Source organism: Rothia sp. 11254D007BW (assembly GCF_053548195.1).
Genome location: NZ_JBPWPK010000001.1, coordinates 742,241 through 857,583, shown reverse-complemented (window position 1 = coordinate 857,583; position 115,343 = coordinate 742,241). Strand labels below are relative to the sequence as shown.

Sequence of the window (115,343 nt, the reverse complement as noted above, 5' to 3'; positions counted from 1 at the left end):
AGGCAGCAAGCGAAGCACGCACGGCGGCGTCCTCCCCCTCAGATAATTTGAGTTTGCCAAACTCCTTAGAAGCCAAGAGCCTCTCAACCCGCTCAGCAGAAAAACCCCAATTCAACCGCAAAGGGCGCTCCACCGTAATCGTGCGGTACATAAACTCCTCACGATCAAAAACCTTAGAACGCCTATCATCCGCTGAATCAAAAGCAGCGTACAGGCGGGTAATCTCAGCAATCTGCTCCTCACTCAACCGCTTACGCTTAGACCCCACCGACTTACGCATCTTCTCAAACATGTTGGTTGCGTCAATCAGCTGAACCTTACCCCTACGCTCAGCCTTCTTCTGCTTATTCAACACCCAGATATAGGTAGAAATACCGGTGTTATAGAACATGTCAGTAGGCAGACCAATAATCGCCTCAAGGTAGTCCTGGTCCAAAACCCACTTACGGATATTCGACTCACCAGAACCCGCGCCACCCGTAAAGAGGGGAGAGCCATTCAACACAATAGCCCCGCGGCCGCCCACCTGGGCAACACCATTGCTAGCAACCGTCGGCTCATTGAGCTTAGAAATCAGGTGCTGCAAGAAAAGGAGCGAACCATCAGACACACGGGGCAGTCCAGCACCAAACCGGCCCGCAAAACCCTGGTTCTTATGCTCAGCCTCAACCACAGCCTTAGCACCCTTCCAATCCACGCCAAAGGGCGGGTTGCTCAGCCCATAGTGGAAGGTGCGGTTCTCAAAAGCCGGGTCAGTCAGGGTATTACCCAGGGCGATGTTATCAACGTCCTGGCCCTTAACCACCATGTCCGCCTTACAAATCGCATACGACTCGGGGTTGAGCTCCTGGCCCAGCAAGCTCACATCGGCGGTGGGGTTCAGCTGATGAATCTTATCGTCAGCCACAGACAGCATACCGCCGGTGCCAGCGGTGGGATCATAGACCGACCGGGCAATATAATCAGTGCGCAAATCTTCATCATCAGCCAGCAGCAGGTTAACCATCAGCTCAATGACCTCGCGTGGGGTGAAGTGCTCACCGGCAGTCTCATTCGAAGCCTCAGCGAACTTGCGAATGAGCTCTTCGAAGATGTTGCCCATCTGCTCATTGCTCACATTCTCTGGGTGCAGATTCACCCGCGAGAAATGCTGAATCACCTGATAGAGCAGGTTCTGGGCGGCCAGGTCTGCGATAGTGTCTTCGAACTTATACTTCTCAAAAATATCGCGCACGTTCTCACTGAACTGGTTAATGTAAGAACGCAGATTCTGCTCAAGGGTATCGGGGTCATTAGTCACAGTCTTGAGGTTGTGCTGGGAGAGGTTATAGAAACTGTAATCGTGCCCCGCCCGGGCAGAGAGCATAGCCGGAGGAATCGTATCGAGCACATACCCCTCTGTTACCTCAAGAACAGCCTGCTTGGTCGGCTCAAGCACCGCGTCAAGACGTGCCAAGACCGTGAAAGGCAAAATAATCTGACCGTACTGATGCTGCTTATAGGTACCGCGCAACACATCAGCCACATTCCAAATGAACTGAGAATAGTTCAAAGAAGACACACAAGCCCCTCAAGATTGGCAAACTAATGGCTCAGCATAAAAGCCCTAGCCATCAGGCAGAGCTTTTACCCTGATGAAAACTAATCATACTCAAGGGGCAGGCTGGGAAGTTGAAGTGCAGCTCTTGTGTCTCACCTGCTCACCAGGGCAGGGAGGTGAGCTAGCCAGCTGCCGGTTAGGGTAGAAGTAAACCCCATAGAAGCGCAGGCGAAAGGACCCCACATGAAAACCCGCCCCTTCACCCAGGTCGATGTGTTCGGCTCGGTTCCGCTCAAGGGCAACCCTCTCGCCGTGGTGCTCGACGGCAGCGACCTCACCGACGAGCATATGCAGGACTTTGCCCGCTGGACCAATCTCTCAGAAACCACCTTCATCACCCAACCGACTGACGCTCGGGCCGACTACGCCGTCCGCATCTTCACCCCCGGCGGCGAACTGCCCTTCGCCGGGCACCCCACCCTGGGCAGCGCCCACGCCTGGCTAGAAGCAGGCGGCCAGCCGCAGCGCCCCGACGTCATCGTGCAAGAATGCGCCGCCGGGCTCATCGACATCACCCGCAGCGGCCAAGAGCTCTCCTTCGCCGCCCCGGCAACCGTCCGCACCGGTGCCCTTGATGAAGCAACCCTGGCAGACATCGCCACCACGCTAGGGCTAGAGCGCAGCCAGATTCTCTCCCACCAGTGGGTCGACAACGGGCCCGGCTGGTCAGCCGTCGAAATCGCAGACCCCGACCGTCTGCTCGCCCTCACCCCGGACTTCACCCGCGGCCCAGACCTCAAACTCGGCGTCTTCGCCATGCACCCGGAAGGTTCAGACATCGCCTACGATGTCCGCGCTTTCGTGCCAGGTATCAGCGTTTCTGAGGACCCTGTCACCGGCTCCCTCAACGCCTCCGTCGCCCAGTGGCTCGCCCGCGAAAACCGGGTTGCCGGAACCTACACCGTACGCCAGGGCACCTGCCTGCACCGCGACGGCAGACTCACCATCACGGTAGGGCAGGACGCCGGCCCCACCGGATCACCCGACATTTGGGTTGGCGGAAGAACCCACACCCTCATCAGGGGAGAGGTTAGTCTTTAGGTCTTTAATCCATCTGTTGGCTTGTGCTGCCCCGCCAGGCCGGGGCGGGCGTCCGTCCGCTCATTGAATGTAATCGAAAATGCCATCTGCGCGGTAAAAGAACGTGCAGATGGCATTTTCGGTTACATTCGGGAGCGACTGTGATATAAAGGTGTGAGGCGTCACCCACCGCCCAGCGCTTTGCCCCTGTGACTCTAGCAAGCAGGCCATCAGTGCGAAGGGAAGAGAATTCTCGGGTTGCACCGGCATTCCAAGACCGGGGTAGGCACCACCGAACCGTCGATTGATACCGCAGCTAGAGTGCGAAGAAAGTCGATACCCGTGACTGCCCAATCAAACTTCAAAAAGCTCGTGCGTGCCCGCATGGAAGAAACCGGTGAGAACTACACCACCGCCCGAGCAGCCCTCCTCGAGACCAAGCCTACGACCGACGTCCTGAACGATCCCCGTGAACAAGCCTACGCAGAGCACCGCACAGTCGTTGACCGTTTTCTGCAGGGCGGACGCCTGACCTCCTGGCCCTCCAAGCGCCGCACCCGCGCCCACCTGCTGTTGCACCTGGTGACCTATTTTGAGCCAGGGCGCACCTACACCGAGAAACAGGTCAACGAGATTCTGGCCGCCCTCTGGCAGGACTATGCCTTTATGCGTCGGGAGATGGTCGAGTACGGTTACCTGGTGCGAACTGCTGATGCATCCGCCTATTGCCTGGCGACCCGGGTGCCTGACCGGGCAGGTACCGTGCTGGCTGCCGAGGCTCCGGCCTGGGAAGCGATGTGGCTGCCGGGTTACCTGGCCGCAGAGGCTCTGTAGCAACTAGGGACCAGATTCCTCCCAAAATCCTTGTGGTGCACACATACTATTGAGAGTTTTCTGGTCCCTACTTGGGGCGGGGCGGAGCAGGCGTGCGCCACAACCGACCCTTAGCTCACCTCAACCCGGGCCGCAGCCTCGCGCCCGAAGAGGTAGAGCACCAGTTCGCCCGGCTCGCCGGTCAGCACAGTCGCAACCTGGCCAGCAGGCGGAGCAAGCACAGTATGAACAGCGGGGGAGTAGCCCGGAGCTTCCAACACCAGCCCGTGAGGGTACTTCTTCCCGGCCATCATGCGAGCGCGCGCCCGCAGCACCTTCCACATCTTCTCCTGCACACCCTCAGCCAGCTCGCGCGGGGCAGGCTGCTCGCCGTCAGTGAGTGAGGCGCGGCGGACGTCCTCGGTATGCACAAAGTACTCAATCAGGTTCATCGCCTCGTCCAGACCCGGGAAGCGCGTGCGCATGTGCAGGTAACCCGGCAGCGCCTCAAAATCGCGCAGGGCCTTCTCATAGCGGCGCTGGCCGGTCAGCTCATTGGCAAGCTGGTCGGTGTAGCGTTCGGTGCGCGCAGCCAGCGGGCCGCCCGGCATGCCCGCTGCAATCAGAGGCTTGCTTTCGCGCACCAGCAGGTGGGTGGCGAGATGGCGGGTTTCCCAGCCCTCGCAGAGGGTAGGTGCGGACGGCCCCGCGGCAGCGAGAGCATCAAGTAGGGCGGTGCGTTCTGAGGTAACAAGGGCAGAAGAAGTCATACGCCCAGTCTAAACCTGAACGATGGGTTGCCCAGCGCAGGCACCAGCCCTACAAACACCAGCCCCAGCCCGTAGCCAGATGCTGAGAGCTGCCCCAGCCCTGCTACCGCCATCAGCTAGGATGGAAAGGTGAGTACACCAGCACCCAGCGCCACCGAGGGCGTTTCACTGCCCGCCGATATTGCCGACCGCCTCAAGCGCGACGAGAACGGCCTTTTTGCCGCCATCATCCAGCAGTACGACACCCGCGATGTGCTCATGCTCGGCTGGATGAACGATGAAGCCCTGCGCCGCACCCTCACCGAAGGGCGGGTTACCTTTTGGTCCCGCTCCCGCCAGGAATACTGGCGCAAGGGAGACACCAGCGGCCACTACCAGTACGTCAAAAGCGTCAGCATTGACTGCGACGGCGACGCCCTGCTGATTGAGGCAGACCAGGTAGGGGCAGCCTGCCACACCGGCACCACCACCTGCTTCCACGCCGGGGGCGCCCTGCCAGCTGCCACCGGCGTCCGCCCCGAATAGCACCCCAGACACACCACAACCAGAGGACACCATGCACGACTTGGGAATCGTAGAACCGACCCTAGAAGAGTTCCGTGAACTAGCGACCAGCCGCCGCGTCATCCCCGTGCGCGTCAAAGTTCTCGCAGACGCCATGACCCCCATCGGCATCTACCGTGCCCTGGTCGCCGCCGACGGCGCACCCGCCCCCGGCACCTTCCTACTTGAATCAGCCAACGAGCAGAAGCAGTGGTCCCGCTACTCCTTCATCGGTGCCTCCAGCCGCTCAACCCTCACCACCAAGAACGGGCAGATTGTCTGGCAGGGGCTCACCCCCTCCGGCGCACCCACCGAGGGTGACCCTGTTGAGGCTATCCGCGAGACCCTGGAGATGCTGCACACCGAACCCCTCGATAACCTGCCCCCGCTCACCAGCGGCCTGGTCGGCTACATGGGCTGGGACGTCGTGCGCCACTGGGAGAAACTACCCGGCGGCCCGGCGGACGACGTCAACCTGCCCGAATTTGCCCTCAACATCGTCTCAGACATGGCAGTGCACGATAATGCCGACGGCACCGTCACTCTCATTGCCAATGCCATCAACTTTAACGGCACCGACGAAAACATCGACGCCGCCTACGCCGACGCTCTCTCCCGCGTTTACGCCATGATGGACAAGCTGGCCCAGCCCGCCCCCGACTCCGTCTCAACCCTCACCGGCACGGCAAACGTCGAAGCAAAAGTCGCCCAGGTCAAGCACACCTGGGCTGAGCAGGGCTTCTTGGATGCTATCGATAAGTCCAAGAAAAACATCCTGGACGGCGACGTCTTCCAGATCGTCATCTCCCGCCGCTTTGAAGCCGAGAACCGTGCCAGCGCCCTGGACGTCTACCGGGTACTGCGCCAGTCCAACCCCTCGCCCTACATGTACCTCTTCAACTTCGAGTCCACGGTCGATGGCGAGCCCTTCCAGATTGTCGGCTCCTCACCCGAAGCCCTGGTCACCCTCAAAAACGGCACCGCCACCACCCACCCCATCGCCGGGTCCCGTCCGCGCGGTGCCACCCGCGAAGAAGACCTAGCCCTGGCTGAAGAACTACTTGCGGACGAGAAGGAACGCTCCGAGCACCTCATGCTCATCGACCTGGCCCGCAACGACCTCTCCCGCATCGCGGTACCAGGTTCTGTCAACGTCACCCAGTTCATGGAAATCGAGCGCTTTAGCCACATCATGCACATCTCATCCGAGGTGCAGGCCCGGTTGGCTGAGGGTATGAATGCCTACGACGTGCTGCGCGTGGCCTTCCCCGCAGGCACCCTCTCAGGTGCGCCCAAGCCCCGCGCCATGCAGCTACTGGACGAGTACGAGGTCAGCGCTCGCGGCGTCTACGGTGGTGTGTGCGGCTACTTCGATTTTGCGGGCAACATGGATATGGCCATTGCCATCCGCACCGCCGTGCTCAAGAGCGGACGCGCCTACGTGCAGGCAGGAGCCGGTATTGTCATGGACTCCGTGCCAGCCTCCGAAGCTCAGGAAACCGTGAACAAGGCGGCAGCGCCCCTGCGCGCTGTGCTCACCGCGTCGGGTCTGGCGCCCCTGTCGACCGAGGTGATTGACTAGATGAGCGAGTCACAGGCCCAGCCTGCTGAGGTTGCTACCGCGCGCCCGGTGCCGGGCTGGGCTAAACCTGCCCGCGTGATGCTGGGGGCCATGGCGGTTTCTGCTGCCGCCTTCCTCACCACTTTGCCGACCTGGATTCGCGCTGAGGTCAGCACGGTCGTTTCGACCTCCACCCTGGATATTTCGGGGGCGGACGCCGGCTCCACCGTCTCTGCCCTGGCCCTGGTTGCCCTGGTGGCGTCGGTTGCCCTGCGTATTGCCGGGCCTAAGCTCCGCAAGGTGCTGGCTCTCTTGCTGGTGGGCGTGGGGCTGGGCCTGGCGGTAGCCGCCTTCGGCGTGAACGCCGATCCGCAGGCTGCCTCTATGGCCCAGGTCAGCGCGATGACAGGCACTAACGCCCCGGCCAACTCCTACGCTGTGACCGTCATGCCCCTGCTGGCGACCGTGTGCGGTGTGCTGGTTGCCCTGGCCGGTGTGTGGGCCTTTGTTGCTACCTCCCACTGGAAGACCGGGCGCAAGTACGACCGGTCAGCTGCCCGGGCAGCCCGCGTGGCTTCTGCCGAAGAAACGGACGAAATCGACGCCTGGGACTCCCTGAGCGAGGGCAAGGACCCCACCCTGTAAGAGGGGCAAAACCTCTAAAGCCGCAGACCCGCTGCGATAGCGGGCTGCGGCTTTGCTGTATCTAGAGGGGGTTTATAGGCCGAAGGATCCCTCTAGGCGGCTGCGGGAACCTGGGTGCAGCAGTACTACCTGGCTGATGAGCTCATCGCCTGACCAGGTGCTGCGCAGCAGGCGCAGACAGGGCTCGGTGGGGTTGATCTGCAGGTCGGACGCCTGTGAGCTGGTGGGTAGCACCGCTTCGACGGTGTGCGTGCCCCGGGTGATAGGGGAGCACTGCCCCAGGTAAAAGTTGGGGGTAATGCTGGTGAAGTCCTGCTCTAGATAGTCGGGTATGGCTACGGCGTTGACATAGCGTTCTTCGCGCTGGATGGGCAGCCCGTCATCGTAGTGGACCAGCACGCTGTGAAAGACCCTCTCGCCCAGCTCAGGGGCTAGGCGGCGCTGGGCCTGGGCTGCCGGTATCTCTTCGAGGGTGAGCACCTTGCTGCTGTGGGTGTGGCCGCGTTCGGTGATTTCATCGGCAATGTTGCGCACCTCAAGCAGGGCAGAGGGGTTCTTGTGCTCGGCCACAAAGGTGCCGACCCCGCGGGTACGCACGAGCAGGCCCTCAAGCGTCATCTCGCGGATAGCTCGGTTGACGGTCATGCGGGAGAGGCCCAGGGCGCTAGCGAGCTCGTTTTCTGAGGGGATGCTTTCGCCTGCTGCCCAGTGGCCGCTGTTGATTTGCTCGGTGATGATGGTTTTGAGCAGCTGGTAGGCGGGGGCCTTACTGTCTTTGTGGTCAGCGAACTGCTGGGACAAGTCGGTAATTTTTTCCACGCCTACTCCATTGACAACCAGTTGTATATACAAGAAGATAGGTGTGTGACCCTCTTCATCTTTCAACTGTACCGCCCCGGCGCGGTCAGGCAAAAGTAAAGAACCAGAAGCTGGGCAAAGCAGACCATCATGCACAAAGGAGTAGACATGACCACCAGCGGCCCCCGCCCCGTCCGCGCCCCTCGCGGCCCTGAACTCAATACCCTCGGCTGGCAGCAGGAAGGTGCCCTGCGCATGCTCATGAACAACCTCGACCCCGAGGTTGCCGAGCACCCCGATAATCTGGTGGTCTACGGCGGCACCGGCCGCGCCGCCCGCTCCTGGGAAGCCTTCGACGCCATCGTCGCCACCCTCAAGACCCTTAAAGATGATGAAACCATGCTGGTGCAGTCCGGCAAGCCCGTAGGTGTCTTCCGCACCAACGAGTGGGCCCCGCGTGTGCTGCTGGCCAACTCTAACCTGGTGGGCGACTGGGCCAACTGGGAGCACTTCCGCAAGCTCGAAGCCGAAGGTCTGATGATGTACGGCCAGATGACCGCTGGTTCCTGGATCTACATCGGCACCCAGGGCATTCTGCAGGGCACCTACGAGACCTTCGGCGCGGTCGCCCGCAAGCGCTTCAACGGCACCTTGGCAGGTACCATTACCCTCACCGCAGGTCTGGGTGGCATGGGCGGTGCCCAGCCCCTGGCCGTGACCATGAACGAGGGCGTAGCAATCTGTGTGGACGTTGATGAGTCCCGCGTTGACCGCCGCATCGACCACAAGTACCTGGACGTTAAGGCCCGCGATCTCGACCACGCCCTAGAGCTCGCCGTCGAGGCCCGCGACGCCAAGAAGCCCCTGTCCATCGGTGTCGTCGGCAATGCCGCTGAGATTTTCCCCGAGCTGCTGCGCCGCAAGGCCCCCATCGACATCGTCACCGACCAGACCAGTGCCCACGATCCGCTGAGCTACCTGCCCACCGAGGTCACCTTCGAGGACTGGAAGGCAGAAGCCGCCCGCGACCCCGAACTCTTCACCAAGCGCTCCCGCGAGGCCATGGCAGCCCACGTTGAGGCAATGGTCGGCTTTATGGACGCCGGTGCCGAGGTCTTCGACTACGGCAACTCCATCCGCGATGAGGCTCGCAAAGCAGGCTACCAGCGCGCCTTTGACTTCCCCGGCTTTGTGCCCGCCTACATCCGCCCCCTCTTCGAAGAGGGCCTGGGCCCCTTCCGCTGGTGCGCTCTCTCCGGCGACCCCGAGGACATCAAGAAGACCGACCAGGCGATTCTCGAACTCTTCCCCGAGAACGAGCACCTGAAGCGCTGGATCACCATGGCCGGTGAGAAGGTCGCCTACGAGGGTCTGCCCGCCCGTATCTGCTGGCTAGGCTACGGCGAGCGCCACAAGGCAGGGCTCAAGTTCAACGAGATGGTAGCTAGCGGTGAACTCTCTGCCCCCATCGCCATTGGCCGTGACCACCTGGATTCCGGTTCGGTGGCTTCCCCCTACCGCGAGACCGAGGGTATGAAGGACGGCACCGACGCCGTTGCCGACTGGCCCCTGCTCAACGCCCTGGTGAACACCTCATCGGGTGCGTCCTGGGTATCCATCCACCACGGCGGCGGCGTGGGCATGGGCCGCTCCATCCACGCGGGCCAGGTCTGCATCGCTGACGGTTCGGAGCTGGCCGCTGCCAAGCTGGAGCGCGTACTGACCAACGACCCCGGCATGGGCGTAATTCGCCACGCGGACGCCGGCTACGAGTACGCCCAGCAGGTTGCGGCTGAGCGCGGGGTCCGTATTCCCATGCAGGAAAACCGCTAGCCATGACCAGCCGTCTCTTTACCAACATCGGGTCGCTGGTCACCAACGACCCCACCCTGGACCGCGGGCCCCTGGGCGTTCTCGAAAACGCCGCCTTCGTGGTGGAGCAGGGCAGAATTACCTGGGTTGGCACAGCCAGCCAGGCACCGGCGTCCGACCGCTGCCTAGATCTGGGCGGGCGCGCCGTGCTGCCGGGCTTCGTGGAATCCCACTCTCACCTGGTCTTTGCCGGGGACCGCTCGCACGAGTTTGCCGCCCGCATGGAGGGCAAACCGTACGAAGCCGGTGGCATCCGCACCACCATCGAGGCTACCCGGGCAGCGAGTGCAGCTGAGCTGGAACTCAACACCCGCTCGCTCATGCAGGAGTACGCCCGGGCCGGGGCGACCACGATTGAGGTGAAGACCGGCTACGGCCAGTCGGCTGAATCTGAACTGAAATCGGTGCAGGTCGCTGCGGCCTGCACCGACGAGGTCACCCTGCTGGCTGCCCATGTGGCTCCGCCGGAGTACCGGGATAAGCACGATGAGTACGTGCAGATGGTGGTTGACACCATGATCCCGGAGTGCGCCCCCTACGCCTCATGGATTGACGTGTTCTGCGAGCGCGGTGCCTTTAGTGAGGACGAGTCGCGGGCCGTATTACAGGTCGGTATCGCTGCCGGTTTGAAGGCGCGCGTGCACGGGAACCAGCTGACCTACGGGGCCGGTGTGCAGCTGGCGGTTGAACTGGGTGCTGCCAGCGTGGATCACGTGGTCTACCTGACGGACGCGGACGTCGACGCCCTGGCCAACAGCTCTACGGTGGCTACGGTTCTCCCCGGCGCCGACTTTTCTACCCGGGGCGACTACCCCAACGCCCGCCGTCTGCTGGATGCCGGGGCTACCGTAGCCCTGGGAGCAGACTGCAACCCCGGCACCTCCTTCACCACCTCCATTCCCTTCTGCATCGCCCTGGCCGTGCGCGATTTGCACATGAGCCCCGACGAAGCCGTCTGGGCAGCAACCGCCGGGGGAGCAGCAGCCCTGGGGCGCACCGACATCGGTGCCCTGACCGTGGGAGCCCGTGCCGACGTCCTTGCTCTGGACGCCCCCAACCACCTGCACCTGGCCTACCGCCCCGGCGTGCCCCTGATCGCCGGCGTTTGGAAGGACGGCCAGAGCGTCGTGCCCCTGCACGAGGAGGACATCTAGTGATACAGGCTTTTACCGACCGGCAGGCCCCGACCTGGAGCGGACGCGACGACGGCCCCGGTGCCGAACACCGCAGGCTCTTCCAGGTAGTGCAGCCGCTTGCCCAGCTCACCCAGAAACCGGACGCGGTCTTCGTCGGCTTTGCCTCCGACGAGGGGGTTCGCCGCAACCAGGGGCGCACCGGCGCAGCAGAAGGGCCCACCGCCCTGCGCTCAGCCCTGGGAACCCTTGCCCTGGCTCAGGGAACCACCGGTAGCCGCCGCACCGACCTCGTCCTGGGAGACGCCGGTGATGTTGTTGTGACTAACCGCGACCTGGTCGGCGGCCACCGCAGGCTCTCAGAAGCCGTCACCGCCACCATCGACGAAGGCTCCCTGCCCGTGGTACTCGGTGGCGGGCACGAAGTCGCCTACGGCACCTACCTGGGGCTGGCGGCGTCCGCCCGCAGAAAAAACTACCGGGGGCAGGGCAGAGCTGCGCGCATCGGCATCCTCAACCTCGACGCCCACTTCGACCTACGCGAAGCGGACGAACCCACCAGCGGAACCCCCTTCAGCCAGGCACTCTCCGACGAAGAATGGGCAGGCACCGAACTGACCTACGCGGTCGTGGGCATCTCTGAGGCAGCCAACACCCAGGTACTCTTCGACGCCGCAGACCGCGCCCGCGTGCACTACCTACTTGATGAAGAAACCCACTGGGGCAACCTGCAAGCTATCGACAAGTTCATCGAAGTCTTCACCGCAAACGTTGACCTGATCTACCTGACCCTGGACCTAGACGTGCTCCCGGCAGCCGTTGCCCCCGGCGTCAGCGCCCCGGCCGCCCTCGGGGTCGATACAGCCATCATCAACCGCATCATGGGTAAAGTCGCAGCCTCAGGTAAGCTAGCCGCCTTCGACGTCGCCGAACTCAACCCCTCCCTCGACATCGACGGGCGCACCGCCAAAACCGCCGCCCGCCTGATACACACCGTCCTAACCCGGCATACGCCTCTGCCGGAGTAAAACTCTATAGGTTCAGCAGGCTCGCGCTCGCTGCCGACCCTCTCGCTGGTTCGCTGACGCTCACAAGCGATTCACGCCAGCCGCCGAGCCAGCAGCTTCGCTGCGAGCCTGCTTCACCTCATACACTTTCAAAGGAGAAAACCATGACCACCACCGTCACCGTCGGCATCGGGCCCGTGAGCTTCGCCGACCTGATCGCAGTTGCCCGCCACGGCGCGGCCGTCACCATCAGCGACGAAGCCCTGGCTGAAATCGAAAAATCCAGCCAGCGCATCCGCGACCTCGCCAACTCAGACACCCCCGTCTACGGCGTCTCCACCGGCTTCGGTGCCCTGGCCAACAAGCACATTCCCCTGGAGATGCGCAAGGCCCTGCAGCGCGGCCTGATTCGCTCCCACGCAGCAGGCTCTGGCCCCGAAGTTGAAACCGAGGTCATCCGCGCCCTTATGCTCCTGCGTCTTTCAACCCTGGCAACCGGCCGCACCGGCGTCCGCCCCGTCGTCGCCCAGGCCTACGCCGATATGCTGTCAGCTGGGCTGACCCCGGTAGTGCGCGAGTACGGTTCGCTGGGCTGCTCCGGCGACCTGGCACCCCTGTCCCACTGCGCCCTGGCCATCATTGGTGAGGGCCAGGTGCGGGACGCCGACGGCCAGCTCTACGAGACTGCCGAGGCTTTCGAGAAGTTCGGGCTGACCGCGGTCGAACTTGCTGAAAAGGAGGGGCTGGCCCTCATCAACGGCACCGACGGCATGCTGGGTATGCTGGTCATGGCTCTGACCGACCTGGACGCCCTGGTCAAGCTCGCCGACGTCGCTGCGGCTATGAGTGTTGAGGGGCTTGCCGGTACCGACCGCGTCTTTGCCCCCGAGCTGCACGAGCTGCGCCCCCACCCCGGCCAGGGGGCCGCTGCCGCCAATATGAAGAAGGTGCTGGAGGGTTCCGGCATTATCCAGCACCACGCCGAGAACGTCACCACCTACGTGCAGGACGCCTACTCCCTGCGCTGCGCACCCCAGGTCGCTGGCGCAGTGCGCGACACCATCGAACACGCCCGCACCGTTGCCCTGCGCGAGCTGGCCTCAGCCGTCGATAACCCCGTGGTGACCCTGGACGGACGGGTGGAATCCAACGGTAACTTCCACGGCGCCCCGGTGGCCTATGTGCTGGACTTCCTGGCGATCGCTGTTGCCGATGCCGCCTCAATCTCAGAGCGCCGCACCGACCGCTTCCTCGATGTTGCCCGCAACCGCGGCCTGCCGCCCTTCCTAGCCGACGACCCCGGAGTGGACTCAGGCCACATGATCGCTCAGTACACCCAGGCTGCTATCGTTTCTGAGCTCAAGCGCCTGGCCGTACCTGCCTCGGCAGATTCCATTCCCTCGTCTGCCATGCAGGAGGATCACGTCTCCATGGGCTGGTCGGCTGCCCGCAAGCTGCGCAAGGCGGTGGACGGGCTCACCCGCGTCCTTGCTATTGAAATCCTCACAGCCGCCCGCGGTATCGACCTGCGCGCCCCGCAGACCCCCTCACCGGCAACCGCCGCTGTGATTGAGCGCCTGCGCAAGGACGTTGCTGGCCCCGGCCCCGACCGCTTCCTCTCACCCGAAATCGAACAAACCGTTCAGCTGGTCGCCAGCGGCGAACTGCTGGCGGCGGCTGAAAGCGTTACCGGCCGCCTCGCCTAGTTCTTCCGTCTTTGCGGAAATAAAAAGGCACACGGGTGCCTAAACTGGGCCAAAGAGCCCGCTATCTTCTAAGATAGAGATAAGCACCCGTGTGCTCAGCGCCCATACACCTGCGAGCGCACGCCCACACACTACAAGGAGACTCACATGGCACAGCAGACCGTTGAGATGGTCCCCGACCTGCCCTACAACAACCACGGCAACACCACCGCCTCATGGGCCATGGTCATCATCATGATTGTCGGCTCAATCATCGGCGCAGTCGGTTTCTGCATCTCAAGCACCCCCATCTTCGTGGTCGGCGTCGCCATCATCGCCATCGGCGTTGTCGCCGGTATCGTGCTCCGCTCAGCAGGCTACGGCCAGGGTGGTAAGCACACCAAGTACCACCACTAAAACCCGAACCCACCCGGGTGAGGCGAGACAAGGGGCACCCCGCACAGACGCGAGGTGCCCCTTACCTTTTCTTCACACGTGTTCTCACCCGGTGAACCCGTCTGGCAAACGTTCAGGCACCTGAGCGATACTAGAGGGGCACGACCAACCCAACCTGCGCCGTCCGCGCACCAGCACCAAGGGGCACCATGACCGTACTTGATGACATCATCGTAGGCGTCCGCGAAGATCTCGAAACCCGCCGCGCCGCCCTGCCACTTGAAGAGATCAAGAAGCAGGCAGCTGCTCAGGCTCCCGCGCTTGATGCCCTGGCAGCCCTGCGCGGGGCTGAGGAGGGAAGCGTCGAAATCATTTCCGAGGTGAAGCGCTCTTCCCCCTCAAAGGGTGCCCTCTCAGACATTCCCGACCCTGCCGAACTGGCCGCCGCCTACCAGGCCGGGGGAGCGGCCGCTATTTCGGTACTGACCGAAGAGCGCCGCTTCAAGGGAACCCTGGCTGACCTGGATGCCGTCCGCGCAGCTGTCAGTATCCCGGTTCTCCGCAAGGACTTCACCGTGGACGAGTACCAGATTTGGGAGGCCCGCGCCCACGGGGCTGACCTGGTTCTCCTCATCGTCGCCGCCCTGGACGACGCCACCCTGCGCCGCTTCCTCGACCTCACCCACGAACTCGGCATGAACGCCCTGGTCGAAACCCACACCCCCGAAGAAATCGAGCGAGCTGTTGCAGTGGGCGCCCGCATTGTGGGCGTGAACGTGCGCAACCTCAAGACCCTCGAAGTCGATAACGCCAACTTCAGCAAGCTAGCCCCCCTGCTGCCCGCAGACGCCATCATCGTGGCAGAATCCGGCGTTGCCAGCCCCGAGGACGTCGCCGACTACGCCTCACACGGCGCCAAGGCCGTGCTGGTGGGCGAGGCCCTCGTAAAATCTGGCACCCCCACCGAGACCCTGCGCGACTTCCGCGTCGCCGGCGCCCAAGCCCGGCAAACCTGGCTGGGCTCCCAGCCAGCCTAACCCCACACCCTACTTACCCCGCACCGCGCCTGCCACGCCCCAAGAGAGCCGGGCCCAGGCGTCCGCCCCTATCAGACACTCAACGTTTAGCCCACCGAAGGGAAACCCCATGACTGAAACCCTGGCAGAACAATTCCTGGCAGCAGGCCAGAGCCTCAAAAACGCCCCCGGCCCCTACTTCGGGCAGTACGGTGGGCGCTACATGGCAGAATCTCTCATCGCGGCCATGGACGAGCTCGAAGCCACCTTCAACGAGGCTAAAAACGACCCCGAATTCTTAGCCGAATTCCGCCGACTATCGGCCGAATACTCCAACCGCCCCTCCCTGCTGACTGAGGTTCCCCGCCTCTCCGCCGAAGCCGGGGGAGTACGCTTCTTCCTCAAGCGCGAAGACCTCAACCATACCGGGTCCCACAAAATCAACAACGTCATCGGCCAGGCTCTGCTGGCTAAGCGCATGGGTAAGACCCGCCTCATCGCCGAAACCGGCGCAGGCCAGCACGGGGTCGCCACCGCCACCGCAGCTGCCCTCTTCGGCATGGAGTGCGTGGTCTACATGGGCGAAGAAGATACCGAACGTCAGGCCCTGAACGTTGCCCGCATGCAGCTGCTGGGCGCAACCGTCATCGCCGTGCAGACCGGATCGCGCACCCTCAAAGACGCCATCAACGAGGCCCTGCGCGACTGGGTATCCAACGTCGACACCACCCACTACCTACTCGGCACCGCAGCCGGTGCCCACCCCTTCCCCGCCATGGTGCGCTACTTCCACGACGCCATCGGCACCGAAGCCCGCGAACAGTTCCTCGAAGCCACCGGCACCCTACCTACCGGCATCGCAGCCTGCGTCGGCGGCGGCTCCAACGCCATCGGCCTCTTCCACGCCTTCCTCGACGACGCCGACGTCAAAATCTACGGCTTCGAAGCCGGCGGCGACGGAATTGACACCGACCGCCATGCAGCCACCATCAACCTGGGCCGCCCCGGCATGCTCCACGGCGCTATCACCTACCTCATGCAGGACGAGGACGGCCAAACCATCGAGTCCCACTCCATCTCAGCGGGCCTCGACTACCCCGGCGTCGGCCCCGAACACGCCTACCTCTCAGACATCGGCCGCGTAGACTACCAGGCCGTCACCGACACCGAAGCCATGGACGCCCTGCGCCTGCTCTGCCGCACCGAAGGCATCATCCCCGCCATTGAGTCCTCCCACGCCCTGGCAGGTGCCCTGCGCGTTGCTCAGGAATGGGCGGAGGCGGACCCCGCCACCGCTCACGAGAAGTCCATGATTGTCTGCCTCTCCGGCCGCGGAGATAAGGATATGGAAACCGCCCTCAAGTGGTTTGGCCTGGGCAAGGCTATTCCCTCGACCAGCCTGAACGTGGGGAACAAGGAAGCAGCGGCAGAAACCGCCTCGCAGAACGATACGACCGCACAGAACGAAAGCAAGGGTGCCTAATGAGCCACATCGATTTTCAGGACGAAACCCGCTACTCCGTGCGCAAGGGTAGCTTCCCCGCCCCCAACCCCGACTCCAAGCTGGCCGCCCGCCTTGCCGAGTGCAAGGCTGAGGGGCGAGCTGCCCTCATCGGTTACCTGCCGGTAGGCTACCCCAGCGTTGATGAGTCTATCGAGGCTGCCATTGAAATGGGCCGGAACGGGGTTGACATTATCGAGCTGGGCCTGCCCTACTCAGACCCGGTCATGGACGGTCCCGTGATTCAGCGGGCCACCGTTGAGGCCATTGAGAAGGGCTTCCGCACCGACGATCTCTTCCGGGCTGTACGCGAGATTACCGCCGCCACCGACGCTGTCGTTCTGGTTATGACTTACTGGAACCCCGTGCTGCGCCGCGGCGTTGACCGTTTTGCCGAGGAGTTAGCTGCTGCCGGTGGTGCCGGTCTGATTACCCCCGACCTGGTACCCGATGAGGCCGCCGACTGGTTTGAAGCCTCAGAAAAGCACGGCCTGGACCGTATCTTCCTGGCAGCTATCTCATCCAGCCCCGAGCGTCTTTCCATGATTTCGCAGGCTTCAAGCGGCTTTGTCTACGCTGTCTCGGTGATGGGCGTGACCGGTGCCCGCTCGTCGGTGAACACCGCCGCCGAGACCCTGGTCGCTGACCTGGGGGCCGCAGGCGCTCCCGCTGCCTGCGTGGGCCTGGGTGTTTCCAAGCGTGAGCATGTGGAAGAAATTGGTGCCTATGCAGATGGCGTGATTGTGGGTACCGCCCTGGTTAAGGCTCTGGCTGAGGGTGGCCCGTCCGCCGTTGGTGCACTGACCCGCCAACTAGCTGGCCGCGAGTAGGGGAGACGCCCATGACAGCTACCGTCCTTGCCTCTATTCCTTCGCCGTCCATCTCCACTCTTGAGCTGGGCCCCCTGACTATCCACTTCTATGCCCTCTGCATACTGGCGGGCATCGCGGTCTGCATGTGGCTGACCGGTCGCCGCTGGGCTGCCTGGGGTGAAGACCCCGAACGCGTCTGGGACGTTGCCATGTGGGCCATTCCCTCGGGCATTATCGGTGCCCGCCTCTACCACGTGCTGATTACCGACCCCGGCACCTACTTCGGCGAGGGCGCTGACCCGCTTGATGTCTTCAAGATTTGGGAGGGCGGTATCGGCATCATGGGCGCGATTTCGGTCGGTGGCCTGGGTGCCTGGTACGCCTGTCGCCGCTACGGGATTTCGCTGGCTAAATTTGCGGACGCCGCCGCCCCCGGCATCATGATCGCCCAGGCTATGGGCCGCTGGGGCAACTGGTTTAACCAGGAGCTCTTCGGCAAGCCCACCACCCTGCCCTGGGGCCTGGAAATTTCGGCCACCTCGCCCAACTTCCCCGACCAGTACCCGGCGGGCACGCTCTTCCACCCAACTTTTCTCTATGAGTCCCTGTGGAACCTACTCGGCGCGGCCCTGCTGATTGCCCTGGGCCGCCGCGGCATCTTCCAGCTGGGCCAGACCTTCTGGGCCTACGTTGTTTGGTACGGTTTTGGCCGTCTCATGATTGAGACTTTCTTGCGAATCGATACCGCTGAGATGCTGCTGGGGGTCCGTATTCACGTGTGGACTTCTGGTGCTATCTTCTTGCTGGGTATCGTCATGTTCGCGCTGATGGGGCTACGAGCGCGTAGGCGCGGCGAGCTCCCGGGTGCCTATAGGCAGGGCGCTGTCGTGCCCAGCGCGGACGAGCCCGCCCCGGCGTCCGTCCGCTCCGGCGACTAGCGCACGAGCATAGAAACTAATCCGCACTTATTCTGAAAAGTCCGCAACTAGTTGCGGGTACATCAGAATAAGTGCGGATTACTTTTTGCCCTGGGACAGTAACAAATTGATATGCCTGCTTATTAAAAGGTAGGGTAGAGGTAGTTAGCTTCACAGAGGAGGTAAACATGAAGTATTCATCTTTCCCAAATCTCACAACGGTTCCGGCGTATCTACTGTCTTCTGCCCTGTATTCGCTAGCAAGTTACGGCCTGCTTGCCTCGCTAGGAACAGTATTTTCTTCGCGATTTTTCCAGCCCGGGCTAACGGTTTTATTTGGAACCTGGTGTGGTGTCGCACTGGCGTTTTTGGCTCTACACCACCGGGTAAAAGCTGAGCATGAGCAAGCAGGTGGTGCAAAGCGTCGTGGAATGTTTGACTCCTGGCTGCCGGGTAACCCTGTTGAAGCTGTGCTGGCACTTCTTGTATATGGTTGTGCTGTCAATGGTGCTGTATATGTAATTGCGTCAATGGCTGGATTGGACTTCACCTGGTTCACGGCACTCATGGGGCTAGTGGCAGCGCTTCCGCTCGCCGCTGCTGGTTTTAACCGAAACCTAGCTCGCGGTCATAACGTCTAACTCGGGCGCCTGATCCGCACTTATTCTGAAAAGTCCGCAACTAGTTGCGGGTACATCAGAATAAGTGCGGATTAGTTTTTGCCCTGGGCCAGCCTGGTGTTGCTCTCGGGCTTACCACCTGCGATGGCTGGCTTAGACCCTACTCTTTTTCTCTTGACCCTACAGTTTATCTCGGGGTGAAGAGAGAAGGGGTAGGGTCTTATCGCATTACTTAATAAATTGATATGTCTGCTTATTAAAAGGTAGGGTGGGGAATACGTATTATGTCAGCGCGTCAACGATTGGCGCAGATTTCACCTGGGTCACGGCGCTCATGGGGCTAGTGGCAGCGATTCCGGTTGCTTTGCTATGTTTCAACCGGAATCTGGGACCTCAAGCGAAAAATGAACACCAGGTACGTTAAGGGAGTGATAGGGATGAAACAACGGCGAGTGCTAGCGTTCCTTGTTGCAGGAGTTTGTTGGGTATCTGGTTGCTCAGCGGTGAATCCTAGTATTGATCCAAATAGTGTGGAGCCTCCCTCTCACGCCCTTACCTGGACTTCTCTTACCGAAGGGTTTGGGAATTCAGAGGGGACTATTCCTCTAGATTCAGAAACTACCTATGCTGTTTATGCGCGGTGCGGTGGAGAGCACGGGGCTGGTTTTACTGTTGATGTTTCGTATGAGGATGGCACATCTATCGCTAATTATCAGTTGCAGTGCCCACAAGAGATTAATGAGCCTTTCGAGGTCAGTGGGAACCAGCTGGTAACCATGAAGGTTTTCCCCATGGATAAGCAGAGCACCCCCACCTATAACTCGTATGCGAGCATTGTTGAAAGAGATAATTAGCAGCAGAAACCGCATGTATTTTGAAATAGTCCGCAACTAGTTGCGGGTACATCAGAATAAGTGCGGATTAGTTTTTGCCCTGGTCCAGTCTGGTCAGCAGGGCGGACGCGCGGTGGGCCCGCATACTCACCAACGACGAGTTCGTAGAGTCACTGGGCTTCTGCGTCGAAGCGTAGAGATAGTAGCCCGCCAAAGCGATAACAGTAGCCTGCAAGAACTCGAGCGCAGGACGCCCGGACGCCGGCATCAGCTCGTATACCTCAGTAAGAGTCAGCTCGGGGTTGGCAATCAGGGCGTCAGTTGCCACCGAGGTAGTGTCATATTGGGCGTTACCCACCGTTGCCCAGGGCCAGTCAATCAAAACAGCCTCGCCGGTGGGGCGAATCAGAATGTTGTCGCCCCGCAAATCGGTATGCACATAGGAGCACCCTGCCAGATGGGCAACCAGATGCTCGTCTACAAAGGCGGCAAACTCGGCGGCCTTATGGTTGATAAAGGGCAGTAGCTGCACCAGCTGCTGGTAGGAATCAGTGGCCTGAACATAGACCAGGTGCTCCAGAGTCACACCCCGAGCGAGTTTGTGCCAGAAAATGAGTTCCTCTGTCAGGTCAGCTTCGGTGGCCGGTAGGTTGAGGCTTGGGTCAACCGGAACCCGGCTCATGCTCTCTAAGGCCCGAAAAACGGCGGCCAGTTCTTCTTTCTGCCAGGGGTATTCTGGGTGCCGCCCCTCGATATCTTCCAGAAGCAGGGCGACCCAGGCTGTGCCGTCCGCCCCTGAAAAATCACGGGCAGCGAGGACGGCCGGGGTTGGGGTGTTGCTGGGGAAGGACGCGGTGATGCGGCCCTCCTGCCGGTGCAAGTCAGCTGTTTGTGGGTGAAGGTTGGCGTCAACAGCCTTAAGGAAAGCCCTGCGACCTTTGCGGGTGACCAGGCGGTCTGCGGTGCCCAGGCTGAACCCACCGCTTTGCGACTCGGCCCCGACTACGGTGTCACCTAGCTCTTCTTCTACCCAGGCCTGCACGGAATGAGGGAGATCCGCCCAGGTGGCACGCTGGGTAAGGGGCACTGGGGAGGGTATCTGATCACTCATGGCTCTAGCTTAGCTACCTTGCTTTTGGGGGTAATAAATTATTGCCGAACTAGAGCCCTTAGGGGTAAAAGCGCCGTAACAGAGTAGAAAAAATATCCAACCCCTGGCGCCTGGGTGCACCCAGAATCTAGGCTTTAAGTGAGCCACAACACTCATCTGCTGTATTTCTAAGGAGCTCTCACATGGCCACCATGAAAGCTGTTGTTGTTTCTGACCGTCTTGATGGAACCGTAGATATCAAAGATGTGCCCGTACCCGAGGTGGGCCACGGTCAGGTGCTTGCCAAGATTGAATACTCAGGTATCTGCCATACCGACCTGCACGTAGCAGCCAGTGACTTTGGCGAAAAGCCCGGTCGTATTCTGGGTCATGAGGGTGTAGGTGTCATCACTGAAGTCGGCCCCGGCGTAGAACACCTCAAGGTGGGCGATCGCGTCTGTGTTCCCTGGTTCTTTAAGGGCTGCGGCCACTGCGAATACTGCACGGACGGCCGCGAAACCTTCTGCCGCTCCGTCATCAATGCGGGCTACACCGCAGACGGTGGCATGAGTGAATACACCCTGCTCTATGCTGACTACACCGTCAAGGTTCCCGATGCTCTCGACCCGGTTGAGGCAACCTCCATCACCTGTGCCGGTGTGACCACATATAAGGCCGTGAAGGAATCAGGTGTCCGCCCGGGTCAATGGATTGTCTGCTTTGGCGCAGGCGGCCTGGGCAACCTCTCCGTCCAGTACGCCAAGAACGTCTTTGGGGCCCAGGTTATTGCCGTTGACCTTAATGAAGACAAGCTGCTGCTGGCTAAGGACAGCGGGGCAGATGTGGTCATCAATGCTAAGAATGTCGAAGATGTCGTGGAAGAAATCAAGAACACCACCGGCGGGGCTGGTGCCCACGTTGCGGTGGTCACCGCGGTAGCTAAGGCTGCCTTTAATCAGGCTGTTGATTCCGTCCGCGCCGGTGGCACCGTAGTTGCTGTTGGTCTGCCCACCGAGTCTATGGATCTCAACATCCCCCGCCTGGTGCTAGATGGCATCAAGGTCCAGGGCTCTTTGGTGGGAACCCGTCAAGACCTGGCAGAAGCTTTTGAATTCGGTGCCCAGGGTCGTGTTAAGCCCGTGGTTCAGCTCCGCCCGGTCGAAGATGCCCAGGCTATCTTTGATGAAATGCATGCCGGTTTGATTAACGGACGCATGGTGCTCGACTTTACCGGCGCCACCCGCTAACTTACCCATCTGATCAGTGGGGTTCTGGAATATTCCAGGGCCCCACTTTTCTATCCTCTATGTGAAATACCTGTCTCATTTTGCGAGATTTAAAGTTTCAAGTCTGTTTCAATTAGCCACCCCCCACGTAACAATGAACCCTGCATAATTACGAAAAATATTCATGTTCTAATTCGGTTTTCCCTAGGTTGCACAGGGTAAGAATCAAGCAAAAGAAGCTATCTAGTAGGGGAGTAGCTCCCATCTTGCTCATGCAACCTACAGGTGCCTGTTGAATCTTTACACGCAGGGGCGTATAAATTTACACATACGTAACGAAGCCTCTACAGACTGATGGAAACATTCTCCCGCACCTACCGGAAGCGGGGGAGAACCCCAGGTTCAGGCCCCACAACCGGGCAACCTAGAGCCGCTACACGCGCCATCGTCACAGCGAGGCGACCACCGACATCTCGTGCTGCAAGGGAGCGGCTAAACCACAGGCGTCCTGTGACCACCAGCTCCCGTACGTCCGCCGTTTAGCTTCCTCCGCTGGCACCAGAGCCCAACGTAAGTAGGAACGGCCCACATGAGTCACACCACGCTCGGCAGTGCAGACCACGCCGATAAGACCTTCACCCAGGACCCCCACACCCTCGGGCACGCCCCTTCACCCTTCACCACTTTCGCCTCCATTCCCGAGGCCACCGGTCTCTATAGCCCGGAGAACGAAAAGGACGCCTGTGGCCTGGCCATGATTGCCACCCTGCGCGGCACCCCCGGCCACGACATCGTTGATCACGCCCTAACCGCCCTACGCCGTCTGGAACACCGCGGTGCGGTCGGCGCGGACGAAGGCACCGGCGACGGCGCCGGTATTCTCCTACAGATTCCCGATGCCTTCTTCCGCGAGGTCGTTGATTTTGACCTGCCCGAACTGGGTAAATACGCCGTAGGTACCGCCTACCTGCCCACAGGTGGCGAGAATGCAGATGAACTCAAGGAGGGGCTAACCCAGATTGCCCAGCGCGAGGGCCTGCGGGTGCTCGGCTGGCGTGAGGTGCCCGTCAATGCGGATATCGTGGGTAAGGCTGCCCGCGAGGTCATGCCCTACTTCGTGCAAATGTTCATTGCAGAAGCCTCAGGTGAGGATCTGGACACCGTCAACGCCCCCTTTACAGGCCACATCCCCGTGGTCAACCTGGACGAAGATTCAGAGCGCCGCCAGCTGGACCAGAAGGCATTCCGCGTGCGCAAGCGGGCCCAGCACAAGCTTGGCGTCTACTTCCCCTCCTTCTCCTCGCGCACCATCGTCTATAAGGGTATGCTGACCACAGCCCAGCTGGAACCCTTCTACCCGGATCTCTCCGACCCGCGTTTTGCCACCAAGCTGGCGATCGTCCACTCGCGTTTCTCGACCAACACCTTCCCCTCCTGGCCCCTGGCCCAGCCCTTCCGCACCATCGCCCACAACGGCGAAATCAACACGGTCAAGGGCAACCGCAACTGGATGCGCGCTCGCCAGTCCCAGCTCAAGTCCCCGGTTCTGGGCCGCAACCCCGAAGAGCTCTTCCCCATTTGCTCGGTGGGTGCCTCTGACTCCCAGAGCTTCGATGAAGTTGCAGAACTGCTGATGCTCTCGGGGCGTTCGGCTGCCCAGGTGCTCATGATGATGGTTCCTGAGGCCTGGGAAAACCACGAAACCATGGACGAGGACCGCCGCGCCTTCTACCGCTACCACTCCTCCCTCATGGAGCCCTGGGACGGCCCCGCCGCGATTGCTTTTACGGACGGCGACAACGTCGGCTCCGTCCTGGACCGCAATGGTCTGCGCCCCGGCCGCTACTGGGTCACCGACGAGGGCCTGGTCATTCTGGCCTCTGAGGTCGGCGTGGTCGACATGCCCGAAGAGAAGATTGTTGAGAAGGGCCGAGTTTCGCCCGGCAAGATGTTCTTCGTTGATACCAAGGCAGGACGCCTGGTGCCCGACGAAGAGGTTAAGGCAACTGTTGCTGCCGAGCAGCCCTGGAAGCAGTGGGCTGATGAGAACATCGTTGACCTGGCTGATCTGCCCGAGCGCGAGCACATCCGTGCCTCCCGCAAGTCCATCCTCAAGCGCCAGCAGACCTTCGGTTACACCGAGGAAGAGCTGCGCAAGATCTTGGCTCCTATGGCTAAGACCGGGGCTGAACCCATCTACGCCATGGGCACTGACACCCCCATCGCGGTGCTTTCAACCCGCCACCGCCTGCTCTTTGACTACTTCGTGCAGTCCTTTGCCCAGGTGACCAACCCGCCGCTGGACTCCATCCGTGAAGAGCTGGTAACCAGCCTCAAGACCTCTATCGGTGCCGACGGCAACCTGCTGCGCAACGGCCGCGTCAAGGTCCAGCACGTGGGGCTCAACTTCCCGGTTATCAATAACGACGAGCTCGATAAGATTGCCCATATCGAGGACGAGGACGGCATGCCTGCCGCTCTCAAGGTCAGCGGCCTCTACCCGGCTCACGGGGGAGAAGAAGCCCTGCGCGCCCGTATCGCTGAAATCTGTGAAAAGGTTTCTGCCGCTGTAGAACGTGGCGTGCAGTTCCTGATTCTTTCAGACCGTAACTCTAACGGCGCCTGGGCGCCCATCCCGTCCCTGCTGCTGACCAGCGCCGTCCACCACCACCTGCTACGCTCAGCCACCCGCACCAAGGTCGCCCTGATTGTTGAGGCCGGCGATGTGCGCGAGGTACACCACGTTGCCACCCTGATTGGCTACGGCGCATCGGCAGTCAACCCCTACCTGGCCATGGAATCAGTAGAAGAGCTGGTAGCCCAGGGCGAAATCACCGGTGTGACCGAATCCGAAGCGGTCTACAACCTCATCAAGGCTCTGGGTAAGGGCCTGCAGAAGATTATGTCCAAGATGGGTATCTCCACCGTCTCCTCCTACTGCGGTGCGCAGACCTTCGAGGCTCTGGGCCTCTCCCAGCAGGTCGTTGACCAGTTCTTCACCGGCACCCACTCCCAGATGGACGGCGTGGGCCTGGACGTCATTGAAGCCGAAACCCGCAAGCGCCACCACGATGCCTACCCCGACGACGGCGTCTCCGTGCCCCACCGCGCCCTGGAAACCGGCGGTGAGTACGACTGGCGCCGCGAGGGCCCGCCCCACCTCTTCAACCCCCAGACCATCTTCCGTCTGCAGCACTCGACCAAGACCCGTCGCTACGATATCTTCAAGTCCTACACCAAGCTGGTTGACGACCAGGCCAAGGACCTGATGACCCTGCGCGGCCTCTTCACTTTCACCGAAGACCGCACCCCCATCTCCATTGACGAGGTGGAACCCGTCAGCGAAATCGTCAAGCGCTTCTCCACCGGTGCTATGAGCTACGGCTCTATCTCCAAGGAGGCCCACGAGACCCTGGCCATTGCCATGAACCGCCTGGGCGCTAAGTCCAACACCGGTGAGGGCGGTGAGGACGTTGATCGTCTGCTGGACCCCGAACGTCGTTCTGCCATCAAGCAGGTCGCCTCCGGCCGTTTCGGCGTGACCTCCCTCTACCTGACCAACGCCGACGACATCCAGATCAAGATGGCCCAGGGCGCTAAGCCCGGTGAGGGTGGCCAGCTCATGGCTGCCAAGGTCTACCCCTGGGTAGCCAAGACCCGCCACTCCACCCCCGGCGTCTCCCTGATTTCGCCCCCGCCCCACCACGATATCTACTCCATCGAGGACCTCGCCCAGCTCATCTACGACTGCAAGCGGGCTAACCCGTCCGCCCGCGTCCACGTCAAGCTGGTGTCTGAAATCGGTATCGGCACCGTGGCCGCAGGCGTCACCAAGGCTAAGGCGGACGTCGTGCTCATCTCGGGCCACGACGGCGGCACCGGCGCAGCCCCGCTCAACTCCCTCAAGCACGCAGGTGCCCCCTGGGAGCTCGGCCTGGCTGAAACCCAGCAGACCCTCATGATTAACGGCCTGCGCGACCGCGTCGTCGTCCAGGCGGACGGCCAGCTCAAGACCGGCCGCGACGTCATCATCGCCGCCCTGCTGGGCGCCGAAGAATACGGCTTCGCCACCGCACCCCTGGTCGTCGAAGGCTGCATCATGATGCGCAAGTGCCACCTGGACACCTGCCCCGTGGGCGTCGCTACCCAGAACCCCGACCTGCGCGCCCGCTTCACCGGCCAGGCAGACCACGTGGTCAACTTCTTCGAGTTCATCGCCGAAGAGGTACGCGAATACCTGGCTCAGCTGGGCTTCCGCACCCTGGACGAAGCTATCGGCCACGCCGAGGTACTCGACATGTCCCAGGCCATCGACCACTGGAAGGCCGACGGGCTCGACCTGACCAAGGTGCTCACCTCCACCGCCGTCGAATACGAGGGTCAGGGTATCCGCCACCTCAAGGACCAGGACCACGAACTCGAGGCGCACATCGATAACACCTTCATCGCAGCCGCCCAGGCAACCCTGAGCGACCGCACCCCGGTTGCTATCGACTCACCGGTGGTCAACACCGACCGCTCCGTGGGCACCATGCTGGGCCACACCGTCACCAAAACCTTCGGCATTGAGGTGCTGGACCACGACTCCATCACCCTCAACCTGACCGGCCACGCGGGCCAGTCCCTGGGCGCCTTCCTGCCGCAGGGTATCACCATCCGCCTGACCGGCGACTCCAACGACTACGTGGGCAAGGGTCTCTCCGGCGGCCGCATTATCGTGGCTCCGGACGCCGCAGCCCCCCTGGTTGCCGAAGAGAACGTGGTAGCCGGTAACGTCATCGGCTACGGTGCCACCAGCGGTGAAATGTTCATCCGCGGTATCGTCGGTGAGCGATTCCTGGTACGTAACTCCGGTGCCACTGCCGTTGTTGAAGGCATCGGCGATCACGGCTGCGAATACATGACCGGTGGTAAAGCCCTGATTCTGGGCTCAACCGGCCGTAACTTCGGTGCGGGCATGAGCGGCGGTACCGCCTACGTGCTCGACCTGGACATGGCTAAGGTCAACAAGCAGTCCCGTGAATCCGGCGAACTTGGCTTCCTGGAACTAACCGAGGACGACCGCGCCGAGGTTGCCCAGCTGCTGACCCGCCACCGTACCGAGACCGGCTCAACCCTGGCGTCCGCCCTGCTGGAGGACCTGGAGGGCACCTACGCCCGCATCACCAAGGTACTCCCGCGCGACTTCGCCGCCGTACAAGCTATCCGTGCCGAGGCCGAAGCCGCCGGCGAAGACACCGAATCCATGCAGGTTTGGAACAAGATTTTGGAGGTGACCGCTCGTGGCTGATCCCCGCGGTTTTCTGAAAGTAACCACCCGTCAAGACCGACCCAAGCGCCCCGTCCCCGTGCGCATCCTTGACTGGAACGAGGTGCAGGTCGCCCAGAACTCAGCGGTTCTCAAGACCCAGGCCTCCCGCTGTATGGACTGCGGCGTTCCCTTCTGCCACGTCGGCTGCCCCCTGGGCAACCTGATTCCCGAATGGAACGACCTGACCTGGCGCGAGCAGACCGAAAAGGCTGTGGAACGCCTGCACGCGACCAACAACTTCCCGGAGTTCACCGGACGCGTATGCCCGGCTCCCTGCGAAACCTCCTGCGTGCTGGGCATCAACCAGCCCGCAGTGACCATCAAACAGATCGAGTACTCGATCGCCGAGCAGGCTTTCGAGGGCGGCTACATCGAGCCGATCATGCCCGACCGCATGCTCGATAAGACCGTCGCCGTAGTCGGTTCAGGCCCCGCCGGTCTGGCAGCTGCCCAGCAGCTGACCCAGGCAGGCTTCACCGTCGCCGTCTTCGAACGCGACGACAAGGTGGGCGGTCTGCTGCGCTACGGTATTCCCGATTTCAAGCTAGAAAAAGATATCGTTGACCGCCGTATCGAGGTCATGAAGGCCGAAGGTACCCGCTTCCGCACCGGTGTTGAAATCGGTAAAGACATCACCTGGGATAACCTCAAGCGCCGCTACGACGCCGTCATCGTTGCCACCGGCGCAACCGCCCCCCGCGCCCTGCCCATCCCCGGGGCCGACCTGGACGGCGTCCACTACGCCATGCCCTACCTGACCGAAGCCAACCGCGTGGTAGCCGGCGACCTCGCCGCCCCCACCATCGACGCAGCGGGTAAGCACGTCATCGTGCTGGGCGGTGGCGACACCGGCTCCGACTGCATCGGCACCGCCGTGCGTCAGGGGGCAGCCTCCATCACCACCCTGGCTATCGGCAAGAAGCCCGGCACCGAGCGTCCGGAGAACGAACCCTGGCCCATGTTCCCCAAGGTCTTTGAGGTTTCCTCCTCTCACGAAGAGGGTGGCGAACGCAAGTACCTGGCCTCCACCGTCGAATTCGTAGGTGAAAACGGTAAACTCACCGGCCTCAAGGTCGCTGAAACCGAATACCTGCCCGACGGGCGTCGCGTTCCTAAGGCTGGCACAGAACACGTCATCCCGGCCGACCTGGTTTTCCTAGCCCTGGGCTTCACCGGCCAGGAGAATGACAACATCACCACCCAGGTAGGTGCAGAACTCGACCGCCGCACTAACGTAGCCCGCGACGAGAACTACATGACCAACGTACCCGGAGTCTTCTCCTGCGGAGATGCCGGCCGCGGCCAGTCCCTGGTCGTCTGGGCAATTGCCGAAGGACGAGCCTGCGCAGCAGCTGTTGAAAAGCACCTGACCGGCTCAACCCTGCTCCCTGCCCCCGTAGCCCCCAGTGACCGGGCAATTGATTTGGCGCTCTAATGACGGACGGTAGACAGACTCACGCTCGCTGCCGACCCTCTCGTCTGGTTCGCTTCGCTCACAAGACGATTCACGCCAGCCCCGAGCCAGCAGCTTCGCTGTGAGCCTGCCTACCTACCTTTAGCAACGAAGCACCACCAAAACACCGGCCCCACCCCAGTCATAACACTGGGGCGGGGCCGGTTTTCTGCGTGAGGATTAGCCTTCCCTTAGGCCAGGGCGGCTACTTCCTGCACCAGGGGAGCGATCTGCTCTTCGCTGGAGTAATCCACTGTCTTTTGGGTGAAACTGTCGAGCATCTGCTGGTTGGCCTCAGATTTCTTGGGCAGGGCAGCAATGGCTGAGCGGATGCCCACCATCACGGTCTTGTGCTTGAAAGAAAGCCGGGTATGGTCCAGTCCGCCGCGCAGGTGGTAGGTGCCCAGGGCGTCCTGAACCAGGCTCTCACCCAGGTTCTTGGCTAGCAGGGCATCGAGCTTTTGCTGGCTTGCTCCCGCTAGACCGCTAAAGGAGACAGTGAAGAGGGCGTAGGGCTTGGACCGTAGCTCCTGCTCGTACTTTTTCAGCTCCTGGGCGCCGGTGAGGAAGCCGCCGTAGTCGCTCAGGCCTGCTACGAGCACGTCCGCATCTGCTACGGCGCGTTCGGTCAGAGCATCCAGGGGAAGTAACTGCACGGCGTACTGCCCTTCAAGCTGCTGCTCAGCCCAGCGGGCGTACTGCTCGGTATAGCCGTACTGGCTCCCGTAGGTAATGAGGAGAGATTTCATGACTAGGAGGCTGCGATGTCGGTCAGGTAGGTCTCAACCTCGGCGATCAGGGGCTTAGTCCAGTCGCGGTTGGTGTGGTCAGCGCCCCCGTTTTCGAAGGCTTCGATCAGCTGCTTGTCGTACTCATTCTGCTTGGGCTTGAGCTTGTAGGCGGTCTTAACGCCGGTCAGGGCGGTCTTGTGGAGCTTGGACATTTCGTCCATCTTGAGGCCCCCGCGGAAGTGGAAGGCGGGGCGGTCACCGGCGACGTCTGCCTTGTAGCTCTTCAGGACGCGCTCGTCCAGGTAGGAGCGGGGGTAAACCTCGGTGCCGTTGAAGGAGACGGTGTAGAAGACGCGGTTGGGTACCTTGAGCATGGCTTCGCGGCGCTTGCGCAGGGTGGGGGCGCCGGTGAGGAAGCCACCCAGGTAGCTGGCACCGACGATGAGAACGTCGGCTGCTTCGATCATCTCGTCGGTTGCTTCGGCAACGGGGGAGAGGGTCACCTGGGGTGCGGACGCGTGGGCGCGCAGGTCTTCGGCAATCCAGTGGGCGTAGCGTTCGGTGTGGCCGTAGGTTGAACCGAAGAGGATCAGGACGTTGGGGGTAGGCATGGGCACTCTTTCGTTTGTTTGCGGGCCGGTGGCTTACCGGGGCTTCTGCATACAGAATACCGCGCTACCGGTGTGTGGTCTCAAAGCTGACAAGCTAGATGACATATTTTGTTTGTTTATGACTGTTTATGTGTGTTTTGGTGGGGTTTGTGTCGAATATTTACACAAAAAGTGCCCAATGCCTCCACCAAAACCTCACGAAACAACGTATAATGAGGTGTGGACATGTTGGTTTCATGCTGACTATCTGTGAATATGTTGGTTGTTGATTCCCTATCGACAGAAACCACACCAAAGGTTCTCAGACCCCTACAAACCTAAGGTTGATTGATGAGACGCGCAAAGATTGTTTGTACTATTGGCCCCGCAATTTCTGCACCCGAGAAGATTGCAGCGGCTATCGAAGCGGGCATGAACGTCGCCCGCCTGAACATGAGCCACGGTGACCACGAGGTTCACACTAACTCATACGCAACCATCCGCGAGCAGGCCGAAAAGCTTGGTCACAACGTCGCGATTCTCGCCGACCTTCAGGGCCCCAAGATTCGCCTCGAAACTTTCAAGAACGGCGCTGAGGTTCTCGAACCCGGCGACACCTTCAAGATCACCATCGAAGATGTTGAAGGCACCAAGGAAATCTGCGGCACCACCTTCAAGGGTCTGCCCGGTGACGTCAAGCCCGGCGATACCCTGCTGATTGACGATGGCAAGATCCGTCTCGAAGCTATCGAGGTTGACGAGACCACCGTGACCACCCGCGTCATCGTCGGCGGCCCCATCTCCAACAACAAGGGCATCAACCTGCCCGGCGTTGCTGTCTCCATCCCCGCACTCACCGAGAAGGACGAGCGCGACCTGCGCTTCGCCCTGAACCTGGGCGTGGACATCATCGCTCTCTCCTTCGTCCGCTCCGGCGACGACATCCAGCGTGTTCACGAAATCATGGAAGAAGAAGGCCGTAAGATCGCCGTCATCGCCAAGATTGAAAAGCCCCAGGCAGTTGAAAACCTGCAGGATATCGTCGACAGGTTTGACGGCATCATGGTTGCCCGTGGCGACCTGGGTGTGGAGTTCCCCCTCGAAGAGGTTCCCCTGGTACAGAAGCGCGCCATCGAACTGGCCCGCCGCTGGGCAAAGCCCGTTATCGTGGCAACCCAGGTGCTGGAAACCATGATCCAGAACCCCACTCCCACCCGTGCAGAGGCATCTGACTGCGCTAACGCTATCCTCGACGGTGCCGACGCTGTCATGCTCTCCGGTGAAACCTCAGTGGGTAAGTACCCCATCATCACCATCCAGACCATGGCTCGCATCATCAAGTCCACCGAAGAGCGCGGCCTCTTCCGCGTTCCCGAACTGGGCACCTCACCTAAGACCCGCGGTGGCGCTATCACCCGCGCAGCGGTCAACATCGCTGACCAGCTGGATGTTAAGTACATCGCCACCTTCACCCAGTCTGGCGACACCGCCCGCCGTCTGGCCCGTCTGCGTCCGGCCAAGCCTGTGCTTGCCCTGACCCCCGAGCCCTCTGTGCGTGCCTTCCTCTCCCTGCTATGGGGCGTTGAGGCAGCGGTTTCACCCACCGCTAAGGACACCGACGAGATGACCGCCGTGGTCGACCGCTACATGCTGGCTAACGGTCTGGCTCAGGCTAACGACATGATTGTCATGGCTGCCGGTTCACCTCCCGGTGTCGCAGGCTCCACCAACACCGTCAAGGTTCACCGCGTTGGTGACCTTGATGACGCCGGTGCTGTGCTCCCCGAGGCTCGCGAGCAGGTCGGCCCCTACACTGACTAAGGGTTAGTCCGCTCTTAGGAGCTGATATGAAGGCCCCGCCGCTTCATTGCGATGAAGTGGCGGGGCCTTCGTCTAGGTAAAATGGTTGACATGACAAATACTTTACTCACTCGCTCCACCGTTATTGACGCCCCCGTTGATCAGGTTCGCGCCCTGATCGAGGACCTACACGCCTGGGAGAGCTGGTCACCCTGGCAGGAGCTTGACCCCGCTATGCAGCAGACCTACTCCGGTGCCGAACGCGGCGTTGGCGCAAAGATGGCCTGGGCCGGCAATAAGAAAGCCGGCGAAGGCCGCATGACCGTGGTGACCGTGCAGGACGACCTGGTTGAGGTTGATATCGAATTCATCAAGCCCTGGGCGGCCAAGAACCGCAGCCACTTTAAGCTACAGCAGGTTGGCGAGGGCACCGCGGTGTCGTGGTCGATGAGCGGTGAGCAGAACCTGATGATGAAGGTGATGTTCAAGGTCTTTAATATGCAGAAGCGTATTGGCACGGACTTTGAGCGCGGCCTGGCCCGCCTCAAGGCGGTAGCAGAGCGTTAGGACGCCGGCAGCGCCCGGTTGCCTGCGGGAAAGTTCTTCGTCATATAGGGGTCATAGCTACCTATTTTGGTTGAAGAATGAACTTTAACCTGACTGACAGGCGTAGACTTGTTATTGGTGATTCAGGACCGGAGATTTGGTTTTGAATCGAACCGCCGTAGGAACCACAAGATCAAAGCCTGGCTTCGGTCTTGTATCCTCACCAGCCCGCCCGCCCTTCGGGGTGGGCGGGTTTTTTCAGTGTAGATTATTTCGCTTGATGAGCGGCGCGAGCTGGCCTAAAAATGAAATGGGGTTCAAAAAGGGGTTCACGCCGTTTTTGAGAGGGCAAAGAAAAGCCCCCGACCTGGAATGTTTTACCAGGTCAGGGGCTTATTTTGTGCCCAAGGTGGGACTCGAACCCACACTCCGAAGAACCGCATTTTGAGTGCGGCGCGTCTGCCAATTCCGCCACTTGGGCAAGTGCGAAAGCTCTTCTACAATACACGTTTCTGCCCGCTAAAAGCCAATCGGCCCTCACCCTGGAAGAAAGAACCCGCCCCCGACTAAGATAGGAATCGAAGAGGGTACGCACCGTCACCCGTTGCATGCACGCCCACAAGGTTGTGCGCGTGCGAAAATAGATAGCGAACCTCAACTAAACGCTGAAACGACCTAAGGAGCAGGGTATGTCAGAGCAGACCACCCAGGAGCCCGAGAACCACGATCAGCAGCCCGCACGCACCGTCGTCGTCGCTGAAGACGAGGCGCTGATTCGCCTCGACATCGTCGAAATCCTCAAAGACCAGGGCTTCAACGTCATCGCCGAAACCGACAACGGCAAAAAAGCTGTAGAACTGGCTGAGGAGCACCGCCCCGACCTGGTGCTCATGGACGTCAACATGCCCATCATGGACGGCATCGAAGCAGCCGGCCAAATCAGCGAGAAGCAGCTGGCGCCGGTCGTCCTACTCACCGCTTTCAGCCAGAAAGAACTGGTAGATCGCGCCACCGAAGCTGGCGCCATGGCCTACGTGGTTAAGCCCTTCACCCCCAACGACCTGATTCCCGCCATCGAGGTGGCAATTAGCCGCTACGAGCAGATTCGTGCACTTCAGGACGAAGTCACCAGCATCAAGGAACAGTTCGAGACTCGCAAGCTGGTTGACCGCGCTAAGTCCCTGCTGATGACCAAGATGGGCCTGAGCGAGCCCGAGGCCTTCCGCTGGATTCAGAAGACCTCCATGGATCGCCGCCTCTCCATGCGCGAGGTCGCCGAAACCATCGTCAAGCAGGTTCAGTAGGGCAGCACCCCTAGCCTGTAACAAAGCCCGCCCCAGCGTATTGCTGGAGCGGGCTTTGCTGTATCAAAAGAAGGGGGCGGACGCCTGCCGGTGGGGTAGGCGTCCACCCCTGCTTCGTGGTGCTAGAGGGCGTCCTTGTGGTCGCTCTTAGTTCCAATTCCCCAGAGGGTGATGGCGGCACTGATAGTCACAGCGGCCCACCAGAGGCCGCCCTGGCTCAGGGCCGTCACCGTGAAGATGAGGGTCAGTACCAGGAAGATATTGCCGATGAGTTTGCGGCGTGCGGTCATGGTGGGCCTTTCGTGAACTGGAGGTTAGTGGGCTGCTGCCAGGCTGCCGTCGCGCTCGTCGGTCTCGGGCAGGTCGTCCTCGTCCGCACCGAAGGCCTTAGCCACGCGCTCGGTGAGTGAGGCGATAGCGGCGTCACCGGTGACGTTGGTGGCGGTGCCGAAGGAGTCCTGGGCCAGGTAGAGAGCGATCATCAGGGCAATCATGGACTCATCGAAGCCCAGCATGGACTGGAGCAGGCCGATAGCGGTCATTACGGCGCCGCCGGGCACGCCGGGGGCTGCAACCATCATGAGGCCCAGAACCAGAACCACGGGAATCATGGCGGTGAAGCTGAGGGAGCCGCTGGTCATGTACACCACGGCAACCGCGCAGGAGGTAATGGTGATCATGGAGCCTGAGAGGTGAATGGTAGCGCAGAGGGGGATTGCGAAGTCCACGATCTTGCCCTTGATACCCACGTTCTTAGCGGACGCCACGGTCACGGGGATAGTGGCGGCTGAGGACTGGGTGCCGATCGCGGTGAAGTAGGCGGGCAGCATGCCGCGCAGCATGGTGATGGGGTTGCGCTTGGAGACAGCGCCGGCAACGGTGTACTGGATAGCCAGCATGACCCAGTGCAGGATGATAACCATGATGAAGACCTTGCCGAAGACCGCAAGAATCTGACCGACCTGACCTGCCATGGTCATGTTGGCGAAGACGCCGACGATGTGGACGGGCAGCAGGGGGATGATGACGTAGCCCAGGAGCTTTTCGATGATGGTCTGGAAGTCCTGGAAGAGGTTCAGCATGTTCTTGCTGTTCAGGGCGGTGATGCCCAGGCCCATGATGAAGGCCAGAATCAGGGCGCTCATGACCGACATGATGGGGTCAAGGGTGAATTCCAGGTAGCCGGCTGAGAGGGCTTCTTCGGGGTTTTCGAAGGCGGTGAGCTGCTGGCCCTTGAGGATGATGGGGTAGATGAAGTGGGCCACGGTCACGGCAAGGAAGCCCGCTGCAATGGAGGAGGTATAGGCCAAGCCAACGGTGGTGCCGAGCAGTTTGCCTGCGCCCTTGGCCAGTGAGCCGATACCGGGCACGATAAAGCCGATGATAATCAGCGGAATCGCGAAGCTCAGGAAGGCGCTAAAGACGGTGGAGAAGGAGACAAAGAGCTGGACGACGAAGTCGGTGGGAACGGCTGTTCCCAGGGCGTCGTTGATGCCGGAGATAAGGCCGGGGGTGAAGGCACCGATGAGGATACCGCCGAGGATTGCGACGATAATCCACACGAGCAGAGGAATCTTCTTCATGGGGTTCCTTGGTGTTGTGTGGTCTTGTGTGCGTTTGCACGGACTGTGTCAGTTTATCAGGACGCCGCCAGAGGCGCCCTGAGTTAAGGGGCGGACGCCGGGGTTAGAGTAAATCGCTAGGGCAGGTTAATGATGTTGTTGGTGATGCGGGCGGTAGCGATGAGTTTGCCCGCATCGTCGGTGATATCAATGGCGTGGACGCAGACGGTGCGGCCCAGCTTGATCGCCCGGCAGGTCGCGGTGACGGTTCCGGAACGAACCGAGCGCAGATGGGTGATGTTCAAATCAACGCCCACAGCAGCCTTCTTCTGCTCTGCCACCGAAAGAAAGGCAGAGATAGACCCCAGGGTTTCTGCCAGGGCGGCAGAGGCACCGCCGTGAAGCAGGCCCACCGGCTGGGTGTTGCCCTCCACCGGCATGGTAGCGACGGTCAGTTCGGGGGAGGCTTCGAGAATAGTGATACCCAGCTTCTGCGCCAGGGCCCCTACCCCTAGCCGTTCAAGGATCTGCTGGTAGCGGGCGTCCTGCTCCTGGGTCTCGGTCATGGGTGCTCCTTAGAAAATAGGGGGAGATTGTCTGCCTTCAATCGTAGGGCAGGGGCAGACGGTAGGATGGTAGGCGTGATGACTAGACCTGAAACTTCTGCACCTGCACCCGGTAAGCTCATGCTCATTGACGGGCATTCCCTGGCTTTCCGTTCTTTCTACGGCACCCCGGTGGATGTCTTTGTGAATGCTGAGGGCCAGCACACCAATGCGGTCCATGGCTTCCTCTCAACCCTGATTTCTCTGATTAAAAATGAGCAGCCCAGCCACATTATTGTGGCCTTTGACCTCTCTGGCGGAACCTTCCGCACCGAGGAATACGGTGAGTATAAGGGTGGGCGTAATGAAACCCCACAGGAGTTCTTTGGTCAGATTGAGCTGATTCAGAAGGCCCTGGCGGCCCTGAACATTCCTTCGGTGACCCTGCCGCGCTATGAGGCTGACGATATTGTCGCTACCTACACCCGTCAGGGGCGGGAGGCTGGCTTTGAGGTGCAGATTGTGTCGGGTGACCGCGATGCCTTCCAGCTGGTGACCGATACCGTTACTGTGCTGTACCCGGTCACGACCGGCCCTACCAAGGGTATCCGCTACATGACCCCGGCTGCCGTCGAGGAAAAGTATAAGGTTGCACCTCACCTTTATCCTGATCTTGCTGCCCTCACCGGCGAGCAGGCGGACAACCTGCCGGGCGTGCCCGGTGTGGGCCCTGGCTTTGCTGCCAAGTGGATTAACGAATACGGTGATCTCAAGGGTGTGCTGGACAATGCTGAGAAGATTAAGGGTAAGAAGGGGGAGGCCCTGCGCGAGCATATCGACGACGTGCTGCGCAATCGCCGCCTCAACCGCCTGGTGGACGACCTTGACCTGCCGGTAACCCTCGATGATGCCAAGGGCTACGGCCCTAACGCTGAGGAGCTTGAAGAGCTCTTTGACTACCTGGAGTTCAATTCTATTCGCAAGCGCGTCGCTGAGCTCTTTGAGGGCATGCAGCAAGCTACACCTGCGGTTGAGATTGATATTGAAACGGTTGAGACCATCACCAGCGCGGACGACCTCACCGCCTTTCTGGCAGCTGCCACCGAAGCGCTCGCGGCGGTTGAACGGTCGGCCGAAGTACCTGAACGCCTGGCGCAGGCCATCACCCTCTGGCCTGTGGTTGATGAGCAGGCCGGTGAAAAGGGGCTGGCCCACGGCCAGGCCCTGCACGGCCTCATGCTGGTTGCCGGTGCCCGCGCAGCCTACCTTGATTTTGAGAAGCAGGCGGACGGCGTCCGCGCGGCTCTGCGCGACTGGCTGGGGGACGCGTCCGCCCCCAAAATTACCTTCGATGTTAAGCAGAACTTTAAGTCGCTAGCCGCCTACGACCTGCCCCTAGCGGGCGTCATTGAAGACCCGGTGCTCTCTTCCTACGTCTGTGGCTTCATCCCCACCGCCCGTCGCCGCGGTCACCGCGAGATGCTCGAAGACCTCACCCGCGACTACCTGGGGCAGACCTACCCGGCCGCTCCCGAACAGGAAGACCAGGGGGAGCTTTTCTCGCTCGAACCTGCCGTCGATACCGACTATCAGGCCCTTGCTGCCCGCCACGTACAAGAACTGGCCTACGCCCTACACCTTGACCTGGTTGCCAAAAACCAGCTCGGCCTCTACGAAGAAATTGAGCTGCCGGCTGCGTCCGCCCTGGCCCGCATGGAAATCGCCGGTGTAGCAATCGACGCCAGCGCCATCTCAGAACTCAAGGGCTACTACGGCGAACACGTCACCTGCGCCACCGAAGCGGCCTACGAGATTCTGGGTCATGAGGTCAACCTTTCGTCCCCCAAGCAGCTGCAGGGCGTCCTCTTTGACGAGCTAGGCCTACCGACCACCCGCAAACTCAAGAGCGGCTACTCCACCGACGCCGACTCGCTTGCGGGAATCCTCGGTCAGGTAGACCCCGAGAGCCAGGGGGCCTCCTTCCTGGGTGAGCTGCAAACCTACCGCGACTACACCAAGCTCAAGCAGACCGTTGAGGGACTGGGTAAGGCAACCGCCGCAGACGGCCGCATCCACACCACCTACCAGCAGAACGTCGCGGCTACCGGTCGCCTCTCGTCAACCGACCCCAACCTGCAGAACATACCGATTCGCACCGAAGAAGGCCGCAAGATCCGCGACGCTTTTGTCGTGGCCCCCGAACCGGTTGACAGCACCGACTACACCACCCTGCTGACTGCTGACTACTCCCAGATTGAAATGCGTATCATGGTGCACCTGTCGGACGACGAAGACCTCATCGCCGCTTACCAGGCGGGGGAGGACCTGCACCGCTTCGTCGGTTCAGAGGTGTTCGGGGTAGCGCCAGAAGACGTGACCCCCGAGATGCGCTCTAAGGTCAAGGCCATGAGCTACGGCCTTGCCTACGGCCTCTCACCCTTCGGCCTGTCAAAGCAACTGGGGATCAGCGTGGACGAAGCGACCAGCCTGCGCACCAACTACTTCCAGCGCTTCGGTAAGGTCGGCAGGTTCCTGCGCTCCATCGTGCGCGAGGCCCACAAGACCGGCTACACCGAGACCATGTTTGGCCGCCGCCGCGCCCTGCCCGACCTGGCCTCGTCCAACCGTCAGCGACGCGAAGCCGCCGAACGCGCAGCCCTCAACTCGCCCATTCAGGGCACGGCCGCCGACATCATTAAAATCGCCATGATCAACATCGACGAGCGCCTTCGCCGCGAAAACCTCGCCAGCCGCATGCTCCTGCAGGTGCACGACGAACTGATCCTCGAAGTTGCCGCGGGTGAAGAAAAGCTCGCCGAGGCAATCCTGGTTGAAGAAATGAGCGGGGCTGCCTCCCTGCGCGTCCCCCTGGACGTCCAGGTTGGCTGGGGCCGCTCCTGGCACGAGGCAGGGCACTAGCGGGGTGGGCATAAGGCGTGCGGACGCCGGTGCAACACACCCGGGCGCGGGTTAAGACCAACATCACCCCACTTTCCCGTGAACACGCGGTGAAAACGCCCACCAAACCATTGACCGGCACCCGCACGAGCCCTAGACTTGAATCTGTGCGTGTACAGTGCCCGCTTTGGCGTGCGTCGCACCCGCACATCATATTGTCCGTATCAACGCTCAATACAGAGAACCATGCGGACCTTACCCCGCGTAACAGCCCACAGGCTCCACCGCGGGAGCACGTAAGGGCCTGCCTGTATTGACCTAGAAAACTATCCATATTGGAGCCCTACTCTCTATGAGCACCAACGTTCCCCAGGTTGCAATCAACGACATCGGCAACGAAGAAGAATTCCTCGCAGCAGTCGACGCAACCATCAAGTACTTCAACGACGGCGATCTCGTTTCAGGCGAAGTTGTCAAGGTTGACCACGACGAGGTTCTGCTTGACATCGGTTACAAGACCGAAGGCGTCATCCCCTCACGTGAACTTTCCATCAAGCACGACGTAGATCCCGACGAAGTTGTTTCTGTTGGTGACACCGTTGAAGCTCTTGTCCTCACCAAGGAAGACAAGGAAGGCCGCCTGATTCTCTCCAAGAAGCGCGCACAGTACGAGCGCGCCTGGGGCGACATCGAGAAGGTCAAGGAAGAAGACGGCGTCGTTACCGGTACCGTCATCGAGGTCGTCAAGGGTGGTCTTATCCTCGACATCGGCCTGCGTGGCTTCCTCCCCGCTTCACTCGTCGAAATGCGCCGCGTTCGCGACCTGGCACCCTACATCGGCCAGGAAATCGAAGCCAAGATCATCGAGCTCGACAAGAACCGCAACAACGTTGTTCTGTCACGCCGTGCATGGCTCGAGCAGACCCAGTCAGAGGTCCGCTCAACCTTCCTCAACCAGCTCGAAAAGGGCCAGGTTCGTACCGGCGTTGTCTCCTCCATCGTTAACTTCGGTGCCTTCGTTGACCTCGGCGGCGTTGACGGTCTCGTCCACGTATCTGAGCTCTCCTGGAAGCACATCGACCACCCCTCAGAGGTTGTCGAAGTTGGCGACGAAGTCACCGTTGAGGTCCTCGAAGTTGATCACGACCGTGAGCGCGTCTCACTGTCACTGAAGGCTACCCAGGAAGATCCCTGGCAGGCATTCGCTCGCACCCACGCACTGGGTCAGGTTGTACCCGGTAAGGTCACCAAGCTCGTACCCTTCGGCGCATTCGTTCGCGTTGAAGACGGCATCGAAGGCCTCGTCCACATCTCCGAACTCGCCGTTCGCCACGTGGACCTGGCAGAGCAGGTTGTCTCCGTCGGTGACGAACTGTTCGTCAAGGTTATCGACATCGACCTCGACCGTCGCCGCATCTCCCTGTCACTGAAGCAGGCCAACGAAGGTGTAGACCCCGAGTCCACCGAGTTCGACCCCGCTCTCTACGGCATGGCTGCAGAGTACGACGAAGAAGGCAACTACAAGTACCCCGAGGGCTTCGACCCCGAGACCAACGAATGGCTCGAAGGCTTCGAAACCCAGCGTGCAGCATGGGAGCAGCAGTACGCTGACGCCCAGGCTCGCTGGGAAGCTCACAAGGTACAGGTTGCTAAGGCTCTCGAAGCCGACGCAGAAGCAGCAGCTGCTGCCCCCGCGTCCGCTCCCGCTGAAGCTGCACCCACCTCATACTCATCCGAGAAGCCTGCCGAAACCGGCACCCTGGCTTCCGATGAGGCACTGGCTGAGCTACGCAAGAAGCTGACCGGTAACTAATTCTCTGAATTAGTCACAGCAATCAAGGGCCCCTTCCACCTTCGGGTGGGAGGGGTCCTTGTCTGTAGGGTGCAACGTGCGTGCGAGGGCGTAGAGGCGGGCGTCATGCCTATAGTTCATGCTCAGGCTAGGGTTAGTTAACCTTGCGTTAACCTTTTCCCCAGACTATTAACAGGGCTCAAATTTTGCCTTAAGACCGTATGAACACAACCTCAAAGGGGGACTCGTGGATTCCAGCGCGAATTCGGGTTCACATCTCGCAACCCCCGCGTTGCAACGAGACACCACCGACAAATGGTGGCACCTCGCCTTCGGCGGCCTCATGGCTGTCTCACTGACACTCTTTACACTCTGGTCCCTCAACTACGTCGACCAGTCAGCTCGCACCCTCGTCCTTATCGCAGCCGTCCTCCTGGGTCTCTTCATGGCCTTCAACATCGGCGGTAACGACGTAGCGAACTCCTTCGGAACCTCCGTGGGCGCGGGTACCCTGACCATCAAGCAGGCCCTGCTCATCGCGGCTGTCTTCGAGGTATCGGGCGCTGTGATCGCTGGCGGTTCGGTGACCGACACCGTGCGTTCAGGCATCGTCGACCTGGGTGCTATCGACCTGGACCCCATGCAGTTCGTCTACATCATGATGGCAGCCCTTCTGGGCGCAGCTATCTGGCTGCTGGTCGCCACCAAGATGGGCTGGCCCGTCTCTACCACCCACTCCATCATCGGCGGTATCGTGGGTGCGGCCCTGACCATCGGCTTCACCACCGGCACCGGCGGCATGGACATGGTGCAGTGGAGCAAGATCGGCCAGATTGCCATTTCTTGGGTTCTTTCACCGCTCCTGGGCGGTCTGTTCGCCTGGGTTCTCTTTGGCTTCATCAAGAAGTACATCCTGGGCTACAACGAGAAGGTCGATGCGGCCATGCTCGAAATCAAGAAGCACCAGGAAGAAGAGCGCGCAGCCCACACCCCGCACGACGGTTTCCAGCGCATCACCGACCTGCAGCAGGACGCCTACTCCAACGCTATGCTGCGCAAGAAGAAGTTCAAGCTCAAGAAGCTTGACCCCGCGGCCCCTGAGAGCGAGTACTACCGCCAGGTGCACAAGCTTGACCAGAAGGCTAAGCGCGCTGACTCCCACCGGGCACTTGAGGTTTATGTGCCTATCCTGGCTGCCTTTGGTGCGGCTCTGATTGCAGCCATGCTGCTCTTCAAGGGTCTGGATAACCTGGAGCTGGGTATCTCAACCATGGGTAACGTCATGATTATGGTGATGGTTGCGGCTATCGCCTGGGTGAGTGTTTCCGTCTTTGCCCGCAGCCTGCAGAAGCAGGAACTCTCCCGCGCTACCTTTACCATCTTTGCCTGGTTGCAGGTCTTCACCGCAGCTGCCTTCGCCTTTAGCCACGGTGCCAACGATATCGCCAACGCTATCGGCCCCTTCGTGGCAATTCTTGATGTGCTCAAGACCGGTGCCATTGGCGACGAGGCCGTCGTGCCTATGCCCGCTCTGGTGGCCTTCGGTATCGCCCTCATCGTGGGTCTTTGGTTTGTGGGTCGTAACGTGATTGCTACCGTCGGTCACGGCCTGACCAAGATGCACCCCTCATCGGGCTTTGCCGCTGAGCTGGCCGCTGCCGGTGTGGTCATGGCTGCGTCTGTTCTGGGTCTGCCCGTTTCGTCCACTCACATCCTAATCGGTGCGGTGCTGGGCGTCGGTATCGTCAACCGCTCAGCGAACTGGAAGCTCATGCGACCCATCGCCCTGGCCTGGATCATCACCCTGCCCATCTCAGCCGCTATCGGCTCGGTAGGTGTGCTGGCTATTTCAGCAATCTTCTAGGCTAGATCAACCCACTGGGTTTCACCCCACGAAATGTGCCCTGCGCCGGCTGTCAGCTCGGCCAGGGCCGTTTCTGTTTGGGCGCGGGTTGCCGCATCATCAAAAACACCCAGGGTGATGTGGGCGCCGCTGGCTGTGTAATCTGTACCCAGTACCGTGTAGCCCAGCGCACGCAGGTCGTTCTCGAAGCGTCCTGCCTCGGCGTGGGAGGCGGTAACTGTTCCCAGTCGCAGACGTTCGCGGGGCACCAGGGGAGCGGCGTCTAGGGTGGTGACCACCGCGTCCGTATAGGCGCGCACCAGCCCACCGGCACCCAGCTTGATGCCACCGAAATAGCGCACCACCACAGCGCAGATATCGGAGAGGTCGGTGGTTTCGCCCTTGCGCCCTTCGGTGCGGCGGGCCAGCAGGGCCTGGAGCATGGGAATCCCAGCGGTACCTGCGGGCTCGCCGTCGTCGTTGGAGCGCTGGGTCTGCCGGTCTGCCCCGATGATAAAAGCAGAGCAGACATGGCGGGCATCGTGGTAGGCCTTGCGCTTGGACTCAATAAAAGCGCGGGCTTCTTCTTCAGTTTCCACGCGCTGAACATAGCCGATGAACTCACTGCGCTTGATTTCTAACAGGTGCCGGGTCTCGGTGCGGGTAGCGAGCACGGTGTAGCGGTTGGCGCGGGTTTCATCAGTCATGGTGTCTATTCTAGTGTGCGGTCGGTGGGGCGCGTAGGCTGGTGGGAGCGGGCACCTGCCCGATGCTTAGAGACGAAAGGACGCCTGTGGTTGCGAGAATTGGTCTGACCGGCGGTATCGGGTCGGGTAAGTCGACGGTGGCGAAGATGCTGGTGGAGTGCGGGGCTGTGCTGATTGACGCCGATGCTATCTCCCGTCAGCTGATGGAGCCGGGCCAGGCGGTGTTGGCTGAGACCGTCCGCGCCTTTGGCGAGGGTGTTTTGACCCCTACCGGTGAGCTTGACCGGGCTGCCCTGGCGTCCCTGGTCTTTGCGGACGAGTCTGCCCGTGCCCGTCTGAACGCCATCGTGCACCCGGCGGTGCGGGCTGAAGCTGCGCGGCAGCGTGAGGTGGCGGTGCAGAAGCTGGGGGAGGGCGTCGTCATTGTTGAGGATATCCCCCTGCTGGCCGAGACCGGTCAGGCGGCAGACTTTGATGCGGTGATTGTGGTTGAGGCGCAGCGCCAGGAGCGGCTGCGCCGCCTGGTTGAGGTGCGCGGCATGAGTGAGGCGGACGCCCGCGCCCGCATTGCTGCGCAGGCCAGTGACGAGCAGCGCCGGGCTATTGCCACCTGGGTCATTGATAATTCGGGAAGTTTAGAGCGCACCGCTGCGCAGGTGCGCGAGGTCTTTGCCAAAATCACAGCGGACTCGTTACATGAATAAATTTTTAGCTAGCATTATTTGAACGTATGGTCTAAAAAATCTGGTTGTGACCAGTGAAAACAGGTGAGAACAGGAGAAAGTGTAAAAATCAAGTAGGCTTATCTCCCCTGGAAAACAACCCCAAGCCCTCTTATTATTGATACGTTGCCCAGAGACCGGGCAGCCGCTGTGCGGGCGGTGGATGCAAGGGGCCCGCACGGTCACACACGTACTTCCACCGGGATAATCCTGTGCTGAACAAGCTACACGACAGACTGGGGCTGCGAACCAACCCCGTCATTTTCTTCTCATCTGCACTCTTTATCATCGTCTTCACCCTGCTGATGATGATCTTCCCAACGGCCATGTCAGATGGCATTGGCGTCATCTCCGACTTCATCATCACCTACCTGGGCTGGGTCTACACCCTGGGTATCGCCATCTTCTTTTTCTTCCTGATTTACATGGCGATGAGCCGCTTCGGCCGCATCAAAATCGGTGACGACGACGCAGAACCCGAGTACTCCGGTCTTGCCTGGTTCGGTATGCTCTTCGCAGCTGGTGTTGGTGCCGTCCTGCTCTTCTGGGGTGCGGCAGAACCCATCACCCACTACGCCAACCCGCCCTACGACGGGGTAGAGCCCCAGTCGGATCATGCAGCGCTCGAAGCGCTCGCCATCGCTAACTGGCACATCGGTCTGGGCGTCTGGATTATTCTTACTATTCCCGCCCTGGCTTTCGGCTACTTTACCTACAAGCGCAAGCTGCCCCCGCGCGTCTCATCCATCTTCCAGCCCCTGCTGGGTGAGCGCATCCACGGCCCTATCGGTAAGACCATCGACTCGGTTGCTATCGTTTCTACCGTTTTCGGTATTGCGGTTTCGGTGGGTCTGGGCGCCCTGCAGATTAACTCGGGTATGGGCATCATGTACGGTGTGCCCCTGGGTGGCTGGATTCAGGCCGCTATCGTTGCTGTGATTACTGCCGCCGGTATTACCTCGGTGCTGATGGGTATGGATAAGGGCGTTAAGCGCCTGTCCTACATCAACATTCTGCTGGCTATTTCCCTGATGATCTTCATTCTGATGACCGGCGCAACCCGCTTCGTCACCCTGGGCACCATCGAGTCAGCCGGCTACTTCCTGCAGAAGCTACCCGTGATGATGCTCTTCAACGACGCCTTTGCAGATACCGGTTGGATTGGCTCCTGGACGGTCTTCTACTGGGCCTGGACTGTGACCTGGGCGCCCTTTGTTGGCCTCTTTATCGCCAAGATTTCCCAGGGCCGCACCATCCGTCAGTTTGTTGTCGGCGTACTGGCTGCCCCCACCACCTTTACCCTGATGTGGGTTGGTGTCTTTGGCCTGAGCGCTTTCAATATCGAGCGCAATGAAAACGGCACCCTGGTGCAGACCGTGGCGGAAGAAGGCGATATTCCCGCTGCCCTCTTCGAGTTCCTGGGCCACTTCCCGCTCTACCAGCTGGTCGCTGCGGTGACCCTGGTGGTGATTACCATCTTCTTCATCACCTCCATTGACTCAGCAGCCCTGGTCATGGACGCGATTGCTAACGGCCATGAGGACCCGGCCCCCAAGAAGCAGGGTATTTTCTGGGCTGCCTCCATCGGCGTTGTATCGGCTTCCATCCTGGTAGCAGCAGGCGATAACGGTCTGACCGCCCTGCAGAACGTCATTATTGTGATCGGCTTCCCGGTCTGGCTTATTGGCTTCATGCAGATGTGGATGCTGGTGCGCGCCCTACGCGAGGATGCCGGTGAGCTGCCTCCCATGCGCACCCGCCAGTGGAAGCAGGTTATCCCCATCGAGGAATACCACCGCCGTGCTCAGGAAGACTTCTCGTCGATCGAAGAGGTCACTATTCGCCCCGAGTACGAGCTGGGCACCGAACCCGAGTTTGAAGGTCTGGTTCCCAATACCGGTCAGATTCCTGTGGTAACGGCCGAAGATATTGCTGAGGACGCCGCCGCGAAGAAGGCTGCCTCAAAGCCGGCTGAAGAGCAGGGCACTCATACCGCTGTGGTAACCGGTGACCTGCCCGCTACCGACATTGACCCGAAGAAGTAAGGTCTGAGCGACCGCTTGTTAGCCCCCGATGAAACTAGTACATATGTTCTAGTTTTGTCGGGGGTTTTTCGGTAGGGTAGAGGGCATGAGCCTTGCCCAAGAAATTAACCGTGTTGTTGCACCTTTTGAAGTTGTCTCTGAGTATCAGCCGGCTGGTGACCAGCCCAAGGCAATCGCGGAGCTGACCGAACGCGTCCAGAACGGTGAAAAAGACATCGTGCTCATGGGTGCCACTGGCACCGGTAAATCTGCAACGTCTGCCTGGCTCATCGAGGCCGTCCAGCGCCCCACCCTGGTCATGGTGCAAAACAAGACCCTGGCTGCCCAGCTGGCCAACGAACTGCGCGAGCTGCTGCCCAACAACGCTGTTGAGTACTTCGTTTCCTACTACGACTACTACCAGCCCGAAGCCTACGTGCCGCAGACCGACACCTTCATCGAAAAAGACTCCTCCATCAACGAAGAAGTCGAACGCCTGCGCCACTCCGCCACCAACTCCCTGCTGACCCGCCGCGACGTTGTGGTGGTTGCTACCGTCTCCTGCATCTACGGCCTGGGCACCCCCGAAGAATACGTTGCCCAGATGGTGACCCTGCGCCAGGGCGAAGAAATCGACCGGGACGAGCTGCTGCGCCGCTTCGTCTCCATGCAGTATGCCCGCAACGACCTAGACTTCCACCGCGGCACCTTCCGCGTCCGCGGCGATACCGTCGAAATCATCCCCATGTACGAAGAAAACGCGATCCGTATCGAGTTCTTCGGTGATGAAATCGAAGCTATCTACACCCTGCACCCGCTCACCGGCGAGGTCATCCGCGAAGAAACCGAAATGTACGTCTTCCCGGCCTCCCACTACGTAGCCGGCGCCGAACGCATGGCCCGAGCCATTGCGTCCATCGAGGACGAGCTGCGCGACCGCCTGCAGGAGCTGGAGTCTCAAAACAAACTGGTTGAAGCCCAGCGCCTGCGCATGCGCACCCAGTATGACCTTGAGATGATGGAGCAGATGGGCTTCTGCAACGGCATCGAAAACTACTCCAGCCACATCGACGGGCGCGCTCGCGGCACAGCCCCGCACTGCCTGCTGGACTACTTCCCCGATGACTTCCTGCTCATTGTCGACGAATCCCACGTGACCATTCCCCAGATCGGTGCCATGTTTGAGGGCGATATGAGCCGCAAGCGCACCCTGGTCGAGCACGGCTTCCGCCTGCCCTCAGCCATGGATAACCGCCCCCTCAAGTGGGAGGAATTCCTCGACCGCATCGGCCAGACCGTCTACCTCTCAGCTACTCCCGGCAAGTACGAGCTGGCCCAGGCCGACGGGGTGGTGGAGCAGATTATTCGCCCCACCGGCCTGGTCGACCCCGAAATCGTGGTCAAGCCGACCGAGGGGCAGATTGACGACCTGCTCGAAGAGATCCGTGTGCGGGTAGAGCGCGACGAACGCGTGCTGGTCACGACCCTGACCAAGCGTATGGCTGAGGACCTCACCGACTACCTGCTGGAACACGGGGTTAAGGTGCAGTACCTGCACTCCGATGTTGATACCCTGCGCCGTGTGGAGCTGCTCAGCGAGCTGCGCCAGGGCGTCTTCGATGTGCTGGTGGGCATCAACCTGCTGCGTGAGGGTCTAGACCTGCCTGAGGTTTCCCTGGTTGCTATTTTGGACGCTGACAAGCAGGGCTTCTTGCGCTCTACCACCTCCCTGATTCAGACCATCGGCCGAGCCGCCCGTAACGTGGGCGGTCAGGTGCACATGTACGCCGACAAAATCACCGACTCCATGCGCACCGCTATCGATGAAACCAACCGTCGCCGCGAGATTCAGCAGGCCTACAACCGCGAGCACGGTATCGACCCCCAGCCCCTGCGCAAGAAAATTGCCGACATCACCGACGCCCTGGTCCGCGAGTCAGAAGACACCGCAGAGCTCCTAGCCGCCCGCAAGGGGGCATCGGGCAAGCTGGCTCCGGTTAAGAAGGGCACCAAGTACGCGGCGACCAGCCCCGAAGCCGAAGAGCTCTTCAAGAAGGCAGAAGCCCGGGTGCGTCAGGACGGCCTTGCTGCAGCTCCCGCCGAAGACCTGCTGGGTCTGATCGAAGAGATGCACGCCCAGATGATGCAGGCCGCCGAAGAGCTCAAGTTCGAGCTGGCAGGTCGCTTGCGCGATGAAATTGCCGATCTGAAGAAGGAGCTACGCGCTATGCAGGAAGCCGGGCACGCCTAAACACCTGGGGCTCTTTAGAAGCTCGTGGGCTTAGTGTAGACTGGTGCAGTTTGTGTCAGCACCACCTTGGGAGGTTCGATGAGCCAGAAAACCGCGCGTCCCAGCGTTGCCCGCATGCCGGGTATGCCCCAGATTCTGCTTACCTTCGGGCTGACCATTTGCAGCCTATCTATCCTGCTTCCTGCCTCGCCGGCTTGGGCACTGGCAGGTGGGGCAGGTTCCCTGGGCGCGGGTGCCACCAACGCGGTACTGATGGCTGTCACCGTAGCCACCCAGTTCAGCGTCCCCGCTCTCACTCGCCGCTTCTCCTGGGCGCTCGTGTTGCCGGTGGGCACCCTCTTTATGGGGCTGCCCTCCCTCATTCAGGCTCTGAGCCCCGACCTACTCAACGTCCTTGTTACCTCGGGTCTGCGCGGTATCGGCTTCGGTATTGTCACCGTCTGCTGCTCATCGGCTATGTCCTACCTCATTCCCGTCGAGTACCGGGGGCGGGCTGTCGGGCTCTACGGGCTGGCAGCTGCAGGTGCCCAGATGTTCTTCACACCCGTCGTTCCCTGGGCGCTCGATACCTTTGGCTACCGCTCGGTGATCTCAGCCGGGGCAATCGCAGCAATAGCAGCTCCCTTCGCCCTGCAGCTAGGCCGACTGGTTGACCACTTCATGGAAGAACAAAGGGCCGGTGAGCAGGGGAGTGACGCCACCCCTGTAACTTCCACCGCAACCATCATCGCCCGCATCTGGCCCGCGCTGCTGACCCTCACACTCGTCACCAGCGTCGGCGGTGCCTTCATGACCTTCTCCACCGAAATTGCCCCCACTGCCACCCTGGCGACCGGGGCTCTGCTCCTGCTCTGCGCCCTGGCAACCCCCACCCGTCTCTATGGCGGATCCCTCACCGACCGGTTTGGTACCCGCCTTCTCATGACCCCGGTGCTGGCCCTCACGGCCCTGGGCGCTGCCCTTGTTGGCTGGGTCAATGGCGCGAGCCTTCCCTCCATCATCTTCCTCCTGGCTGGTGCAACCCTGATCGGGTTCGGCTACGGCTTCCTGCAGTCGGTCACCATGGTGCGCGCCCTGTCGGACGCCGGTGGGCCGGACGCCACCCAGCGGGCGTCCGTCGCCTGGAACTCCCACTTCGACATCGGCACCGGCCTCGGCTCTCTCGCCATCGGTGCCGCCGCGCAGGCAACTAGCTTTGCCGCAGCCTGGGCGGGCGCGGCCGTCCTTCTCCTGGTCTGTGCTATCGTGCTCGGCCTTAAGGACGCCCGCGCGTCTGTTCAAAAGTAAGAAGATGGGTTATAGTTGTAGACCGAGCAAGGGAGTATCCCACTAATTCCTGCATCGTCAGCACGTTGATCGAAGGCGCCCAACCGGGGCAGGAAACCACCCTCAGCGGTGGTGGGAGAGACTTGTGGATTTTGGCAAACCCCAACCACAAGAAAGGCTCCCAATGCATATCACTGGGTTGCAGTGGGGTGTAACGATTGCGTTCATCCTGGCACTGCTTGCTTACGACTTCTTCTTCCACGTGCGTAAAGCGCACGAACCCACCATCAAAGAGGCCGCGATTTGGTCGGCCGTCTACGTGGGTATCGCCCTGCTCTTTGGCCTGGTCATCCTCTTCTGGGACGGCACCCAGTTCGCTGCAGAATACTACGGCGGCTACATCACCGAGAAGGCTTTGAGCGTCGATAACCTCTTTGTCTTCCTGATTATCATGGCCTCCTTCAAGGTGCCGCGCGAAGACCAGCAAAAGGTGCTGCTCTTCGGTATTATCTTCGCCATGATCGCCCGCACCATCTTCATCCTGATTGGTGCTGCCGCTATTGAGCGCTGGAGCTGGGTCTTCTACCTCTTCGGCCTGATCCTGATTTACACCGCCGGTAACCTCATCAAGGGTGAAGTCACCGACAAGGAAGAGGAGGACGAAGCCAACAACTTCGTCGTTCGCCTGGCCAAGAAGATGTTCAACACCGTTGACTACTACGATGGTGACAAGCTCTTCACCGTAGAAAACGGCAAGAAGGTCATGACCCCCATGCTGCTGGTCATGGTAGCTATCGGTGGTACCGACATCCTCTTCGCCCTGGACTCCATCCCCGCAATCTTCGGTTTGACCCAGGAAGCCTACATCGTCTTCACCGCGACCGCCTTCTCCCTGATGGGTCTGCGTCAGCTCTACTTCCTGATTGACGGCCTGCTGGATCGCCTCATCTACCTCTCATGGGGCCTGTCTATCATCCTGGCCTTCATCGGTGTGAAGCTGCTGCTGCACGCCCTGCACGAGAACACCCTGCCCTTCATCAACGATGGTCAGCCGGTTCACGTTGTTGAAGTCACCATCGGCTTCTCACTGACCGTCATCGTGGGTGTGCTGATTGTGACCGTCCTGGCCTCCCTGCTCTCACCCAAGGGCAAGGCTCTGGCAACCATCCAACGTGTTCAGACCCTGTCTGAGAAGTACCTGAACCTGCCCGCCGATGCTTCTGAGGCTGAGCGCGCTGAGATTCAGCGTCAGTTGGATGAGCAGGTTGCTAAGTCCCGCGAGATTCCGCAGAAGTACCGCGACGAACTGATTGAGTCGGAGAACGAGTACCAGGACCTGGTCCGTCGTGCCCGCACCGCTCACGCCGAGCGCAGCGCCTAACCGGCGGTAGGCGTCCGCCCCAAGAACTAGGGGTGCGGACGCCCGCCCCGGCTTCACGACCGCTGGCCCCATCCCGAGAGGGAAGGGGCCAGCGGTCTTTGCATGTGGAGGTGTCACAAGAGCTGGGGCTCTAGAACTAGATTTCAGGTTTGAGTAGAATTGACCCTAACCCCTGTTTCTGCCCAAGAAGGGAGTTTCCATGTCTGCAGCCGAGTATCTACCCCTGGTCTTTTGCCTGCTCTTGCTGGGTGGGCTCTTTCTGGCGATAGCCCGCATGGGTGCAGCCGGTACCTTGCGCCGTAACGGACTGGTGGGCGTCCGCACCACAGCAACTATGCAGTCGGATGCCGCCTGGTACGCGGCCCATAGGGCGATTGCCCCTGCGCTGCGAATCTGCGCCTGGGCTCAGATTGCTGGGGCAGCCCTCGTCCTGGCTCTGGGGTTGATGGTTCACAATTCCGCAGTTATTCCTGTTGGTCTCGCCTTTCTGATTCTTCCCACTATCGCCATGCTGGTAGTTGCCATGACACGAGGAACGTCTGCCGCCAATGACGCCCACCGGGCCTGGGAACAAGACCAGCAGACCTCCCCAACCCATCGCTGAACAAAAAGGCCGAGAGGTGCAGCTGCATCTCTCGGCCTTCTTGTTATAGCTGAAATCCGTTAGCGCATATCAGCCAGCAGATTCTTCAGATGGCCCAGAATCAGGGGGCCGTCCGCGCCTAGACCGTCATGGTGATGGGTCTTAGACGTCCACACACGGGTATTACCCACGAACCCGGCGGTTGTCATCGAGTGGGCGTAATCCACGTACACATCGGGCACGTAGGCCGCTGCAACCAGGGGCACCTCGTTGCGGGCCAGCCGGTCGTGGTCGTAGAGACGGCCCCAGTCCTTCTTCTCCGCCAGCAGCTGGGCAACCTCCGCCAGCGGACGCAGAGCCGGGTCCTCCTCGTAATACCAGGGGAAGATATGCTCACCGGTCAGCAGCAGGGGAGAGGCATCCTCGGCAAAGTCCGGGCGCTCAGCGTACATGCGGGCAGCAGACCAGTTCGTCGGTGAAGCAGACGGCGAGGTGCCCCCTAGCCCCTGCGCGGGGCCGTCCGCATAAATCGTCTCGTGCAACAGGCCGTAGAGGGGGGAAGACTGGAAGCTGACCTGGGTGCTAACCTCTGTCAGGAACTGGTCAGAGAGCCACTTATCAGACTCAGCAAAAGCGGACTCCAGTACATAGTGCAGGCCCCTAGCCCGGCCGTTACCCCCCAGAATATTGCCTAGCATCTGGAAGCGGTGCGGGGTTAGGCGCTCGCCGGTGGGCAGGTATTCCTCATTCTTGGCCAGGTGCTCGCAGATGCGGACGGCCAGCTCCTTATCTTCGGGGTACCAGCCGTAGTATTCCTCGGTGCGCTCCTTCATACGGTCGAGGGTGGAGCGGTAGACGTCATCCACGTGGGAGCGGATGGGGGCAAGCCCCGCGGTCATGCGGGAATCCTTGACGGACTCGGGTGCAAAGGAAAGGTAGGAGAGGGTCAAGAAGCCACCGAAGCTCTGGCCCATGGTCGACCAGCGCTTGTCTGTGCGGTCTGCCAACAGGATTTCGCGGACGACCTCGGCGTCGGCAATGATGGAGTCGGCGCGGAAGAGCTCGCAGAACTCAGCCTGTACCTCGGGACTGCCCTGGGCGGTGATGACGCGGGCAGAGAGCGGGGTGGAATTGCCGGTGCCGCGCTGGTCCAGCAGAATCAGGCGGTGGGTCTTGGCGAGTTCCTGGACCCAGCCGCCTTCAGAGATAGGGCGGGGGCTCTTGCCGCCGGGGCCGCCCTGCAGGTAGACCATGTAGGGGCGCTCATCGACGGGGGTGGTGAGGGCGTCAGAGGTATCGATGACTTCGCGAGCGAAGACGGTGATGGTCTGGTCGGCAAAGCGGGATTCCAGGGCTGCCTCTTCACCCTTGCCGTAGATGAGCCCGTGGGTTAGGGGCACAGTGAACCAGTGGTCTACCAGTTTGAGGGATTCAATGGTGTGGGTGACGCCGACGCGGTGGGTCGGCTGGGGTAGGCGGGGGTGGGTAGGCATGGGGCTCCTTTGCGCGCAAATCAGGTCTTTCTTCTACCGATAGGCTACCCTAGCTTCCCCGCACCGGCTCTGAGGTGGTGCGTAAGAAGTTCTAATGTGACCGCTTTAGAAGTGAGAATCGCTACCCCCACCTAGTAGGGACCAGATAACTACCGATAGTACGTCATGCCCATCAGGACTTCGGTAGGAATCTGGTCCCTTACTGGGAAACTAGAAAGCCCCCACACTCTCAATCAGCACCACGGGCGCGCCTTCCTCGTCGGAGGCGTCCAGGTCGACCCTGGCGACAATCCCGAAATCGTGGTTGTCATCGGGGTCGGCAAAGACCTGGCGTACCTTCCACACCCCGGGGTGCTCAGCCGTGTCGTCATCAATCTCAATCAGGCGCGGGGAGCGGGCCTCGGCGTCCGTATAGATATCCTCGTACTCCTCAAAGTAGTCGTCCATCGCTTCAGCCCAGCGGTCGGCGTCCCAACCCGAGCGCTCGCCGTCCAGTTCGCCCAGCAGGCGGTCGCGCTCGTCCGCAAAAAGCTCAACCCGGCGGAAGAGAGCATTGCGCACCATCACCTTAAAGGCGCGGACGTTGCTTGTCACCTTGGGAGCCGACTCAGCAACGAGCTCTTCAAGAGAGTCCTGCACAGGGGTGCCTTCCTCGCCGGCAGCCAGGCGCTCCCACTCGTCCACCAGGGATGAGTCGGTCTGGCGGATGACCTCGCCCAGCCACTCAATCACGTCGGTGAGCTCATCGGTCAGGGCAGATAGGGGCACGGTCTGGCGCAGGGCCTTGTAAGCGTCCGACAGGTAGCGCAGCAGAATACCCTCGGAGCGCTCCAGCCCGTAGAACTGGATGTAGTCGCCAAAGCCCATGGCCCGCTCGTACATATCGCGCACCACGCTCTTGGGTTCTACCTCAAACTCCTTCATAAAGGGAGCGCCCGCCGAGTAGGTCTCAAAGGCCTGTTCTAGCAGGTCAGCCAGGGGCTGTGGGTAGGTGATTTTGTCGAGCTCAGCCATACGCTCGTTGTAGTCGAGCCCCTCAGCCTTCATCTCGGCCAGGGCCTCACTCTTAGCCTTCTTCTCCTGGCCAATCAGCACCTGGCGGGGCTTTTCCAGGGTGGACTCAATCACCGAGACCGCATCGAGAGCGTAGGACTCCGACTCCTTATCAAGCAGAGACAGCGAAGCCAGCGCGAAGGGGGAGAGCGGCTGGTTCAGGGCGAAGTTCTCCTGCAGCGAGACGGTCAGGCGCACGGTGCGGCCGAACTCGTCGGGCTCCGGCAGGCGCTCCACCACGCCCCCGTTGAGTAGCTCCCGGTAGATGCCAATCGCCTTGCGCTTGAGGGCGCGCTGCTTAATCGGCGGCTCGTGGTTGGCGGTGAGGAAGAGCATGACGGTCTCAAAGGGGTCAGCCTCGCGCTGCAGCATATTGAGCATCATGGAGTGGGTCATCTGGAAGGACGAGGTCAGCGGCTCGGGTTCTGCGGCAATAATCTGCTCGAAAGTCTTGTCGCTCCACGCCACAAAGCCCTGCGGGGGCTTCTTCTTTTTACCCCGCAGCGACTGGGCCATCTTCTTCTCATCCCCGTTGAACTTTTCCCGGGCCTTGGCCTCAAGCCGGTCGTTCTCAATCTCGTGTTCGGGGGCCTGAACCACCACGTAACCGGCCGTATCAAAGCCAGCCCGGCCCGCGCGTCCTGCAATCTGGTGGAACTCACGGGACTTCAGGCGGCGGGTGCGCTGCCCGTCAAACTTCGAAAGGGCAGTTACGAGCACCGTGCGGATGGGGACGTTAATACCCACACCCAGCGTATCGGTACCGCAAATGACCTTGAGCAGACCCGCCTGGGCTAGCTGCTCCACCAGGCGGCGGTACTTGGGCAGCATGCCGGCATGGTGAATTCCGATACCGTTCTTGATGTACTTCTGCAGCTGCTTACCGAAGCCCGCCGAGTAGCGGAAGCCGGCGGTCAGCTCGTTGATGCGTTCCTTGTCTTCCTTAGACGCAATAGCCAGGCTCATGAGCGAAGCGGCTGTATCAATGGCCTGAAGCTGAGAGAAATGCACAATGTAGACCGGGGCCTGGTGGGTGCTCACTAGCTCGTCTACCTTCTCAACCAGGGGCTCCCGGGAGTAGGTGTAGTTGAGCGGAATGGGGCGGGTCTCGCTAGTGACCAGGGAGGTTTGCCGCCCGGTGAGCTCCGTCAGCTCACGCTCAAAACGGCTAGTATCGCCCAGGGTTGCGCTCATAAGCAGGAACTGGGCCTGGGGCAGGTCAAGCAGGGGAGCCTGCCAAGCCCAACCGCGCTGGGGGTCAGAGTAGAAATGGAACTCATCCATGACCACCTGGGTCAGATCAGCCCCTTCACCCTCACGCAGCACAATATTGGCAAGAATCTCGGCGGTGCAACAGACGATGGGGGCATCGGCGTTAATAGAAGAATCGCCGGTCACCATACCCACGTTCTCAGCCCCGAAAATCTCGCAGAGATCAAAGAACTTCTCAGACACCAGGGCCTTAATAGGGGCGGTGTAGTAGGAGCGCTGGCCGGTCGCCAGACCCATAAAATGAGCCGCAACCGCCACGGTCGACTTGCCCGACCCGGTAGGGGTCGCCAAAATGACGTTGTTGCCCGCCGCCAAATCAAGCACAGCTTCGTCCTGGGCCGGGTACAGCTGCATACCGCGAGCCTCAATCCAGGCCAGAAAGGCCTCGTAGGCTTCATCGCCCGTGAGCGGGTTAGAGGCAAAATCGCCACGGAAATAGGGCTTGCTGTTATCGGCTAAAGAGGGGGAGAGAAAGGGAAGAATCTTCATGGTTCTTCTAGTTTAATAGACCGGTCAAGATAAAGGCGGGTATGACGCTTGTCAAACCTGCCTAGAGTGTTCTAAGGTAAAGGGCAGAACTTAACCGCATATCTAGCTCACGAAAGGAGGCCCGCGAAATGAATAATCGACCTATTCCCTTCAACAGCCTCCCCGTGGGTAGACACATCGATGGTGCGCTCGCTTCTAGCCCGACTGCCGGTTAGACGAGTACGATAACCTGACGTAGACACACCTATCGGGGCAAGCGAACCCGGTAGGTATTTTTATGCCCTGCGGGTTTTTCCCTCACACACGACCTGCACACCCGCACGCACACGCTGAAAGAGTAGCCTGATGACTGAGATGACTGACGAGATAAAGACGCCCAAAGAAAAAGTTAAGTTCCGTATCGCCCCGCCGGGTTTCCGCTGGCGACCCCTCTTCTTTCTGCCCTTTCCCCTCGATATTCTGACCTCCCTCGCCCTGGTCTTCCTGCCGGTTCTGGTGGGCACGATTATTGACCTGCATACCTCCGGCGATGAGGTAGCTGCCTGGCGGCTGGTCTGGCTGTTAGTGGGCGTAGTGGTCTACCTGTCGATCGTTGAATTTGTGGGCTGGGGCATCACCTTTAGGGTAGTAGCCCGCATCGAGAGGGACTGGCGGCTCTACATCGCCCACCTAATCTCCCGCAGCCCCAACCGCGATACCGGTGCCCTCATTGCGATTTTGAATAAGGACGCCCGGGCAATGGCCGAGATGTGGGAGCCCATGATTATGGCTTTTTCTGCGGTGGGCGTGACCGCCCTGGGCACCTGGCAGCTCTGGCGCATTAGCCCGGCGATTGCGGTGGTGGCTCTGGGCGGGCTGATTCTCACCATGCTGACCCTCACCTGGATTTCCAAACTCTTGGAAAAGCACGCGGATATTTTCCGTGACAAGGTGGGGGTGTCTACCTCCCGGGCTTCAGATATTGCCTCTTCGATTCGCACTATTTTGGGCTTGGGCGCCCAGCGCCGCATGATGGACCGCTACGGGGCAACGGCCCAGGATGTCTACACCTCCCAGATCCGCCTGGAGAGCGTGCAGACCTGGTCTTATGCAGTGCGTAATTTTCTGGTAGGTACCGTAACCTGGGTAGTAATCGCCCTGGCCCTGCGTGGGGCTGCCCCTGAGGGCACCTGGATAACAGAGGTACCCGCGGGTCAGCTGGTCACAGTGGTTGGTCTGATTAACACCCTAACCGGCCCCATCTGGTCGGTGGAGATGCTGCTCTTTGACTGGCGCAATGCCCGTGTTGCCCTCAAGCGTGTAGATAGACTTGCGGCTGAGGTTGAGGGTAACTCTCAGGTAGAGGGTAAGGACGCCCCCGCCCCGGCGACCAGCGCCGCAGCAGGGCAGGCGCTGGTTGAGGTTCCCCGGGCCAGCACCCCGGTTCACTACATCAACCCGCGCGAAGCCGGGTTGCCAGCCCAGGACTACGCCGAAGCTCTGACCGAAGCCCTACGCCAAACTCAACCTGCCCCGGGCAGGGAGCAGGCGGCGGGCGTCCTCGCCGGGGGTGAGCGTGTGCTTCTTTCGGAACCCAACCCCATGATTTTTGCCGGCTCCCTGGCTGACCACCTGCAGATGGGCACCGAGGGGCTGAGCCGGGAACGCATGATTGAGCTGCTGAAGCTCACCGACTCCGAAGAAATCGCTTTCCGACTCGGTGGCCGCGACCCCGAAAAATACCTGGCCAGTACCCTGGCCTCAGAAGGCACCAACCTCTCTGGTGGCCAGCGGCAGCGCCTTGCCCTAGCCCGGGCACTGGCCCAGCCGGCGTCTGTGCTGGTGCTCACCGAACCGCTGAACTCGGTGGACGAACCCAGCCAGAAGTTCATCTTGAACCAGCTCGAAACCCATACGGGCCAGCCCGGCCCTCTCGAACACATCCGCCAGATTTACCTGGTCTCAACCACCATGGAGGTTGAGCGACGACTGAAAGCAGGTGAGGCCCGTGGCTAACCTCCTTCCCATAACCGACGGTAAGACCACCTGGCGGCTGCTGGCTCGGTCCATTCTCAAGACCCCCTGGCAGCTTGCTCTGCTGGTGTTGCTGTTTGTAGCTAGTTCCGTGGCAACCCTGATTACCCCCATCATGGTGGGGCAGCTCATTGACCGGGCTACCACCGGGCAGCTGACCGGCTACCCCTGGGCAGAGCTGGCGGTTATCGGTGCTGCTGTGCTGGCCGGGGCCCTGCTGGCCCGCGCCTGGACCTTCCAGGGCCAGAAAATGGGTGTGCGTCTCAACCGCGACCTGGGCATTGACCTGGTCGGGGCCTCCCTGCAGTTGGACGCCCAGACCGTTGAGGATGCCGGCTCCGGCGACCTGGTAGCCCGCCTGACCGACGACGTCGACAGCGTGCGCCAGGTACTGGCCACCGGCCTGCCGGAATTCGCCCATATCAGCATCTACATGCTGATTACCGCAGCTACCATCTTCACCGTCAACCCGGCCATCGGCCTGGTGACCGTGCCCATGTTTATCGTGATGACCATCGTGCTTTCGATTTTCCTACCCCGGATTGCCAAGCTCACCCGGGAAAAGACCGAGGCGGTCAGCGACCTGACCGTGGTAGCAACCGAAAACATTCGCGGTGCTGGGACCGTTGAAGAGCTGGGGATCAGTGAGGCCCGTGCCCGGGTGCAGGATGAGCGCATCTGGAAAACCTTTGAGGTCAGCGATCGCATGGTTGTGGTGCGCTCCATCTTCTGGGCCGTGGACGCCTTCAACTCCTTCCTACCCCTGGTGCTCTCCATGGTCTGGGGCGCCTACTGCGTGGAGCAGGGGTGGGCTACCTGGGGCGACGTTGCAACCGCCTCTATCATGCTCTTCACTATGCGCGACAACTCGGATATCTTCACCTTCTGGCTCGACCGCCTGCGCGAAATGACCGTCACCATGGGGCGTGTCTTTGGTGTTATTGACCTGTCGAACCAGCAGCAGGCCCGCCGTGCCGCCGGGCAGGTATCTGCCCCGGCGCACCTGCCCGGGCAGGGCGCGTCCGCCCCGGTCATTAGTCTGCAGGGCGTGACCTACGGGTACGACCCGGACGCCCCCGTGATTAAGGGGGTTGACCTGCAGCTGGCGGCGGGGGAGAGCCTTGCCCTGGTAGGGCGCTCCGGCTCGGGTAAGACCACCCTTGCCCGCCTGATTGCCGGGTCGCTCACCGCAGATAGCGGCACCGTGCAGGTCGGCAGTCAGCTAGTGGGCAACGGTTTGTACCCCACCCAGCCCGATGCCAGCGGACGCCCCGCCCTGCTCATCTGCACCCAGGAGGCCCACGTCTTTGTCGGCTCCCTGGCCGAGAACATGACCGTGGCAGCCCCCGACGCTAGCACCGAGCAGATGCTCACCGCCTTACGGGCGGTCGGCGCGACCTGGGTCGATGACCTGCCCGAGGGGCTGGAGAGCCGGGTCGGCGGCGGTAGCACAGAGCTCACCCGCGACCAGATTCAGCAGCTGGGTCTAGCCCGCATTGTGGCTGCCAACCCCCACGCGGTGATTCTGGATGAATCAACCACCCAGCTGGAACTGGCGGACGCCCGCCAGTCCCTGGCCGCGGTAATGCAGGGCCGGGCCGTCATCATCATCTCCCACGATGCCCGCATCGCCTCACTGGCTGACCGGGCCGTGCTCCTTGAAGACGGTGAGCTGGTTGCAGAGGGGGCCCCGGCAGAAATCTTTGCCCGCGCCTAAGAAACCTCACAGGTCTAAGACGTCTGGGCTTCATTCACCCTGGCTAAGCTGCCGCCCCGCCCGAGACCCCGGGCGGGGCGGTGCTAATCTAGACCTGTGAGTTCATCTAAGCCCCTAATCGACCCCGTCCACCTGCGCCGCGCCGTCCTGCTGGTTGCCGGTCTCAACCTTGCCTACTTCTTCATCGAGGGAGCTATCGCCCTGGCCATTGGCTCGGTCAGCCTGCTGGCCGACAGCGTAGATTTCTTCGAGGACTTCGCGGTCAATACTCTCATTGCAATCGCCCTGGGCTGGTCGCTGACCTGGCAGGCGAGGGCGGGGAAGGCGTCCGCCCTCATTATCCTGCTCCCGTCCCTGGCGGCTGTCTGGCAGATCGTGGCTAAATTCCCTGACCCCGGCGCCCCCGATGCGCTCGCCCTCTTCGTTACTGCGGGTGGCGCTGTGGTGGTTAACCTCATCTGTACCCTGATTCTGGCTCGTTTCCGTGCCGGTGCCGGGTCGCTCACCGCAGCCGCCTTTTTGGCAGCTCGCAACGATGTGCTCATCAACCTCGCTATCATCGTCGTAGCCGGTCTCACCGCCTGGGTAGGTAGCGGCTGGCCTGATCTGGTACTTGGTGCCCTCATCCTGGTGCTAAACCTGGGGGCTGCCAAGGAAGTATGGGAAACCGCCCAGGAGGAATCGCTGGCTGCCAAGGCCTTAGCTGGCGACCTCGACGACGACTAAGGCCCTGCCCTGAACTCGCGGGGAGCTCTCAGAGCAGGGCCTCTGGTCTTTAGCTAAAAAGCGCCAGCGAGCGGATTACGGTCTGGGCTAAACCATAGACCAAGCCGCTTGTGACGAGTAGGGTCAGGGCCCAGGCTGCCAGGGTATGCAGCGGGCCACCGGCGTTGACCTTAATTTGCTGGTCGGAGGTACCTAGCTTCCCGTGGCCCGCCAGCTTGGCCATGTCCTTTTCTGAGGCATGGTGCTTCTCGTTCACCGGCTTGACCAGCAGGTTGGCGATGAACCCGATAGCCAGCACGCCCACCATGATGAAGAGGGAAGGTTGGTAGAGCTCGGCACCCGAGGCATCAGGGTTGCCGCCGCGTACGGTGTCCTGAACCAGGTTGACGATGAGCGGCCCAGCAATGCCCGCAGCTGACCAGGCGGTTAGCAGACGGCCGTGGATGGCCCCTACCTGGAGGGTGCCAAACATATCGCGCAGGTAGGCCGGGATAGTGGCAAAGCCACCGCCGTAGAAGGAAATGATGATGAAAGCGGTAGCGATGAAGAGCACCAGACTGACGTTACCGAAGAGCGCCCAGATGATGTAGAGGGCCAGCCCCACACCTAGGTACATGACGTAGATGTTCTTGCGGCCGATGATATCTGAGGTTGATGACCAGATGAAGCGGCCACCCATGTTGCCCAGGGACAGCAGACCGACGAAGCCGGCTGCCGCCGCGGCGGAGATGGGGAAGTAGGACTGAATCATGGGGGAGGCTGATTCCAGCAGACCGATACCGGCGGTGACGTTGGTGAATAGTACCGTCCAGAGCAGCCAGAACTGGGGCGTGCGGATAGCCTGGGCTGCGGTGACGTTCTTATTGGTGCGCATGGTGTTGGGCTTCTGCTGGGACGGGTCGAACCCGGCGGGCTTCCAGTCGGGGTGGGGGACCCTGATGACGAAAGCGCCCAGCAGAATAATAAGAGCGTAGGAGGCAGCGAGAACCAAGAATGAGGGGACGAGCGCTGAGGCCTGTTCTGTCTTTTCGGCTGAGCCTGAAAAGAGTTCCATGAGCTGGGCTGATACGGGAGAAGCGATGAGCGCACCGCCGCCGAACCCCATGATGGCAAGCCCGGTGGCCATGCCCGGGCGGTCAGGGAACCACTTCATGAGGGTAGATACCGGGGAAATATAGCCCAGCCCCAGACCAACGCCGCCGAGCGCACCGTAACCCAGGAAAACTAACCACAGCTGGTTGGTGGTCACGCCCAGAGACGCGATGAGAAAGCCTAGAACCCAGCAGGTTCCCGCAGTGAGCATCGACTTGCGGGGCCCAACCCGCTCCACCCAGGTACCGCCGATGGCCGCTGAGATGCCCAGCATAGCGATGGCAAGAGAGAAGACCCAGCCCACTGCGGTTTCGGTCGAGCCAAAGTGGGTGACCAGCTGGGTCTTGAAAACTGACCAGGCGTAGACCTGCCCGATGCAGAGATGAATGGCGAGTGCTGCTGGTGCCATGAACCAGCGGTTAAAAGTGACGGGCGCGATGATGGCTGACCTATCAAGAACTGACATGAAGCTTTCCTCTGAGATGTATGTCTGCTGGCGAAATTCAATGTGTAGTGATGCGCTCAACATTACCTCATGCCGACGGCTGAAGTGTGCTACCTCTCCTAGGATGGCGGGCCTGGTAACTCTTCTAAAATTTTGAGTATTCCTTGAGATGTGTTGAGTGTGCTGGGTCTGCAAAACATGACTCAGGGCACTAAACTGGGTGGTGGCAGATAAGCTAGTAAACAAGGAAGTTCACATTATGAGCAAGCCCTTCCCCTCTGATCTTGAAATCGCCCAGGCAGCGACCCTGCAGCCGATTACCGAGATTGCCGCAGCGTCTGGCATCAATGAAGATCGCCTAGAGCCCTACGGCAAGTACGTTGCCAAAGTACAGCTGACCGACGACACCACCGCAGAAAAGGCTCTGGCTCGTGGCTCTAAGTACATCGTGGTCACCGCCGTTACCCCCACCCCTCTCGGTGAAGGTAAGACCGCAACCTCGGTCTCCCTGGCCCAGGGTATGGCAGCAACCGGCCGTAAGGCCATGCTGACCCTGCGTCAGCCCTCCATGGGCCCCACCTTCGGCATCAAGGGCGGCGCAGCAGGCGGCGGCTACTCCCAGATCGTCCCTATGGAGAAGCTCAACCTGCACCTGACCGGTGACTTCCACGCCGTCACCGCAGCCCACAACCTGCTTGCTGCCATGATCGACAACCACCTGCACCATGGCAACGAACTGCGCATCGACACCCGCGCCATCACCTGGCGCCGCGTCATCGACATGAACGATCGCGCCCTGCGCAACATCGTTATCGGTCTGGGCGAGCGCATGGACGGCGTGCCCCGCGAAACCGGCTTCGACATCACCTCAGCCAGCGAAATCATGGTGATTCTTTCGCTCTCCACCAGCTTCGCCGACCTGCAGGAGCGCTTGGCCAAGATCGTGATTGGCCTCAATGTGGACGGGGACCCCGTCACCGCAGCCGACCTCAAGGCCGACGGTGCTATGGCCGTCATCCTGGCTGACGCTATCAATCCCAACCTGCTCCAGACCCTTGAGAAGACCCCCGCCCTGATTCACGCGGGCCCCTTCGGCAACATCGCCACCGGTAACTCCTCGGTTGTCGCTGACTACGTTGGTCTTGAACACGCCGACTATGTGATTACCGAGGCCGGCTTCGGCGCAGACATGGGGGCGGAGCGCTTCTTCAACGTCAAGTGCCGCGTCTCCGGCCTCAAGCCGGACGCCGCCGTCCTGGTGGTCACCGTCCGCTCCCTCAAGTCCCACTCGGGCCGCTACAAGATTGTGCCCGGCAAGCCCCTGCCCGAGGGCCTGCTGGCAGAGAACACTGAGGACGTCGAGGCGGGCGCCGCTAACCTGCTCAAGCACATCGAGATTGTGCGCTCCTTCGGCGTGCAGCCGGTGGTTGCTATCAACGCCTTCCCCACCGATTTCGAGTCAGAACACGAGACGATCCGCCGCATTGCCGAGGAGGCAGGCGCTCGCGTGGCGATTCACCGAGGCGTTGCCGAGGGCGGTAAGGGCGTGACTGAGCTGGCGGACGCTGTCGCAGCCGCCTGCGATGATGTGAGCGAGCTGACCTACACCTACGAGGACGAAGACAGCCTGACCACCAAGATTGAGAAGGTCGCCACCAAGGTCTACGGGGCGGACGGTATTGAGGTCGCCCCGGCTGCGGCCAAGCAGCTGGCCCGCTACGAGGAGCTGGGCTACGGCAAGCTGCCGGTCGTCATTGCTAAGACCCACCTGTCCATCTCGGCTGACGCCTCGCTGAAGGGTGCTCCGACCGGTTGGACCCTGCCTGTGCGCGAGGTGCGCCTGGCTGCCGGTGCCGGTTATGTTTACGCTATCTGCGGTACTATGCGTACCATGCCGGGCCTGGCCAAGTCCCCGGCTGCTGAGCGAATTGGTTTTGACGAGAACGGCACCATGGTCGGCCTCTTCTAAAATGATGCTTATTTATTAGGGTAGGTGGAGCAGGCTCACAGCGAAGCTGCTGGCTCGGTGGCTGGCGTGAATCGCTTGTGAGCGAAGCGAACCAGCGAGAGGGTCGGCAGCGAGCGTGAGCCTGCGGAACCTCCTATGAATAAGCCTCTGGGGCGTCCGGCTGGCACACGGTACCGTCCTTGGGAACGGTGCCGTCGACCAGGTAGGCGGTCGCCAGCTCATCGACGCAGGTAGAGCGGCCGGAGAAGGACGCCCCGTGGCCAGTCCCTTCCAAGGTTACGAAGGAAGCCTTCCCCAGCTGACGGGCCAGCTCCTTACCGTGCTGGTAGGGGGTGGCGTGGTCACCGGTAATGCCGATGACCAGCAGGTCGGTTGAAACCTTCGAAGCGTCGAAAGACGTCGTGATATCGGTGCCGGTCGCGGGCAAAACCGCACAGTCGAACTCGGTAAACTCAGCCAGCACCTCATCGGTGATCTCGGGGCCGCCAATGAACTCGGGAACGCCCATCTCCTTCATATGAGCCAGCAGGGCCTCCACGTCCGGAGTCTTAGGCTTAGAGGGGCACACCACCAGCTGCCCGGCCGTATCAATCTCAGCGCTGTTATGCGCAATCATCTGAGCCAGGGCGTCTACAGCTTCCTTATCTCCGGCCTTGGCTTTACCCAGCAGGTCCAGGCCGTCCCCCTGCATGACGTCCGGCCCGTAGAGCTGGCTGGTCAGGTAATCACGCAGCTCCAAACCGGTAATTTCGGTGCCGTCACTGGCCACCAGGGGCTTATCGGTCAGGGATTTCTGGTAGTCGAGCATCTCGCGCTCGCTGGTGAAGGGGCAGGTCACGGCTTCACCTTCTGAGGTGGTGAGGTCGGAGCATCGGTCTGCCAGGGCACCCACAGCTTTCGATACCGCCACCATCTGGTCGTAGTTGTGGGTCAGGGCACCCCACTGGGCATTTTCAGCCGAGTCGAGCACCATGCGTCCTGCCTTCTCGGGGAAGAGGGTGGCGTAGGTGGCCCCCAGCATGGTGCCGTAGGAGTAGCCCAGGTAGTCAAGGCGCTCGCCCCCAGCTAGGGAGCGGAGCAGCTCCATATCGCGGGCTACCTGGGAGGTGCCCATGTAGTTGGCAACCTCTGAGCTGGCGGCGCATTCGGCAAGCTGTACGGCGGCAACTTCAGAGTCTGACTCGCACACCACGGGGGAGGACGCCCCAATACCGCGCGGGTCAAAACCCCAGAGCTGGTGGCTTTCCAGCACGGGTGCAAAAGAGGGGTCGGTTGCCAGCGACATGGCGTGCTGAATACCGCCGATGCCCGGCCCGCCGGGGTTGGTGAAGAGGGGCATCTGCTGGTCGCTGCCGGCAGAGACGGTGCGGCTGACGGCAAGGTCAAGGGTGCGGTTATCGTCCGGGTCTCCCCAGTTGAGCGGGGCGGTGACGGTGCCGCACTCGTAGTTGGCGTAGTCGAAGCCGGTTTCTTTCAGCAGTTCTTCGTTCTCGGGGGAGAAGCCGCTGTGCTCGGCGGTGCACTCGCCCCAGGTGATGGTCTGCTCGTAGAAGTTTTCAAAGTTTTCCCGCTGCCAGCTGGCCCCGTGGGCACGGTCGGTTGCGGGGGCGAGGGCCTGGTCTGACGGCTGCTGGGCAGAAGGGACGCTGAGGCTACAGCCTGCCAGGGCTAGGGTGCTGGCGGTCAGGACGGCTGTGGTGAGGTAGGCGGCGCGGCGTCGGGCCGGTTGGTGCTGGAGTATGGTCACGGCTGTCTTCTTTCGACGGTTGAGCCTGTTGCCTGCGCGGCGTGTGGGTCGCGCAGGCAACAGACCGAACCTGGTGAGAATGGTTTTCATGTGTCTGTAAAAACCAGTGTAGTCTCACACCTGTCTTAAGAAATCAGCCGTCAGGATGAACCTGTTCCCCGCCTACAGGCGGATAAACGGTAACTAGGCCCAGTCCTTCTTGGGGGAGGTGCCACCGATACCGGCGTTGAAGGTGTTGGTGGGGTCAAGCTCCTTAAAGTGCTCCACCATAGCTTCGGGCATGTGGTAGAGACGCCCATAGTTGTGCTCAGCCGGCAGCTTGGCGCCACGGGCCTCGAGCAGCTCCTGGATATCATCGTGCAGCTTATGGGGGTCAACGCCCTTCTTAGCGACGTAGTCCTGGTGCATGACGTGGCAGAAGAAATGGCCGTAGTAGGCGGTAACATCCAGCTGGCTAGCAATTTCAGGGGGCAGGACTTCTAGCCAGTCCCAGTCATCGCGGCGCAGGGCAACATCGATGGGGATGAGCTCGCCCAGCTCCTTGCGCTTCATACTGGCGTAGCGGGTGGCGGCGCTGGCAGCGCCGAAGCGGTGAAGGTTGGCGCTCTGTGCCTCGTCCGCCGTGCAGATGAAGAAGTCACCCTCGTGCTCTGGAGCCGCGAAGAAGTCCTTAAGCATGGTTTCGGTCGCCTGCTTCTGGGCCTCGCTGACGGTGAGCAGCAGGTGGTGTTCGAAGCGGTCGCGGTACTCCAGCATACGCTTGGGCAGCTGGCTGGGGACCAGGTCGAAGAAACGCTGGGAGACGGTGTCTGCGAAGGTGGGGCCGATGCCCGGAACCTTACCGAAGACCCCGTTAGCCCAGGTCTTGAAGGCAAACATGCGGGTCTGCAGGGCAGAGCTCATGTACTTGAGGAAAACGAAGGTGTCTTTGCCGTACTTTTCTGCCAGGTCGAAGGCACTACGGCCCATGTACTCACCCGAGATGGGTAGGGGCATGTCGGCTTCGAGGAAGATGCGGCGGATTTCTTCGAGCTCGCGAGGGTTGTGGGTGCCGATGTAGAACATGGCGGGGTTCTTCTCGAGCGGGAAGGTGCGGGTTCGCACGGCAAAGACCATGATTTTGCCAGCGGATCCGGACGCCTCAAACAGGTACTCGGGGTTGGAGTTGTAGCGGGCGGGGGTCGGCTCCATCTTGCGCAGGTGGGCGGCGTACTCGGTTTCGCTGCTGTCGGCAGGGGCGGGGGTGACGTCGTCCGCCGACCAGGCGCCGCGCTGCAGGCGGTCGAGGGCGACCTCGGGGTCATCGCCCAGGGAGATGCCCAGGTGGTTGACCAGCTCGACCTTGCCTTCTTCGGTGACGCGGGCGTAGATGGCTTCGCGTGTGAAGGCCGGGCCCTTACGAATCTGGCTGCCGCCGGAGTTATTGGCGATACCGCCGATGACCGAGGCACCGATGGAGGTGGACCCGATCACCGAGTGGGGTTCGCGGCCGTGTGGTGCCAGTTCTTCGGTCAGGTGGGTGAGGGTGGCGCCCGCCAGGGAGATGGCCTCGTGGGCGTCGTTAATCAGGTGCACCTGGTTGATGAGGTGGGTTGAGATGAGCACGATGGGGCGGTCGTAGTCCTGGAAGCCGGGGCCGGAACCGCCGGTCAGACCGGTGTTAGAGGCCTGGGGAATTACCATGAGGTTGTGGTCGACGCAGACCTGGAGCGCCTTCCACATCTGTACCAGGGTGGTGGGGCGGAGGACGGCAAGCAGGGGGCCGCCGCCGAAGCGGTAGCCCTTGCTGTAGGGCATGGTCGCGTGCTCTGCGGTGAGCACATGGTCGGCGCCCACAATATCCTTGAATGCCGCGAGGGCCTGCTGATGGGCTCCTGAGTTTGCTGGGGAGGTCATCTCACATCTTTCTGTCGAGTGTTAGTGCTTCTACTTTGATTCTATTACCAACCCCGCTCCTTCCACGAAGGCAGCTGGGGGCGTTCCTTGCCCAGGGTGGTGGAGTCGCCGTGGCCCGGCAGCACCAGGGTGCTATCGTCAAAGCGGCCGAAGATGCGCTCTGAAACATCGGCAAAGAGCTGCTCAAAATCCTGGGGAGAGTTGGTCTTGCCCACCCCGCCCGGGAAGAGCGAATCCCCGGTGAACAGCAGAGCCCGCTTACCGGCGTCCGCACCCTCAGATGCCCGCAGGGCCAGGGCAATTGAACCCGGGGTATGCCCGCGCAGGGCAATCACCTCAAGCTCAATACCGGCTAGGGTCAGGCGCTCGCCGCCCACCAGGCGTTCTTCAACCTCTACGCCTTCCTGCTCGGCGATAGCCTCAGCATCGGGGGCGCCGCAGTAGGTTGCCGGGTCCCAAGCTTCAACAGCATCGGACAGGGCGCGGATATGGTCCCAGTGGGAATGGGTGGTCACCAGGGTGCGGACGACGCCTCCCGTCTGGCCATGGGCAGCGGGGGAGTCGGCGGCGGCAGCCTGCTGAGCGAAGGTATTGATGGTGGGAAAATCGTCCGCGGCGTCAATCAGCACCTGCCCACCGCTTGCCCGGTGGGTCAGCAGGTAGACGTTGTTTTCCATCTCCGATACCGCAATGGACCGCACGGTCAGGGCATCGGACTCAAAAATCAGGGTATTGGCTAGGTCACTCATGGCCCCATTCTAGGCCTTCATTCCGCCTTTGTACCATGCCCTGCCCGTTTTAAGCCCTCAGAATGAGCAGGAGGCGGTACAAACCGGGAGGGGGAGACGCTTTCATCGGCCACTCAAAGACTATAGAATATATCTTCGAAACAATCTCTTAGATAGGTGACTCATGGCAGGCTCAGCCACACAACCCACCGGCAACGACCTCACCCATATCCGTGTGCAGGGTGCCCGCGAAAACAACCTCAAAAACGTCGACCTCGACATCCCCCGCGACGCCATGGTCGTCTTTACCGGCCTCTCCGGGTCGGGCAAATCCTCCCTTGCCTTCGACACCATCTTCGCCGAGGGCCAGCGCCGCTACGTCGAATCCCTCTCCTCCTACGCCCGCATGTTCCTGGGCCAGGTCGACAAACCCGACGTTGACTTCATCGAGGGCCTTTCACCGGCCGTCTCCATCGACCAGAAATCTACCTCTAAGAACCCGCGTTCAACCGTCGGCACCATCACCGAAATCTACGACTACATGCGCCTACTCTGGGCGCGCGTGGGCCACCCCCACTGCCCCGAATGCGGCGAGGAAATCTCCAAGCAGTCCCCCCAACAAATCGTTGATACCCTCATGGACTACCCCGAGAAAACCCGCCTTCAGGTGCTCGCCCCCGTCGTCTCAGCCCGCAAGGGCGAGTTCGTCGACCTCTTCAAAGAACTCTCCACCGCCGGCTACGCCCGCGCCCGCGTGGACGGCGAGGTCATCCAGCTCACCGACCCGCCCAAGCTTGAAAAGCAGTACAAACACACCATCGAGGTAGTCGTTGACCGTATCGCCATCAAGGAGAGCGTCCACCAGCGCCTGACCGACTCCGTCGAAACCGCGCTTGGGCTCGCCGACGGCAAAGTACTCATCGACTTCGTGGACGAGGACGCCGACGCCCCGTGCCGCACCCGCTCCTTCAGCGAAAACCTGGCCTGCCCCAACGGTCACCCCCTGGCCGTCACCGAGGTAGAACCCCGCGCCTTCTCCTTTAACTCGCCCTTTGGCGCCTGCGCCGCCTGCGACGGCATCGGCTCCACCCTTGAAGTAGACACCGACCTGATCGTGCCCAACCCCGACCTCTCCCTGGCCGAGGGAGCCGTCGCCCCCTGGGCCACCGGCAAGGCAACCAGCGAATACTGGCTGCGCCTGCTCGCCGGTCTGGCCGACGAACTCGACTTCGACCTCGCCACCCCCTTCAAAGACCTTCCCGCCAAGGTCAAAAAAGCTATCCTGAACGGCAAAGACTACAAGGTCACCGTCGCCTACAAAAACCGCTTCGGCCGCGAACGCCGCTACACCTCCGGCTTCGAGGGCGCCAGCGCCTACATCAAACGCAAGTACGAAGAAACCGAATCAGACTGGTCAAAAGACCGCTACGAACAGTACATGCGAAAGGTCGCCTGCACCTCCTGCAACGGCGCCCGCCTCAACCCCACCATCCTGGCCGTCACCGTCGGCGGCAAGTCGATTGCCGACGTCACCGACATGCCTATGCGCGAAGCACTCACCTTCATGCGCTCGCTGACCCTGAGTGAGCGCGAGGCTAAGATTGCTGAGCTGGTGCTCAAAGAAATTGATGCCCGCCTGCAGTTCCTGCTTGATGTGGGCCTGGACTACCTGAACCTGGCACGCTCAGCGGGTACCCTCTCGGGTGGCGAGGCCCAGCGTATCCGCCTGGCAACCCAGATTGGCTCCGGCCTGGTGGGCGTGCTCTACGTGCTGGACGAACCCTCCATCGGCCTGCACCAGCGCGATAACCGCCGACTGATTGAAACCCTCACCAAGCTGCGCGATATGGGCAACACCCTCATCGTGGTGGAGCACGACGAAGACACAATGAAGGAAGCCGACTGGATCGTGGACGTCGGCCCCGGCGCTGGTGAGCACGGCGGCCAGATCGTGCACTCGGGTACTTTCGCTGAACTCCTTGAGAATAAAAACTCCGTGACAGGTGACTACATGGCCGGACGCCGCGCCATCACGGTGCCCGCCACCCGCCGTCCGGTTGACCCCAAGCGCACCATCAAGGTTATTGGGGCCCGCGAAAACAACCTCAAGAACGTAGATGTCGAGTTCCCCCTGGGCGTGCTCACCGCCGTCACCGGCGTCTCCGGTTCGGGCAAGTCCACCCTGGTCAACGATATTCTCTACACCTCCCTGGCAAATAAGCTCAACGGTGCCAAGCAGGTGCCGGGCCGTCACAAGACCATTACCGGCCTGGAGCACCTCGACAAGATTATCCACGTGGACCAGTCACCCATCGGTCGCACCCCGCGTTCAAACCCGGCGACCTATACCGGCGTCTTCGACCACATCCGCAAGCTCTTTGCAGAAACCACGGAAGCCAAGATGCGCGGCTACCAGCCCGGTCGTTTCTCCTTCAACGTCAAGGGCGGACGCTGCGAAGCCTGCTCGGGCGATGGTACCCTCAAGATTGAGATGAACTTCCTGCCCGACGTCTACGTGCCCTGTGAGGTCTGCAAGGGTAAGCGCTACAACCGCGAGACCCTCGAAGTGCACTACAAGGGCAAGACTATTGCCGACGTCCTTGAAATGCCGGTCTCTGAAGCCGCCGAATTCTTCGCCGCTTTCACCAAGATCTCGCGCTATCTTGACACCCTGGTGGACGTGGGACTCGGCTATGTGCGTCTGGGCCAGTCAGCGACCACCCTCTCCGGTGGTGAGGCTCAGCGCGTCAAGCTGGCCACCGAACTGCAAAAGCGCTCCAACGGCCGGTCCATCTATGTGCTGGATGAACCGACCACCGGTCTGCACTTTGAGGATATCCGCAAGCTCCTGGGTGTGGTTCAGGGCCTGGTTGATAAGGGCAATACCGTCATTACGATCGAGCACAACCTCGACGTCATCAAGAGCGCTGACTGGCTGATTGATATGGGCCCCGAAGGTGGCGACGGCGGTGGCACCGTGCTGGCAACCGGTACCCCCGAGCAGCTGGCAACCGTTCCCGAATCCCACACCGGCCGCTTCCTAGCTGAGATGCTCTAGGGCAGCAGCACCCCGCCGGGGTATGCTAAATAGGTCAAAACAGCCCTAAAATTTCAAAAAGCATACCCCGGGTGGGGTGCCTGCCACGGTAGGCCCCGCCAGCTGTGCACCAAGGAGTTCTCATGTCCCTCAAATACAAGGCAACTCAAAAGACCGTCGAAGCCCTGCTCCGTACCGTCTTCCGCGCCCGCGTGACCGGCCTTGAGAACTTCCCCGCTGAGGGCCCCGTCATCGTTGCTTCCAACCACCTGGCCTTCCTCGACTCGGTGATAATCTCAGCCCTCATGCCCCGTCGAGTTGCCTTCCTCGCCAAGTCTGAGTACGTCAACTCACCGGGTCTCAAGGGCAAGGCCATGAAGATCCTCTTCCAGGTCATCGACATTATTCCGGTCAACCGCACCGACAAAAAAGAGTCCATGAAGGCCCTCGAAACCGCCCTCGACCGCCTCAACGAGGGCAAGGTCTTCGGTATCTACCCCGAGGGCACCCGCTCCCGCGACGGCTACCTCTATAAGGGAAAAATCGGGGTGGCCTGGCTGGCTCACATGACCGGGGCCACCGTAGTGCCTATCGGCCTGATTGGTACCGATAAGATTCAAAAGCCGGGCTCCAACATGGTCTACCCTCACCGTTTTACGGTGCGGGTGGGGGAGCCCATGACCTTCGAAAAACTGGGGGAGCGTATGAGCGGCAAGCAGCGCCGCCAGACCACCGACCAGATTATGGACGCTATCGCCCAGCTCTCTGGCCAGCCCCGCAAAAACGAATACAACGTCTCACCGTCAGCAGAACGCGACGGGGGAATCTAGCCCAGCATCCAGCGCGGGCTAGAGGTTCCTGCCGCTCCTGACCTAGCTCAAAGGACCTGATACACGTGGCCGATCCTGCCTCCTACCGCCCGGCGTCTGGCGAAATCCCCACCAATCCCGGGGTCTACCGCTTCCGCGACGAGGTGGGGCGTATTATCTACGTGGGCAAGGCCAAGAACCTGCGCAACCGCCTGAACTCCTATTTTGCCCGCGTAGATTCCCTGAGCCCCAAAACCTACGCTATGGTGCACACGGCCGCCTCGGTGGAGTGGACGGTGGTGGGCAGCGAGCTCGAATCGCTGCAGTTGGAGTACACCTGGATCAAGGAATACAAGCCCCGTTTCAACATCGCCTTCCGCGATGATAAGTCCTACCCCTACCTGGCTGTCACCCTTAAAGACCGCTTCCCGCGCGCCCAGGTCATGCGCGGGGAAAAGAAGAAGGGGGTGCGCTATTTTGGCCCCTACTCCCAGGCATGGGCTATCCGCGAAACCCTTGACGCCCTCTTGCGGGTCTTCCCGGTGCGCACCTGCTCAGCCGGCGTTTTCAACCGGGCGCAGGCGTCCGACCGCCCCTGCCTGCTGGGCTACATCGACAAGTGCGCCGCCCCCTGCGTGGGTAGGGTGAGCCGCGAAGACCACCAGAAAATTGCTGAGGACCTGTGCTCGTTTATGGCCGGGGGAGCCGAGAAGTTCATTGCCGACCTGACCCGGCAGATGAAGGACGCCGCCGCCGACTTTGATTTTGAAAAGGCGGCCCGCCTGCGCGATGACATCGAAGCCCTGACCAAGGCTTTTGAACGCAACGCCGTGGTGCTGCCCGATTCGGTGAATGCCGACCTGTTCAACTTTGTTGAAGATGACCTAGAAGCTGCGGTGCAGGTGTTCTACGTGCGGGCGGGGCGCATCCGCGGCCAGCGGGGCTGGATCGTTGAGAAGGTCGAAGACTCCACCCCCGAAGCCCTGGTCGACCATCTACTGGTTCAGGTCTACGGCGAAGCCGCTGCCGCCCTGGCCGCTGGGTCAACCGAGGAAGAGATCAATCACAACCTCAACGAGATACCCCGCCACATCAACGTGCCGGTTCTACCCGAAAACCACAAGAAGCTCGAAGAATGGCTCTCGGGTGTGCGCGGAGCCAAGGTGACCATTAGTGTGCCCCAGCGCGGCGACCGGGTTGAGCTGATGGCAACCGTTGCCGAGAACGCCAAACAGGCCCTGACCCTGCACAAGACCCGACGGGCAGGGGACCTCACCACCCGCTCGGCCTCCCTGGTGGAGCTCCAAGAGACCCTGGAGCTGCCCGAAGCCCTCATGCGCATCGAGTGCTACGACATCTCCCATGTGCAGGGCACTAACGTGGTGGCCTCCATGGTGGTCTTTGAGGACGGCCTGCCCAAGAAGAGCGACTACCGCAAGTTCTCCATTACCGGGGACGCCGCCCGCGACGATACCGCCAGCATGTACGACGTCATCTACCGACGCTTCCGCCGCTATCTCACCGACGAGGCCCCAGGGGCCCGGGTGCGGGCGTCCGGTCAAATCAGCGACGAGGACCTGCACACCAAGGAACCGGCCAAGTTCGCCTACCCGCCCAACCTGGTCGTGGTGGACGGTGGCCAGCCCCAGGTTGCCGCCGCCACCCGGGCCCTCGAAGACCTGGGAATTACCGATATCTATGTGGTCGGTATCGCCAAGCGACTCGAAGAGCTCTGGCTTCCGGGCGACGACTTCCCCGTCATCCTGCCCAGAACCTCTAATGCCCTGTACCTGATTCAGCGTATTCGCGATGAGGCCCACCGCTTCGCTATCACCTTCCACCGCTCTAAGCGGGGTAAAGAAATGGTCAAATCAGCACTCGACACCGTACCCGGGCTGGGCCCTGCCAAACGCGAAGCCCTCATCAAACACTTTGGCTCTCTCAAACAGCTTTCAGAAGCGAGCGCTGAGGAGCTGCAGGCCGTGCCCGGCATCGGCCCGGCCATGGCACAGAAAATTCTGGAGCGTTTCACACCGGGTGCTGAGAGCGACCCCAAGAATGAAGCTGTGCACTAAGCTAGAACTACCACCCCAATAATTTGTGGAAGCGAGAGATCCCACCCATGTCACCCACCTCCAGCGAGCAGACCGTCAAGCCGCAGATTCTCGTGATTACCGGTATCTCGGGAGCCGGCCGATCCACAGCAGCCAACACCCTCGAAGACGAGGGCTGGTACGTGGTTGATAATATTCCCCCTCAGATGCTCGGTTCTCTGGCCCAGCTGGTCAAAGACTCACCGGGAAAACTCCCCAAAGTAGCTGTGGGTATCGATATTCGTGCCCGTCGCCAGCTGGCCGACCTGCCTGAAGCTATCAATAAGCTCCGTGCCTCAGATATCGACTTCTCCATGCTCTTCATGGACGCTGCCGATAAGGACATCATCGCCCGCTACGAGGCCCAGCGCCGCCCCCACCCCCTGCAGCAGGGTGGGCTTGTAGCTGAGGCAATTGCCGAAGAACGCCGTATCTTTGCCGGGCTGCAGGAGGAAGCGGACTACATCATCGACACCTCCGGCATGAACGTCCACCAGCTGGCAAAAAAGGTGCGCGAAACCTACGCCCCGGGCAAGGAGCGTCTGGTTAACATCACCGTCATGAGTTTCGGCTTTAAGTACGGTACCCCCTCAGATGTGCACTACATGGCCGATATGCGCTTTATTCCTAACCCCCACTGGGTACCAGGTCTGCGCGCCCAGACCGGGCAGGACGCCGCCGTCCGCGACTTTGTTTTTGCCCAGGACGGCACCGAAGAGTTCATCAGCAACTACATCGCTGCACTACAGCCCGTTATCGCTGGCTACCGCCGCGAAGGAAAGCTGTACGCTACCTTTGCCATCGGCTGCACCGGGGGTAAACACCGCTCGGTTGCCGTGAGCGAAGAGGTCGCCCGCCGCCTGAGCGAAATGGAAGATGTAAACATCTCCGTGCACCACCGCGACATGGGGCGTGAATAATGTCTGAGGCAACTCGTATGAGCCGTTTCCCCGAAACCGGTCTGCTACCCATCACCACCCAGGGGCACGATTTGCCCGTGCGCGTCACTGCCCTGGGTGGCGGCCACGGGCTCTACGGTTCCCTTTCTGCCCTCAAGCTCATCACCACCGCCCTCACCGCCGTGGTAACCGTGGCGGACGACGGGGGTTCCTCGGGTAAGCTCCGCGAAGAGCTGGATGTGCTGCCACCCGGAGACCTGCGCATGGCTCTTTCGGCCCTGTGCGACGATACCGACTGGGGGCACACCTGGCGCGACGTCATGCAGCACCGCTTCACTCCTCGAAGCCCGGAACGCCCTACCTCCCTCAATAACCACGCTCTGGGTAACCTGCTGATTGTCACCCTCTGGGAGCTCCTGGACGACACCATCGCCGGGCTGGACTGGGCCGGGGCCCTACTCAACGCCCGCGGGCGAGTGCTGCCCATGGCGACCTCGCCCCTGATTATTGAAGGCGATATCGTCACCACCAACGATCACGGGGTGACCTTCCGCGATACTGTCCAGGGCCAGGCAACCCTCGCCAAGGCAGGGCGTGTGGACAAGGTCCGCCTGCTCCCCGAGAACACCGAAGCCTGCCCGGACGCCGTCCGCGCGGTGCACGAGGCCGATTGGGTGGTGCTAGGGCCGGGTTCTTTTTACACCTCCCTGCTCCCGCACCTGCTCCTGCCCGGCCTGCGCGACGCCATACTCAACACCAGCGCCCAGATTTGCCTGGTCATGAATCTGGAACTTGACGGCAAAGAAACCCGCGGTATGAGTGCCGCAGACCACCTGCTCGTTTTGCGTGAATACGTTCCAGAAATTAGGGTTAATACAGTTATCGCTGATCCTGCGACCGCAGGAGAGCGCACCACATTTGAAGACGTAGCGGCCCAGCTAGGGGCGAAGGTGCTCTGGGCTGACGTAGCGGAAGCCGACCAACCGGGCGTCCACGACCCCCTTAAACTAGCAGCTGCCTACAAGCACGTCTTCAAACGCTAACGCCGACCACACACCGGCACCCTCGCTTACAAGAGCAGACACTACTTTGGAGGAAGACCCGCATGGCCCTGACGGCATCGGTCAAAGAAGAGCTGGCACACTACGAAGCCACGCGCTCATCCGTGCGCAAAGCTGAGGTGGCCACAATCTTGCGCTTCACGAACGGTCTGCACCTTGTGCAAGGCAAAATCGTGGTCGAGGCTGAAGTTGACCTTGAAACTACCGCAGAGCGCCTGCGCTATAACATCGCCGAAATGTACGGCCATGAGGCTTCCATTACCTCTATCTCGGGTGGCGGGCTGCGCCGGGGCGGACGCTACGTTGTTCGCGTTGATCAGGGCGGCGAAGCGCTAGCCCGTCAGACCGGTTTGCTGGACGGACGCGGTCGCCCCGTCCGCGGTCTACCCCCTGCCGTGGTCAACGGCTCCCTGGCCGATGCTGAAGCTGTCATGCGCGGGGCCTTCCTGGCTCACGGTTCGCTGACCGAGCCCGGGCGTTCGTCCGCCCTGGAATTTACCTGCCCAGGCCCCGAGGCCGCCCTGGCCCTGGTCGGTGCCGCCCGCCGACTGGATGTGATTGCTAAGGCCCGCGAAGTACGCGGAGTAGACCGGGTGGTCGTGCGCGACGGCGAGACCATCTCCCTGTTGCTAGAGCGCATGGGTGCTGTGGACGCCCTCGACAACTGGCGGGAACGCCGCGCCCGTAAAGAGGTTCGCGCGACCGCCAACCGCCTCGCCAACTTCGACGACGCCAACCTGCGCCGTTCAGCCCAGGCCGCTGTCGCCGCCGGTGCCCGCGTTGAACGGGCTTTGGAAATCCTGGGTGATAAGGTACCCGAGCACCTGCGCTACGCCGGTGAGCTGCGTGTTGCCCACAAGCAGGCTTCCTTAGACGAACTGGGCCGCCTGGCTGAACCACCCATGACCAAGGATGCTATCGCCGGCCGTATCCGCCGCCTGATTGCCATGGCCGATAAACGGGCCGCCGAGCGTGGAATCCCCGGCACTGAAGCGGGCGTGAACGGCACAAACCACCTCAACTAGGCTGTGTGGGTTTTTGTTGGTTTGCCCTTTACTGGGTGGTCTTCCTCATGCTCTCACCCGACAAAACCCATATTTCCAGGTCAAAACTGGGGTCAAGCGTCCATAAACACACGCAAGTCCACTTAAAAAACCGACAGAAACACACCAAAACTCACATAAACAGGGTATGATGGTTAACGAACCGGACGAGAGCTCACCCGCTTGAGCTGAAGGAACCACGTTTTCCCAAGTTCGGCGATGAAACGCCAGAACCGGCGTCTCGTCCACCAACGTCACTAACTGTATCTAGGAGTTTGATTTCAGTGACTGTACGCGTAGCTATTAACGGCTTTGGCCGCATCGGTCGTACCTTCTTCCGCGCAGCACAGCAGCACGGCGAAGGCTTCGAAATCGTTGCTATCAACGACCTGACCGACGTCAAGACCCTCGCACACCTGCTCAAGTACGACTCCATCATGGGTCGCTTCGACGGCGAAGTTGCTGTTTCTGAAAACGGCCTGACCGTCAACGGCAAGGAAATCAAGGTTCTGGCTGAGCGCAACCCCGCAGACCTCCCCTGGGCAGACCTCGGCGTAGACGTTGTTCTCGAATCCACCGGCTTCTTCACCGACGGTGAGAAGGCAAAGGCTCACCTCGAAGCTGGCGCCAAGAAGGTTATCCTCTCTGCACCCGGTAAGAACATCGACGGCACCTTCGTTATGGGCGTCAACGACGACCAGTACGATTCAGCCACCATGAACATCGTTTCAAACGCATCCTGCACCACCAACTGCCTGGCACCCATGGCTAAGGTACTGAACGACAAGTTCGGTATCGAGCGCGGTCTGATGACCACCATCCACGCCTACACCGCTGACCAGCGCCTGCAGGACGCCCCCCACTCAGACCTGCGCCGCGCCCGCGCCGCAGCCCTGAACATGGTTCCCACCTCAACCGGTGCAGCAGCAGCTGTTGGCCTGGTTCTGCCCGAACTGAAGGGCAAGCTGGACGGCTTCGCTGTTCGCGTTCCCACCCCCACCGGCTCCATCACCGACCTGACCTTCACCGCTTCACGCGAAGTTACCGTTGAAGAAGTCAACGCAGCCGTCAAGGAAGCAGCTGAGGGCGCTATGAAGGGCATCATCACCTACTCCGAGGAGCCCATCGTCTCCAAGGACATCGAAGGTGAGCCCGTCTCAACCGTCTTCGACGCCCCCCTGACCAAGGTCATCGGCAACCAGGTCAAGGTTATCGCCTGGTACGACAACGAATACGGCTACGTATCACGCCTGGTCATGTTCACCAACAAGGTAGTTGCAGCTCTCTAAGCTGACATCCACCGGTCTTTCATGAGACAGCAATAGGATAGGGTTAGCGGATCCACGCGCACGCGCGCGATTCGCTAACCCTTACCTATACCCAGCACTCACCAGGTGCCCACCCTATTCACCCTCACAAACGATGGAGAGAAAACTCCCATGGCTAAGACTCTTGCAGAGCTTATTGACGGTGGCGTAGCAGGCCGCCGCGTCCTCGTCCGCTCAGACCTGAACGTACCCCTCAAGGACGGTGTCGTCACCGATGACGGCCGCGTCCGTGCCTCCCTGCCCGTCCTCAAGAAGCTCACCGACGCCGGTGCCCGCGTCATCGTCACCGCCCACCTGGGTCGCCCCAAGGGTCAGGTAGACCCCCAGTACTCCATCAAGCCCGCAGCAGAACGCCTGGCAGAACTGGCAGATTTCCCCGTTGCGATCGCAACCGACCTGGTGGGCGATGACGCCAAGGCCAAGGCTGAGGCCCTGAAGGACGGCGAACTGCTGGTCGTTGAAAACGTGCGCTACGACGCCCGCGAAACCTCCAAGGACGACGCCGAGCGCGCCGAATTCGCAGCAGAACTGGCTGCCCTGACCGGCGAGAACGGTGCCTACGTCAACGACGCTTTCGGCGCCGTTCACCGCAAGCACGCCTCGGTGTACGACATCGCCAAGGAACTGCCCGCCTACCTGGGTGACCTGGTCAAGACCGAAGTTGACGTTCTGCAGAAGGTCATCAAGAACCCCGACCGCCCCTTCGTCGTTGTGATGGGTGGCGCTAAGGTTTCAGATAAGCTGGCCGTGATTGACAACCTCATCGGCAAGGCTGACGCCCTGCTCATCGGCGGCGGCATGGGCTACACCTTCGCCAAGGCCCAGGGCTACGAGGTCGGCCAGTCCCTGCTGGAAGAGGACCAGCTCGAGAACTGCAAGCGCTACCTCGAAGAAGCCCCCAAGAAGGGCACCGAGCTGATTATCGCCTCAGACATCGTCTGGTCAGATGACTTCTCCAACGACGCCAACACCGAAATCCGCCCCATCGAAGACCTAACCGGCGGTAAGCTGGGCGCCAAGGCAGAAGGCCTCGATATCGGTCCCGCCACCCGTGAACTCTTCGCCCAGAAGATCAAGGAAGCCAAGCTGGTCTTCTGGAACGGTCCCGTAGGCGTCTTCGAAATCGAAGCCTTCTCAGGCGGCACTAAGGCAGTAGCCGATGCACTCGTTGAATCAGAAGCCTTCTCCATCATCGGCGGCGGCGACTCAGCATCAGCAGTACGCAACCTGGGCTTCTCCGACGACCAGTTCGGCCACATCTCCACCGGCGGCGGTGCCTCCCTCGAATACATCGAAGGCAAGACCCTGCCCGGCCTCGAAGCCCTCGGCGCCTAAAACACCATCCGGTACTAGCCACCGCTAGTACCACCAAGGGGCAGGACGCCGCACCCGCCGCGTCCTGCCCACCCACCTCAAGATTTCGCGAAAGGAACGAGCCCATGACTCGCAAGCCCCTCATCGCAGGCAACTGGAAGATGAACATGGACCACACCGAAGGTGTGACCCTGCTCCAGAAGCTGGCCTGGACCCTGGACGACACCAACTTCGACTACGACACCGCTGAAGTTGCCGTCTTCCCTCCCTTCACTGACATCCGCTCCGTACAGACCCTCGTTGACGGCGACAAGCTCAACATCGTCTACGGCGGCCAGGACCTCTCAGACCAGGATTCTGGCGCCTACACCGGCGACATTTCCGGCGTCTTCCTCAAGAAGCTGGGCGCAACCTACGTACTGGTTGGTCACTCAGAGCGTCGCACCATCCACGGTGAAACCGACGGTATCTGCGCCGCCAAGGTACAGGCAGCCTACCGAAACGACCTGACCCCCGTGCTCTGCGTGGGTGAAGGCCTCGACAAGCGCGAAGCTGGCGAGCACGTTGCGTTCACCCTGGAGCAGCTGCGCGGCTCCATCGAGGGCCTAACCGCAGAACAGGCTGAGACCCTGGTCGTAGCCTACGAGCCCGTCTGGGCTATCGGTACTGGCAAGGTTGCAACCGCAGCTGACGCCCAGGAAATGAGCAAGGCTATCCGCGAGGAACTGACCAAGCTCTACTCCGCAGAGGTCGCCGACAAGGTGCGCGTACTCTACGGCGGCTCCGTCAAGGCAGCATCAGCCCCCGAGATTATGGCTGAGGCAGACGTCGACGGCGTACTGGTGGGCGGCGCTTCCCTCGACGCCACCGAATTCGCTAACATCGCTCGTTACAAGGCCTAAAAAATACCCTAACTAGGGGTATAGTAGATTGATGGCGCTTCGAAACGCCCTTCAACCCGACTGAAAGGTTCTGCGTGGAAACCCTCAAGATTATCCTGATGGTCCTCATCGCTATCGCGAGCATTCTTACCATCCTGCTGGTTCTACTGAACCGCGGTAAGGGCGGCGGCCTCTCAGATATGTTCGGTGGTGGCATGACCACCTCCCTGAACTCTTCGGGCATGGCATCTAAAAACCTGATTCGCCTGACCGTTACAGTGATTCTGCTGTGGGTCTTTGCGATTATCGGTTACGCCCTGGTGCTGCGTTTCTCAGAAACCGCTGTTATCTAGGCTTACATCAAAAATTCCCGCCTACCGGTTCACCGGTAGGCGGGAATTTTTTGTCTCTGAATACCTGAACTCTAGGAAGCTGAGCCGATGGCGTCCTCGGTTGCCAGAATCAGGGTTTCAAGCAGGCCGCGGGCCCCAGCTGCCGGGGTCTGGGTGAGGATTTCGGCGGTTAGCTGGGTTTCAGGCAGAGCGGACGCCGCCCTCAGGCGGGCAGTTGCATCGGCCTTGTCGCTACCGGCAACCAGGAACCAGATGCGCTCTGAGTAGTTGATCACCGGCAGGGTCAGGCTCACGCGGGTGGGCGGGGGCTTGGGTGAGTTGTGCACCGCAAGGGCGGTGGCCTCAGCCTCTAGAATTTCAGCCCGGTCGGGGAAGAGGGAGGCGATGTGGCCATCGGGTCCCATACCCAGCAGGGTCAGGTCAAAGAGGGGGGACGCTTCACCCTCGGGGGCGTAGCGGGCTAGCTCAGCGGTGTAGGCTTCGGCCGCTGCCTCCGGGGTATCAAAATCATCTGAGGCACCCATGATGTGCAGGTTCTCTTCCGGTAGCCTCAGGGAGGTGAGCCAGGCGTCCTTGGCCTGCTGTTCATTGCGATCAGCGTGGCCGCGCGGCACAAAACGCTCGTCTGACCACCAGAAATGAACCTTAGACCAGTCCACGGTAGCGCTCAGCGGGCTTTCTGCAATACCCGCAAGTACCGCAATGCCCATGGTGCCACCGGTCAGCGAGAGGTGGGCAATACCGCGGGCAGCCACAGCGGTGGCAGCTACATTGATGATACGGGTGGCACCGGCCAGCTGCAGCTGGGCCTTATCAAGGTGGGAAACGACGATAGGATTAGGCATCGTAGACCTCCGTATAGTCGGCGCCCTCATCGTGCACATCGTCTACGTTCACATCGACCACGATGTTGCCACTGGCGACAACAGACTTGAGCACCTCGCCGTAGACCTCATCGGGGTCAAGGCGACGCAGCTCTTCTGCCAGGCAGTCGGCCAGGGAGCGCGCAGGCAGGGAAATCTGCTGGTCGGGCACACCGGGGGAAGAAATGGTAGCAATGTTGCGACCGGGGCGGTGGATGATGATGGAACCGTCTTCGCGTTCAAGTTCTACCTTGTAGAGGCCGCGCTGTACATCGGTGGTGCGCAGGTGTACCTCAGCGCCCAGGCGGTCACCCAGCCAGGCACCGAGTAGAACGACCGAGGGGCTCATGGACGAACCGGAGACCACCACGCGCTTGACGGGGGAGGGCTCGATCTGGTCGAAGACAGCAGCAATCTGAATACGCCAGAGGGTCAGGCGAATCCATGCCAGGTCGGTGTCACCGTCCTTGTAGCTGGCAGCCAGCTTCTCTAGCACACCCAAGGGGTCGTAGGCGCGGGCTGAATCGGTGATACGGCGCTGGGCAATCTTGCCGATAGAGTGCTCTGCCGGGTTCTCGGGGACCGAGTGGGGCCACCAGGCAACGATAGGGGAGTCGGGTAGCAGCAGCCCCGAAATCAGGGACTCGGTAGCAACAGCCGCCGAACCGTACCCGCGCAGAATGATGAGTTCTGAAGCACCCGCGTCGCCGCCCACATAAATGCGGGCATCAAGCCGATCGTCGGCGTCCTGACCGTAATCAATGTGGACGATAATGCGGGAAGGGTGCTCGTAGGAGGCCTTCAGGGCCGCCTCAACCGCGGTCTTTGAGTGGCCCTTCTCGGCCAGAATGACCAGGGTGAGCACACGAGAGGACGTGGTCGCCCCCTCCTCACTGCGCAGGCGGGAGAGCTCCTTGGCAACCTCGCCCACAGTGGTGTCTTTGAGTTTCTTCATCATGGGCGCCTCCAAGCACGGCCGTCGCGTTCCAGCATTTCGTGGGCTGAAGCCGGGCCCCACGAACCGGGGGCGTAGGCTTCGGGTTTGATTTTGTTTTCTTCCCAGTACTCTTCGAAGGGGTCAAGAATCTTCCAGGAGAGCTCAACCTCTTCGTGGCGGGGGAAGAGTGGGGGCTCACCGAGCAGCACATCGAGAATCAGACGCTCGTAGGCCTCGGGGGACTCTTCGGTGAAGGAGTGGGAGTAGCCAAAGTCCATGTTGACGTCACGAATTTCCATCTGGGTGCCGGGCACCTTAGAGGCAAAGCGCAGGGTCATGCCCTCATCGGGCTGCACTCGAATCACAATCGCGTTCTGGCCGGAGCTATCGGCACTACCGCCGAAGAGCAGGTTGGGGGCCTTCTTGAAGACCACAGCAATTTCGGTGACGCGGCGACCCAGGCGCTTGCCCGCGCGCAGGTAGAAGGGTACGCCCGCCCAGCGGCGGGTGTTGATGTTCAGCTTGAGAGCGGCGAAGGTTTCGGTGCGGGAGTCGGCGGGAATGTCGTTTTCGTCGAAGAAGCCGTTGACCTCTTCACCGCCCTGGTTGCCGGCAGCGTACTGGCCGATGGCAAAGGCTGAGGCAATGTCGTCGGGAATCTGGACTGCCTCAAGCACCTTGGCCTTCTCGGCGCGCAGGTGCTCGGCGTTGAAGCTGACGGGCTCTTCCATGGCGGTGAGCGCCAGCAGCTGCAGCAGGTGGTTCTGAATGACGTCGCGGGCAGCGCCCACGCCGTCGTAGTAGCCAGCGCGGGTACCGATGCCGATGTCTTCGGCCATGGTGATCTGCACGTGGTCGACGTTGGTGGCGTTCCACAGGGGCTCGAACATCTGGTTGGCAAAGCGCATGGCCAGAATATTCTGCACGGTTTCTTTGCCCAGATAGTGGTCGATACGGAAGACCGAATCGGCGGGGAAGACCCGCTCAACAATGGCGTTGAGCTCGCGGGCGGTTTCGAGATTGTGGCCGAAAGGCTTTTCGATAACCACACGACGCCAACCCTCGTGCTGGTTGTGGTTGGCTAGGTCATGATCGGCTAGCTTCTGCAGTACCTGGTCGAAGTCCTTGGGAGGAATCGACAGGTAGAAGGCGTGGTTGCCGCGGGTGCCTCGGGTTTCGTCGAGTTCTGCCAGGGTTGCCTTGAGCTTTTCAAAGGACTCATCGGAGTCGAAGGTGCCGGTGACAAAGCGAATGCCGGCAGCGAACTGGTTCCAGACGTCCTCTCGGAAGGGAGTGCGGGCGTGGGCTTCAACGTGCCCGCGCACCTCCTGCTGGAAGTCCTCGTGGCTCCACTCGCGGCGTCCGAAACCGACCAGGCCGAAGCTGGGCGGGAGCAGGCCGCGGTTAACCAGGTCGTAGACCGCGGGGAGTAGTTTCTTGCGCGCAAGGTCGCCGGTGACGCCGAAGAAGACCAGAGAGGACGGGCCCGCCACGCGGGTCAGTCTGCGGTCGCGCGGGTCGCGCAGGGGGTTTGAATCGTGAGTGTTGGCCACCGCCGTGAATCCTTCACAGGTTGGTTGGGGCGGCAGCTGTGAAAGCTGTGGGGGCTGCCGCGGTTCTCTTGTTCTAGTGTACTAGTGCCCACCGCCGGCGGGTGCTTGCCGCCGGGCTGGGGTGATGGTGAGCGGGTGCAGTGAGGGTGGGGGATGTGACCCCCACCCTCAGCGTGAAACGGTACTACTTGCTGTCAGCCAGTGCGGCGGTGACGGTGTCGAGCAGTTCCTTCCAGGAGACCTCGAACTTCTCAACGCCTTCGGTTTCCAGCTTTTCTACCACGTCGTTGTAGGAGATACCTACAGCTTCGAGCTGGTTGAGGATCTCGGTGGATTCCTCGTAGGTGCCCTCGATAGCGTTACCCGCAACCTCTGCGTGGTCGAAGGTTGCGTTGAGGGTTGCCTCGGGCATGGTGTTGACGGTGCCGGGGGCTGCAATTTCGGTGACGTAGAGGGTGTCGGGGTAGGCGGGGTTCTTCACGCCGGTGGATGCCCAGAGCGGACGCTGGCGGTTGGCACCTGCGGCTTCCAGGCGGGCCCAGCGCTCGGAGGAGAAGGCCTGCTCGTAGACCTCGAAGGCCAGGCGGGCGTTAGCTACACCGGCCTTGCCGCGCAGGGCGAGAGCTTCGTCGGTGCCGATGGCCTCAAGGCGGGCGTCGATTTCGGTGTCGACGCGGGAGACGAAGAAGGAGGCAACGGAGTGGATCTTTGAGAGGTCCTTACCGTTTTCCAGTGCCTTTTCGAGGCCCAGCAGGTAGGCGTTGATGACGGCGCGGTAACGCTCCAGGGAGAAAATCAGGGTGACGTTGACCGAGATACCTTCAGCCAGGGCCTCAGCGATGGGCTCTAGGCCCTCTTCGGTGGCGGGAATCTTGATCATGACGTTGTCGCGGCCAACTGCTGAGTAGAGCTCCTTAGCCTGGGCCAGGGTTGCAGCTGATTCGCGGGCCAGCAGGGGAGAGACCTCGATGGAGACGCGGCCGTCAAAGCCCTGGGTTGCCTCGTAGATGGGGGCAAAGACGTCGCAGGCGTCGCGCACGTCGTCAATCATGGCAGCAAAGCCAGCTGCCTCTGCTTCGGTGCCCTCTGCTGCCAGCTTCTTCATCTGCTCGGCGTAGGCTGCACCGTTCGACAGGGCGGCGGCGAAGATGGAGGGGTTGGTGGTTACACCGACCACGTTCTTGGTGTCGATAAGCTCCTGCAGGTTACCGCTGGTGAGACGCTCGCGGGAGAGGTCATCGAGCCAGATGGAGACGCCTGCGTCTGAAAGCTTCTGGGTGGGGGTAGTCATAATGTTTTCCTTAACTTAAAGTTCGGTTAGCGGGCAGCGGCGATGGACTCGCGAGCCTTGGCTGCGACGTTCTCGGCGGTGAAGCCGTAGTCGGCGAAGAGTTCCTCGGCTGAGGCTGAGGCGCCGTAGTGTTCCAGGGAAACGGCGCGGCCTGCTTCGCCCAGAATGTCCATCCAGGGCATGGCCAGACCGGCTTCAACGGTCACGCGGGCCTTGACGGCGGAGGGGATGACTGACTCGCGGTACTCGGCAGACTCGGCTGCGAACCACTCGCGGCAGGGCATGGAGACAACGCGGGCGGCGATACCCTCTTCTGCCAGCTGGGTGCGGGCAGCTAGGGCAACCTCGACCTCAGAACCGGTGGCAATGAGGATCACGTCGGGGGTACCCTCGGTGTCAGCCAGGATGTAGCCGCCGCGGGCCGCGCCGTTAGCCGAAGCGAACTTCTCGCCCTCGGCGTCCGCGTGCAGGTCTTCACGGGCCACGTTGGTCAGGTTCTGGCGGGAGAGCACCAGGCCGGCGGGGTGGTCCTTGATGTCCAGAATCTTGCGCCAGGCTACAGCGGTTTCGTTACCGTCAGCGGGGCGCACAACATCGAGGTTGGGGATAGCGCGCATGGCGGTCAGGTGCTCAACGGGCTGGTGGGTGGGGCCGTCCTCACCCAGACCGATAGAGTCGTGGGTCCAGACGAAGATGTTGGGCACACCCATGAGCGCTGCCAGGCGGACGGCCGGGCGCTGGTAGTCGGTAAAGACGAAGAAGGTGCCGGAGAAAGGACGGGTGGGCGAAGACAGCGCGATACCGTTGGTGATAGCTGCGGCGGCGTGCTCGCGAATACCGAAGTGCAGCACACGACCGTAGGGGTGGCCGGTCCAGTTCTTGGTGGAGCGGGACTCGGGGTTGAAGGACTTCTCGGTATCGATGGTGGTGTTGTTTGACCCGGCCAGGTCGGCTGAACCGCCCCAGAGCTCGGGCAGAACCGGAGCGATAGCGTTGATGACCTTGCCCGATGCTGCACGGGTAGCGATGGAGGTGCCAGCCTCAAAGGTGGGCAGGGCCTCATCAAGCTCGGCGGGGAGCTCGCCCGCAACCAGGCGCTCGTAGAGCTTGGCCTGCTCGGGGTTGGCGGCAGCCCAGGCGTCGAAGGACTTCTGCCACTCGTCACGCTCAGCTGCGCTGCGCTCAACCAGGGCGCGGGTGTGCTCAAGAATCTCGGGCTCCACCACGAAGTGCTGTTCGGGGTCGAAGCCCAGTACCTTCTTGGTGGCTGCAACTTCGTCGGCACCCAGCTTGGAGCCGTGGATACCGCCGGTGTTCTGCTTGGTGGGGGCGGGGTAGCCGATAATGGTGCGCAGCTCGATGAAGGAGGGCTTGTCTGTGACCTTGGTTGCTGCGACGATAGCGTCGTAGAGGGCCTCGACGTCTTCCTTGTAGTCGCCGCCAGCGGTCCAATCGACCTTGGCAACGTCCCAGCCGTAGGCCTCGTAGCGGGCTGCGACGTCCTCGGTGAAGGCGACGTCGGTGTCATCTTCAATGGAGATGTGGTTGCGGTCGTAGATCACGACCAGGTTGCCCAGCTGCTGGTGGCCGGCCAGAGCGGACGCCTCGGCGGTTACACCCTCCTGCACATCGCCCTCAGAAGCAATGGTGAAGACGGTGTGGTCAAAGGGGGAGGTGCCGGGGGCAGCTTCGGGGTCGAAGAGGCCGCGCATGCGGCGCTGGGCGTAGGCAAAGCCCACAGCGGACGCCAGGCCCTGACCCAGGGGACCGGTGGTGATTTCGACGCCCTTGGTGTGGCCAAATTCGGGGTGGCCGGGAGTCAGGGCGCCCGCGGTGCGCAGGGCCTTGATGTCGTCAAGTTCCAGACCAAAACCACCCAGGAACAGCTGGTTGTAGAGGGTCAGCGAGGTGTGTCCGGGGGAGAGAATGAAGCGGTCACGACCCTCCCAACGGTCATCGCGGGGATCCTGACGCATGACCTTCTGGAAGAGCAGGTAGGCCACAGGAGCCAGGCTCATAGCGGTACCGGGGTGGCCCGAGCCAACCTTCTCAACGGCGTCCGCAGCAAGCACGCGAGCGGTATCAACCGCGCGCTGGTCTTTCTCGGTCCATTCAAGCTTCTGATTCAGGTTAGGCATCAGCCGTCCTCTCTCAATCTGGCTACCCAGAAATATTCATCAAACTTATTCTTCTACCCGCCCACCGACGCCCAGCGGGACAAGCCCACGCAAGCACACGGTAAAACCGGCAAAAGACGCTACTTCCAGGATAGTTCACCTGCGCATATGTGGGCTTGGTTTGCCTCTCAGCGGACGCCCCCGCTTGAGGGTGCGCTTAATCTATTAGCCAGGGGGTAGGTGGGCGTTATACGATGTAATTTGACCAAAAGCTCTTTTGGCGTGCTCACAAACCGGCCAACCCCGGCTAAAAGTGATGGGCACCACCCAAAAAATCGGTGCGAGGGGCACCCGGGCGCGCAGACGGCGTCCGCACCCCAACACGCCGAAAAGCGCCACCTGTTTCACATAGTGAATCACCCGGCGGGGGAACCGAAGAGCTGCTCACACAACAGTCAAGGGAAGTCAGCATACGTGAAGGGCCATGGCATCAACACCGTGATCGACCGTACCGAAGAAGGCCAGCAAACCCCCGCTGCGCCTGCACCCGGCCGCGTCTCCCTGGGCCGCAAAATTAGGGCCTACATTCACCTCACGAAGCCTCAAATTATTGAGCTGCTTCTGGTAACCACCGCGCCCACCATGATTTTTGCCGCCGGTGGCTTCCCCAACCTCTGGCTGGTGCTCCACACCATGATTGGCGGCTCACTTGCCGCTGGCGCGTCCTGTGCCTTCAACTGCTATATCGACCGCGAAGCTGATCGACTGATGAAGCGCACCGAGAAGCGTCCGCTGGTCACCGGAGAGCTGACCGACCGGGAAGCCCTCGTCTTTGCCTGGGTGTTGTCGGTTGTTTCAATCGTGTACCTCTACTTCCTGGTGAACCCGCTGGCTGCCGGTCTCGGCGTCGTCGCGATTTTCCTCTACGTTGTCTTCTACTCCCTGTGGCTGAAGAAGCGCACCAAACAGAACATCGTCTGGGGCGGCCTTGCGGGCTGCATGCCGGTCTTTATCGCCTGGGCAGCTGTAGAGAACACCATTTCTTGGGCAGCTGTGGTGCTCTTTATGGTGATTTTCCTCTGGACACCCCCGCACTACTGGCCTCTGTCGATGAAGTACGCCGAGGACTACCGGGCCGCCGGCATTCCCATGCTGGGTGCGACCGACTCGGCCAAGAGCGTTTCGGTGCAGGTGGTGCTCTACGGCTGGGCTATGGTGATGTGCTCCCTGTTGCTGGTGCCCCTGGGCGGCGCTGGCTGGGTGTACACGGCGACCGCTGTGTTGATTGGGGCCTGGTTCCTCTACCACTGCCACAAGCTGCACCGCCTGGCACTGGCCGAGCAGGCAACCAGCCGGACCGCTATGGTGGTCTTCCACGGCTCCATCACCTACCTGACCGTGCTGTTCATTGCCCTGGCGGTCGACCCCTTCGTGGGCGGCCCGGTGCTCCCCCTCTAAACACTTCCCTGCAAGGGGACCTGATTTTCAAAAAGGGACCGCATAATATGCGGTCCCTTTTTGGTTTTGCGGTCCCCTTGTGGATAAAGGTGGATAGCGGGTCATAATTCCGTCACGGTTTCACCAGTTTTCATTGCTGAGCAAGTCCCAACCTCATGGAATTCAAGGAACTTCGGCTAGCAAGTTTTCCACAGACCTCATTGAGGTAGCTTTAAGAGCGGGCCGGCAGCACACTCATAGCATGAGAAACGATGAGATTTTTGCACACGTTAAACATAGAGATGAGCTGCTGAACGACGGAGTATCTGACGCGACACTAAGTTCTAAAGTACGTAAGGGAGAGCTGCACCGATTACGGCCCGGTGTTTACTGCGATGAACAGTGGTGGTCAGCCCTGAAATATTATGAGCAGTATAGAGCTCATATTATTGCTGTCTTTTTGGCAAGTCCTGAAACAATATTTACTCATTTAGCAGCTGCAACGTTGCATGGTCTGGCAATCTTGAATGTTCCAGAGCTAGTTGATGTCCACACTCGGGTTCAGTCGAGGGGACGCGGCAAGCTGGTTCGTAAACACTATAGCTCCACTCCAGTGCCATCTGTTCAAACGCATGAGAGCGGCCTTAAAGCGACCTCAGTTATCCGAACAGTTATTGATTGTGCTCGATTTCTTCCGCATAAGGACGCTGTTGTAGTTGCGGATAGTGCTTTGAATCAGGGGTTGGTTTCATATGACGTGCTTGCTGCAGCTTTGCAACAGGTCAGCGGATGGGGCTATGTCAAGTGTCGGCGGGTTGCCGAGATAATGAGTTCACATGCAGAAAGCCCCGGTGAGACTCTGTTGAGGCTGATTCTTGTTGGCGCTGGGCTGCCTTGGCCTGATGAGCAGATTCAAGTAGAGGTGCGCGGTAAGTCATTCAGGATTGATTTAGGGTATAAGCATTTAAAAATTGCCCTTGAGTTTGATGGAAACATCAAATATACAGAGTTTGGTACTCAAGTTAATCAGGAAAATCTGGAACGGTATCGTGAGTCTCTCCTCCAAAACGAGGGCTGGATGTTTCGACGGTATCGCTGGGCCGACGTAAGGCAACGACCACATCAAATTGTTAAAGAAATTAAACGGGTTATCGAACAGCAGCAGCGTGTGTACGGCGCTAAAGCGAAACAGCCCGCGTAAGGGGACCGCAAAACTAAAAAGGGACCGCATAATACGCGGTCCCTTTTTAGTTTTGCGGTCCCCTTGGAGTGGAGTGGAGTGGGGTGGGAGGGGGAAGGCTACGCCGTCCGGACGCGTCCCGCCGCCTTCTCGCGCGCAGCGGGGGATGAGAGCACCAGCTGCCGCTCAAACAGCGAAGACGCCGCCAGAGCGAACACACCCGACCCAATCAGGTGCATCTCCACCAGCCAAATCGGCAGCCCGTTAAAGTACTGGGTGTAGCCCACCACAGCCTGGTACCCCAGGACCACCAGCACAAAGACCAGAGACTTACCGAAAACAGGTGCCCAGCCCTTCTGCTTCCACAGCACGAAGAAGCCCAGCACCGATGCGCAGTAGACCCATACAAGAGTGCCGTGCATACGGGTCACCCAGACGGGGTTGAAAGCATGGCGGTGGGTTTCAGCGTCCCCGGCGTGCGGGCCGGTACCCGTAGTAACGGTGCCCATGAACATCAGCGCAACAACCAGCACCACACCGATCCAACCGAGTGCCCGCATGAGGTGGGCGGACGCGGGGGCGCCGGCGTCCGCGCTCTGAGCTGGGGCATGAGCCGGGGCAGCGGCGGGGACGAGCCCCTCGCGGGCAGCTGTGCCCTCAAAGTAGCGGTAGACGCGGTTGAGGTAGATGCCTGCAAGCATAATCATGAGAGCTGAGAGCATGTAGTGGGCGGTAATCATCCAGGGATTGAGGCGCAGCCAGACCGAGATTCCGCCGACCAAGGCCTGCACCGGAATGCCCCAGAGCAGCAGCAGGGTTAGGTTGAAGAGGTCCGAGTAGCGGGAGCGGGGGGCGACAAAGCCGCGGGACTCCAACCAAGCACCGACACCTTGAGCATGGAAGTTCTCAGAGCGACTGCCTACGAGCAGACCCCACATGAAGCGACCCAAAGTCATCCGCTCCGGGAACACCACCCGCAGCACTGCTAGGAAAGCGATGATGGTTACGACGGCCAGCACGAAGGTCAGCAGGCGGTTGCCGAATTCGACCATGCCGTGGATGCCCATTTCGGGGGTGGTGGTCCAGGAGCCGTCTGAGGTGCAGCGGGGCCAGGCATCGCAGCCCAGGCCGGAGCCGGTCAGGCGGACGACACCGCCGGAGATAATGAGCACGATGTTGGCGATGGCTACGGCCCAGGCGGTCTGTCTGATCCAGCGGGTGTAGCTGCGGGGGATAAGTTTTTCACCCAGGCTGGCTTGCTGGTTGGCGCCGGGGGTGGGTGTGTGCGTGGTCGGCATGGAGCTTTCCTTCACGAGGGTTGCGGACGGTGTGGGTCAGGTCAGGCTGACCATTTGAAGAATCGGGTGGCCAGGGTAGCAAACACGACGGTTGCTATTACCAGGATGAGGTGGGGGAGCAGCAAGAAGCTGTGGTAGATGTAGTCCCCGCGCAGGGCGTTGCCTAAGGCGGCTGAGGGCAGCAGGTCGATGATGGAGCCCAGCCAGCTGGGGTAGCGGTCGGTGGGAATCAGGATTCCCCCGGCTGCGGCCAGCAGCACCCAGGCCATGTTGACGATAGCCAGGGTTGCTTCGGCACGCACGGTCCCGGCGATGAGTAGCCCCAGGGAGGTGAAGCAGGCTGCCCCCAGTAAGAGGGTCGGCAGGGACATGAGGACGCCGGGCACGGTGGCCGTCCAGCCCAGTAGCTGGCCGAGTGCCCCCACCAGCAGGTACTGAATTAGGAGGACCGCGAGCACCGCCAGCACCTTGCCCGCGATCAGGCCGCCCTTGCCGAGCGGGGTGGTGGAGATAAAGCGCAACACCCCGTAGCGGCGGTCGAAGCCGGTGGCAATACCCTGACCTGAGAGCGCGGTGGAGAGCACGCACAGGGCTAGCACGCCGGGCACAGCAATGTCGACGCGGCTGACCCCGTAGCGGTTCGCCCAGGGGTCGAGAAAGCCGGTGTAGGCAAGTGCCAGTAGGCCCATGATGGGGAAGGCGATGTTCAGCATGAGCTGCTCACCGTTTTTGAGCATGGCGATGGTTTCGAACTTGCCCTGGGCTAGCACACGGGTGAGGGCTGGTGCTGCTGTTGAGGTGGTGCTCATCGGATATCACTGCCTGATAGTTCGAGGAAGACGTCTTCTAGTGTTCGGCTGGCCAGGGAGAATTCGCCGGGCATGTAGCCCTGGGCTGCCCAGTAGGCGGTGAGGTCGGCTAGGTACTGGGCCGTGAGCGGGCCGGTGAGCTGGTAGTGACCCTGGGGTTCTTCGACCAGGTGCAGGGGGGAGTCACCTGCGGGCCAGATGGCTGAAAGGGTGATGCCGGGCGGGGCGGTGAAGGTGAGGCAGCGGGCGTCGTCCTGCCCGCTGGCTAGCACCTGGGCCATGGTTCCGGCCAGTACGACCCTGCCGTGCTCAATCATGTAGACGTAGTCGGCGATGCGCTGGGCGTCATCGAGCAGGTGGGTGGTGAGTACAACGGCTACGCCGGCATCGCGCTGTTCGCGGATGATGTCGAAAACGACGCTGCGCGATTGGGGGTCGAGGCCGGCGGTGGGCTCGTCGAGGAAAAGAATCTCGGGCCTACCGATGATTGCTGCAGCTAGGGCAAGGCGCTGTTTCTGCCCACCTGAGAGCCTGCGAATACTGGTCCCGTTGTAGGCGTCGATTCCCAGGCGGCTGGCGAGAGCATCGACGTCGAGGGGGTTGGTGTACATGCTGGCGATGTGCCGCAGCAGGGGAAGCGGACGGACGGACGGGGGCAGGCCGCCGTCCTGCAGCATGATGCCAACGCGGGCACGCAGTTCAGGGGAGGCCCCCCAGGGGGTGTGACCGAGCAGGGAGATGCTGCCGCCGGTGGGTTTGAGCAGGCCCTGGGCGCAGGCTAGGGTGGTGGTTTTCCCGGCCCCGTTAGCACCCAGCAGAACCGTTACCTGACCCGGTTCAATGGTGAGGGAGAGACGGTCTACCGCTCGTTTGAGCCCCTCGCTGGTGAGAGCTTCGGGGTGCTTGCGCGCGAAGTCCTTGGAGGGGGTGAAGTCCTTGACCAGGTTGTCAATGATGAGAGCGGCGGACGCGGGTGCGTCAGATGCGCTCTCACGTGGGCTAAGGCTGGGGGGCAGGTGGTGTGTCGTCACCCGTCTATTCTAGCCCTTTCGTTTCGGCTCTGGGCGGACGCCTGCCACTGTACTGCCTTAAATAGGTAGTCCTTACTAGCTTAAGGTGCCACAATTACGACATACTTTACTTGTGTATTCCGCAGAGAAAGGCAGAACTGTGTCCACTAAACCTGCCCGCCCTGCAGAAACAGAGGAACGCACGCGCGACCGCGTGCTCCAGGGAGTTCTCACTCACGGCCCTGTTTCTGCGGCCAAACTGGGTGAACTGCTCAGCCTCACCCCGGCAGCCGTCCGCCGCCACCTCGACGCGCTTGAGAAGAACGGCCTCATCGAGGTTGCCTCCCACCGCCAGCACGGTGCCGGAGCGGGCCGTCCCGCCCGCCGCTACGTCATCGCCCCGCAGGGGCACAGCGAACTGGGCAACGACTACCTCGACATAGCCCGCGATGCCCTCACCATGCTGAAGGACGCCGTCGGTGAAGACGCTCTACGCCAGTTCGCCTCAGCCCGCGCCCACGACATGGCAGAGCGCTACCGCCCCATCGTCGAAGCGGCAGGCGATGACGTCTCAGCCCGCGCCGAAGCGCTCGCAGAGGCAATGACCCGCGACGGTTTTGTCGCCACCGCCAACGAAATGGCCCCGGCCGTAGGCATGCGGACCAAGCTACCCGATAACCTCCTGGCTTCCATCCAGCTCTGCCAGGGCCACTGCCCCGTACGAGATCTAGCCGAAGACTTCTCCGTCTTTTGCGACCAGGAAACCGAGATTATCTCCGAACTCCTCGGCGTCGATGTGCGCAGGCTCTCCACCATGGCAGGTGGCGCCCACGTCTGCACCACCCACATCCCGCTCGGCCGCCCACCGGCGTCCGCACCGCAGACCCCCGAAGAATCCCCAGGCGACACCGCCCCCTAAACTTTCCACCGGCAGGGCCTGCCCCGCAGAACCTCGCCACTGAGAAGAAGATTTCACCGACTTACCTCGGTGAAAACCAACCCACCAAGAAAGGCCGTAATGACTGAACAGGTTGAGCGCACCGCCAACAACACCGTCATTTCAGAAATTCTGGAGGCAAACCCCGAACTCGAAGGTATCGGTACCTACGAGTACGGCTGGGCTGACTCCGATGAAGCAGGCCAGGCTGCAAAGCGTGGTCTTGACGAAGATGTCGTGCGCGACATTTCAGCCAAGAAGAACGAACCCGAATGGATGCTGGACCTTCGCCTGAAGGCCCTCAAGTTCTTCGACCGCAAGCCCATGCCCACCTGGGGTGCAGACCTCTCGGACATCGACTTCGATAACATCAAGTACTTCGTCCGCTCCACCGAGCGCCAGGCAGAAACCTGGGAAGAACTGCCCGAAGACATCCGCAACACCTACGAGAAGCTCGGCATCCCCGAAGCAGAACGTAACCGCCTGGTCGCCGGCGTTGCCGCCCAGTACGAGTCAGAGGTTGTCTACCACCAGATCCGCGAAGACCTCGAAGCCCAGGGCGTTATCTTCCTGGATACTGACACCGCCCTCAAGGAACACCCCGAATTCTTCGAAGAATACTTCGGCTCAGTGATCCCCGCAGGCGATAACAAGTTCGCAGCTCTGAACACCGCCGTATGGTCAGGTGGCTCATTCGTCTACGTGCCCCCGGGAGTTCACGTAGAGATCCCCCTGCAGGCCTACTTCCGCATTAACACCGAGAACATGGGCCAGTTCGAACGTACCCTCATCATCGCTGACGAGGGCTCCTACGTTCACTACATCGAAGGCTGCACCGCCCCCATCTACAAGACCGACTCCCTGCACTCCGCAGTCGTTGAGATCATTGTGAAGAAGAACGCCCGCGTTCGCTACACCACCATCCAGAACTGGTCTAACAACGTCTACAACCTGGTGACCAAGCGCGCCATCGCCCACGAGGGTGCCACCATGGAATGGATCGACGGCAACATCGGTTCCAAGGTCACCCAGAAGTACCCCGCTGTCTACATGGTCGGCGAGCACGCCAAGGGTGAGACCCTCTCCATCGCTTTCGCCGGTGAGGGCCAGCACCAGGACACCGGTTCCAAGATGGTTCACATCGCCCCCAATACCTCCTCCACCATCGTGTCCAAGTCTGTGGCTCGTAACGGTGGCCGTGCCGCCTACCGCGGCCTGGTACAGGTGCGCGAAGGTGCCTCCCACGCTAAGAGCTCGGTGGTCTGTGACGCCCTGCTGGTCGACACCATCTCCCGCTCAGATACCTACCCCTACGTAGATATCCGCGAGGACGACGTCACCATGGGCCACGAGGCAACCGTCTCCCGCGTCTCAGAAGAACAGCTCTTCTACCTGCAGCAGCGCGGCCTGCCCGAAGACGAAGCCATGGCCATGATCGTGCGCGGCTTCGTGGAGCCCATCGCCCGCGAGCTGCCCATGGAATACGCGCTTGAACTCAACCGCCTGATCGAACTCCAGATGGAAGGATCCGTAGGCTAAATTATGGCTAACGCAGAAAACCAGGGTCACAACAACCCCGCGATTCCCGGTATGGACCAGGAAGGTGAGAAGCTCGCAACCGAGCTGGCCACCGACGACACCATCCGCGTCTCAAAGCACAACACCGACAAGGTCGAGATTGACGGCTCCCGCGCCGAGCGCAAGACCTCCTACAAGGTCGAAGACTTTGCAGCCCTCACCGGCCGCGAAGAAGACTGGCGTTTCACCCCGCTCAAGCGTCTGGGCGGCCTGCACACCGATGAACTCACCGGTGCTGCCCCCGCCGTAGAGGTCAACGCCCCCGCCGGCGTCCAGGTCGAGACTATCGCCCGCGACGACGCCCGCATTGGCTCCGCCGGTATTCCCGAGGACCGCGTAGCGGCCAACGCCTGGAGCACCTTCTCCGAGGCAACCGCCATTACCGTTCCCGCAGAAGCAGAACTGGAAGGCCAGATTGAGGTTGCAATCAACGGCACCCACAAGGACGCCGCAGCCCAGCACCTCTTCATCGAGACCAAGCCCTTCTCCAAGGCAGTTGTCGTACTGCGCCACACCGGCTCAGCCGTGCTCTCCCAGAACGTTGAATTCAAGGTGGGCGACTCGTCCTCACTGACCGTCATCACCGTTCAGCAGTGGGAGGACGACGCAATCCATGCCTCAGCCCAGTACGCTGCTCTGGGGCGTGACGCTAAGTTCAAGCACGTCAACATCTCCCTCGGTGGTGACCTGGTGCGCGTCACCCCGTCCACCAAGTTCACCGCCCCCGGCGCTGAAACCGAGATGTACGGCCTCTACTTCGTCGATGCCGGCCAGCACATTGAGAACCGTCTCTTCGTGGCCCACACCGAGCCCAACTGTAAGTCCCGCGTCACCTACAAGGGTGCCCTGCAGGGCAAGGGTGCGCACTCGGTCTGGGTGGGCGATGTGCTCATCGGTAAGGATGCAGAAGGCACCGACACCTACGAGCTCAACCGCAACCTGATTCTCGAAGACGGCCCCCGTGCCGACTCCGTGCCCAACCTGGAAATCGAAACCGGTCTGATTGAAGGCGCCGGCCACGCATCCACCACCGGTCAGCTCGATGAGCAGCACCTCTGGTACCTGCAGGCTCGCGGCATTCCCGAAGCTGAAGCCCGCCGCCTGGTCGTCCGCGGCTTCCTCAACGAGATTATTCAGCAGATCCGCATCCCCGAGCTTGAAGAACAGCTCACCGATGCCCTCGAAGCTGAACTCGCGATTTCCAACAACTAAAGCTTTACCTTTTTACAGGAGAAACAAACTATGGCAACCCTTGAAATCAAGGACCTCCACGTCTCCGTTATTCTGGACGACGAAAACACCAAGCCCATCCTCAAGGGCGTCAACCTCACCATCAACTCCGGTGAAATCCACGCCATCATGGGCCCCAACGGCTCCGGTAAGTCAACCCTGGCTTCTACCATCGCTGGCCACCCCAAGTACCAGATCGATTCCGGCGAGATCCTTCTCGACGGCGAAGACGTCACCGAGATGTCCGTTGACGAGCGCGCCCGCGCCGGTCTCTTCCTGGCCATGCAGTACCCCGTTGAAATCCCCGGCGTCACCATGAGCAACTTCCTGCGCTCAGCCAAGACCGCTGTTGACGGTGAAGCACCCGCCCTGCGCACCTGGACCAAGGACGTCAAGGCAGCTATGGAGAACCTCTCCATCGACCCCGCCTTCATCTCACGTAACGTCAACGAGGGCTTCTCGGGCGGCGAGAAGAAGCGCCACGAGATCCTGCAGCTGGAACTGCTCAAGCCCAAGTTCGGTATTCTCGATGAGACCGACTCCGGCCTGGACGTCGATGCCCTCAAGGTTGTGTCTGAAGGCGTTAACCGCGCCCACCAGGCAAACGACATGGGCGTTATGCTGATTACCCACTACACCCGCATCCTGCGCTACATCAAGCCCCAGTTCGTTCACGTCTTCGTGGACGGCAAGATGGTAGACCAGGGCGGCCCCGAGCTCGCTGACCGTCTTGAAGAAGAAGGCTACGAGCGTTACCTGGCAGCCAAGTAAGGCTAGCTGTCTCAACCGAGAGGACGGACACCACCATGGCAGAAGCACCCGCTGGTGCCCCCAGCCAAGAGGCCATCGAAGAGGCCCTCATGAACGTGATTGACCCCGAACTGGGTGTCAATATCGTTGATCTGGGTCTGCTCTACGGTATGCGCTGGAATGACGAAGGCGCTCTCGTGCTCGACATGACCCTGACCACCGCCGCCTGCCCCCTGCAGGACGTCATCGAGGAACAGGTTCAGCAGAACCTGGAAAACATGATTGATGAGTGGCACGTGAACTGGGTTTGGATGCCCCCGTGGGGCCCCGAGCGCATTACCGAGGACGGCCGCGACCAGATGCGAGCCCTGGGCTTCAACATCTAAGGTAATTTAGACATAAATTATCAGGACGCCATCCCGCACCCTCCCTGCCCACGGGCAGGGGAGTGCGGGGTGGCGTCCTCGTTTTAAAATCTGTACTTGTGTTGATGTGGCTGGTTGCACAGCTTGTTCTTTTCGGGCTGAAGAATAACTATCGGCGATGCAGAGGCTCTCACCAGGGCATACACTCGTGCCCTGTATAGCTTGTGGGCCGGTTGGTGGCGCTTAGCCCCAGCAATGACTACACCCCATAGCAGGCAGAGCAAGCCCAGTAAACCCTAAGCTATATATACGCACATTGATCCGCCGACTAACCGGCGGGCTACTCGCATACTAGGGAACACATGGAACATAAAGACACTTCGGCGCGCCCGTCGAAGCGTGCAACAGCGCGCGAATTTTGGGCTGCCACGCGCACCCAGCTCACAGCCCCCTTCTCACTCAAAAAACCCAACCTGGCCACCAAAGCCGGGGTAGGCGTCCTCGCTCTTGCCACCGCAGTAACCGTGCTGCCGGGAGCAACCGCATCCGACACCTACACCCCCGACGGTAAAACCAGTGAAACCGCAGCCGCCAGCTGCTGGGAAGCCAAGCAGACCGACCCCGCCGCAACCAGCGGCACCTACTGGCTCTGGACCCCGGAGATGGCAGCCCCCGAACAGTTCTACTGCGACCAGGAAACTGACGGTGGCGGCTGGGTCATGATCGGCCGCGGCCGTGATGGCTGGGAAGAAAACTACAACGGCAAGGGCAAAGCCTCAGAGCTGTACACCAACCCCGATGGCACCGACGCCTTCACCCCCGTGCAGTTGCCCTCCACCACGGTCGATGCCCTGATCGGCAACAGCAAGGTGTCTGACCTCAAAGAAGGCTTCCGCATCCGCCGCGCTGCCAACGCCGAAGGCACCAAATGGCAGAATGTTACCGCTACCCGCGCCAACGCCACCGACTGGACCTGGGCCCTCTCAGGCACCCAGACCTGGCGTGACATCAAATTCCGCGGCGATTCACCGACCGTCACCAGCTCCAACCGAAACTTCTCATCGCTGACCGGCCAGATGATGAAGCCGGTACTCTCCATGTACCAGGTCAACTTCCTGGGCACCAGCGCACAGGGCTGGCGCATGGGCTTTGCCTACGGCCCCGTTGCTCGCGGCTCCGATAACGCCACCACCCACCTCTGGTCCAAGACCGGCGCCAGCCCCCTGCCCTTCTCCCAGGTCTTCCTTCGGCCCAAGCTGACCCAGGCAGACCTGAACCTGAGCGACTACGCTGACGCGGGTGCGTCCGCCTCCACCCGCCGTGCCCTGCCCAACTCCTATTCCGCTAAGGTCACCTGGCGCACCAGCGACACCACCGGCACCGGAACCCTGGGCGAGCTCAACACCTACGTGCAGGCCATCACCCAGGTGGGTAACACCGTCTTCACCGGCGGCGACTTCGCCTGGGTAGAAAACGCCGCCACCGGTGAGAAGGTTCAGCAGAAGTTCCTGGCAGGCTACGACGTAACCACCGGTGAACTTGTGCGCACCTTCATGCCCACCTTCAACGGCCAGATCAAGGCCCTAGAAGCCCTGCCCAACGGCACCCTAGCTGTTGGCGGTGAGTTCACCGAGGTCAACGGCGAAAAGGTTGCCGGTCTGGTCATCCTTGACCCCGTAACCGGTGCGATTGACCGCACCTACAACTTCGGCATCGAAAACCGCGGTGCAGGCTCTATCACCAGTGCCCGCACCCTGGATGTGCAGGGCGACTACCTCTATGTGGGCGGCGCTTTCTCCCACGTGGTCAATACCGAAACCGGGGCTACTGGCTACTCCCGCAACGCCGGTCGCTTTAGCTTCAGCCAGAACGGTCCGGACGCCAGCTGGCGCCCTTACCTCAACGGCACCGTCAACGGCCTCTCAGCCTCAGACGACGGGGCAACCGTGGCAGCAGCAGGCTACTTCTCAGAGGTCAACGGCACCAAGACCTGGAAGCTAGCCCAGCTCAACACCACCGACGGCAACATCGCCAAGGCCTGGATCTGGGAACCGTCCTTCCCCACCATCCAGCGCCAGGGCTACCAGAACGACGTTGAGGACGCCGGCGCTACCGTCTGGGCTGCCGGTTCAGAACACATCATCCACCAGTACGCCAAGAACACCATGAGCCGCCTCTACTCGGCAATCACCATCGAGGGCGGCGACTTCCAGGACCTCTATGAAGACCAGAACAACAAGGTCATCTACGGTGCCTGCCACTGTGGCAACTACATCTATGAAGGCTCCGGCACTTGGATGCAGCCCTGGACCAACAAGGGCTTCTTCAACCTGCAGTCCATCCGCCTCTCAGCAGCCTTTGACGCTGAAACCGGTCGCGTGATCGGCGAGTTCGCCCCCAACCTGCGCGGCCCCCGCGGTGACGGTGTTTGGGAGCAGTTCGTTGATACCACCGGCACCCTCTGGCTGGGTGGCGACATCAACCGTTCCCAGGGCGCTAACGGTATGCAGCAGACCGTGGGCTTTGCCCGTTACGCACCTCGCGACGTTACTGCCCCTGCCGCCCCGCGCTCACTGGCTGTGAGCACCGACGGTGCTACCGACGTCCTGACCTGGCCCTCAGCCGGTCGCAACGTAACCTACCAGGTGCTGCGCGATAACCGCGTCATCGCAACCACCACCGACACCACCTACTCGGTGGCCCACACCGACGATGCCCGCTACTTCGTGCGATCGGCGGACGCCGCAGGCAACTTCTCAGCCTCAACCTCCGTTGCTCTGGCTCAGAAGACCGAGCAGCCTGTGGCTCCGGTGGAGCCCACCGCCGAACCCACTGCTGAGCCTACCGCTGAGGTGCCTGCAGAGCCTACCCCGACCGCCGAAGCAACCACTGAGGCCCCTGCCCCGGTAGAGCCCCCGGTTGTGGAAGAGCCCGCTCCCGCTGAGCCCGAGCGCCTTGCTGAGGCTCCTGCCAACGGTACTGTCATCAACAACCCTGCTCCTATTGGGCCGTTTGCGGTTCCGGCTGAAAACTCTGAGCCTGTTCTGGCATCGGGCGATGAGTGGAAGATTGCCTTTGGTCTGAACGCCTGGCAGGGGCTGGACTCCACCTGGCGTGCTACCGACTACAAGTACGACACCGCCAAGTGGTACACCACCTACTCATCGGTTGGCTGGGGTGAGCCGCGCGTAGCTACCATGTACCAGTTCTCATCCAGCGCCCAGCCGGTATCGATGATGCTGCGCAAGGAGCTCAACCTGAACTTGGCTGCTGGTCAAAAGCTTGTGCTGACTACCTACGTGGATGACGGCATGATGATCTGGGTCAACGGTAAGGAATACACCCGCCAGAACCTCATCTGGGGTGCCCTGCCCACCTACACCGCCACCCGCGCTGTAGACTTTGGGGCTGCCCGTACCACCCCGCTGGTCATCGAGATTCCCGCTTCTGACCTCAAGCAGGGCAAGAACTCCATTGCGGTGATGGTCAACTCCAACACCAAGGGTGCAGCCACCACCTTCGACATGATCGGTGAGGTGCGCTAACCCAGAGCTAGAACTTACCCTAGCCCCGAAAACTCCCCGCGAGCAGACGAACTCTATCTGCTAGCGGGGAGTTTTTTCTCTGCGAAATTGCTGGGCAGGTGCCCGGGGCGGACGCCTGCCGGGAGTAAGGTAGGCAGGGTAAGATCCGTAATCGACTTTCATACAAAAGGAGATCTGGTGGAAGAATTAACCGTCGATGTGCTGGTACTGGGCTTTGGTAAGGCGGGTAAAACGATTGCCATGAAGCGTGCAGCTGCCGGCGATAGGGTAGCGCTGGTTGAGCAAGACCCTGCCATGTACGGTGGCACCTGCATCAATATTGGCTGTGTTCCAACCAAGTTCCTGCTGGAGCAGACCCACCTACACCGGGATTTTCCTGAGGCTCGCGATGACCGTAATGGTTTCATTGCCCGACTCAATGCCGCCAACCAGAAGATGGTAGAGGGTAAAGGCGTACTGCTACTCGACGGAGCTGCCCGGTTTGTTGATTCTTCTACTGTGCAGGTGGGGGAGCAGGTGCGGGTGAGTGCTTCAACCATCATTATTAACACCGGGGCTAGCTCGGGTGTTGAGGTGGGCGGACGCGTGCACGACTCCACCAGCATCCAGCAGCTTGAGAGCACCCCGGCTTCTCTCGCCGTAGTTGGCGGCGGGCCGATTGGTCTAGAGTTCGCTACCATGTTCTCTGGCTTTGGTAGCAGGGTCACCATCTACAAGGGGGAAGGAGACTTCCTACCTGCCCTCGACCGGCACATTGCCCAGGCGGTGCGCGAGCACCTGGAGAACCAGGGTATAAACATCGTTGACCGGCGTATTGCAGTTGAACAGGCTAGTGAGCAGCTTGACGATGAGGCTATTCTGGTTGCGATCGGCCGCCGCCCTGTAGTTGCCGGGCTCAACCTCGAGGCAGCCGGGGTCGAGTACACCGAGAAGGGCATCCAGGTCGATGAACACTGCCGCACTAACGTGGAGGGTATCTATGCGGTGGGGGACGTAACCGGCGCACCCCAGTTCACCTACGCGTCCTTTGACGACCATCGCATCGTGATGTCGCACCGTTGGGGCGACGGATCTCGTACCCGCACCGGTCGCTTGCTGCCCACCACTACCTTTATTGACCCGCCGCTATCCACCGTGGGGCTGACCGCCGAGGCTGCCGGCCGCGATCACGAGACTGATGTGCGCGAAGCTAAGATTGCAGATCTGGCGATTGTGCCCCGCCCCAAGATTATGGGTAAGCCCGAGGGTATTGCTCAGTTTGTGCTTGACAAGGAAACTAACCAGATTCTGGGCGCTACTCTCTGGTGCATTGATTCTCAAGAACTCATCAATACCGTAGCCCTGGCCATTACCCACCAGATTCCTGCCGCTGAGGTCGGCGAGGGGATCTACACCCACCCTGCGACGTCCGAGGTATTTAACGCGCTACTGCCCTAATAGTGTCGGTTGGTGATCTAGAGTAATTGATGATAGCTGTTGCTACTACGTGAAGTGACGTTTCAGCACCCGCTCAAGCTTCTTCGTCCACGGGCGCTGTAGTGCGTTGTGATGCTTCTGGTTGATATTGGTTTGAAATGAACGCCACAACAATTGCGCCGACTCCAGATAATTTGTAAAACCGATAGAGCAGAACTCGCTCACCAACAACATCAGGTGAGCGTGCGTCATATCGCTGAGTGTGCGCATGGTCGGTACACGCTCAGCGATATGACGCACGCTCGGTTAGAGCGCAGCGGAGCCTACCGCCGCCACAGCCGCCCCCACCCGCGCGAGCGGGCTTCAGCGTCCTGAACCTGCCGAGTCAACAAAGCAACCCGCTCAGCCTCTAACTCCAACCTCAGCTCGGCCTTCTCCCGCTCAGACCTCTCCCGCTGCGCTTCGAGCAGGGCGAGGGTGTGCTCGCTCTTGGTCACCACATTGAGCGGGCTACGCTCGCGGTAGCCGGCTAGCAGGGGCTCGCCCAGATAGGCGTCAGTGCGCTCGATGTTCAGCGTGATGGCCTTAGGGGTTGCCTCTAAAACGCAGTCGGCGGGCAGAATAGAGCGAAATTCAATCATCTCTTCTTTCTGGGTCTTGTTGAAGGTGCCGGTTGCCTCCCAGGCAGAGCGCAGGACGGACGCTACCTCGGGGCTATGCGCGCTGAAGGCTAGGGCGTCCTTGGCGTGGGCCTGGTGGATGGTGTCGGTGATGATGCCGCGGGCGATTTCGTCGCGGTAGCTGTAGGGGGTGAACAATTTGGCGGGAAAGGCCGTTTCTAGCCCAAAGCGGGCCAGGGTTTCTTGCAGAATCTCGGCGGTGAGCCAGACCCAGTTGCGTGAAAAACGCTGAATCTCGTGGGCGGTCAAGTGGTCGAGCCGCTGGCTGAGGGTGTAGACCACGTGGCGATAGAGGTTGTTGTTGACCGACCCCGCCAGGGAGGTGAAGTTATAGACCTGCTGGTCAGTAGGCTTGTAGTCGCTGGTAATAGAGATGTACCAGACGCGTTTTTTGATGGCTTCTTGCAGCACAGCCCCGTCGGCGTTTGAGGTCAGAATGATGGTTCCCTGCGGGCCCTCAAACCCGTTGGAGCGCAGGTTGGCCCAGTGCTTGATTTTACCCTGCACCGTTGCCCCGTTCAGAAACTGGGTACCCACCTCGTCGATGATGAGGGGTGAGACTTCGCCCGATTCCATGTAGCTGTTCATATAGTTGATTGACCCGGTTTTAGAGCCGTAGGTGGTTTTGAGCAGTTCTTCAGCCAGTAGGGGAGAGTAGTCACCGATGAAGGGCTTGAGGTAGTCGTCAACCATGGTGGTTTTACCCGATGACCCAGACCCCAAGATAGCCAGGAGAACGGGGATTTTGTCGGGATTTTCGCCGGTTTCCATAACCAGGTGGCGGATGCGCCAGAGCACCGGGGCCGTCATGGCAAAGAGGAAGGCACTCAGGGCCTGGTGGGATTCATCGCGCATCTTGTTATCCCGGTAGGAGAGCACGATATCGACGAAGGTTGAGGCGTCGCGGGCTGTTACCTCTGCATCGGTGAGCGGGGTAAGTTCCTTCCCCTCGTGGTTGATGAGCAGGGTGCCGTCATCGGTGGCAACCCAGCGGGGTTGCGCACCCGTGATGGGGCTGGCATCCGCCGGGGCGACCTGCCTTTGTCTGAGGTGCACGGTCTGCAGGGCCTTGGTCGCGGCGGCAGGGGTGCGCGTTTTACCGGCGGGGGTGTAAGTGGCTTTGAGAGTGTGCAGGACGACGGGGGCACCCAGCTGGTAAGTTGTGGTCACGCTTTCGGGGGTGGCTGTATCAGATTTTTCCTCGCGCAGGAGCTGGCCGATGGTTTCGCGGTGTTCGGTGGGTAGGAGTTTGGCGTCCTTGATGATGCGGGTATCGATGATGCTGGTGCGCTGCTCGGCGGTGCTGGCCTGACGGAATTCCTGCACGGTGCTGCGGTCGAGATAGTCGGTGGCTTCGACCTCGAAGTTTTGGGTGAAGAGTTCGGTGTATTCGCGCAGGTAGGCGGTGTCATCGGGGCTGTCGAAGCGACCCCGGTAGAGGGTGTTGTGCTCGTGATTCTGGGTCATGGCTGCCCGGGTGAGGTTCATGGACCCGGTGAGAATCGCAAACTCGTCGGTCGATGTGAGGATGAAGTACTTGGAGTGAAAGAGCTTATCGGCGTTGTATTTGAGGTGCACGCGGCCGCTTTCGAGGGCGTCGAGCAGGGGCTCGCTGGCGGTTTCTAGTTCGCGGACGCGCCGGGTTGGGTCGAAGATTTGCCGCAGCAGGCTGCCGGTTTTGGCTTCTTCAAGACCTAGAATCAGCTTGACCTGCTCGAACCTCTGGCTGAGCTGGTCAATCGTAGCGAAGGAGGAGACGAAGCTGACCCCGTGAAACTCTGTGTAACCTGCCGTGAGCTCCCAGAAGTCCGGCCCGTAAAGCATGGTGCGGGTGTTGAGGTCGAAGACGGTGAGCATGAGTATGCCTTTCAGCTAGTGGGTGGGGTGTGTGGTTTACCCAGTAGCATGACAGGCTATTGTGAACAGGGTGCAAATGGCGGCAAGATGGCGAGAAGATGTCTGGTAAATGAATAATGAAAACTTTTAGTCGCCGGTTTTCTGCACATTGCGGCGAAATCAAGCGAGCGTGCGCCGTTTCGCTGAGTGTGCGCATGGCCTGTGCACGCTCAGCGATATGACGCACGCTCGGTTAGGGGCGTAGCGGAGCTAAAAAATTTGGTGCTAGAGAAAAATCGGTTTAATTAAACTGCGTTATACCCACCGTCTACTAGATAGTAGGAACCGGTGACAAAGCTGGCAGCATCTGAGAGCAAGAAAGCCACCACATTGGCTACTTCCTCAGGAGTGCCAAGCCGTCCCATGGGGTGTTTAGCAGTAAGTGCTTTAAGGGCATCATCACTGACGTTCTTCAGTAATGGAGTATTCACATACCCAGGACCAACAGCATTTACGCGTAGACCCAACGGCGCATATTCTACAGCCGCAGCTTTGGTAATTCCGTCCACTGCATGCTTAGTTGCTGTATAAGCCGGGGATCCAATTGAGGATGTGCGGGAGTGGATGGAACCAACATTTACAATTGCGGAATTCTCAGGATGCTTGAGCATTTCTTGAGCCTGGGCCTTGATGCCGTAGAAAACGCCATTTAGGTTGATATCGATAGCCTTGTCCCAATCAGCAATATCGATATCTTCAATCTTGCCAGTAGGGCCGGTAATGCCCGCGTTGTTGACAGCTAAGTGCAGGGCTCCATACTCTTTGACGGCTGTCTCAACTACCTTGACGTGATCATCATAGTTAGAAGTATCAGCCTGAAGGGCTGATGCTGTGCCACCGGCTTGAATAATGGTTTCAGCAGTTTCTTGTGCAGCATCAAGATTGATATCAGTAACTAATACGCTCGCTCCTAACTCGGCAAGTTTGAGCGATATTGCGCGTCCTAGTCCGGAACCTGCCCCTGAGACTGTGGCGATCTTTCCAGTGAAATCTATCATGGTATTTCCCTTCAAGTGGTGTCATCTTTGACGATACCGGGCGATGTCGTGTTACATCGTCTGGTACTTGAAGCCTACACCCATTTAGTTCACTAGTAAACTAAAATTTATAGTTATGACTTTGTAGCCACTCCAGATGAAGTTAGCTTATCGCTTCTACAGTCGCCCTAACCTGTGCAGATGAGCTGCGGCGTCCTCGCCCTGCTGGGCCAATTTCAGGCTTAGGCATCCGGTTGCTGCCCATCATGGGGCTGCCAGGCACAGTCTGTTAGCTCGAAATCCGTGAAGACAGCGGTAAACGATGAGTCTTCGGGGGAGCAGGCGTAGACCCCAAAACTGATCTCTTCACCCGCATCCGCCAGGTGGCAGATGCGCATCTGGTGCCAGGTGGTGCCATCGAGAGAGTTCTCAATGCGGAAGTCCTGGCCCCTGCGGCTGAGCCGGTACCACATGTAGCCGGTTGATGCCGGTATCTCTGTGGTGGCCCAGTCGGAGTAGCCGCCGTTGGTGACGACCGACCCCAGATGCTGGAAGTCCTCATTTTCGTATTCGATGGAACCCTTGATCCAGTTTTCACTGTCGAGGTAGACAGCTACACCGCACTGGTCAAAGCGGTGCTGGGCGGTATCGAAGCTGGCCTTGACGATAAAGGAAAAATACTGGTCCCGGGTTCTGGTTTGCAGGACCGGTGCGTTGTCGTTGCGGAAGTGGTAGTAGGTGCGTTGCCAGAGGTCAGTGCCGGGTTCGGTGGTGATTTCTACCCGGTCACGGGTGACGGTGTAGTGGCGGGGCGGGCGCGTCCAGGTGAAGGTGGTGAGGTCCATGTCTAGTCTCCTTATTTTCTTCGCTATTTAGAGCCGGTCAGGGGCGGTTTATAGGGGTCAGACTACTTTTCCAGCGCGAGTGTGCGTCATTTCGCTGAGCGTGCGCACGGTCGGTGTACGCTCAGCGAAATGACGTACGCTCGGTTAGGGTTTCTTGTGGGCCATGTGCTTTTCCATAAAGGAGTCTTATACCTTCAACCAGCTCAAATAGTAATTGGTTGGTATAGCGAGCTGGGTGAGCCTGTTTTCTATTTTTTATAGACTTCTCGCCGGTGACCGATTGTTAGAACCAAGATGATGAGCCGGCCTTCTTCGACAGCGTAGATTACCCTGTAGTTGCCAACTCTAAGTCTGAGTTCGCCATCTCCTCCAACTATTTTCTTGATCCCTGGCGGGTATGGGTTTGAGGCAAGCTCTTGGATTTTCTTGGCAATGCGGGTCTGATCGTTTTTATTGATTTTGCGCAGTTCTTTTGCTGCAGAAGGTTTGAAGGTAACTGAGTAGTTAGCTGTCATGAAAGCTTAATGCCGAGCTCTTCCATGAGCTGGTCAAAGGGGATTTCGTCTTCTTCTTGGCGGGCTTGACGGGCTTTAGCGGCATCAAGTTTATCTTCGAGTGCTTCGAGTGCTTGATCGAAAAAGACGGGGGAGACAAGGACGGCTCGGCGGCGGCCTCTGCTTTCGATAGCAACGGGCTCTCGCTGCACTTCGTCAAAGTAGTGGCCGAGGTTCTGGCGAAATTCTGCTGTTCCGGTAGTTGTAGTCATGTACTAAATGTACATTACGTACAGGGTAAGGGCTATGGCTGAGCAAGAATTTTTTCCCGCCAGTAGTCCTCAACGAACCAGAGGTGCCCGGCCATACCGGCTAGGGTCATGCTGCTGGGGTACAGGGACTGCAAAGGACGCTCTCACCCAGGCAGGTGCCGTCCGCGCCCCGGAGCTTACGCAAGAATATCCCCTGTTGAAAACGGATATAGCCAAGCACCAGCTCTTTTTCGGAGCCGGTCAGGGGCAGGTCTGTAAAGGGCATTTTTATAGGCTCAATTTACCGGCGGTACAACGAACGTGCGTCATATCGCTGAGCGTGCGCACTGTCGGTGCACGCTCAGCGATATGACGCACGCTCGGTTAGGGGAAATGCTGTAGTTAGTCCCAGGTGGGGTTAGTCAGGTCCACCCCGGCACGTTGGGCCTCTGCCTCGATAGCATCAGCCAGCCACTGGGCTAGGCCCGCCTGCTGGGACTCGTAGTAGCTGGTGAACCGCTCATCGGTAATATAACCGCGCGAGATCAGGTAGTGCTTGGCGGGGGTGACGGGGAAGAACTCGCTCAGCAGCTGACGGTGGGCGTGGACGAGCTCGCCAGCCTCGTCGCTGTCCGTCGGCAGGCCGCGGCGCACGGCATCCGCTAGTTTTCCGTCCAGCTCAGCGGCGCGATTCTTGTAACCCGCCCAGTCGGCCTGGCTCCAGCTAGCGGTGCGCTGCTGGCTGATGGCCCAGTCATCTGTGCCGGTGTAGCGTTCCTCAGCTTCTGCCTGGTAATTGGCGAAGTTGGCGTCGCCGAGAACTTCGCCGATTTCGGTGAGGGTGAGTTTCTTGTTCGTCATTTCGTTCTCCATGAGGGTGTCGATAGCAGTGACCATAGCGGAGAGCTGCTGTTGCTGCTCCATGAGGGCCTGGCGTTGCCTGCGGAGGTGCTCCAGGCTGGTTGAGCTACTGGCCAGGGCTTCTTTAATGTCGGTGAGTTTCATGCCGGTTGCCCGGTAGATGAGGATCCGTTGCAGGGTCGCAATATCGTCGGGAGTGTACAGCCGATAATTCGACCAGGTACGCTCAGCAGGGGCAACGAGCCCGAGGGATTCCCAATGGTGCAGGGTGCGCACCGTGACACCGAGAGCCTGCGCTACTTCCCCTACCGTGTAGAGGGTTTCTTGATCCTTCATGTTTCCATTGTGGGGTCTAACGTGGCGTGAGGGTCAAGCTCGAACTAAGTTAGGTATCGACCGTAGCGAAATTCCTGATATTGGTGGCGGAGACGATGAGTTCCAGATTGCATAGCAGTTACCCTGAGCGTGTTGCCCTCGCCCGTAAACGGCGGGGGCATACCCGTGTGTCTTTGGCACAGGAACTAGGGGTAACAGACCGTACTACTCAAAAGTATGAAAAAGAGGGCGCCCCTGATTCAGCAGTCAGCCAGTTAGCTCAAGTTCTTGGGTACCCGGTTGAGTATTTTTCACGCCAGCCACAGGTGGCGGTTGAGGTTGATGCTGTTAATTTTAGGGCTGGTCGTGCGGCTACTCGCAGTGCGCGTGATTCTGCCCTTGCAGCAGGCGTTACCGGTATTGAGATAATGCAGTGGGTGGAGGATAAGTTCACCCTACCTTCAATTGTCGTGCCTTCATTTGAGGGAATAGCCCCGAGGGTAGCTGCTCAGTTGCTTCGTGAGGAGTGGGGTCTAGGTACTAGGCCCTTACCGAATTTGGTGCAGTTGTGCGAGTCGCGGGGTATTAGTGTGATGGTGCTTCCAGACGCTGCCATGCAGGTTGATGGCTTCTCACTCTGGTATGAGGGTAAGCCCTATATTTTTGTTGCTCAGCAGAAGACTCCCGAGCGAGCTAGGTTTGATATTGCTCATGAGCTGGCCCATCTTGTGCTGCACCGGTTTGCTCCTGTTGATGATTCTTCGGCGGTGCAGGAACGCGAGGCGGACGAGTTTGCGTCTGCCCTGTTAATGCCTGAGTCGCTGTTGGCTGACTATCTTCCTCATAATGCTTCGGCGGACGATCTTGTAGAAGCCAAGTACATTTTTCAGGTATCTGCCTTTGCCTTGGCAACCTCTTTGCATAAGAGTGGGCGGATGACTGAATGGATTTACCGCAAGGTGTGTATTGAGTTAACACGCCGGGGTTATAGGGACGGTGAGCCTGAGGGCATGGGAGCCTTTGAGCAGTCCAGGCTTTTCCCGCAGGTGTTCGCTGCTGATAAGGGCGGTGCTGTGACGGCTGAGCGTATTGCTGCTGATCTTGCGGTGCCGGTTGATGATGTGCTGACTTTGACGTTTAGTACTCGTCTGCGACTTGTGCAGGGGGAGGGCAAGGCCGAAAAGCATGGTGAGAGCGGACGCCCGGCGCTGCGGGTAGTGCGTTAAGTTGAACCCCGATTAGTTAATAGTTAGGGTGTGTGCGCAATTTCGGTTGTTGTCTTGCCGGGGTAACTGACGGCGCTATTTCTGCCGAAGGTCCTTTTCTGGCAGGCTGGGGACTAGCTCGAAGAAACGCTCAGTCATGGCGAGCAGTTTGCCTGTTTTAACGAAGCCAGCGATGGTGCCTTCACTGAACCGCTCGCCGCGTCCTGCCATGAAGAAATAGAGGGTGAGGTCAGCCAGGCCGCATTCCTCAATGGGGGCGGGGTCCTGGTGGTTCTTCAGCCAATTGCTGTAGGGCTCGGAGCCAACACCCATGACGTCGGACAGGAAGGTCATGGCGTCAGAGATTCCGTTCCACAACCACGGGGGAACATCCGAGTAACCTAGTCGGGCGGGGGAGTCCTCAGCGGGGCTTGTTTCTGCACCATCTTTTAAGTTGTGGTGCATGAGGGAAATATCGTCGAAAAGCTGTTCAGCAGTTTTGTTGTCCCTTAATCCCATATACCTATTAAGCCAGATTAGAACAGAAAATCGAAGGGATATCAGCGGTTCGATGTTCAGTAGATATCTTCGATATTGCCGGGAAGTCCACGGTGCGGTTTGGGTGCAGGGTATTGCCCGATTTCACGGATGATTTCGGTATACCAGCCTCCAGTACTGCCGGTCATAAGTACAACACCTAAGAACCTCTTGTTTTCAGAACTATTTCTGAATAAGCTGTTTGTATGTCTACTCTTACCTACGCTCGAACCTTCAATTCCTCAGAGCTGAGCCGCAATCCCAAACCTGTTTTTGAAGCGGTAGAGTCTCAGCCTGTTCTTGTGACCCGTCGTGACGGTGAAAACCTCGTACTGATGACTGAGCATGAGGCAGACGAACGTCGCGATATGTTTGCGATTGCAGCTCAGATTATTGCTGCCACAACACTTGAGGGTGGTTCACTGGCTGAACGTATGGCCACTGTTTTCCCCTGGATGCTGGCTCTTAATGCTGAGGATCGTGAGCTTTGTGCCCGTGAACTAATAGATACGGCCCGAGCTGCTTTTGCTACCAACCAGCCAAAGACTTTGCTGGTAGGGGTAACGAGCTGGTTTGAGTCCGCAACTGCTCTAGCTGCTGGGCTGGATAAAGTGGAACCTAAATGGTTGGCTGAACCGGTGGCAGCAGAGGCACCTTAATGGCAAAAACTTCTCGGGTTGAGCGACCACTACGTAAATCGGAGTATGAAATTGTTTATGCGAGTACTCACGCCCAGAAAGGTTGGAGAGATTTAAAGGCTACGGTTCCTGGTCCTCTTGTGGACACCTGGGAGTGTCTTACTAAGACTCCAATGGAGGTCTCGCCTAGCAACTATTGTTTGCGTGGAGAGCTGGGGAAGCTTACCTATCAAGGAAGACAGTTTGAACGCTGGCAGCACAAACCAACTTTAAAAGGTGGCGCGAGAATCTGGTTTTTTGTCGATGAAAGCGCACGCCGGGTTTATCTTGAGAAAGTGTTTACCTCTCACCCGAATGAAACTAAGTAAATGAGTTTGGTTTGTGCTATGTAGATGGAGTTGTACAAATGTGACTATCTGGCGGACTGGAGAAAGTCTTTGATATGTAACCCCTGGGGAAATATATGAGCGTAAGTATCACAATCCACCCGACGAATTGGAATAAACCTACTTCCCAAGAGATAATTCGTCGGGCTGAGGCGTTTGCCCGTCGACTGAGTTGCAGTGTACGTTACGAGTTATTTGGATGAAGTGGGCGAAACCCGCAAGATGTGATAAATCCGGCCATAAACCAACCTCTCATTAGCTTTGATTATAAGGACGTCGCGACAGGAACCTTTCTAGGTAATATCGATTTTTCCTGTACCTGGATTGATGATTAAGTGCCCCACCCACTACAGGAACAAGATGTTGAGCTATGGAGTGATGTGTATACCGGCCACCCGGTCTTAGAGATAGAGGGTAATGCTTCTTCTGCTTCTATTGACCTGGATCGCGGGGTACCCTGCATCTTTAATTACGAGTGTATTCGGTTAGGCACAGGTATACATAGAGTAGCGTGCTGCGCTTTCATCACAACGCTTGCTGATATATTTGGTGGCCATATATTCGCATGATGGAGGTTTGCCATTCGAATCAAATGGGCGAATCACAGAAGAGTTTCTTATTTGGTGTAAAAGGAATCTCGAGAGCAAATTTTGAGGTAGTGATTCTAGGAGGTCTCTAAGCTGGATTGAAATGTGTAGGACCGTAGATATCTTATTTGGAGATTTAATTAGGTAAGGATTATGAAGCTGTCGAAGTTGAACGGGGAACGAAGCAATTGGCTGTGCGTATGTTCTGGTATCTTCCAACTCAAGTCATAGCGATCGTCGCAATGGGGCTAAATCAAGGCATTAGTGCTATTGGTGTGCAATGAAAACTGCGAACTCATAGGTGGGTCATCAACGAGCTGGCTCTTATATCCTTAGCAGTAGTTTTTGGGTGCCCGGTAGGCGCCGCATAAAAATATTTATTCAACCCTTCTGGGGAAGAAATAATGTTAACATACCCAAGGCTTTAATTTACGAAATTCGTATTCAAGGTTTATCAAATAATGTATTCGGATGGAACGTCAAAATTTTTACTATTTTTCTTAGATGTGACTTTCTGAATTTTTTGACCCTTTATAATAAAAGGAAGATCTCTTCTAAAAACTATTTTATTGTCAACAGTGGAATATCCATCTGGGACTGCATCTGATACAGCAGCTCTAGATAACTTTTCTTCCACAGAGAAGCCGTAATCCCAAGAAGTCAAGCCTTTATTTTTGGATAACCACTTCCGGTACTTTTTAGAATTCTCAAAAATTATTCTTTTTTTATACTCCGATGGGCTTTCTCTTATGGTTACATTCTGTCCAGTGAAGTACTCGGAGTAATGTTGGTAGACATTCCTTATAACTAAGTCAGTCTCAATATCAGGCAGTGACCATCGCCCAATGATAATTTTTGAAAGTAAAATAAATGGTAATGTAAAAAATAATATTGTTAACCATGAGAAGATGTTACTTTGCAGAATTTCTGAATTGTCACCATTTGGTGACAGTGCTAGCGAAATTGTAGAGAAAACCAGGAGTAAAATAGCAAATATCATACATAGAATTGATAGTATTCCGATGATGAGTCCAAAAAACTTTAAAAAAGAATCGATTTTGCTACCTCTGGCTGCATTTAGATCAGGAAAATCTTTGTAGCTTGAAACATTTTCAGGAATATGAAGCAGCTTCTGTCTGGCGATTGGATCTTGGATTCCTAGAAAAGCAAGTTGAGACTCAAGTGCTGATTTATGGATTGATCTCTCGTATTCTTTCTTTAGTCTATTGATATTGATATTTTTAATATCTTTATTAGAATTATGGTTGATGATGATTGACTGAATTTTTTCTAGGCGTAGCAACTCAGGTGGTAAGCCTTTGTTTTGATTTTTTATGGTCTTTGAGACATTTTGTGACGCTATAAATGCAGAGGACACACCCGCAAGTGACGCAATAGCGGTAGTGAGTAAAGCTCTGGAAGTTTCAGGTTCTAGGAACCAATTCATTTATATCTTTCCTATTATTTTTGAAAACTTATTCTGGTGGGCCAATGGGGGGATGGGTATTTTTAGTTCTTGCCCGTATTGCTTCGCATTAATGTTGGGTTGCGCAACAACATTTTGTTTAGATTTCACCCATGCCCTATAAGCTGGAGTCTGTGTATAGGAAAAAATATAGTCGGGATTTACTAGATTTCTATTTAGTTTAAATTTTATTAGATACCCAGCGTGAATCGCTTTTTGTGTTTCGTCCTGAACAAGAAAAGTTTTACCCACGGTTGCACCTGATCGTGCAAATAAGAGATCTCCGGGCTTTAATATGTATTTTTCCCAATCAGAATTGCTTCCAGCCGGTGAACGAAGATCGTTATTAAGTGAACCGTCGTCATTGATATCTGTAATTCTGATATATCTTGGTTTATCAGAGTTGTATTCTTCGCTGGCGAGATTTGCTCCGTAGGTTCCTTTGCCAAGTGATATTTCGTTTAGTGATAATATGGGATAATCTTTTCCTTCAAACATTGTGGAAAAAACTGCTGTTTTCAGTTCTTTTAAAAGCTCCTGCTGGCGCTCACGCTTCTGAGCAATCGTTGACTGAAGGTCGCGAATCTTAACCTGCTTTGCCTGCTCTTCTAGGGGAGGAAGGTCGAGCTTAATATTCTCCACTGTCTTTTTGGATAGCTCCTTGAACGTCGCACCTACGCCAAGAGATTGTAGATACTCTTTATGGTCAATAAGCCAGTAATACAAAAATTTTGGCAAGATCTGGTCACCAGGAATCAGGCTTTTAAAACCCTGGTTAGTTGCCATCGGAACAGTATTGATAGCAACGTGACCGATGGGGGCTCTTGAACTCAATAACACAGAGTTCTCTGGAAGCAAGTTTGTAGCACAGCTATTGAAACCAGCCTCAGTAATTTTTCGTGGAGTCTCAGAGATATATGCGCCTGAAAGCTTACTTAAATCAGCAGGGGTTACCCAATTTATATCCCCATCCCAATACTCTTCAACTGAAGTTTTGGGGGTAGCACCAGACACAACCTGGCAGACATCGCCGAGCCTCACCGTCCTTGTCTCGCTCACAGCCCCATCACCTTCTTCAGCTGCTCAATGTGCTCGCCAATTTCGCGCTGGGTCTGCTCCAGCTCCGCAATAATCTCCTCCGGGGAGCGGTAGGCCACCTCTTCAAAAACCAGCTCCTTATAGCGGTTAATAGAGAGGTCATAGCCCTGCTCCACAATCTCACTCTTCGGCACCGTAAAAGACTTCTCCGTGCGGGTCCGCTCACG

At 60.0% G+C, this 115,343-nt stretch carries 90 protein-coding genes and 1 tRNA gene (2 of these 91 running past the window's edge); 55 read left to right on the top strand and 36 right to left on the bottom strand.

The features are described from left to right. Positions 1-1,561 carry the 5' portion of a type I restriction-modification system subunit M gene (locus ACEE43_RS03845; protein WP_449106967.1) on the bottom strand. 431 nt of this gene lie to the left of the window's left edge, so 1,561 of the gene's 1,992 nt are visible here — the first part of the coding sequence; it begins with the start codon at positions 1,559-1,561; the stop codon falls past the left edge of the window. Positions 1,562-1,783: 222 nt separating this feature from the next. Between ACEE43_RS03845 and ACEE43_RS03840 the strand changes: the two genes are divergently transcribed. Continuing rightward, entirely contained in the window at positions 1,784-2,641 is an 858-nt protein-coding gene (locus tag ACEE43_RS03840) for a PhzF family phenazine biosynthesis protein (protein WP_449106966.1), read from the top strand. Between the two features lie 321 nt (positions 2,642-2,962). Then, on the top strand, positions 2,963-3,454 hold the full coding sequence (locus tag ACEE43_RS03835; RefSeq protein WP_449106965.1) for a DUF2087 domain-containing protein: 492 nt from the start codon (positions 2,963-2,965) through the stop codon (positions 3,452-3,454). A 110-nt stretch (positions 3,455-3,564) separates the two neighbouring features. Here ACEE43_RS03835 and ACEE43_RS03830 read toward each other — a convergent pair whose 3' ends face one another. Then, a complete protein-coding gene (locus ACEE43_RS03830; RefSeq protein WP_449106964.1) occupies positions 3,565-4,203 on the bottom strand; it encodes a TIGR03085 family metal-binding protein in 639 nt (212 codons plus the stop codon). Between the two features lie 129 nt (positions 4,204-4,332). On the opposite strand from ACEE43_RS03830, the gene hisI reads away from it, so the two are divergent. From hisI to ACEE43_RS03815, 3 genes are read left to right on the top strand one after another with little or no spacing between them, the layout of a single operon-like run. After that, positions 4,333-4,728 carry a phosphoribosyl-AMP cyclohydrolase gene (hisI, locus tag ACEE43_RS03825; RefSeq protein ID WP_449106963.1) on the top strand — a complete coding sequence of 132 codons (396 nt, stop codon included), beginning with the start codon at positions 4,333-4,335 and terminating at the stop codon, positions 4,726-4,728. 31 nt (positions 4,729-4,759) lie between these two features. Continuing rightward, a complete protein-coding gene (locus ACEE43_RS03820; RefSeq protein WP_449106962.1) occupies positions 4,760-6,328 on the top strand; it encodes an anthranilate synthase component I in 1,569 nt (522 codons plus the stop codon). Further along, positions 6,329-6,952 (top strand): Trp biosynthesis-associated membrane protein, encoded by a 624-nt coding sequence (locus ACEE43_RS03815; protein ID WP_449106961.1) that lies wholly within the window; start codon positions 6,329-6,331, stop codon positions 6,950-6,952. A 72-nt stretch (positions 6,953-7,024) separates the two neighbouring features. Here ACEE43_RS03815 and hutC read toward each other — a convergent pair whose 3' ends face one another. Beyond that, the gene (hutC, locus tag ACEE43_RS03810) at positions 7,025-7,771 is read right to left on the bottom strand and encodes a histidine utilization repressor (protein WP_449106960.1); all 747 of its coding nucleotides are present in this window, start codon (positions 7,769-7,771) and stop codon (positions 7,025-7,027) included. Positions 7,772-7,918: 147 nt separating this feature from the next. Here hutC and hutU point away from each other — a divergent pair, with 147 nt between their 5' ends. The 10 genes from hutU (at position 7,919) to ACEE43_RS03760 (ending at position 18,730) form a co-directional block, all read left to right on the top strand. Beyond that, on the top strand, positions 7,919-9,583 hold the full coding sequence (gene hutU / locus ACEE43_RS03805) for a urocanate hydratase (protein ID WP_449106959.1): 1,665 nt from the start codon (positions 7,919-7,921) through the stop codon (positions 9,581-9,583). A gap of 2 nt (positions 9,584-9,585) precedes the next feature. Continuing rightward, positions 9,586-10,776 carry an imidazolonepropionase gene (hutI, locus tag ACEE43_RS03800; RefSeq protein ID WP_449106958.1) on the top strand — a complete coding sequence of 397 codons (1,191 nt, stop codon included), beginning with the start codon at positions 9,586-9,588 and terminating at the stop codon, positions 10,774-10,776. Continuing rightward, the gene (hutG, locus tag ACEE43_RS03795) at positions 10,776-11,783 is read left to right on the top strand and encodes a formimidoylglutamase (protein ID WP_449106957.1); all 1,008 of its coding nucleotides are present in this window, start codon (positions 10,776-10,778) and stop codon (positions 11,781-11,783) included. Before hutI ends, hutG begins: the two co-directional genes overlap by 1 nt. A gap of 143 nt (positions 11,784-11,926) precedes the next feature. Beyond that, positions 11,927-13,468 (top strand): histidine ammonia-lyase, encoded by a 1,542-nt coding sequence (gene hutH, locus ACEE43_RS03790; protein ID WP_449106956.1) that lies wholly within the window; start codon positions 11,927-11,929, stop codon positions 13,466-13,468. Between the two features lie 147 nt (positions 13,469-13,615). Next, positions 13,616-13,864 (top strand): HGxxPAAW family protein, encoded by a 249-nt coding sequence (locus tag ACEE43_RS03785; RefSeq protein ID WP_237185301.1) that lies wholly within the window; start codon positions 13,616-13,618, stop codon positions 13,862-13,864. A 188-nt stretch (positions 13,865-14,052) separates the two neighbouring features. Continuing rightward, entirely contained in the window at positions 14,053-14,880 is an 828-nt protein-coding gene (trpC, locus tag ACEE43_RS03780) for an indole-3-glycerol phosphate synthase TrpC (protein ID WP_449106955.1), read from the top strand. Positions 14,881-14,989: 109 nt separating this feature from the next. After that, positions 14,990-16,342, top strand: a complete 1,353-nt coding sequence (gene trpB / locus ACEE43_RS03775) for a tryptophan synthase subunit beta (protein WP_449106954.1) — start codon at positions 14,990-14,992, stop codon at positions 16,340-16,342. Next, positions 16,342-17,190, top strand: coding sequence for a tryptophan synthase subunit alpha (gene trpA / locus ACEE43_RS03770; RefSeq protein WP_449106953.1), 849 nt, complete (start codon positions 16,342-16,344; stop codon positions 17,188-17,190). Before trpB ends, trpA begins: the two co-directional genes overlap by 1 nt. A gap of 11 nt (positions 17,191-17,201) precedes the next feature. Continuing rightward, positions 17,202-18,110: a prolipoprotein diacylglyceryl transferase gene (lgt, locus tag ACEE43_RS03765; RefSeq protein ID WP_449106976.1), complete on the top strand. Its 909-nt coding sequence runs from the start codon at positions 17,202-17,204 to the stop codon at positions 18,108-18,110. A gap of 167 nt (positions 18,111-18,277) precedes the next feature. Then, positions 18,278-18,730, top strand: coding sequence for a hypothetical protein (locus ACEE43_RS03760; protein WP_449106952.1), 453 nt, complete (start codon positions 18,278-18,280; stop codon positions 18,728-18,730). Between the two features lie 900 nt (positions 18,731-19,630). On the opposite strand, the gene ACEE43_RS03755 is transcribed toward ACEE43_RS03760, so the two are convergent. Further along, entirely contained in the window at positions 19,631-20,653 is a 1,023-nt protein-coding gene (locus tag ACEE43_RS03755; protein WP_449106951.1) for a phosphotransferase, read from the bottom strand. A gap of 182 nt (positions 20,654-20,835) precedes the next feature. On the opposite strand from ACEE43_RS03755, the gene adhP reads away from it, so the two are divergent. From adhP to ACEE43_RS03740, 3 genes are all read left to right on the top strand, one after another. Continuing rightward, positions 20,836-21,879 carry an alcohol dehydrogenase AdhP gene (gene adhP, locus ACEE43_RS03750; protein ID WP_237185293.1) on the top strand — a complete coding sequence of 348 codons (1,044 nt, stop codon included), beginning with the start codon at positions 20,836-20,838 and terminating at the stop codon, positions 21,877-21,879. Between the two features lie 568 nt (positions 21,880-22,447). Continuing rightward, entirely contained in the window at positions 22,448-27,148 is a 4,701-nt protein-coding gene (gltB, locus tag ACEE43_RS03745; protein WP_449106950.1) for a glutamate synthase large subunit, read from the top strand. After that, positions 27,141-28,604: a glutamate synthase subunit beta gene (locus tag ACEE43_RS03740; protein ID WP_449106949.1), complete on the top strand. Its 1,464-nt coding sequence runs from the start codon at positions 27,141-27,143 to the stop codon at positions 28,602-28,604. The genes gltB and ACEE43_RS03740 overlap by 8 nt, the downstream gene beginning before the upstream one ends. A gap of 209 nt (positions 28,605-28,813) precedes the next feature. On the opposite strand, the gene ACEE43_RS03735 is transcribed toward ACEE43_RS03740, so the two are convergent. Together ACEE43_RS03735 and ACEE43_RS03730 are read right to left on the bottom strand one after the other, a co-directional pair. Beyond that, positions 28,814-29,371, bottom strand: a complete 558-nt coding sequence (locus ACEE43_RS03735; protein ID WP_449106948.1) for a flavodoxin domain-containing protein — start codon at positions 29,369-29,371, stop codon at positions 28,814-28,816. Between the two features lie 2 nt (positions 29,372-29,373). Further along, positions 29,374-29,964 carry a flavodoxin domain-containing protein gene (locus ACEE43_RS03730; RefSeq protein ID WP_237198859.1) on the bottom strand — a complete coding sequence of 197 codons (591 nt, stop codon included), beginning with the start codon at positions 29,962-29,964 and terminating at the stop codon, positions 29,374-29,376. A gap of 330 nt (positions 29,965-30,294) precedes the next feature. Between ACEE43_RS03730 and pyk the strand changes: the two genes are divergently transcribed. Beyond that, complete coding sequence (gene pyk, locus ACEE43_RS03725; protein ID WP_237204869.1) at positions 30,295-31,764, top strand: pyruvate kinase; 1,470 nt, start codon at positions 30,295-30,297, stop codon at positions 31,762-31,764. Positions 31,765-31,854: 90 nt separating this feature from the next. Continuing rightward, positions 31,855-32,310: an SRPBCC family protein gene (locus ACEE43_RS03720; RefSeq protein WP_449106947.1), complete on the top strand. Its 456-nt coding sequence runs from the start codon at positions 31,855-31,857 to the stop codon at positions 32,308-32,310. A 380-nt stretch (positions 32,311-32,690) separates the two neighbouring features. On the opposite strand, the gene ACEE43_RS03715 is transcribed toward ACEE43_RS03720, so the two are convergent. After that, positions 32,691-32,770: transfer RNA gene (locus tag ACEE43_RS03715), tRNA-Leu, on the bottom strand. A gap of 208 nt (positions 32,771-32,978) precedes the next feature. Between ACEE43_RS03715 and ACEE43_RS03710 the strand changes: the two genes are divergently transcribed. Next, complete coding sequence (locus ACEE43_RS03710) at positions 32,979-33,593, top strand: ANTAR domain-containing response regulator (RefSeq protein ID WP_185173006.1); 615 nt, start codon at positions 32,979-32,981, stop codon at positions 33,591-33,593. A 122-nt stretch (positions 33,594-33,715) separates the two neighbouring features. Here the strand turns inward: ACEE43_RS03710 and ACEE43_RS03705 are convergent, their stop codons facing one another. The 3 genes from ACEE43_RS03705 to ACEE43_RS03695 form a co-directional block, all read right to left on the bottom strand. Continuing rightward, positions 33,716-33,883, bottom strand: a complete 168-nt coding sequence (locus ACEE43_RS03705) for a hypothetical protein (RefSeq protein ID WP_185173005.1) — start codon at positions 33,881-33,883, stop codon at positions 33,716-33,718. Positions 33,884-33,907: 24 nt separating this feature from the next. Then, positions 33,908-35,176 carry a dicarboxylate/amino acid:cation symporter gene (locus ACEE43_RS03700; RefSeq protein ID WP_449106946.1) on the bottom strand — a complete coding sequence of 423 codons (1,269 nt, stop codon included), beginning with the start codon at positions 35,174-35,176 and terminating at the stop codon, positions 33,908-33,910. A gap of 116 nt (positions 35,177-35,292) precedes the next feature. Further along, entirely contained in the window at positions 35,293-35,721 is a 429-nt protein-coding gene (locus tag ACEE43_RS03695; protein WP_449106945.1) for a PaaI family thioesterase, read from the bottom strand. A 78-nt stretch (positions 35,722-35,799) separates the two neighbouring features. Between ACEE43_RS03695 and polA the strand changes: the two genes are divergently transcribed. The 3 genes from polA to ACEE43_RS03680 all read left to right on the top strand — a co-directional run bounded on the left by polA (position 35,800) and on the right by ACEE43_RS03680 (position 42,254). Continuing rightward, the gene (polA, locus tag ACEE43_RS03690; RefSeq protein ID WP_449106944.1) at positions 35,800-38,619 is read left to right on the top strand and encodes a DNA polymerase I; all 2,820 of its coding nucleotides are present in this window, start codon (positions 35,800-35,802) and stop codon (positions 38,617-38,619) included. 331 nt (positions 38,620-38,950) lie between these two features. Continuing rightward, the gene (gene rpsA / locus ACEE43_RS03685; protein ID WP_237185579.1) at positions 38,951-40,411 is read left to right on the top strand and encodes a 30S ribosomal protein S1; all 1,461 of its coding nucleotides are present in this window, start codon (positions 38,951-38,953) and stop codon (positions 40,409-40,411) included. 226 nt (positions 40,412-40,637) lie between these two features. Further along, the gene (locus tag ACEE43_RS03680; protein ID WP_237204875.1) at positions 40,638-42,254 is read left to right on the top strand and encodes an inorganic phosphate transporter; all 1,617 of its coding nucleotides are present in this window, start codon (positions 40,638-40,640) and stop codon (positions 42,252-42,254) included. Here ACEE43_RS03680 and ACEE43_RS03675 read toward each other — a convergent pair. Continuing rightward, entirely contained in the window at positions 42,251-42,940 is a 690-nt protein-coding gene (locus ACEE43_RS03675; protein WP_449106943.1) for an IMPACT family protein, read from the bottom strand. The genes ACEE43_RS03680 and ACEE43_RS03675 overlap by 4 nt on opposite strands. 62 nt (positions 42,941-43,002) lie before the next feature. Here ACEE43_RS03675 and coaE point away from each other — a divergent pair, with 62 nt between their 5' ends. The 6 genes from coaE to ACEE43_RS03645 all read left to right on the top strand — a co-directional run bounded on the left by coaE (position 43,003) and on the right by ACEE43_RS03645 (position 51,188). Continuing rightward, positions 43,003-43,644 carry a dephospho-CoA kinase gene (gene coaE / locus ACEE43_RS03670; protein ID WP_449106942.1) on the top strand — a complete coding sequence of 214 codons (642 nt, stop codon included), beginning with the start codon at positions 43,003-43,005 and terminating at the stop codon, positions 43,642-43,644. 230 nt (positions 43,645-43,874) lie between these two features. After that, positions 43,875-45,707, top strand: coding sequence for a BCCT family transporter (locus ACEE43_RS03665; RefSeq protein WP_237206867.1), 1,833 nt, complete (start codon positions 43,875-43,877; stop codon positions 45,705-45,707). Positions 45,708-45,792: 85 nt separating this feature from the next. Then, positions 45,793-47,937, top strand: a complete 2,145-nt coding sequence (gene uvrB, locus ACEE43_RS03660) for an excinuclease ABC subunit UvrB (protein ID WP_449106941.1) — start codon at positions 45,793-45,795, stop codon at positions 47,935-47,937. 78 nt (positions 47,938-48,015) lie between these two features. Then, positions 48,016-49,224: an MFS transporter gene (locus ACEE43_RS03655; RefSeq protein ID WP_449106940.1), complete on the top strand. Its 1,209-nt coding sequence runs from the start codon at positions 48,016-48,018 to the stop codon at positions 49,222-49,224. Between the two features lie 163 nt (positions 49,225-49,387). Next, positions 49,388-50,584 (top strand): TerC/Alx family metal homeostasis membrane protein, encoded by a 1,197-nt coding sequence (locus ACEE43_RS03650; protein WP_449106939.1) that lies wholly within the window; start codon positions 49,388-49,390, stop codon positions 50,582-50,584. Positions 50,585-50,783: 199 nt separating this feature from the next. Then, entirely contained in the window at positions 50,784-51,188 is a 405-nt protein-coding gene (locus tag ACEE43_RS03645; RefSeq protein ID WP_449106938.1) for an SdpI family protein, read from the top strand. A gap of 59 nt (positions 51,189-51,247) precedes the next feature. Here the strand turns inward: ACEE43_RS03645 and ACEE43_RS03640 are convergent, their stop codons facing one another. Both ACEE43_RS03640 and ACEE43_RS03635 read right to left on the bottom strand, forming a co-directional pair. Next, on the bottom strand, positions 51,248-52,660 hold the full coding sequence (locus ACEE43_RS03640; RefSeq protein WP_449106937.1) for an alpha/beta fold hydrolase: 1,413 nt from the start codon (positions 52,658-52,660) through the stop codon (positions 51,248-51,250). Between the two features lie 210 nt (positions 52,661-52,870). Further along, positions 52,871-55,474 (bottom strand): DEAD/DEAH box helicase, encoded by a 2,604-nt coding sequence (locus ACEE43_RS03635; protein WP_449106936.1) that lies wholly within the window; start codon positions 55,472-55,474, stop codon positions 52,871-52,873. Between the two features lie 345 nt (positions 55,475-55,819). On the opposite strand from ACEE43_RS03635, the gene ACEE43_RS03630 reads away from it, so the two are divergent. The 3 genes from ACEE43_RS03630 (at position 55,820) to ACEE43_RS03620 (ending at position 59,930) form a co-directional block, all read left to right on the top strand. Then, positions 55,820-57,469: an ABC transporter transmembrane domain-containing protein gene (locus tag ACEE43_RS03630; protein ID WP_237198843.1), complete on the top strand. Its 1,650-nt coding sequence runs from the start codon at positions 55,820-55,822 to the stop codon at positions 57,467-57,469. After that, positions 57,462-59,204 (top strand): ABC transporter ATP-binding protein, encoded by a 1,743-nt coding sequence (locus tag ACEE43_RS03625; RefSeq protein WP_449106935.1) that lies wholly within the window; start codon positions 57,462-57,464, stop codon positions 59,202-59,204. Before ACEE43_RS03630 ends, ACEE43_RS03625 begins: the two co-directional genes overlap by 8 nt. Positions 59,205-59,300: 96 nt before the next feature. Continuing rightward, a complete protein-coding gene (locus tag ACEE43_RS03620) occupies positions 59,301-59,930 on the top strand; it encodes a cation transporter (protein ID WP_449106934.1) in 630 nt (209 codons plus the stop codon). Positions 59,931-59,979: 49 nt separating this feature from the next. Here ACEE43_RS03620 and ACEE43_RS03615 read toward each other — a convergent pair whose 3' ends face one another. Next, positions 59,980-61,488: an L-lactate MFS transporter gene (locus ACEE43_RS03615; protein WP_449106933.1), complete on the bottom strand. Its 1,509-nt coding sequence runs from the start codon at positions 61,486-61,488 to the stop codon at positions 59,980-59,982. A gap of 238 nt (positions 61,489-61,726) precedes the next feature. Between ACEE43_RS03615 and ACEE43_RS03610 the strand changes: the two genes are divergently transcribed. Beyond that, entirely contained in the window at positions 61,727-63,436 is a 1,710-nt protein-coding gene (locus ACEE43_RS03610; RefSeq protein ID WP_237185594.1) for a formate--tetrahydrofolate ligase, read from the top strand. A 133-nt stretch (positions 63,437-63,569) separates the two neighbouring features. On the opposite strand, the gene ACEE43_RS03605 is transcribed toward ACEE43_RS03610, so the two are convergent. The 3 genes from ACEE43_RS03605 to ACEE43_RS03595 all read right to left on the bottom strand — a co-directional run bounded on the left by ACEE43_RS03605 (position 63,570) and on the right by ACEE43_RS03595 (position 67,828). Further along, complete coding sequence (locus tag ACEE43_RS03605) at positions 63,570-65,183, bottom strand: alpha/beta hydrolase (protein ID WP_449106932.1); 1,614 nt, start codon at positions 65,181-65,183, stop codon at positions 63,570-63,572. Between the two features lie 183 nt (positions 65,184-65,366). Continuing rightward, positions 65,367-67,079, bottom strand: a complete 1,713-nt coding sequence (gene dld, locus ACEE43_RS03600) for a D-lactate dehydrogenase (RefSeq protein ID WP_449106931.1) — start codon at positions 67,077-67,079, stop codon at positions 65,367-65,369. Positions 67,080-67,123: 44 nt separating this feature from the next. Next, the gene (locus ACEE43_RS03595; RefSeq protein WP_449106930.1) at positions 67,124-67,828 is read right to left on the bottom strand and encodes an MBL fold metallo-hydrolase; all 705 of its coding nucleotides are present in this window, start codon (positions 67,826-67,828) and stop codon (positions 67,124-67,126) included. Between the two features lie 163 nt (positions 67,829-67,991). On the opposite strand from ACEE43_RS03595, the gene uvrA reads away from it, so the two are divergent. From uvrA to secG, 10 genes are all read left to right on the top strand, one after another. Then, positions 67,992-70,865, top strand: a complete 2,874-nt coding sequence (uvrA, locus tag ACEE43_RS03590) for an excinuclease ABC subunit UvrA (RefSeq protein ID WP_449106929.1) — start codon at positions 67,992-67,994, stop codon at positions 70,863-70,865. Positions 70,866-70,987: 122 nt separating this feature from the next. Further along, on the top strand, positions 70,988-71,674 hold the full coding sequence (locus ACEE43_RS03585) for a lysophospholipid acyltransferase family protein (RefSeq protein WP_449106928.1): 687 nt from the start codon (positions 70,988-70,990) through the stop codon (positions 71,672-71,674). A gap of 65 nt (positions 71,675-71,739) precedes the next feature. Next, positions 71,740-73,728, top strand: coding sequence for an excinuclease ABC subunit UvrC (uvrC, locus tag ACEE43_RS03580; protein WP_449106927.1), 1,989 nt, complete (start codon positions 71,740-71,742; stop codon positions 73,726-73,728). Positions 73,729-73,775: 47 nt separating this feature from the next. Further along, the gene (gene rapZ, locus ACEE43_RS03575) at positions 73,776-74,666 is read left to right on the top strand and encodes an RNase adapter RapZ (protein ID WP_431464335.1); all 891 of its coding nucleotides are present in this window, start codon (positions 73,776-73,778) and stop codon (positions 74,664-74,666) included. Continuing rightward, a complete protein-coding gene (locus ACEE43_RS03570) occupies positions 74,666-75,688 on the top strand; it encodes a gluconeogenesis factor YvcK family protein (protein WP_449106926.1) in 1,023 nt (340 codons plus the stop codon). Before rapZ ends, ACEE43_RS03570 begins: the two co-directional genes overlap by 1 nt. A gap of 62 nt (positions 75,689-75,750) precedes the next feature. Continuing rightward, positions 75,751-76,731 carry a DNA-binding protein WhiA gene (whiA, locus tag ACEE43_RS03565; RefSeq protein WP_237212037.1) on the top strand — a complete coding sequence of 327 codons (981 nt, stop codon included), beginning with the start codon at positions 75,751-75,753 and terminating at the stop codon, positions 76,729-76,731. Positions 76,732-77,033: 302 nt separating this feature from the next. After that, positions 77,034-78,038, top strand: coding sequence for a type I glyceraldehyde-3-phosphate dehydrogenase (gene gap, locus ACEE43_RS03560; RefSeq protein ID WP_237185603.1), 1,005 nt, complete (start codon positions 77,034-77,036; stop codon positions 78,036-78,038). Positions 78,039-78,188: 150 nt separating this feature from the next. Next, positions 78,189-79,412 (top strand): phosphoglycerate kinase, encoded by a 1,224-nt coding sequence (locus ACEE43_RS03555; protein ID WP_449106925.1) that lies wholly within the window; start codon positions 78,189-78,191, stop codon positions 79,410-79,412. Between the two features lie 104 nt (positions 79,413-79,516). Then, the gene (gene tpiA / locus ACEE43_RS03550) at positions 79,517-80,293 is read left to right on the top strand and encodes a triose-phosphate isomerase (RefSeq protein ID WP_449106924.1); all 777 of its coding nucleotides are present in this window, start codon (positions 79,517-79,519) and stop codon (positions 80,291-80,293) included. 74 nt (positions 80,294-80,367) lie between these two features. Continuing rightward, positions 80,368-80,625, top strand: coding sequence for a preprotein translocase subunit SecG (secG, locus tag ACEE43_RS03545; RefSeq protein ID WP_135012009.1), 258 nt, complete (start codon positions 80,368-80,370; stop codon positions 80,623-80,625). A 71-nt stretch (positions 80,626-80,696) separates the two neighbouring features. Here the strand turns inward: secG and pgl are convergent, their stop codons facing one another. The 5 genes from pgl to tkt all read right to left on the bottom strand — a co-directional run bounded on the left by pgl (position 80,697) and on the right by tkt (position 87,407). Further along, entirely contained in the window at positions 80,697-81,470 is a 774-nt protein-coding gene (gene pgl / locus ACEE43_RS03540; protein WP_449106923.1) for a 6-phosphogluconolactonase, read from the bottom strand. Beyond that, positions 81,463-82,446: a glucose-6-phosphate dehydrogenase assembly protein OpcA gene (locus ACEE43_RS03535; protein ID WP_237209351.1), complete on the bottom strand. Its 984-nt coding sequence runs from the start codon at positions 82,444-82,446 to the stop codon at positions 81,463-81,465. The genes pgl and ACEE43_RS03535 overlap by 8 nt, the downstream gene beginning before the upstream one ends. Then, positions 82,443-83,978, bottom strand: coding sequence for a glucose-6-phosphate dehydrogenase (gene zwf / locus ACEE43_RS03530; protein WP_185172973.1), 1,536 nt, complete (start codon positions 83,976-83,978; stop codon positions 82,443-82,445). The genes ACEE43_RS03535 and zwf overlap by 4 nt, the downstream gene beginning before the upstream one ends. Before the next feature lie 184 nt (positions 83,979-84,162). Further along, positions 84,163-85,269: a transaldolase gene (gene tal, locus ACEE43_RS03525; RefSeq protein WP_237236529.1), complete on the bottom strand. Its 1,107-nt coding sequence runs from the start codon at positions 85,267-85,269 to the stop codon at positions 84,163-84,165. A 26-nt stretch (positions 85,270-85,295) separates the two neighbouring features. Continuing rightward, positions 85,296-87,407, bottom strand: coding sequence for a transketolase (gene tkt / locus ACEE43_RS03520; RefSeq protein WP_449106922.1), 2,112 nt, complete (start codon positions 87,405-87,407; stop codon positions 85,296-85,298). 477 nt (positions 87,408-87,884) lie between these two features. On the opposite strand from tkt, the gene ACEE43_RS03515 reads away from it, so the two are divergent. Together ACEE43_RS03515 and ACEE43_RS03510 are read left to right on the top strand one after the other, a co-directional pair. Next, positions 87,885-88,844 carry a heme o synthase gene (locus ACEE43_RS03515; RefSeq protein ID WP_377130091.1) on the top strand — a complete coding sequence of 320 codons (960 nt, stop codon included), beginning with the start codon at positions 87,885-87,887 and terminating at the stop codon, positions 88,842-88,844. 241 nt (positions 88,845-89,085) lie between these two features. Next, positions 89,086-90,024: a type IV toxin-antitoxin system AbiEi family antitoxin domain-containing protein gene (locus ACEE43_RS03510; RefSeq protein WP_237185612.1), complete on the top strand. Its 939-nt coding sequence runs from the start codon at positions 89,086-89,088 to the stop codon at positions 90,022-90,024. 98 nt (positions 90,025-90,122) lie between these two features. Here the strand turns inward: ACEE43_RS03510 and ACEE43_RS03505 are convergent, their stop codons facing one another. From ACEE43_RS03505 to ACEE43_RS03495, 3 genes are read right to left on the bottom strand one after another with little or no spacing between them, the layout of a single operon-like run. Continuing rightward, positions 90,123-91,301, bottom strand: coding sequence for a COX15/CtaA family protein (locus ACEE43_RS03505; RefSeq protein ID WP_449106921.1), 1,179 nt, complete (start codon positions 91,299-91,301; stop codon positions 90,123-90,125). 41 nt (positions 91,302-91,342) lie between these two features. Then, positions 91,343-92,110 (bottom strand): ABC transporter permease, encoded by a 768-nt coding sequence (locus ACEE43_RS03500; protein WP_237209357.1) that lies wholly within the window; start codon positions 92,108-92,110, stop codon positions 91,343-91,345. Then, a complete protein-coding gene (locus ACEE43_RS03495) occupies positions 92,107-93,126 on the bottom strand; it encodes an ABC transporter ATP-binding protein (RefSeq protein ID WP_449106975.1) in 1,020 nt (339 codons plus the stop codon). Before ACEE43_RS03495 ends, ACEE43_RS03500 begins: the two co-directional genes overlap by 4 nt. 154 nt (positions 93,127-93,280) lie before the next feature. Between ACEE43_RS03495 and ACEE43_RS03490 the strand changes: the two genes are divergently transcribed. The 7 genes from ACEE43_RS03490 to ACEE43_RS03460 all read left to right on the top strand — a co-directional run bounded on the left by ACEE43_RS03490 (position 93,281) and on the right by ACEE43_RS03460 (position 102,962). After that, positions 93,281-94,039 (top strand): helix-turn-helix transcriptional regulator, encoded by a 759-nt coding sequence (locus tag ACEE43_RS03490; protein ID WP_449106920.1) that lies wholly within the window; start codon positions 93,281-93,283, stop codon positions 94,037-94,039. Between the two features lie 99 nt (positions 94,040-94,138). Further along, positions 94,139-95,596: a Fe-S cluster assembly protein SufB gene (gene sufB / locus ACEE43_RS03485; RefSeq protein ID WP_237206843.1), complete on the top strand. Its 1,458-nt coding sequence runs from the start codon at positions 94,139-94,141 to the stop codon at positions 95,594-95,596. A gap of 3 nt (positions 95,597-95,599) precedes the next feature. After that, entirely contained in the window at positions 95,600-96,847 is a 1,248-nt protein-coding gene (gene sufD / locus ACEE43_RS03480; protein ID WP_237185616.1) for a Fe-S cluster assembly protein SufD, read from the top strand. 30 nt (positions 96,848-96,877) lie between these two features. Further along, positions 96,878-97,636 (top strand): Fe-S cluster assembly ATPase SufC, encoded by a 759-nt coding sequence (gene sufC, locus ACEE43_RS03475; protein WP_185172967.1) that lies wholly within the window; start codon positions 96,878-96,880, stop codon positions 97,634-97,636. A 35-nt stretch (positions 97,637-97,671) separates the two neighbouring features. Beyond that, positions 97,672-98,001 (top strand): metal-sulfur cluster assembly factor, encoded by a 330-nt coding sequence (locus ACEE43_RS03470; RefSeq protein WP_083092831.1) that lies wholly within the window; start codon positions 97,672-97,674, stop codon positions 97,999-98,001. Between the two features lie 341 nt (positions 98,002-98,342). Next, positions 98,343-101,525: a fibrinogen-like YCDxxxxGGGW domain-containing protein gene (locus ACEE43_RS03465; protein ID WP_449106919.1), complete on the top strand. Its 3,183-nt coding sequence runs from the start codon at positions 98,343-98,345 to the stop codon at positions 101,523-101,525. 177 nt (positions 101,526-101,702) lie between these two features. Further along, complete coding sequence (locus tag ACEE43_RS03460; protein WP_449106918.1) at positions 101,703-102,962, top strand: FAD-dependent oxidoreductase; 1,260 nt, start codon at positions 101,703-101,705, stop codon at positions 102,960-102,962. A 45-nt stretch (positions 102,963-103,007) separates the two neighbouring features. Here the strand turns inward: ACEE43_RS03460 and ACEE43_RS03455 are convergent, their stop codons facing one another. The 7 genes from ACEE43_RS03455 to ACEE43_RS03425 all read right to left on the bottom strand — a co-directional run bounded on the left by ACEE43_RS03455 (position 103,008) and on the right by ACEE43_RS03425 (position 109,281). Further along, positions 103,008-103,211, bottom strand: coding sequence for a hypothetical protein (locus tag ACEE43_RS03455; RefSeq protein ID WP_449106917.1), 204 nt, complete (start codon positions 103,209-103,211; stop codon positions 103,008-103,010). A 53-nt stretch (positions 103,212-103,264) separates the two neighbouring features. Further along, positions 103,265-105,478 carry a phospholipase D-like domain-containing protein gene (locus ACEE43_RS03450; protein ID WP_449106916.1) on the bottom strand — a complete coding sequence of 738 codons (2,214 nt, stop codon included), beginning with the start codon at positions 105,476-105,478 and terminating at the stop codon, positions 103,265-103,267. 284 nt (positions 105,479-105,762) lie between these two features. After that, the gene (locus ACEE43_RS03445) at positions 105,763-106,515 is read right to left on the bottom strand and encodes an SDR family NAD(P)-dependent oxidoreductase (RefSeq protein ID WP_449106915.1); all 753 of its coding nucleotides are present in this window, start codon (positions 106,513-106,515) and stop codon (positions 105,763-105,765) included. Between the two features lie 221 nt (positions 106,516-106,736). Beyond that, positions 106,737-107,339, bottom strand: coding sequence for a DUF1349 domain-containing protein (locus ACEE43_RS03440; protein WP_449106914.1), 603 nt, complete (start codon positions 107,337-107,339; stop codon positions 106,737-106,739). A 248-nt stretch (positions 107,340-107,587) separates the two neighbouring features. Then, entirely contained in the window at positions 107,588-107,854 is a 267-nt protein-coding gene (locus ACEE43_RS03435; RefSeq protein ID WP_237185622.1) for a type II toxin-antitoxin system RelE family toxin, read from the bottom strand. Further along, positions 107,851-108,105, bottom strand: coding sequence for a type II toxin-antitoxin system Phd/YefM family antitoxin (locus ACEE43_RS03430; RefSeq protein WP_237209365.1), 255 nt, complete (start codon positions 108,103-108,105; stop codon positions 107,851-107,853). Before ACEE43_RS03430 ends, ACEE43_RS03435 begins: the two co-directional genes overlap by 4 nt. 381 nt (positions 108,106-108,486) lie before the next feature. Next, the gene (locus tag ACEE43_RS03425; protein WP_449106913.1) at positions 108,487-109,281 is read right to left on the bottom strand and encodes a MerR family transcriptional regulator; all 795 of its coding nucleotides are present in this window, start codon (positions 109,279-109,281) and stop codon (positions 108,487-108,489) included. A gap of 167 nt (positions 109,282-109,448) precedes the next feature. Between ACEE43_RS03425 and ACEE43_RS03420 the strand changes: the two genes are divergently transcribed. Beyond that, complete coding sequence (locus ACEE43_RS03420; protein WP_449106912.1) at positions 109,449-110,486, top strand: ImmA/IrrE family metallo-endopeptidase; 1,038 nt, start codon at positions 109,449-109,451, stop codon at positions 110,484-110,486. Between the two features lie 75 nt (positions 110,487-110,561). Here ACEE43_RS03420 and ACEE43_RS03415 read toward each other — a convergent pair whose 3' ends face one another. Then, entirely contained in the window at positions 110,562-110,930 is a 369-nt protein-coding gene (locus tag ACEE43_RS03415; protein ID WP_449106911.1) for a hypothetical protein, read from the bottom strand. Between the two features lie 278 nt (positions 110,931-111,208). Here ACEE43_RS03415 and ACEE43_RS03410 point away from each other — a divergent pair, with 278 nt between their 5' ends. Then, entirely contained in the window at positions 111,209-111,661 is a 453-nt protein-coding gene (locus ACEE43_RS03410; protein WP_449106910.1) for a prevent-host-death protein, read from the top strand. A 1,406-nt stretch (positions 111,662-113,067) separates the two neighbouring features. Here the strand turns inward: ACEE43_RS03410 and ACEE43_RS03405 are convergent. The 3 genes in view from ACEE43_RS03405 to ACEE43_RS03395 are tightly spaced (each overlapping or abutting the next) and all read right to left on the bottom strand, a layout consistent with a single transcriptional unit that may run on beyond the window. Continuing rightward, on the bottom strand, positions 113,068-114,060 hold the full coding sequence (locus tag ACEE43_RS03405; protein ID WP_449106909.1) for a hypothetical protein: 993 nt from the start codon (positions 114,058-114,060) through the stop codon (positions 113,068-113,070). Continuing rightward, positions 114,061-115,137 (bottom strand): restriction endonuclease subunit S, encoded by a 1,077-nt coding sequence (locus ACEE43_RS03400; RefSeq protein WP_449106908.1) that lies wholly within the window; start codon positions 115,135-115,137, stop codon positions 114,061-114,063. It abuts the gene before it with no gap. Next, positions 115,134-115,343: the end of a type I restriction-modification system subunit M gene (locus ACEE43_RS03395; RefSeq protein ID WP_449106907.1), read on the bottom strand. The gene runs 1,272 nt beyond the window's last position; the window shows 210 of its 1,482 coding nt (coding positions 1,273-1,482); the start codon falls outside the window, past its right edge — the gene reads right to left on this strand; its stop codon occupies positions 115,134-115,136. The genes ACEE43_RS03400 and ACEE43_RS03395 overlap by 4 nt, the downstream gene beginning before the upstream one ends.

Coding starts and splice junctions, on each gene's coding strand:
- ACEE43_RS03840 (WP_449106966.1), top strand. CDS start 1,784: ATGAAAACCCGCCCCTTCACCCAGGTCGATGTGTTCGGCTCGGTTCCG.
- ACEE43_RS03830 (WP_449106964.1), bottom strand. CDS start 4,203: ATGACTTCTTCTGCCCTTGTTACCTCAGAACGCACCGCCCTACTTGAT.
- ACEE43_RS03820 (WP_449106962.1), top strand. CDS start 4,760: ATGCACGACTTGGGAATCGTAGAACCGACCCTAGAAGAGTTCCGTGAA.
- ACEE43_RS03815 (WP_449106961.1), top strand. CDS start 6,329: ATGAGCGAGTCACAGGCCCAGCCTGCTGAGGTTGCTACCGCGCGCCCG.
- hutU (WP_449106959.1), top strand. CDS start 7,919: ATGACCACCAGCGGCCCCCGCCCCGTCCGCGCCCCTCGCGGCCCTGAA.
- hutI (WP_449106958.1), top strand. CDS start 9,586: ATGACCAGCCGTCTCTTTACCAACATCGGGTCGCTGGTCACCAACGAC.
- hutH (WP_449106956.1), top strand. CDS start 11,927: ATGACCACCACCGTCACCGTCGGCATCGGGCCCGTGAGCTTCGCCGAC.
- ACEE43_RS03785 (WP_237185301.1), top strand. CDS start 13,616: ATGGCACAGCAGACCGTTGAGATGGTCCCCGACCTGCCCTACAACAAC.
- trpC (WP_449106955.1), top strand. CDS start 14,053: ATGACCGTACTTGATGACATCATCGTAGGCGTCCGCGAAGATCTCGAA.
- trpB (WP_449106954.1), top strand. CDS start 14,990: ATGACTGAAACCCTGGCAGAACAATTCCTGGCAGCAGGCCAGAGCCTC.
- trpA (WP_449106953.1), top strand. CDS start 16,342: ATGAGCCACATCGATTTTCAGGACGAAACCCGCTACTCCGTGCGCAAG.
- lgt (WP_449106976.1), top strand. CDS start 17,202: ATGACAGCTACCGTCCTTGCCTCTATTCCTTCGCCGTCCATCTCCACT.
- ACEE43_RS03760 (WP_449106952.1), top strand. CDS start 18,278: ATGAAGTATTCATCTTTCCCAAATCTCACAACGGTTCCGGCGTATCTA.
- ACEE43_RS03755 (WP_449106951.1), bottom strand. CDS start 20,653: ATGAGTGATCAGATACCCTCCCCAGTGCCCCTTACCCAGCGTGCCACC.
- adhP (WP_237185293.1), top strand. CDS start 20,836: ATGGCCACCATGAAAGCTGTTGTTGTTTCTGACCGTCTTGATGGAACC.
- gltB (WP_449106950.1), top strand. CDS start 22,448: ATGAGTCACACCACGCTCGGCAGTGCAGACCACGCCGATAAGACCTTC.
- ACEE43_RS03735 (WP_449106948.1), bottom strand. CDS start 29,371: ATGAAATCTCTCCTCATTACCTACGGGAGCCAGTACGGCTATACCGAG.
- ACEE43_RS03730 (WP_237198859.1), bottom strand. CDS start 29,964: ATGCCTACCCCCAACGTCCTGATCCTCTTCGGTTCAACCTACGGCCAC.
- pyk (WP_237204869.1), top strand. CDS start 30,295: ATGAGACGCGCAAAGATTGTTTGTACTATTGGCCCCGCAATTTCTGCA.
- ACEE43_RS03720 (WP_449106947.1), top strand. CDS start 31,855: ATGACAAATACTTTACTCACTCGCTCCACCGTTATTGACGCCCCCGTT.
- ACEE43_RS03710 (WP_185173006.1), top strand. CDS start 32,979: ATGTCAGAGCAGACCACCCAGGAGCCCGAGAACCACGATCAGCAGCCC.
- ACEE43_RS03705 (WP_185173005.1), bottom strand. CDS start 33,883: ATGACCGCACGCCGCAAACTCATCGGCAATATCTTCCTGGTACTGACC.
- ACEE43_RS03700 (WP_449106946.1), bottom strand. CDS start 35,176: ATGAAGAAGATTCCTCTGCTCGTGTGGATTATCGTCGCAATCCTCGGC.
- ACEE43_RS03695 (WP_449106945.1), bottom strand. CDS start 35,721: ATGACCGAGACCCAGGAGCAGGACGCCCGCTACCAGCAGATCCTTGAA.
- polA (WP_449106944.1), top strand. CDS start 35,800: ATGACTAGACCTGAAACTTCTGCACCTGCACCCGGTAAGCTCATGCTC.
- rpsA (WP_237185579.1), top strand. CDS start 38,951: ATGAGCACCAACGTTCCCCAGGTTGCAATCAACGACATCGGCAACGAA.
- ACEE43_RS03675 (WP_449106943.1), bottom strand. CDS start 42,940: ATGACTGATGAAACCCGCGCCAACCGCTACACCGTGCTCGCTACCCGC.
- coaE (WP_449106942.1), top strand. CDS start 43,003: ATGCTTAGAGACGAAAGGACGCCTGTGGTTGCGAGAATTGGTCTGACC.
- uvrB (WP_449106941.1), top strand. CDS start 45,793: ATGAGCCTTGCCCAAGAAATTAACCGTGTTGTTGCACCTTTTGAAGTT.
- ACEE43_RS03655 (WP_449106940.1), top strand. CDS start 48,016: ATGAGCCAGAAAACCGCGCGTCCCAGCGTTGCCCGCATGCCGGGTATG.
- ACEE43_RS03650 (WP_449106939.1), top strand. CDS start 49,388: ATGCATATCACTGGGTTGCAGTGGGGTGTAACGATTGCGTTCATCCTG.
- ACEE43_RS03645 (WP_449106938.1), top strand. CDS start 50,784: ATGTCTGCAGCCGAGTATCTACCCCTGGTCTTTTGCCTGCTCTTGCTG.
- ACEE43_RS03640 (WP_449106937.1), bottom strand. CDS start 52,660: ATGCCTACCCACCCCCGCCTACCCCAGCCGACCCACCGCGTCGGCGTC.
- ACEE43_RS03635 (WP_449106936.1), bottom strand. CDS start 55,474: ATGAAGATTCTTCCCTTTCTCTCCCCCTCTTTAGCCGATAACAGCAAG.
- ACEE43_RS03630 (WP_237198843.1), top strand. CDS start 55,820: ATGACTGAGATGACTGACGAGATAAAGACGCCCAAAGAAAAAGTTAAG.
- ACEE43_RS03615 (WP_449106933.1), bottom strand. CDS start 61,488: ATGTCAGTTCTTGATAGGTCAGCCATCATCGCGCCCGTCACTTTTAAC.
- ACEE43_RS03610 (WP_237185594.1), top strand. CDS start 61,727: ATGAGCAAGCCCTTCCCCTCTGATCTTGAAATCGCCCAGGCAGCGACC.
- dld (WP_449106931.1), bottom strand. CDS start 67,079: ATGACCTCCCCAGCAAACTCAGGAGCCCATCAGCAGGCCCTCGCGGCA.
- ACEE43_RS03595 (WP_449106930.1), bottom strand. CDS start 67,828: ATGAGTGACCTAGCCAATACCCTGATTTTTGAGTCCGATGCCCTGACC.
- uvrA (WP_449106929.1), top strand. CDS start 67,992: ATGGCAGGCTCAGCCACACAACCCACCGGCAACGACCTCACCCATATC.
- ACEE43_RS03585 (WP_449106928.1), top strand. CDS start 70,988: ATGTCCCTCAAATACAAGGCAACTCAAAAGACCGTCGAAGCCCTGCTC.
- rapZ (WP_431464335.1), top strand. CDS start 73,776: ATGTCACCCACCTCCAGCGAGCAGACCGTCAAGCCGCAGATTCTCGTG.
- ACEE43_RS03570 (WP_449106926.1), top strand. CDS start 74,666: ATGTCTGAGGCAACTCGTATGAGCCGTTTCCCCGAAACCGGTCTGCTA.
- whiA (WP_237212037.1), top strand. CDS start 75,751: ATGGCCCTGACGGCATCGGTCAAAGAAGAGCTGGCACACTACGAAGCC.
- ACEE43_RS03555 (WP_449106925.1), top strand. CDS start 78,189: ATGGCTAAGACTCTTGCAGAGCTTATTGACGGTGGCGTAGCAGGCCGC.
- tpiA (WP_449106924.1), top strand. CDS start 79,517: ATGACTCGCAAGCCCCTCATCGCAGGCAACTGGAAGATGAACATGGAC.
- pgl (WP_449106923.1), bottom strand. CDS start 81,470: ATGCCTAATCCTATCGTCGTTTCCCACCTTGATAAGGCCCAGCTGCAG.
- ACEE43_RS03535 (WP_237209351.1), bottom strand. CDS start 82,446: ATGATGAAGAAACTCAAAGACACCACTGTGGGCGAGGTTGCCAAGGAG.
- tal (WP_237236529.1), bottom strand. CDS start 85,269: ATGACTACCCCCACCCAGAAGCTTTCAGACGCAGGCGTCTCCATCTGG.
- tkt (WP_449106922.1), bottom strand. CDS start 87,407: ATGCCTAACCTGAATCAGAAGCTTGAATGGACCGAGAAAGACCAGCGC.
- ACEE43_RS03510 (WP_237185612.1), top strand. CDS start 89,086: ATGAGAAACGATGAGATTTTTGCACACGTTAAACATAGAGATGAGCTG.
- ACEE43_RS03505 (WP_449106921.1), bottom strand. CDS start 91,301: ATGCCGACCACGCACACACCCACCCCCGGCGCCAACCAGCAAGCCAGC.
- ACEE43_RS03500 (WP_237209357.1), bottom strand. CDS start 92,110: ATGAGCACCACCTCAACAGCAGCACCAGCCCTCACCCGTGTGCTAGCC.
- sufB (WP_237206843.1), top strand. CDS start 94,139: ATGACTGAACAGGTTGAGCGCACCGCCAACAACACCGTCATTTCAGAA.
- sufD (WP_237185616.1), top strand. CDS start 95,600: ATGGCTAACGCAGAAAACCAGGGTCACAACAACCCCGCGATTCCCGGT.
- sufC (WP_185172967.1), top strand. CDS start 96,878: ATGGCAACCCTTGAAATCAAGGACCTCCACGTCTCCGTTATTCTGGAC.
- ACEE43_RS03470 (WP_083092831.1), top strand. CDS start 97,672: ATGGCAGAAGCACCCGCTGGTGCCCCCAGCCAAGAGGCCATCGAAGAG.
- ACEE43_RS03465 (WP_449106919.1), top strand. CDS start 98,343: ATGGAACATAAAGACACTTCGGCGCGCCCGTCGAAGCGTGCAACAGCG.
- ACEE43_RS03455 (WP_449106917.1), bottom strand. CDS start 103,211: ATGCGCACACTCAGCGATATGACGCACGCTCACCTGATGTTGTTGGTG.
- ACEE43_RS03450 (WP_449106916.1), bottom strand. CDS start 105,478: ATGCTCACCGTCTTCGACCTCAACACCCGCACCATGCTTTACGGGCCG.
- ACEE43_RS03445 (WP_449106915.1), bottom strand. CDS start 106,515: ATGATAGATTTCACTGGAAAGATCGCCACAGTCTCAGGGGCAGGTTCC.
- ACEE43_RS03440 (WP_449106914.1), bottom strand. CDS start 107,339: ATGGACCTCACCACCTTCACCTGGACGCGCCCGCCCCGCCACTACACC.
- ACEE43_RS03435 (WP_237185622.1), bottom strand. CDS start 107,854: ATGACAGCTAACTACTCAGTTACCTTCAAACCTTCTGCAGCAAAAGAA.
- ACEE43_RS03430 (WP_237209365.1), bottom strand. CDS start 108,105: ATGACTACAACTACCGGAACAGCAGAATTTCGCCAGAACCTCGGCCAC.
- ACEE43_RS03425 (WP_449106913.1), bottom strand. CDS start 109,281: ATGAAGGATCAAGAAACCCTCTACACGGTAGGGGAAGTAGCGCAGGCT.
- ACEE43_RS03415 (WP_449106911.1), bottom strand. CDS start 110,930: ATGCACCACAACTTAAAAGATGGTGCAGAAACAAGCCCCGCTGAGGAC.
- ACEE43_RS03410 (WP_449106910.1), top strand. CDS start 111,209: ATGTCTACTCTTACCTACGCTCGAACCTTCAATTCCTCAGAGCTGAGC.
- ACEE43_RS03405 (WP_449106909.1), bottom strand. CDS start 114,060: ATGAATTGGTTCCTAGAACCTGAAACTTCCAGAGCTTTACTCACTACC.